The sequence below is a fragment of the Sneathiella aquimaris genome, from assembly GCF_026409565.1.
Classification (GTDB): Bacteria; Pseudomonadota; Alphaproteobacteria; order Sneathiellales; family Sneathiellaceae; genus Sneathiella; species Sneathiella aquimaris.
Map to the genome: position 1 here is coordinate 690,006 of NZ_CP112881.1, position 111,935 is coordinate 801,940.

Annotated in this window: 120 protein-coding genes, 1 tRNA gene and 1 riboswitch (2 of these 122 cut by a window edge); of the genes, 59 read left to right on the top strand and 62 right to left on the bottom strand. The window is 48.7% G+C overall.

Annotated elements, in window-relative coordinates; genetic code table 11:
* Positions 1-621: the 3' portion of an ExeA family protein gene (locus tag OIR97_RS03110; protein WP_169546215.1), read on the top strand. Its footprint begins 333 nt before the window's first position; the window shows 621 of its 954 coding nt (coding positions 334-954); its start codon lies off the left edge, out of view; the stop codon is at positions 619-621.
* A 184-nt stretch (positions 622-805) separates the two neighbouring features.
* Positions 806-883, top strand: coding sequence for a choice-of-anchor Q domain-containing protein (locus OIR97_RS18765; RefSeq protein WP_407696693.1), 78 nt, complete (start codon positions 806-808; stop codon positions 881-883).
* A 4-nt stretch (positions 884-887) separates the two neighbouring features.
* Here OIR97_RS18765 and OIR97_RS03115 read toward each other — a convergent pair whose 3' ends face one another.
* The gene (locus OIR97_RS03115) at positions 888-2,330 is read right to left on the bottom strand and encodes a TIGR03016 family PEP-CTERM system-associated outer membrane protein (protein ID WP_169546216.1); all 1,443 of its coding nucleotides are present in this window, start codon (positions 2,328-2,330) and stop codon (positions 888-890) included.
* Between the two features lie 81 nt (positions 2,331-2,411).
* Positions 2,412-3,044, bottom strand: coding sequence for an XrtA/PEP-CTERM system exopolysaccharide export protein (locus tag OIR97_RS03120; RefSeq protein WP_219821770.1), 633 nt, complete (start codon positions 3,042-3,044; stop codon positions 2,412-2,414).
* A gap of 274 nt (positions 3,045-3,318) precedes the next feature.
* Between OIR97_RS03120 and OIR97_RS03125 the strand changes: the two genes are divergently transcribed.
* A complete protein-coding gene (locus OIR97_RS03125; RefSeq protein WP_169546218.1) occupies positions 3,319-5,427 on the top strand; it encodes a type I secretion system permease/ATPase in 2,109 nt (702 codons plus the stop codon).
* A 33-nt stretch (positions 5,428-5,460) separates the two neighbouring features.
* Positions 5,461-6,771, top strand: coding sequence for an HlyD family type I secretion periplasmic adaptor subunit (locus OIR97_RS03130; RefSeq protein ID WP_169546219.1), 1,311 nt, complete (start codon positions 5,461-5,463; stop codon positions 6,769-6,771).
* A gap of 13 nt (positions 6,772-6,784) precedes the next feature.
* Here OIR97_RS03130 and OIR97_RS03135 read toward each other — a convergent pair whose 3' ends face one another.
* The 6 genes from OIR97_RS03135 to OIR97_RS03160 all read right to left on the bottom strand — a co-directional run bounded on the left by OIR97_RS03135 (position 6,785) and on the right by OIR97_RS03160 (position 14,561).
* Positions 6,785-7,621: a PhzF family phenazine biosynthesis protein gene (locus OIR97_RS03135; RefSeq protein ID WP_169546220.1), complete on the bottom strand. Its 837-nt coding sequence runs from the start codon at positions 7,619-7,621 to the stop codon at positions 6,785-6,787.
* 11 nt (positions 7,622-7,632) lie between these two features.
* Positions 7,633-9,186, bottom strand: coding sequence for a VPLPA-CTERM-specific exosortase XrtD (xrtD, locus tag OIR97_RS03140; protein WP_169546221.1), 1,554 nt, complete (start codon positions 9,184-9,186; stop codon positions 7,633-7,635).
* 90 nt (positions 9,187-9,276) lie between these two features.
* Positions 9,277-10,086, bottom strand: a complete 810-nt coding sequence (locus OIR97_RS03145) for a CpsD/CapB family tyrosine-protein kinase (protein ID WP_169546222.1) — start codon at positions 10,084-10,086, stop codon at positions 9,277-9,279.
* A gap of 9 nt (positions 10,087-10,095) precedes the next feature.
* The gene (locus OIR97_RS03150) at positions 10,096-11,832 is read right to left on the bottom strand and encodes a GumC family protein (RefSeq protein WP_169546223.1); all 1,737 of its coding nucleotides are present in this window, start codon (positions 11,830-11,832) and stop codon (positions 10,096-10,098) included.
* Positions 11,833-12,075: 243 nt separating this feature from the next.
* Positions 12,076-12,705 (bottom strand): hypothetical protein, encoded by a 630-nt coding sequence (locus tag OIR97_RS03155; protein WP_169546224.1) that lies wholly within the window; start codon positions 12,703-12,705, stop codon positions 12,076-12,078.
* Positions 12,706-13,106: 401 nt separating this feature from the next.
* Positions 13,107-14,561, bottom strand: a complete 1,455-nt coding sequence (locus OIR97_RS03160) for an undecaprenyl-phosphate glucose phosphotransferase (RefSeq protein ID WP_169546225.1) — start codon at positions 14,559-14,561, stop codon at positions 13,107-13,109.
* Positions 14,562-14,766: 205 nt separating this feature from the next.
* On the opposite strand from OIR97_RS03160, the gene OIR97_RS03165 reads away from it, so the two are divergent.
* From OIR97_RS03165 to OIR97_RS03190, 6 genes are all read left to right on the top strand, one after another.
* A complete protein-coding gene (locus tag OIR97_RS03165; protein ID WP_169546226.1) occupies positions 14,767-15,126 on the top strand; it encodes a VanZ family protein in 360 nt (119 codons plus the stop codon).
* A 103-nt stretch (positions 15,127-15,229) separates the two neighbouring features.
* Positions 15,230-15,871 carry a hypothetical protein gene (locus OIR97_RS03170; protein WP_169546227.1) on the top strand — a complete coding sequence of 214 codons (642 nt, stop codon included), beginning with the start codon at positions 15,230-15,232 and terminating at the stop codon, positions 15,869-15,871.
* A gap of 121 nt (positions 15,872-15,992) precedes the next feature.
* Positions 15,993-16,277 carry a YggT family protein gene (locus OIR97_RS03175; protein ID WP_169546228.1) on the top strand — a complete coding sequence of 95 codons (285 nt, stop codon included), beginning with the start codon at positions 15,993-15,995 and terminating at the stop codon, positions 16,275-16,277.
* Entirely contained in the window at positions 16,255-16,596 is a 342-nt protein-coding gene (locus tag OIR97_RS03180) for a DUF167 family protein (RefSeq protein WP_169546229.1), read from the top strand. The genes OIR97_RS03175 and OIR97_RS03180 overlap by 23 nt, the downstream gene beginning before the upstream one ends.
* A gap of 13 nt (positions 16,597-16,609) precedes the next feature.
* Positions 16,610-17,494 carry a bifunctional methylenetetrahydrofolate dehydrogenase/methenyltetrahydrofolate cyclohydrolase FolD gene (folD, locus tag OIR97_RS03185; RefSeq protein ID WP_169546230.1) on the top strand — a complete coding sequence of 295 codons (885 nt, stop codon included), beginning with the start codon at positions 16,610-16,612 and terminating at the stop codon, positions 17,492-17,494.
* A gap of 11 nt (positions 17,495-17,505) precedes the next feature.
* Entirely contained in the window at positions 17,506-17,808 is a 303-nt protein-coding gene (locus tag OIR97_RS03190) for a hypothetical protein (protein ID WP_169546231.1), read from the top strand.
* Positions 17,809-17,869: 61 nt separating this feature from the next.
* Here OIR97_RS03190 and OIR97_RS03195 read toward each other — a convergent pair whose 3' ends face one another.
* The 4 genes from OIR97_RS03195 to OIR97_RS03210 form a co-directional block, all read right to left on the bottom strand.
* Positions 17,870-19,078 (bottom strand): argininosuccinate synthase, encoded by a 1,209-nt coding sequence (locus tag OIR97_RS03195; RefSeq protein ID WP_169546232.1) that lies wholly within the window; start codon positions 19,076-19,078, stop codon positions 17,870-17,872.
* A gap of 101 nt (positions 19,079-19,179) precedes the next feature.
* On the bottom strand, positions 19,180-20,331 hold the full coding sequence (gene rlmN, locus OIR97_RS03200) for a 23S rRNA (adenine(2503)-C(2))-methyltransferase RlmN (RefSeq protein ID WP_169546233.1): 1,152 nt from the start codon (positions 20,329-20,331) through the stop codon (positions 19,180-19,182).
* A 46-nt stretch (positions 20,332-20,377) separates the two neighbouring features.
* On the bottom strand, positions 20,378-20,905 hold the full coding sequence (locus tag OIR97_RS03205) for an invasion associated locus B family protein (protein ID WP_169546234.1): 528 nt from the start codon (positions 20,903-20,905) through the stop codon (positions 20,378-20,380).
* 112 nt (positions 20,906-21,017) lie between these two features.
* The gene (locus OIR97_RS03210; RefSeq protein WP_169546235.1) at positions 21,018-21,554 is read right to left on the bottom strand and encodes an RNA methyltransferase; all 537 of its coding nucleotides are present in this window, start codon (positions 21,552-21,554) and stop codon (positions 21,018-21,020) included.
* A gap of 73 nt (positions 21,555-21,627) precedes the next feature.
* On the opposite strand from OIR97_RS03210, the gene OIR97_RS03215 reads away from it, so the two are divergent.
* The 7 genes from OIR97_RS03215 (at position 21,628) to OIR97_RS03245 (ending at position 28,541) form a co-directional block, all read left to right on the top strand.
* Positions 21,628-22,653, top strand: coding sequence for an asparaginase (locus OIR97_RS03215; protein WP_169546236.1), 1,026 nt, complete (start codon positions 21,628-21,630; stop codon positions 22,651-22,653).
* A gap of 101 nt (positions 22,654-22,754) precedes the next feature.
* Complete coding sequence (locus OIR97_RS03220; protein WP_169546237.1) at positions 22,755-23,735, top strand: NADPH:quinone oxidoreductase family protein; 981 nt, start codon at positions 22,755-22,757, stop codon at positions 23,733-23,735.
* Between the two features lie 5 nt (positions 23,736-23,740).
* Positions 23,741-24,985, top strand: a complete 1,245-nt coding sequence (locus tag OIR97_RS03225) for a class I SAM-dependent methyltransferase (protein ID WP_169546238.1) — start codon at positions 23,741-23,743, stop codon at positions 24,983-24,985.
* A gap of 205 nt (positions 24,986-25,190) precedes the next feature.
* Positions 25,191-25,889: a CoA transferase subunit A gene (locus OIR97_RS03230; protein ID WP_169546239.1), complete on the top strand. Its 699-nt coding sequence runs from the start codon at positions 25,191-25,193 to the stop codon at positions 25,887-25,889.
* A gap of 14 nt (positions 25,890-25,903) precedes the next feature.
* Positions 25,904-26,533: a CoA transferase subunit B gene (locus OIR97_RS03235; protein WP_169546240.1), complete on the top strand. Its 630-nt coding sequence runs from the start codon at positions 25,904-25,906 to the stop codon at positions 26,531-26,533.
* A 179-nt stretch (positions 26,534-26,712) separates the two neighbouring features.
* Positions 26,713-27,606, top strand: a complete 894-nt coding sequence (locus OIR97_RS03240; RefSeq protein ID WP_169546241.1) for a DMT family transporter — start codon at positions 26,713-26,715, stop codon at positions 27,604-27,606.
* On the top strand, positions 27,603-28,541 hold the full coding sequence (locus OIR97_RS03245) for a DMT family transporter (protein WP_169546242.1): 939 nt from the start codon (positions 27,603-27,605) through the stop codon (positions 28,539-28,541). Before OIR97_RS03240 ends, OIR97_RS03245 begins: the two co-directional genes overlap by 4 nt.
* Here OIR97_RS03245 and OIR97_RS03250 read toward each other — a convergent pair.
* Positions 28,538-28,924, bottom strand: coding sequence for a YkvA family protein (locus OIR97_RS03250; protein ID WP_169546243.1), 387 nt, complete (start codon positions 28,922-28,924; stop codon positions 28,538-28,540). The two genes, OIR97_RS03245 and OIR97_RS03250, sit on opposite strands and share 4 nt — an antisense overlap.
* 122 nt (positions 28,925-29,046) lie before the next feature.
* Here OIR97_RS03250 and OIR97_RS03255 point away from each other — a divergent pair, with 122 nt between their 5' ends.
* Complete coding sequence (locus OIR97_RS03255; protein WP_169546244.1) at positions 29,047-29,808, top strand: SDR family NAD(P)-dependent oxidoreductase; 762 nt, start codon at positions 29,047-29,049, stop codon at positions 29,806-29,808.
* Between the two features lie 21 nt (positions 29,809-29,829).
* On the opposite strand, the gene OIR97_RS03260 is transcribed toward OIR97_RS03255, so the two are convergent.
* Complete coding sequence (locus tag OIR97_RS03260) at positions 29,830-30,123, bottom strand: 4a-hydroxytetrahydrobiopterin dehydratase (protein ID WP_169546245.1); 294 nt, start codon at positions 30,121-30,123, stop codon at positions 29,830-29,832.
* 72 nt (positions 30,124-30,195) lie between these two features.
* Here OIR97_RS03260 and OIR97_RS03265 point away from each other — a divergent pair, with 72 nt between their 5' ends.
* Complete coding sequence (locus OIR97_RS03265) at positions 30,196-30,672, top strand: low molecular weight protein-tyrosine-phosphatase (protein WP_169546246.1); 477 nt, start codon at positions 30,196-30,198, stop codon at positions 30,670-30,672.
* Between the two features lie 9 nt (positions 30,673-30,681).
* Positions 30,682-31,569 (top strand): spermine/spermidine synthase domain-containing protein, encoded by an 888-nt coding sequence (locus tag OIR97_RS03270; protein WP_169546247.1) that lies wholly within the window; start codon positions 30,682-30,684, stop codon positions 31,567-31,569.
* A 75-nt stretch (positions 31,570-31,644) separates the two neighbouring features.
* Here the strand turns inward: OIR97_RS03270 and thpR are convergent, their stop codons facing one another.
* Genes thpR through OIR97_RS03285 form a run of 3 tightly spaced genes read right to left on the bottom strand, consistent with a single transcriptional unit; the run spans position 31,645 to position 33,992 of the window.
* Positions 31,645-32,229: an RNA 2',3'-cyclic phosphodiesterase gene (gene thpR / locus OIR97_RS03275; RefSeq protein WP_169546248.1), complete on the bottom strand. Its 585-nt coding sequence runs from the start codon at positions 32,227-32,229 to the stop codon at positions 31,645-31,647.
* A gap of 12 nt (positions 32,230-32,241) precedes the next feature.
* Positions 32,242-33,285, bottom strand: a complete 1,044-nt coding sequence (locus OIR97_RS03280) for an NADP(H)-dependent aldo-keto reductase (RefSeq protein ID WP_169546249.1) — start codon at positions 33,283-33,285, stop codon at positions 32,242-32,244.
* A 41-nt stretch (positions 33,286-33,326) separates the two neighbouring features.
* A complete protein-coding gene (locus OIR97_RS03285; protein ID WP_169546250.1) occupies positions 33,327-33,992 on the bottom strand; it encodes an arylesterase in 666 nt (221 codons plus the stop codon).
* Between the two features lie 10 nt (positions 33,993-34,002).
* Here OIR97_RS03285 and OIR97_RS03290 point away from each other — a divergent pair, with 10 nt between their 5' ends.
* From OIR97_RS03290 to OIR97_RS03310, 5 genes are all read left to right on the top strand, one after another.
* Positions 34,003-34,719 (top strand): ABC transporter ATP-binding protein, encoded by a 717-nt coding sequence (locus tag OIR97_RS03290; RefSeq protein ID WP_219821771.1) that lies wholly within the window; start codon positions 34,003-34,005, stop codon positions 34,717-34,719.
* Entirely contained in the window at positions 34,716-37,265 is a 2,550-nt protein-coding gene (locus OIR97_RS03295; RefSeq protein ID WP_219821772.1) for an ABC transporter permease, read from the top strand. The genes OIR97_RS03290 and OIR97_RS03295 overlap by 4 nt, the downstream gene beginning before the upstream one ends.
* 100 nt (positions 37,266-37,365) lie before the next feature.
* A complete protein-coding gene (locus tag OIR97_RS03300; RefSeq protein ID WP_267177786.1) occupies positions 37,366-38,052 on the top strand; it encodes a Bax inhibitor-1/YccA family protein in 687 nt (228 codons plus the stop codon).
* Between the two features lie 146 nt (positions 38,053-38,198).
* Complete coding sequence (locus tag OIR97_RS03305) at positions 38,199-39,677, top strand: M81 family metallopeptidase (protein ID WP_169546253.1); 1,479 nt, start codon at positions 38,199-38,201, stop codon at positions 39,675-39,677.
* Positions 39,674-41,002, top strand: a complete 1,329-nt coding sequence (locus tag OIR97_RS03310; protein ID WP_169546254.1) for a tetratricopeptide repeat protein — start codon at positions 39,674-39,676, stop codon at positions 41,000-41,002. The genes OIR97_RS03305 and OIR97_RS03310 overlap by 4 nt, the downstream gene beginning before the upstream one ends.
* Position 41,003: 1 nt before the next feature.
* On the opposite strand, the gene OIR97_RS03315 is transcribed toward OIR97_RS03310, so the two are convergent.
* A complete protein-coding gene (locus OIR97_RS03315; protein ID WP_169546255.1) occupies positions 41,004-41,390 on the bottom strand; it encodes a DUF2794 domain-containing protein in 387 nt (128 codons plus the stop codon).
* A 130-nt stretch (positions 41,391-41,520) separates the two neighbouring features.
* On the opposite strand from OIR97_RS03315, the gene msrB reads away from it, so the two are divergent.
* A complete protein-coding gene (gene msrB, locus OIR97_RS03320; RefSeq protein WP_169546256.1) occupies positions 41,521-41,922 on the top strand; it encodes a peptide-methionine (R)-S-oxide reductase MsrB in 402 nt (133 codons plus the stop codon).
* Here the strand turns inward: msrB and OIR97_RS03325 are convergent, their stop codons facing one another.
* The 4 genes from OIR97_RS03325 to OIR97_RS03340 are packed head-to-tail and all read right to left on the bottom strand — an operon-like array spanning position 41,923 to position 45,705.
* Positions 41,923-42,912: an ABC transporter ATP-binding protein gene (locus OIR97_RS03325; RefSeq protein ID WP_169546257.1), complete on the bottom strand. Its 990-nt coding sequence runs from the start codon at positions 42,910-42,912 to the stop codon at positions 41,923-41,925.
* On the bottom strand, positions 42,909-43,904 hold the full coding sequence (locus OIR97_RS03330) for an ABC transporter ATP-binding protein (RefSeq protein ID WP_169546258.1): 996 nt from the start codon (positions 43,902-43,904) through the stop codon (positions 42,909-42,911). The genes OIR97_RS03325 and OIR97_RS03330 overlap by 4 nt, the downstream gene beginning before the upstream one ends.
* 2 nt (positions 43,905-43,906) lie before the next feature.
* The gene (locus tag OIR97_RS03335) at positions 43,907-44,758 is read right to left on the bottom strand and encodes an ABC transporter permease (protein WP_169546259.1); all 852 of its coding nucleotides are present in this window, start codon (positions 44,756-44,758) and stop codon (positions 43,907-43,909) included.
* A complete protein-coding gene (locus tag OIR97_RS03340; RefSeq protein ID WP_169546351.1) occupies positions 44,755-45,705 on the bottom strand; it encodes an ABC transporter permease subunit in 951 nt (316 codons plus the stop codon). Before OIR97_RS03340 ends, OIR97_RS03335 begins: the two co-directional genes overlap by 4 nt.
* Before the next feature lie 353 nt (positions 45,706-46,058).
* Between OIR97_RS03340 and OIR97_RS03345 the strand changes: the two genes are divergently transcribed.
* The 3 genes from OIR97_RS03345 (at position 46,059) to OIR97_RS03355 (ending at position 47,637) form a co-directional block, all read left to right on the top strand.
* Entirely contained in the window at positions 46,059-46,409 is a 351-nt protein-coding gene (locus OIR97_RS03345; RefSeq protein WP_169546260.1) for a hypothetical protein, read from the top strand.
* An 83-nt stretch (positions 46,410-46,492) separates the two neighbouring features.
* The gene (locus OIR97_RS03350) at positions 46,493-47,104 is read left to right on the top strand and encodes an SCO family protein (RefSeq protein ID WP_169546261.1); all 612 of its coding nucleotides are present in this window, start codon (positions 46,493-46,495) and stop codon (positions 47,102-47,104) included.
* Positions 47,105-47,118: 14 nt separating this feature from the next.
* Positions 47,119-47,637 (top strand): copper chaperone PCu(A)C, encoded by a 519-nt coding sequence (locus tag OIR97_RS03355; protein WP_169546262.1) that lies wholly within the window; start codon positions 47,119-47,121, stop codon positions 47,635-47,637.
* Between the two features lie 36 nt (positions 47,638-47,673).
* On the opposite strand, the gene OIR97_RS03360 is transcribed toward OIR97_RS03355, so the two are convergent.
* The gene (locus OIR97_RS03360) at positions 47,674-48,513 is read right to left on the bottom strand and encodes an FAS1-like dehydratase domain-containing protein (protein ID WP_181017965.1); all 840 of its coding nucleotides are present in this window, start codon (positions 48,511-48,513) and stop codon (positions 47,674-47,676) included.
* Between the two features lie 62 nt (positions 48,514-48,575).
* On the opposite strand from OIR97_RS03360, the gene OIR97_RS03365 reads away from it, so the two are divergent.
* Positions 48,576-49,559 carry a CHAD domain-containing protein gene (locus tag OIR97_RS03365; protein WP_169546263.1) on the top strand — a complete coding sequence of 328 codons (984 nt, stop codon included), beginning with the start codon at positions 48,576-48,578 and terminating at the stop codon, positions 49,557-49,559.
* Here OIR97_RS03365 and OIR97_RS03370 read toward each other — a convergent pair.
* Entirely contained in the window at positions 49,535-50,365 is an 831-nt protein-coding gene (locus OIR97_RS03370; protein WP_169546264.1) for a sterol desaturase family protein, read from the bottom strand. The genes OIR97_RS03365 and OIR97_RS03370 overlap by 25 nt on opposite strands.
* A gap of 103 nt (positions 50,366-50,468) precedes the next feature.
* Between OIR97_RS03370 and OIR97_RS03375 the strand changes: the two genes are divergently transcribed.
* On the top strand, positions 50,469-51,071 hold the full coding sequence (locus OIR97_RS03375) for an alpha/beta family hydrolase (RefSeq protein ID WP_169546265.1): 603 nt from the start codon (positions 50,469-50,471) through the stop codon (positions 51,069-51,071).
* Between the two features lie 26 nt (positions 51,072-51,097).
* Here the strand turns inward: OIR97_RS03375 and OIR97_RS03380 are convergent, their stop codons facing one another.
* From OIR97_RS03380 to OIR97_RS03390, 3 genes are all read right to left on the bottom strand, one after another.
* Positions 51,098-51,610 (bottom strand): NAD(P)-binding domain-containing protein, encoded by a 513-nt coding sequence (locus tag OIR97_RS03380; RefSeq protein WP_169546266.1) that lies wholly within the window; start codon positions 51,608-51,610, stop codon positions 51,098-51,100.
* A gap of 139 nt (positions 51,611-51,749) precedes the next feature.
* Positions 51,750-52,157: a tellurite resistance TerB family protein gene (locus OIR97_RS03385; RefSeq protein WP_169546267.1), complete on the bottom strand. Its 408-nt coding sequence runs from the start codon at positions 52,155-52,157 to the stop codon at positions 51,750-51,752.
* A gap of 47 nt (positions 52,158-52,204) precedes the next feature.
* The gene (locus OIR97_RS03390; protein WP_169546268.1) at positions 52,205-54,994 is read right to left on the bottom strand and encodes an ATP-dependent DNA helicase; all 2,790 of its coding nucleotides are present in this window, start codon (positions 54,992-54,994) and stop codon (positions 52,205-52,207) included.
* A gap of 85 nt (positions 54,995-55,079) precedes the next feature.
* On the opposite strand from OIR97_RS03390, the gene OIR97_RS03395 reads away from it, so the two are divergent.
* Complete coding sequence (locus OIR97_RS03395) at positions 55,080-56,669, top strand: lysine--tRNA ligase (RefSeq protein WP_169546269.1); 1,590 nt, start codon at positions 55,080-55,082, stop codon at positions 56,667-56,669.
* A 51-nt stretch (positions 56,670-56,720) separates the two neighbouring features.
* Here OIR97_RS03395 and OIR97_RS03400 read toward each other — a convergent pair whose 3' ends face one another.
* Positions 56,721-57,566, bottom strand: coding sequence for a branched-chain amino acid aminotransferase (locus OIR97_RS03400; protein WP_169546270.1), 846 nt, complete (start codon positions 57,564-57,566; stop codon positions 56,721-56,723).
* A gap of 165 nt (positions 57,567-57,731) precedes the next feature.
* Here OIR97_RS03400 and OIR97_RS03405 point away from each other — a divergent pair, with 165 nt between their 5' ends.
* Both OIR97_RS03405 and OIR97_RS03410 read left to right on the top strand, forming a co-directional pair.
* Positions 57,732-58,079 carry a DUF952 domain-containing protein gene (locus tag OIR97_RS03405; protein ID WP_169546271.1) on the top strand — a complete coding sequence of 116 codons (348 nt, stop codon included), beginning with the start codon at positions 57,732-57,734 and terminating at the stop codon, positions 58,077-58,079.
* 9 nt (positions 58,080-58,088) lie between these two features.
* Positions 58,089-59,150, top strand: a complete 1,062-nt coding sequence (locus OIR97_RS03410; protein ID WP_169546272.1) for a quinone-dependent dihydroorotate dehydrogenase — start codon at positions 58,089-58,091, stop codon at positions 59,148-59,150.
* Here the strand turns inward: OIR97_RS03410 and OIR97_RS03415 are convergent.
* Entirely contained in the window at positions 59,147-59,695 is a 549-nt protein-coding gene (locus tag OIR97_RS03415; protein WP_169546273.1) for a cupin domain-containing protein, read from the bottom strand. The genes OIR97_RS03410 and OIR97_RS03415 overlap by 4 nt on opposite strands.
* A 156-nt stretch (positions 59,696-59,851) precedes the next feature.
* Here OIR97_RS03415 and OIR97_RS03420 point away from each other — a divergent pair, with 156 nt between their 5' ends.
* The 3 genes from OIR97_RS03420 (at position 59,852) to OIR97_RS03430 (ending at position 63,513) form a co-directional block, all read left to right on the top strand.
* A complete protein-coding gene (locus OIR97_RS03420; protein ID WP_169546274.1) occupies positions 59,852-61,177 on the top strand; it encodes an aspartate aminotransferase family protein in 1,326 nt (441 codons plus the stop codon).
* A gap of 28 nt (positions 61,178-61,205) precedes the next feature.
* Positions 61,206-62,324: an alanine dehydrogenase gene (gene ald, locus OIR97_RS03425; protein WP_169546275.1), complete on the top strand. Its 1,119-nt coding sequence runs from the start codon at positions 61,206-61,208 to the stop codon at positions 62,322-62,324.
* A 166-nt stretch (positions 62,325-62,490) separates the two neighbouring features.
* Entirely contained in the window at positions 62,491-63,513 is a 1,023-nt protein-coding gene (locus OIR97_RS03430; protein ID WP_169546276.1) for a Fe(3+) ABC transporter substrate-binding protein, read from the top strand.
* A gap of 112 nt (positions 63,514-63,625) precedes the next feature.
* On the opposite strand, the gene OIR97_RS03435 is transcribed toward OIR97_RS03430, so the two are convergent.
* From OIR97_RS03435 to OIR97_RS03465, 7 genes are all read right to left on the bottom strand, one after another.
* Positions 63,626-64,129 (bottom strand): GNAT family N-acetyltransferase, encoded by a 504-nt coding sequence (locus OIR97_RS03435; RefSeq protein ID WP_169546277.1) that lies wholly within the window; start codon positions 64,127-64,129, stop codon positions 63,626-63,628.
* Between the two features lie 51 nt (positions 64,130-64,180).
* Positions 64,181-65,119, bottom strand: a complete 939-nt coding sequence (locus OIR97_RS03440) for an alpha/beta hydrolase (protein WP_169546278.1) — start codon at positions 65,117-65,119, stop codon at positions 64,181-64,183.
* Positions 65,116-65,724, bottom strand: coding sequence for a 2-hydroxychromene-2-carboxylate isomerase (locus OIR97_RS03445; RefSeq protein ID WP_169546279.1), 609 nt, complete (start codon positions 65,722-65,724; stop codon positions 65,116-65,118). Before OIR97_RS03445 ends, OIR97_RS03440 begins: the two co-directional genes overlap by 4 nt.
* Positions 65,725-65,822: 98 nt before the next feature.
* Complete coding sequence (locus tag OIR97_RS03450; RefSeq protein ID WP_267177838.1) at positions 65,823-66,452, bottom strand: response regulator transcription factor; 630 nt, start codon at positions 66,450-66,452, stop codon at positions 65,823-65,825.
* A gap of 189 nt (positions 66,453-66,641) precedes the next feature.
* Positions 66,642-67,772 carry a DUF2336 domain-containing protein gene (locus OIR97_RS03455; RefSeq protein ID WP_169546281.1) on the bottom strand — a complete coding sequence of 377 codons (1,131 nt, stop codon included), beginning with the start codon at positions 67,770-67,772 and terminating at the stop codon, positions 66,642-66,644.
* A 118-nt stretch (positions 67,773-67,890) separates the two neighbouring features.
* On the bottom strand, positions 67,891-69,219 hold the full coding sequence (locus tag OIR97_RS03460; protein WP_169546282.1) for a deoxyguanosinetriphosphate triphosphohydrolase: 1,329 nt from the start codon (positions 69,217-69,219) through the stop codon (positions 67,891-67,893).
* A gap of 101 nt (positions 69,220-69,320) precedes the next feature.
* Complete coding sequence (locus tag OIR97_RS03465; protein WP_169546283.1) at positions 69,321-69,671, bottom strand: hypothetical protein; 351 nt, start codon at positions 69,669-69,671, stop codon at positions 69,321-69,323.
* 67 nt (positions 69,672-69,738) lie between these two features.
* On the opposite strand from OIR97_RS03465, the gene OIR97_RS03470 reads away from it, so the two are divergent.
* Together OIR97_RS03470 and OIR97_RS03475 are read left to right on the top strand one after the other, a co-directional pair.
* On the top strand, positions 69,739-70,104 hold the full coding sequence (locus OIR97_RS03470) for a response regulator (RefSeq protein ID WP_169546284.1): 366 nt from the start codon (positions 69,739-69,741) through the stop codon (positions 70,102-70,104).
* An 81-nt stretch (positions 70,105-70,185) separates the two neighbouring features.
* A riboswitch (FMN riboswitch) is annotated at positions 70,186-70,327 on the top strand.
* Between the two features lie 87 nt (positions 70,328-70,414).
* Positions 70,415-70,930, top strand: coding sequence for a 6,7-dimethyl-8-ribityllumazine synthase (locus OIR97_RS03475; RefSeq protein WP_169546285.1), 516 nt, complete (start codon positions 70,415-70,417; stop codon positions 70,928-70,930).
* Between the two features lie 45 nt (positions 70,931-70,975).
* Here the strand turns inward: OIR97_RS03475 and OIR97_RS03480 are convergent, their stop codons facing one another.
* From OIR97_RS03480 to OIR97_RS03500, 5 genes are all read right to left on the bottom strand, one after another.
* A complete protein-coding gene (locus OIR97_RS03480) occupies positions 70,976-72,514 on the bottom strand; it encodes an AMP-binding protein (protein ID WP_169546286.1) in 1,539 nt (512 codons plus the stop codon).
* A gap of 10 nt (positions 72,515-72,524) precedes the next feature.
* Positions 72,525-73,691, bottom strand: a complete 1,167-nt coding sequence (locus tag OIR97_RS03485; RefSeq protein ID WP_169546287.1) for an acyl-CoA dehydrogenase family protein — start codon at positions 73,689-73,691, stop codon at positions 72,525-72,527.
* Between the two features lie 141 nt (positions 73,692-73,832).
* On the bottom strand, positions 73,833-75,140 hold the full coding sequence (locus tag OIR97_RS03490; RefSeq protein WP_169546288.1) for a TRAP transporter large permease: 1,308 nt from the start codon (positions 75,138-75,140) through the stop codon (positions 73,833-73,835).
* Positions 75,140-75,826 (bottom strand): TRAP transporter small permease, encoded by a 687-nt coding sequence (locus tag OIR97_RS03495; protein WP_169546289.1) that lies wholly within the window; start codon positions 75,824-75,826, stop codon positions 75,140-75,142. The genes OIR97_RS03490 and OIR97_RS03495 overlap by 1 nt, the downstream gene beginning before the upstream one ends.
* Before the next feature lie 59 nt (positions 75,827-75,885).
* On the bottom strand, positions 75,886-76,929 hold the full coding sequence (locus tag OIR97_RS03500; RefSeq protein WP_169546290.1) for a C4-dicarboxylate TRAP transporter substrate-binding protein: 1,044 nt from the start codon (positions 76,927-76,929) through the stop codon (positions 75,886-75,888).
* Between the two features lie 364 nt (positions 76,930-77,293).
* On the opposite strand from OIR97_RS03500, the gene OIR97_RS03505 reads away from it, so the two are divergent.
* From OIR97_RS03505 to OIR97_RS18770, 6 genes are all read left to right on the top strand, one after another.
* Positions 77,294-78,058 carry a CbiX/SirB N-terminal domain-containing protein gene (locus OIR97_RS03505; RefSeq protein WP_169546291.1) on the top strand — a complete coding sequence of 255 codons (765 nt, stop codon included), beginning with the start codon at positions 77,294-77,296 and terminating at the stop codon, positions 78,056-78,058.
* A gap of 126 nt (positions 78,059-78,184) precedes the next feature.
* Positions 78,185-78,673, top strand: coding sequence for a cold-shock protein (locus OIR97_RS03510; protein WP_169546292.1), 489 nt, complete (start codon positions 78,185-78,187; stop codon positions 78,671-78,673).
* Positions 78,674-78,686: 13 nt separating this feature from the next.
* Positions 78,687-78,905 (top strand): DUF3126 family protein, encoded by a 219-nt coding sequence (locus OIR97_RS03515; protein WP_169546293.1) that lies wholly within the window; start codon positions 78,687-78,689, stop codon positions 78,903-78,905.
* A gap of 130 nt (positions 78,906-79,035) precedes the next feature.
* A complete protein-coding gene (locus OIR97_RS03520; protein WP_169546294.1) occupies positions 79,036-79,413 on the top strand; it encodes a hypothetical protein in 378 nt (125 codons plus the stop codon).
* Between the two features lie 307 nt (positions 79,414-79,720).
* Positions 79,721-80,587: an OmpA family protein gene (locus OIR97_RS03525; RefSeq protein WP_169546295.1), complete on the top strand. Its 867-nt coding sequence runs from the start codon at positions 79,721-79,723 to the stop codon at positions 80,585-80,587.
* A 165-nt stretch (positions 80,588-80,752) separates the two neighbouring features.
* The gene (locus OIR97_RS18770; protein ID WP_407696672.1) at positions 80,753-80,824 is read left to right on the top strand and encodes a DUF3012 domain-containing protein; all 72 of its coding nucleotides are present in this window, start codon (positions 80,753-80,755) and stop codon (positions 80,822-80,824) included.
* A 48-nt stretch (positions 80,825-80,872) separates the two neighbouring features.
* Here OIR97_RS18770 and OIR97_RS03535 read toward each other — a convergent pair.
* Positions 80,873-80,949, bottom strand: a tRNA-Arg gene (locus OIR97_RS03535).
* A gap of 336 nt (positions 80,950-81,285) precedes the next feature.
* Between OIR97_RS03535 and OIR97_RS03540 the strand changes: the two genes are divergently transcribed.
* Together OIR97_RS03540 and OIR97_RS03545 are read left to right on the top strand one after the other, a co-directional pair.
* Positions 81,286-82,338 (top strand): porin, encoded by a 1,053-nt coding sequence (locus tag OIR97_RS03540; protein WP_169546297.1) that lies wholly within the window; start codon positions 81,286-81,288, stop codon positions 82,336-82,338.
* Between the two features lie 584 nt (positions 82,339-82,922).
* The gene (locus tag OIR97_RS03545; RefSeq protein ID WP_169546298.1) at positions 82,923-83,975 is read left to right on the top strand and encodes a porin; all 1,053 of its coding nucleotides are present in this window, start codon (positions 82,923-82,925) and stop codon (positions 83,973-83,975) included.
* Positions 83,976-84,041: 66 nt separating this feature from the next.
* On the opposite strand, the gene OIR97_RS03550 is transcribed toward OIR97_RS03545, so the two are convergent.
* The 3 genes from OIR97_RS03550 to OIR97_RS03560 form a co-directional block, all read right to left on the bottom strand.
* The gene (locus tag OIR97_RS03550) at positions 84,042-84,287 is read right to left on the bottom strand and encodes a ParB N-terminal domain-containing protein (protein WP_169546299.1); all 246 of its coding nucleotides are present in this window, start codon (positions 84,285-84,287) and stop codon (positions 84,042-84,044) included.
* A gap of 142 nt (positions 84,288-84,429) precedes the next feature.
* Positions 84,430-85,635, bottom strand: a complete 1,206-nt coding sequence (locus tag OIR97_RS03555; protein ID WP_169546300.1) for an acetyl-CoA acetyltransferase — start codon at positions 85,633-85,635, stop codon at positions 84,430-84,432.
* Between the two features lie 3 nt (positions 85,636-85,638).
* On the bottom strand, positions 85,639-87,108 hold the full coding sequence (locus OIR97_RS03560) for a hydroxymethylglutaryl-CoA synthase family protein (protein WP_169546301.1): 1,470 nt from the start codon (positions 87,106-87,108) through the stop codon (positions 85,639-85,641).
* A 269-nt stretch (positions 87,109-87,377) separates the two neighbouring features.
* Between OIR97_RS03560 and OIR97_RS03565 the strand changes: the two genes are divergently transcribed.
* A complete protein-coding gene (locus tag OIR97_RS03565) occupies positions 87,378-87,935 on the top strand; it encodes a MarR family winged helix-turn-helix transcriptional regulator (protein ID WP_219821774.1) in 558 nt (185 codons plus the stop codon).
* Positions 87,936-88,072: 137 nt separating this feature from the next.
* Positions 88,073-88,621 carry a hypothetical protein gene (locus OIR97_RS03570; protein ID WP_169546302.1) on the top strand — a complete coding sequence of 183 codons (549 nt, stop codon included), beginning with the start codon at positions 88,073-88,075 and terminating at the stop codon, positions 88,619-88,621.
* A 3-nt stretch (positions 88,622-88,624) separates the two neighbouring features.
* On the opposite strand, the gene OIR97_RS03575 is transcribed toward OIR97_RS03570, so the two are convergent.
* Positions 88,625-89,083, bottom strand: coding sequence for a MarR family transcriptional regulator (locus OIR97_RS03575; protein ID WP_169546303.1), 459 nt, complete (start codon positions 89,081-89,083; stop codon positions 88,625-88,627).
* Between the two features lie 105 nt (positions 89,084-89,188).
* On the opposite strand from OIR97_RS03575, the gene aliB reads away from it, so the two are divergent.
* The 5 genes from aliB to OIR97_RS03600 all read left to right on the top strand — a co-directional run bounded on the left by aliB (position 89,189) and on the right by OIR97_RS03600 (position 93,193).
* A complete protein-coding gene (gene aliB, locus OIR97_RS03580; RefSeq protein WP_169546304.1) occupies positions 89,189-90,334 on the top strand; it encodes a cyclohexanecarboxyl-CoA dehydrogenase in 1,146 nt (381 codons plus the stop codon).
* A complete protein-coding gene (locus OIR97_RS03585) occupies positions 90,331-91,089 on the top strand; it encodes a glucose 1-dehydrogenase (RefSeq protein WP_169546305.1) in 759 nt (252 codons plus the stop codon). Before aliB ends, OIR97_RS03585 begins: the two co-directional genes overlap by 4 nt.
* Positions 91,090-91,103: 14 nt before the next feature.
* The gene (gene badI / locus OIR97_RS03590; protein ID WP_169546306.1) at positions 91,104-91,886 is read left to right on the top strand and encodes a 2-ketocyclohexanecarboxyl-CoA hydrolase; all 783 of its coding nucleotides are present in this window, start codon (positions 91,104-91,106) and stop codon (positions 91,884-91,886) included.
* Between the two features lie 102 nt (positions 91,887-91,988).
* The gene (locus tag OIR97_RS03595; RefSeq protein WP_169546307.1) at positions 91,989-92,642 is read left to right on the top strand and encodes a rhomboid family intramembrane serine protease; all 654 of its coding nucleotides are present in this window, start codon (positions 91,989-91,991) and stop codon (positions 92,640-92,642) included.
* Between the two features lie 89 nt (positions 92,643-92,731).
* Positions 92,732-93,193: a YHS domain-containing (seleno)protein gene (locus OIR97_RS03600; protein ID WP_169546308.1), complete on the top strand. Its 462-nt coding sequence runs from the start codon at positions 92,732-92,734 to the stop codon at positions 93,191-93,193.
* 96 nt (positions 93,194-93,289) lie between these two features.
* On the opposite strand, the gene OIR97_RS03605 is transcribed toward OIR97_RS03600, so the two are convergent.
* From OIR97_RS03605 to OIR97_RS03620, 4 genes are all read right to left on the bottom strand, one after another.
* Positions 93,290-93,778, bottom strand: coding sequence for a DUF934 domain-containing protein (locus OIR97_RS03605; RefSeq protein WP_169546309.1), 489 nt, complete (start codon positions 93,776-93,778; stop codon positions 93,290-93,292).
* Entirely contained in the window at positions 93,771-95,423 is a 1,653-nt protein-coding gene (locus tag OIR97_RS03610; RefSeq protein ID WP_169546310.1) for a nitrite/sulfite reductase, read from the bottom strand. The genes OIR97_RS03605 and OIR97_RS03610 overlap by 8 nt, the downstream gene beginning before the upstream one ends.
* 26 nt (positions 95,424-95,449) lie before the next feature.
* The gene (locus OIR97_RS03615) at positions 95,450-95,776 is read right to left on the bottom strand and encodes a DUF2849 domain-containing protein (protein WP_169546311.1); all 327 of its coding nucleotides are present in this window, start codon (positions 95,774-95,776) and stop codon (positions 95,450-95,452) included.
* 127 nt (positions 95,777-95,903) lie between these two features.
* Positions 95,904-96,647: a phosphoadenylyl-sulfate reductase gene (locus tag OIR97_RS03620; protein WP_169546312.1), complete on the bottom strand. Its 744-nt coding sequence runs from the start codon at positions 96,645-96,647 to the stop codon at positions 95,904-95,906.
* A 177-nt stretch (positions 96,648-96,824) separates the two neighbouring features.
* Between OIR97_RS03620 and OIR97_RS03625 the strand changes: the two genes are divergently transcribed.
* Positions 96,825-97,574 carry a single stranded DNA-binding domain-containing protein gene (locus OIR97_RS03625; protein WP_169546313.1) on the top strand — a complete coding sequence of 250 codons (750 nt, stop codon included), beginning with the start codon at positions 96,825-96,827 and terminating at the stop codon, positions 97,572-97,574.
* A gap of 13 nt (positions 97,575-97,587) precedes the next feature.
* A complete protein-coding gene (locus OIR97_RS03630) occupies positions 97,588-99,102 on the top strand; it encodes a M48 family metalloprotease (protein ID WP_169546314.1) in 1,515 nt (504 codons plus the stop codon).
* A 7-nt stretch (positions 99,103-99,109) separates the two neighbouring features.
* Here the strand turns inward: OIR97_RS03630 and OIR97_RS03635 are convergent, their stop codons facing one another.
* From OIR97_RS03635 to secA, 5 genes are all read right to left on the bottom strand, one after another.
* Positions 99,110-99,922 carry a hypothetical protein gene (locus OIR97_RS03635; protein ID WP_169546315.1) on the bottom strand — a complete coding sequence of 271 codons (813 nt, stop codon included), beginning with the start codon at positions 99,920-99,922 and terminating at the stop codon, positions 99,110-99,112.
* A 123-nt stretch (positions 99,923-100,045) separates the two neighbouring features.
* Positions 100,046-100,543 carry a CarD family transcriptional regulator gene (locus tag OIR97_RS03640; RefSeq protein WP_169546316.1) on the bottom strand — a complete coding sequence of 166 codons (498 nt, stop codon included), beginning with the start codon at positions 100,541-100,543 and terminating at the stop codon, positions 100,046-100,048.
* Positions 100,544-100,808: 265 nt separating this feature from the next.
* Positions 100,809-101,141 carry a ferredoxin FdxA gene (fdxA, locus tag OIR97_RS03645; protein ID WP_169546317.1) on the bottom strand — a complete coding sequence of 111 codons (333 nt, stop codon included), beginning with the start codon at positions 101,139-101,141 and terminating at the stop codon, positions 100,809-100,811.
* 113 nt (positions 101,142-101,254) lie between these two features.
* A complete protein-coding gene (locus tag OIR97_RS03650; RefSeq protein WP_169546318.1) occupies positions 101,255-101,710 on the bottom strand; it encodes a tellurite resistance TerB family protein in 456 nt (151 codons plus the stop codon).
* 38 nt (positions 101,711-101,748) lie between these two features.
* On the bottom strand, positions 101,749-104,421 hold the full coding sequence (gene secA, locus OIR97_RS03655; protein WP_169546354.1) for a preprotein translocase subunit SecA: 2,673 nt from the start codon (positions 104,419-104,421) through the stop codon (positions 101,749-101,751).
* 340 nt (positions 104,422-104,761) lie between these two features.
* Here secA and OIR97_RS03660 point away from each other — a divergent pair, with 340 nt between their 5' ends.
* The gene (locus OIR97_RS03660; RefSeq protein WP_169546319.1) at positions 104,762-105,688 is read left to right on the top strand and encodes a peptidylprolyl isomerase; all 927 of its coding nucleotides are present in this window, start codon (positions 104,762-104,764) and stop codon (positions 105,686-105,688) included.
* A gap of 38 nt (positions 105,689-105,726) precedes the next feature.
* Here OIR97_RS03660 and OIR97_RS03665 read toward each other — a convergent pair whose 3' ends face one another.
* Positions 105,727-106,164: a DUF1178 family protein gene (locus OIR97_RS03665; protein WP_169546320.1), complete on the bottom strand. Its 438-nt coding sequence runs from the start codon at positions 106,162-106,164 to the stop codon at positions 105,727-105,729.
* A gap of 150 nt (positions 106,165-106,314) precedes the next feature.
* On the opposite strand from OIR97_RS03665, the gene OIR97_RS03670 reads away from it, so the two are divergent.
* Complete coding sequence (locus tag OIR97_RS03670) at positions 106,315-106,815, top strand: class I SAM-dependent methyltransferase (protein ID WP_169546321.1); 501 nt, start codon at positions 106,315-106,317, stop codon at positions 106,813-106,815.
* A gap of 13 nt (positions 106,816-106,828) precedes the next feature.
* Here OIR97_RS03670 and OIR97_RS03675 read toward each other — a convergent pair whose 3' ends face one another.
* The 4 genes from OIR97_RS03675 to OIR97_RS03690 form a co-directional block, all read right to left on the bottom strand.
* Positions 106,829-107,350 carry a MerR family transcriptional regulator gene (locus OIR97_RS03675; protein WP_169546322.1) on the bottom strand — a complete coding sequence of 174 codons (522 nt, stop codon included), beginning with the start codon at positions 107,348-107,350 and terminating at the stop codon, positions 106,829-106,831.
* A gap of 192 nt (positions 107,351-107,542) precedes the next feature.
* Positions 107,543-108,400 carry a carbon-nitrogen hydrolase family protein gene (locus OIR97_RS03680; protein WP_169546323.1) on the bottom strand — a complete coding sequence of 286 codons (858 nt, stop codon included), beginning with the start codon at positions 108,398-108,400 and terminating at the stop codon, positions 107,543-107,545.
* An 18-nt stretch (positions 108,401-108,418) separates the two neighbouring features.
* Positions 108,419-108,682 carry a glutaredoxin 3 gene (gene grxC, locus OIR97_RS03685; RefSeq protein WP_169546324.1) on the bottom strand — a complete coding sequence of 88 codons (264 nt, stop codon included), beginning with the start codon at positions 108,680-108,682 and terminating at the stop codon, positions 108,419-108,421.
* Positions 108,683-108,713: 31 nt separating this feature from the next.
* Complete coding sequence (locus OIR97_RS03690; protein WP_169546325.1) at positions 108,714-109,481, bottom strand: ComF family protein; 768 nt, start codon at positions 109,479-109,481, stop codon at positions 108,714-108,716.
* Between the two features lie 109 nt (positions 109,482-109,590).
* Here OIR97_RS03690 and OIR97_RS03695 point away from each other — a divergent pair, with 109 nt between their 5' ends.
* Complete coding sequence (locus OIR97_RS03695; RefSeq protein WP_169546326.1) at positions 109,591-110,493, top strand: methyltransferase domain-containing protein; 903 nt, start codon at positions 109,591-109,593, stop codon at positions 110,491-110,493.
* Positions 110,494-110,555: 62 nt separating this feature from the next.
* Here the strand turns inward: OIR97_RS03695 and mutT are convergent, their stop codons facing one another.
* Complete coding sequence (mutT, locus tag OIR97_RS03700; RefSeq protein ID WP_219821776.1) at positions 110,556-110,963, bottom strand: 8-oxo-dGTP diphosphatase MutT; 408 nt, start codon at positions 110,961-110,963, stop codon at positions 110,556-110,558.
* Positions 110,964-110,970: 7 nt separating this feature from the next.
* On the bottom strand, positions 110,971-111,935 hold the 3' portion of the coding sequence (gene argJ, locus OIR97_RS03705; RefSeq protein WP_169546327.1) for a bifunctional glutamate N-acetyltransferase/amino-acid acetyltransferase ArgJ. It continues 268 nt past the right edge of the window; only the last 965 of its 1,233 coding nucleotides appear in the window; the start codon falls outside the window, past its right edge; the stop codon is at positions 110,971-110,973.

The following is a 111,935-nucleotide window of genomic DNA, read 5'->3' on the forward strand; positions in this document are numbered from 1 at the left end:
CTAATTGATCAATATGCCCATGGCAAAAGAACAATCCTGATTGTGGATGAGGCCCAAAATCTGGGTCCTAAGCTGCTTGAGCAACTGCGGTTGCTTTCCAACATAAATGCGGATTGCGATCAGCTTTTACAGCTTATTCTCGTCGGACAGCCGCAGCTCAAGACCTTACTGCAAGCACCAGAGCTAACACAGTTTGCACAACGTGTAGCGTCAGATTTCCATCTGGTGCCGCTGACACAAGAGGATGTCAAAGAGTATATTAATCACCGTTTGGAAGTTGCGGGTCGGCACGAGCCCCTTTTTACGGATCTTGCTTGCGAGCGGATCTTTGAAGCCAGCCGTGGTATCCCTCGTATTATTAATATTCTCAGTGACACGAGCCTGGTTTATGGCTTCGCTCAAATGGCGGATCAAATTGATAGCGCGATTGTGGATGAGGTGATTGCAGACAAGAAAGAGCATGGGGTTTTCAAGATGGGTGAAGAACAACCTGCGCCTCCTCCTCCTAATTCGTCGATCAGTCCCAATGAACTGAGCGTAAACGATGATGGCGATGGGCCTGCCCTTGTTATTCGGGACAAAGACCTCGCCAAATTATTGCTATCAAAATTACAGAACTGAGAAATTGAGATTTATCGATGCGTAGACAATTCAGTTGGAAGTTTGCTTAACGCTGCCGTTGTTGGCGCCGAATTCGTTATTATCAGCTGTGTTTTTGCAGCAATTTCGTTGTTGCGCCTTTAAAAAAAATAATCGTCTAACACCTGGAAACCGGGCTATTGACGCCGGATATCCATTTCCGGAAGTGACAGAAGATTTCTTTGGCAATCCGAGACCCTCCGGTAAAGGGGTTGACGTTGGTGCTGTGGAGTATCAGCAATAACGGCTTAGAAATTTTTCCTGAAAGACACGGATAGGGCGTTTTCAGTGAGGTCTTCGCCCACTTTGTTGTCTCGATTGAGGAAATTGTACGAAACGTTCCCTGTAAAGCCTCTGCCGAAATCGTAGGAATAGGTGGCACCTACTTCATAGCTTATTTCGCCAGAGCCAGATGTGCGCGTGTCCAGCGTTTCTGAGTATCCCGTTGTCAGGGACACGTCCGCCCGAGGCGTTAAGCGACGGCCGAAATTGCCGCTGATAGACAGGGTTGTATCGTCTGTGTTGTCACTCAGGAATTCCCGCTCAATATAATTTCCTGACAACCCGTAATTATTACGACCGCGTGTGCGCGTCCAGCGGACCTCAAGGTTATTGGACTTGGTGACGTCATCGACGTAATCTGTGACTGAAAAATTTGGTTTTATTAGATCACCATTGTCATCCAGCAGGCGTGTGTTGGCCAAGCTTTGGTCAGCCGTCTGTACGCTTACCCGGTATGTAGCTGACAGCTGATCTGCGCTGGTTGGGGCGTATTGAACGTCCATATCGAAAACGGGCTCACCAAAACGGTAGCCAATTTGAAAACTGGCGTCTGTTCTGCTGCTTGGATGCAGGCGTATCCCTGCGCCTCCAAAAACGCCACTAATTTCTGCGTTGTCGATATTATCGGCATCAAAATCGTCATAGCCGACAGTCCCAATAATCGAAAAGAGGCGGTTAATTGGAAGCTGAGCTGTTCCGATGCTGGAAAAATGCTCGAAATTGTCGCCATCATCAGATTCTGATTTAATGATGCCCGTATCTGCACTCCAGCTTAGGCGGGCAAACCGCCTGCCACTGTCCAGCGTTAATCGAAATTCATTGCTGTTACGATCGGGCGTGTCCGTCGTGGACGCCCCAACATCAGGCTCTTTAAAAATGGTTTCCGAATAACTGTAGCGGGCGACACCCGTGGCCCAGCCACCAAAGTCCTGTACATAATAAGGGCTGATCTGACCATTAAATACCTGGGTGCGATCACTGGCTTGCGTTCGGTCAGTTGCAGAGGTACTTCCCGTTTCGCCCAGATTTTCTTCGGTAAACGTAACCCGGGCGTCAACGAAAAAACTCTCGTCGATCAACTCAATGCTTCCGCTTCCCAAAAAGTTTTGCCGATATCCGTCAAGATCGTGATTGCGAGCGTAGTAATCCTGAGAAATACTGTAAGAAGTGGTCAATTCTGTTCTTCGTGTTTCTCCAGAAAGGGTAAAGCCCAGATCAACAGAGGTAATGAAATCACTCTCTTTATTCGTTGTTGAGCTTCTTGCATTGTCTGTAAACTGTTCGCTAACCCCAACAAAAGGTGAGAAATCCCATTCGCCAGCCAACGCTTGCGAAAAACTTGCTCCATACACCCCTACCGTCATCATCAAATAATATGATAACCGTTTTTTGAGCCGTGCTGTCGGCATTCTATAGGGGTATCCCTTTATTCGGGCATTTTTCACAATCGAACCCACTCACTTTAATAAACTGTTTAAGTTGGGTCTATTCTAGAACCAGCTTTCAGGAATGATAATAATATCACCGGGGAGCAGGGGCACGTTCGCGGAGACATCGCCATCCAGCAAAAGGTCATCGAGACGAACAGTGTAAGATTTTTCAGCACCGTTTTCTACACGAACAATAACCGAACGATTGCCCGCGGCAAACTCTGTCATGCCACCGACAGCAATCATGGCATCCAGCAATGTCATGCGGTCATTAAAAGAAATCGCCATAGGCTGGACAGCTTGACCAACGATGCGAACCTGCTGGTTATACGGGCCGGAAAATCTTGTGACTGACACAGTCACAACAGGGTCGACAATGAACTTTTCGAGCTTAGTTGCGATATCGGCAGCCAAAACAGAAGGTGTTTTTTCAGACGCCTGAACATCACCAATCAGCGGCGTTGAAATTTTTCCGTCTGGCCGAACTGGCACAGTCACGGACAAGTCCGGATTTTGCCAAACAAAAATATTAAGCTCATCCCGGGCGCCAATTACATAGTCTGGTGCCGTTGTCAGTTTTTCTGGTGCGGCCCCTGATAGTTCAGGCGGGGTTGCGCAGGCAGATAAGACGGCTGCAACACTAGCGACAAGGACCCAGGTTGCCAGTCTCTTGATTGAATTACTTTTGAACACGAGTGTCTCCCAAGGCCTTAAAAATTCCAAATTTGCGATGCATCTTAAATCTATATTCATATAGTGGCCATTATATTTGAGTTTCCGAGCAGAATAAAACACATAACGATGCCGTCGAGCGTTATTATTTGGAATAACGTTGTTAAAAGGCAACGTTTGTTTGAAAAAGAAGGTCTTTTGGTAGGGGTTTGACATGATGAGAATATGCTCTTTTCTTGTAAGTGGATTTTCGAGAGCCTCATTGCCAGTGTCCACGGTTTTAGACAGGTAAAAATTGAAACAGAATCAAACATCCCTCCTTCAGGAAACCCTTAGCCGGTGTAAACGGGTATTTGTCATTGTTGCCTTGTTCGGCCTTGGCATAAATTTACTTATGCTGACAGCGCCATTGTTTATGATGCAGGTCTTCGATCGGGTCATAACAAGTCGAAATACGGATACACTTTTCATGCTTGTGCTGGTCGCGATCATCGCGCTTGTCACAATGTCGGCGCTGGAATCTGTTCGGACATTCGTGCTGGTTCGGCTAAGCAACTGGCTTGATGTGCGGATTGGTAGCCTTGCTTTAAAGTCGAGTATTCTTTCGCCGCTTAAAAAGGGGGAAACGCCAAGCGTTCAGGGATTGCGCGATCTCAGTACCTTTCGCGGATTTCTGACAGGCGCCGGCATTTTTCCGATTTTGGATGCGCCTTTTGCGCCGGTTTTCCTGGGTATCATGTTTTTGCTTCACCCTATGCTGGGGGGCATCGCATTGGCGGGCGCGGGCATTCTGTTTTTGCTCGCACTGTTTAATGAAATTGCGACACGCCGATTATTAAATCAGTCAGGCCAGCAGTCTATTCTGGCGATGGGACAGGCCGAAGCCGCAGCCCGCAATTCTGATGTCATCGAGGCGATGGGGATGATGCCCAATCTCATCGCGCGGTGGGAAAAAGCCAATAGTAAGGCTTTGGATATGCAGGCACGCGCCAGTGATCGCGGTGGTATCATTTCGTCCCTGTCGAAATTCTTCCGGACTACACTTCAAATCGCAGTCTCAAGTGCGGGGGCCTGGCTTGTCATCGCCGGCGATATGTCCCCGGGTGCAATGATCGCGAGTTCAATCATTATGGGGCGCGCCCTCGCCCCAGTGGAGCAGGCTATTGGTGCCTGGAAGGGTTTTTTGGGTGCCCGTTCTGCCTATGCGCGGTTAAAGGCGCGAATTGGGATGGACACGGAGGCTGAGAAAACCATGCCCCTGCCCAGACCCAGCGGCGCCATTGATGTGGAAGCGGTAAGTTATGCCCATGCTGGCAGTGCAGAACCTGTTCTAAGAAATGTCAGCTTTAAAATTAACCCGGGCGAAGTGGTGGGTCTGATCGGTCCAACTGCAGCCGGAAAATCGACATTGGCGCGGATACTGGTTGGAAACTTGATGCCCCGTAGCGGTCATGCCCGGCTTGATAATATGGACGTGGCTGAATGGCCCGCCGATGACAGGGGCCAATATATTGGGTATCTGCCGCAGGATATTGAGTTGTTCGCAGGAACAATTCGGGAAAATATCGCGCGAATGTCGGATGGTGATCCTGACGAAGTGATTGCCGCGGCAGAAAAGGCAGGGGTTCATGAAATGATCCTGCGCATGGAAAAAGGATATGATACCCAAATCGGGGATGGAGGAGCAGCGTTGTCCGGGGGACAAAGGCAACGTATTGCGCTTGCAAGAGCCATCTATGGAAATCCTGCTTTTATGGTTTTGGATGAACCCAATGCCAGCCTTGACAGTGTCGGTGAAAACGCATTGATGCAGGCTATGCAGACGTTACGCGATCAGGGTATGACCATTATCGTGATTGCACATCGCCCGAATATATTGAAACATGTTGATAAAATCGTCGTTCTTCGCAACGGAATAGTGGATGACTTTGGCTGGCGTGATGAAATACTCGAAAAACTCCAGGGCCCCTCTCATCGTGCCCTGACTGGTCCGGCAGGCGAAACGGATCCTGCGCCCCGCCGGTTAAAATCTGATGCTGTCTCTGGCGATCCCGACGAGACTGGAAATGGGCAGGTCGCCGAACTTCATCAGTTTGAAGACAAGGGGCGAGCGGCACGTATCGCAAAACTCCAGGCGATGAAACGGCGGGCGGATGTGCGGGAAAAGGAAGCCCTTGCCAAAAGCACCCAACGTCCCGAGCCGGCAGAAGACGGATCCAGGCCTGAAGTGAGTGATGCCCCCGCGCCACAGGCTGCGATTGCGCCGATTTCAGATAAAGTCCGTGCGGAAATACTGTCGCTTGCGGACCGGAGCCTTACTGAAACAGAAGTGCAGGAAATCTACACATTGTATTCGGCGGGCGACAAACAAAAAATGTTGGAAAAATTAAAAGGTGTTGGCTGATTATCCAACGAAAGCATAGAAGTGACCTTATTGATGAATAATGCAGAACAGACGAAAGATCAGATGGGTGTCGGCAAGCCTATACTGGCAGGTGTAGTAATCCTTCTGCTTTTTTTTGGTGGATTTATGGGATGGGCCGCATTTGCTCCGCTAGATAGCGCGGCGCTGGCATCTGGCGTCATTAGCGTTGAAGGCAACCGAAAGACCATTCAACATTTCGAAGGTGGCATTGTTCAGGATATTCTGGTCAAAGATGGTGATCTGGTTCAGAAAAACCAGGTCCTGTTGACATTGGACGAGACGCAGGCGGAGGCTTCGCTAAAGCTGATTCAAGGGCGTAAGATGGTGGCATTGGCCGAGATGGCCCGTCTTACCGCAGAGCGAGATAATCTGGAGAATATTACGTTTCCAAAATGGCTCGAAGATCGCCGTTCCAATGAAAATGTTGCCAAGACGATGGATGGACAGGTGAGTATCTTCAACGCAAGGCGTCTTGCTCGGAAGGGTCAAATAACGATCCTTGAGCAAAAAATTGCGCAGCTCGAAGAAGAAATGAAGGGTTTGCAAGGCCAGATACGGGCGGGCGATACGCAGTTGAAACTCATCCGGGAAGAATTGGCAGATGTGCAACAACTGGTCGATAAAAAGCTGGCAAAACGGAGCCGGTTAAGGGCTTTGCAGAGAACAGCGTCAGAGTTAGCCGGGAACCGCGGTCAGAATGTGGCTCGAATTGCACAATCCAAGCAGGCAATAGGCGAGATTAGACTTCAGATTACAGAAATTCAAAATGCGGTCCTCAATGAAGCGGTTGCAGAGTTGAAAAATGTCCAATCCATGCTGTTTGATCTTGAAGAGCAGGAGCGGGCGTCTATCGACGTGATGGGTAGAACCGAGGTTCGCGCACCGAATACCGGCCTTGTCGTCAATCTGACAGTGTTTACCAAAGGGGCCGTTATTTCTTCCGGACAGCCACTAATGGATATCGTGCCCGTGGATCAGAAGTTAATAGTAGAAGCACAGGTTGATCCAACAGACATTGATATTGTGCATGTTGGAGCTACCGCTCATATCCGCTTTCCCGCCTTCAGCCAAAGGACGTCCAAACCGGTTGAAGGTACAATTATCGGGGTGTCGGCGGACAGTATCCAAAACGAGCGGACCGGGGCGTTTTACTATCAGGCCCTCGTTCGGATCGATAACATTGAGCAAAGCAATCTATCGATGGATCAGCTTCGTCCTGGGATGCAGGCTGATGTCATGATTGCAACCGGTGAACGGACTGCGCTGGATTATTTCCTGAACCCTATTCTGCTTAGTTTTAACCGGGCGATGACAGAACAATAAAGTAAGGCACGGTTTATTCAATAACACGGGTTTCGCCCGACACTGTTACCGATTGCCCTTTGTCTTTATCGATACGGACTTGAAGAAGTGAGGGGCTGCCCATGTCAACGCCCTGATGAACGGTTATGGCTGTTTCTTTTTTGATAAAACTGACGTCCCTTAAATAGCCACCCAAAGCCGCGGCGGCGGCACCTGTTGCAGGGTCTTCGTAAACCCCGCCAAACGCAAAGGGGTTTCGGCTATGGAAAACGGTGTCACTTTCACAATAGAAAAGGTTCAACGTTGTCAAATCGCGTTCAATCATGATGTTTTTAATAATATCAAAATTATAGGACATGGTTTTGAGTTGTTCGTGGTCTGCGAGGCCGATCATGAGATGGCGTGCTCCGGCCCCTGCCACAGCAAGAGGGAAACGAGCGTCCATATCCGCGGGTGTGATCCTAAAGTTTTCCAACACCGTTTTAAACTCATCGAACGAGACCAATGTCGACCAGGTCGGCGGACTATTTAAGGAGGCCGACCATTCGCCGGTCTTTGATTTGAAAGCTTCAACCGAGATCTGTGCATCATTTAGATGAAGAAGATAGGAGCCCGCACCATAACGCCGTCCCAATTCGGCGGCACTGGCGATGGTTGCGTGACCGCAAAAGGCAACCTCCTGTTCGGGGGCAAAATACCGAATGCGCCATCCCTCTGCCAGAGGTTCAAGAAAGGCGGTTTCCGAATAACCGATTTCCGCCGCTATTTTTTGCATTTCCATAGCGTCGGGCAGTGTTTCAAACATTGCCACTCCTGCCGGGTTGCCGCCATTATTGTGGGAGGAGAATGCTGCAATCCGGGTGACATCCATTATTTTCTCCCTCAAGAATCAGGTATATATTTCGGCAGAACCGGGAATAAACTTTTCGAAAACTCTTCCAGGCGTTTATCCGCGACAATCTCAGACATCGTTGATGAGATCGGCATTGATAGTCGCACGAGCGCACCATCTGTTCGAGAGGAGGTTAATCCGCCTAGTAAAAGATTGAATTTTGCAGCATATTCGTTGGCAATAAATTTTCCACGTTGCTGGAACCAGTAATAGACGAGAAGCTTTTGTTCCCCTTTGCCAATCAAAACCCGATTAACAGGGACAGGGCTGCCATCCTTCATTAATTCGATTGTCTGAAGGTCTCGGATTTCCCAGCCTCCGGACGGAATGCAGACCCGCGGAGAGTGCGGTGTGCGCCCTGCTGATTGTTGATCATAATAACCAATAAAGAGTGAAATGGCCGGAAGGTTTGCTTCCCGGTAATGGCCCAGAAAATAATCACTCATTTGCAGAACTTCTGCTTCGATGCCCGGGATTTGATCTTCTTCGGCTATCAGGTCTCCGATCTTCAAGGGGAAACTTGCGAAGCTGGTGCGCTCAGGAATGGTTGGCTCAAGGTTTCTCAGGTAAATCGTAAGCGGGACCAATGCAATACATAAAATAACAGCGCCATAAATAGGGGCCGTTAGTTTTGGTTCTTCAGAAGGCTTTCTGATATTGCGAACATTCAGAACACCATTTCCGACCGTTGATTTTTCCTTTTTTGTCAGGGTCAGCCAGCACGCTCCCAGAACGAGGACAAAAGAAATCAGGAAGAAGACCCATCCTTCAAACAGATGGAAAAAGCCTTCAGAAACGCCCATATCCGTAAATTCAACGAAAGCGCCGGTCAGGAAAATTCGAACACTGTTCATAACGATCGATATGGCGGCGGCAAGAACAAGAAAAAGTCCTCTTTTCCAAAGTGCAATATCGAACAGCATGCCAGAAAGAGCCCCCAACCCTACCATAGGGTAGAGGTAGCGCAACCCGCTGCACGCCTCGGCGACTTCCAATTTCATTTCACCCAGATCAATGATATTGCCATCTTGAAAGACGGTCACCCCAATGGCACGGAGTGAAAAGACACTGACATCTGTTGAAAACAGCTGAAGTCCATAGGAAAGATTTGAGTTCAGGAAGCTGGGGGGCGGAACAACGAATGGCAGAAGAATAAGGGCTGGAAAAACATAGCGGGCGTAATTAAAGCCGCCAAATGTGAGAAATAAACCAAACAAAAGCGCCAGAATACTCAAGTGACGGGCATTTTGAATGCCAGCCTTGATTGCCAGGCCATAAATGACAATCGAGAAGAAAACAATTGCCACCCCTACGAAGCGACCTTTGTTATCCGGCGTATTTAATAACTCCTTACGTTTCCACAAAAGAAACAAAGAAACAACCAGCATTAGAGGTCCGTGACTGAACTCTTCCAATTCCATCCACGAAGTCCAAAGCAATTCCGCATCTGGAGCGTAAAAGGCGAGAGCCAGAAGCACAGTAAGTGCCAACAGAATTTTGGGTATATCAAACCGCATTGAGCTCGCTTCCACAATATTTGTCACAGCCGTTTGCCTTCCAATAATGACGGGTACGCCATGCTACACTATTATTTTGGCAGGATAAATCTTCTGATTGTAATTTTGTCCCGCTTGTTAATAGTAGTGAGATTGTTTTTCGTGAGATTTATTTAAGACAACACCAATCAAATTAGACGATTGCAGTTGTCGTCTACTTTCTTTGACCTCGGCAGGCGTTGACTCGTCACTTGCCACAATCAAAAGAACGCAATCAACCTGCGGGAGAAACGCCATCGCGTCGTCAGCTGCCATGAGCGGGGGAAGGTCAAAAATGATAACCCGGCTTTCATATCGATCTCTTAAATCTGTCACCATGGATTTTATTCGGCGAGACGTAAGCGTTTCCGCTGCATTTCTGACAGGCGTTGTGTTTGGTAAAACAACCAATCTTGGCAGGCCCGGATTTACCAGTATGTCTTTTATTTCAGCCTTGTTTTCCAGAAAATCGAATAGGGACTTACCGGGAGGTAGCCCTAGATATTGAGATATGCGCGGTTTGCGAAGGTCAAAATCAACGATGAGGGCTGTATGCTCGGTTTGTTTGGCGATGCTCATGGCAAGGTTAAGCGCAACAACTGTTTTCCCGCATTCCGGTGTCGGGCTGGTGATTGCCAGCGTGCGCCAGTTGTTTTCTTTCATCTTGGTCAGGACCTGAGTACGCAGAATATCGAAGGCAACGGAGTCTGGATCTTCACTGTCAAAGGTGACGATCCGGTTGTTCTCAAGATGCTTGGTGTCCAATTGGACAATCTTTGTTTCCTGATACGTTATCTCATCGTTGTTGAAGTCATCGCGATGAATATCGACCTGGGCCCGACTTTTGATTTGATCTTTCAGGCCTTGTGAATTTCGGGCCTTTGAAATTGCTTCTTTGATGCGTTCCATTGCGGCCTCTTAAAATGGCAAAAGGTTAAGTTTTTCAAGATAAACCCAAACGCGATAAAACAGTACGTCTAAAGGTTTGTACAAAACATGTATGGCGGCCAAGACACCAAGTCCCATCAATGTGGGAACCAGCAGGACCATGCCATATCGATATCGTTTTTTCTGAACGTCCCGATGGGTCTGAATATAAGGGATTGAAACCAGAGGAGGGCGCTTTAACAGCGTCTCCAATTCAGACGCTGTTCTTATTCGCTTGTCTACCAGTTCGACCAATAGTGCTGTACCAATCCCGCTCGCGATTGCCAAGAAGCCGCCGATACCAAATATCTTTAGTCTATCAGGCCAAACGGGCTCAGTCGGTGTAACTGGAGGTTCTAAAAGGATAAAACGCTCAGCCTTTTTTTCTTCTTCCAGGTTTTGGGCGAGTTGGGCTTTGCCTTGTTTCGCCTGAAGCTCGGTATATTTTTCAAAGATTTCGCGGTGATTACGAGCGAGCGTGATGAGCTCTCTTTCCACTTCAGGGGTTTTCAGAACGCGTTCTTCTATTTCCGATGCTTTGGCTCTTAATTCCGCCAAGTCCTTTTCAAATTTTTGAATACTTGCTGTGTTACTTGATATCCGAATTTGTAGTCTGTCCAGCAACCGCTGAATTTTGGGATTCGTGGATTTAGCAGTTTTTCGATCTATGTCATTGTCTTCTTGACTGGCGGAGAGTTCATCTTCAAGTTTCTTTTCAAGCATCCCAATCCGACGTTTCAGTGCTTTAATATCCGGATGTGCGTCGGTCAATTTTACCGACGCTGTTGTAAGAGCATCCTTAAGAAGATTTAGTTCTTTTTCTGTGTCGCTGACGACTGATTGTGAGTCAGCTGAGGGGTCTTCTCCCGCTTCAGCGCTCGCCATTTCAACGTCCAGATATCGGCGCTCTTCTCTCAAATTGATCAATTGTTGTTCTAAAGCTTTGATTTCAGCTTGAATTCTTTCCAGACGACTAAGGCGCAGATTCAGGTGCTCTGGTAAATTATCTCTATGTAATTGCTTGTAGTTTGAGATGGCGGCTTCAGCGATTATCATTTGCTCTTTTAGTTTCTGAGCCTCTTGTTCCAGGAATTCTGTAGTTTCACTTGCTCTTTCCGTGCGGGTTTTAACGTTTTCGCTCAGAAATAATGTTACCAGTTCGTTTGCGACTTTTGTGGCGGTTTGAGGATTCTCATGCTGAAAAGAGAGACGGAAGGCAATGGTTGTTGCTCCTCGTCGTCCTTGACCATTTTCAGCGGTTATGACGTCAACACTAACCAAGCGTTGCATTTCCTCAATTAATTTGGTGACCGATAGCCTTTTCCGCTCTTCAGCAAAAACATTATATTTGTCAACAATTCTGAGTAAGTTTGTACGTGTCATAACCCGTTGTTTTATTACGGTGATGCGCTGATTAGGATCTGACGTAACAGTAGATTGAACAAACTCGACGGGAATCTGTTGAGACTCGACAAGGACCGTGGCATAGGATTCGTACCTTGGTGGCAGTAGAAAGGCGATTGCCACAACGATGCTTCCTGCAATTACCACAGGGATTAGAAAGTAAAAGAAGCGACGCTTTGCAATTGCTAGAATTTGGTTTAGATCTAGCGGAGAAGCTTGTTCTTCTTGATCGTAAGTATCAGTTGTCATGCCTGATTTTCTAACTGTTATTAATGGTTGTTTTTTTGAAGCACTCAATGTTTCGATATAGCGTCTATAACGCAATCAATAACCAAAACAAAACGACTATCAGCCTAATGACCCCACATAAAATAACTTTATGAATAATCAGAGTTTTTAGCCGAAAACGAATAAACGTAATAACGCACAATACACGTTCTCAAATTAAACCCGCAATAGTAAAGAAAAAGTGCACAATCAGGCTGAAAAATAAAAGGCCTCGAAAAATCGAGGCCTTTTATTCGAACCATTGTAGGTTTTCAGTTTAAGAGAAGGTTTTCCTCTCTCTTAAGATTGTTTTCTTCTGCGGCCAATCCACCCAAGTCCTGCAAGGGCAGCACCAAATAGCAGGAGGGCAGGTGGGAGCGGAACGGCACTCACAGTGATCGCTTCAAGATAGAATTGAGTGTCCACGTATGAAAACTCAAAAACTGTACCTGTCAGACCTGCGAACAAGCCCCAGTCGGCAGGATCAAGAGACATGCCACCCAGGATTGGGGAGCCATCGATTGTGAGGGCAAGGACGCCACCGACGAGACCGGCTGTACCGTGAACACTGTCAGCAAAGGCGATTGAATCGATCGTTACGATTTTATTGAATGTGAGTTCCAAAGTTTCGTCTGTCGTTACATTGTCGTCACTTGAATCAACACATTGAAGGGTTCCTGTTAGCCCTGTACTGCAGACGCCCATTCCGGCGCTTCCGGAATCCAAATATGCATAGGCTGGTGCGCCTGATAAATAACCTCTTGCTTCAACTGTGACACCACCATCACTGTGAATCAAAGGTTGTCCGCCCATCTCGCCTGGAGGGGCATCAGCGATTGCGGCATAGTCAAATGTGGCAGCATTGGCCATTCCAATGCTAAATAAGCCGGCGAACGTACTTATGAGTGTTAATCTTAAAAATTTTTTCATTCTGCTTACTCCTGCTCAGTCTTGTGATTGAATTAATCCTGCACAATGCAGGAAGTCATTCACTGGTTGGTGCAGGCCTTCTGTTGAGCTGCTTTTGTATCCTGGGGAGTGGCATCAGTTGTCTTAAATTTTTTGGCCCCTCACCAAACCGATGTAATATTCGGTTCTATTAATTTACGCCTATAGAGGGCGTCCGCCCAGCAAAAACGTTAATAAGAAGTAAATAAATAGCTAAATTTGTCTGTGAAATCGGGCTGTTAAGGTTAATTTTCTCTTTTTTTCACCGAAAGTTAAAAAATATAATCGCCAAGCGAGTGAAGACGGTGTGAATGGCAACTAAAATTGTCGAAAAAAGAATCAATTTGTTGATAATCTAGTCGATAGACCCGTTTTTCTTATGCTTAATACGCATTTTTATTAATAAACCCAACGAAGGCAGTCATTATCAAGATCTGGACATCAAACAGTAAAGACCAATGCTCACAATAGTAGGTATCGTGTTCTACGCGCGCTTCCATTTTTTCCAGGGTATCGGTTTCACCACGCAACCCGTTTACTTGTGCCCAACCTGTAATACCGGGTTTAACTTTGTGGCGGGTAAAGTAACCATCAATAAGAACCGAATATTCTTCATTGTGATCGATCGCATGAGGGCGGGGGCCTACCAGAGACATTGTGCCAAGAAAGACGTTCAATAATTGGGGTAACTCATCCAGACTGGTTCGCCGGATAAAACGACCCACCTTGGTAATGCGAGGATCATTTTTGGTGGCCTGTTGTGTAACGTCCGGTGTTTGTTCTTCTACATACATAGAGCGAAATTTATAAATTTCGAATATCTGATTGTTGTAGCCGTATCGTTTTTGTTTAAACAACACCGGACCTTTGCTTTCCAGTTTTATGGCAACGGCGATGCAAATAAGGACTGGCATGAAGATTAACAGGAGAAGACTGCTCAAAATTCGGTCTTCAAGCCATTTCAGGACGCTTCCCCAACCAGAGACGGGAGAGTCAATCACTTCAATCATCGGTATATTGCCAAAATGAGCAGGGGACGGTTTGTTGGGAAAACGAAACCCGACCAAATCTGAAACCAGGTGAACATGGCAGGGAAGCTCACGCAATTGTTGTACGATACCTACCTGCCGATCATCCGCATTCCACGGGAGGGCAACAATAACATCATCCACGTCCTGCTGGCGGACGAGTTTTTTCAGATCCTTCATGTTTCCTGAAATAGTATATCCCTCGCCCAGATCACCTGTTCTGGTTTGTCGGTCGTCGAAAACTCCGATAATCCTGTAAAAATTATGCTGGCCTTGACTTAGTTGTTTGATCAACCGTGAAGCCTGTTCACCGGACCCAAAAATAACAACATTGCGGTTAAAGCGACCGTGCTGGACATTCGAAGAAAGAATGAACGCTGCCAAGAGGCGATAGGCAAAGACGAAAGAGAAGGCCATAGCGGTGAAGCTATAAAGCCAGATGCGAGAGTAGCTATCAGAAATCCTGAGCGTAAAAGCTATTGCGAGAAGAAGAAGGAAAACCGTCAAACAAGTCACGCCAAGCTTGGAGGCATTTCTAAAAGGGTTCAAAAGGGCGGCAAAAGAATAAATCCCTGCAAAACGGCCAACAAAAAAATAGGCAAGGCCGATAAACGCAATAGCAAACGAATAGATCTCTCTCATATAAAGAGGATTTCCAACAATCCACTTATACGCGAGGGCGCCTGCGAGGATCAAAAAGAAGATATCCAGAAAACTGAACAATCCACTTAAGACCGGTGCTGAAACAGGATAGCCTGCTACAGGAGCGTCATATTTGTTAGTTGCTGCAAGTTTTTCTGGTCTATTCATTTCTGGCCGTATTCTTCGCTCATTTACACAATCGGTAGATCACGGAGGTCCGCTCATTCGCATCTTGGACAAAAGAATGATGCTTCCCCCTATATGTACCGGTATAAGAAGCCTAACCAAATTATATGCACTAACGGTTAACGATGATAAGAAATGTGTGGCAATGTCACAACAGGTATTCAGGAACGGACTCGGATATACACCTATGAAAATCACTGGCTTCATTTGTTGGTGCGGATTGGCCCTGACGATTATTATTGGATCCTTGATCCCGGTGCAGGCCGTTGAACAGGTTCCTTCCATTTTATCCGACAAAGTTCAGCATTTTATTGGTTATGCGGTGTTATCCATTGCGGCCGTCAGTGCGGGCAGAGCATGGCAACAAAAAGGAATGATGATTTTCCTGTCCTTTCTTATGGGGATCGCCATTGAATTCATACAGCCAATGACCGGCCGGTATTTTGAGACAGGTGATATTATTGCAAACAGTGTCGGCCTGGTGGCTGGTGTCTTAATATTTTTTCTGTCCTCCAGTGCGCTGGACCACTGGGCCCGAAAAGCATAGCCTTGCATGATATTACAATCGTTTAAGTTGATTTAATATTGAATTAAATCCCTCAATCTCCACATCGTGACAATCAATGATGTTAAAGGGAGTGAGAAGGCAGATGAATTCAAAAAAATGGTTGGTTTTATCGGGCAGTGCCGTTCTGGGCATTTCTATGTTGATCGCCGGTGCGTTTTACGCAAACGAAGTGGTGACCCAAGAGCTACAGGAGAGCGTGGCTAAAACGGGCGGCGGGGCCTCGGGTAGTGCCGTTTCAATCCGCGAGACCTCATTGAATATTGCGAAGGGGGTCGGGATAATTGAGGGGTTTGTTTTGCAAACCTCGGCCAACACGCCCCTTTTTGAAGTCGAAAAAGTGACATTTCAATATGATCCGCTCAGTGTTTTGTCCGGCCCACTGATTATCAAGTCATTGGATATAGGCCCCTACAAAATGTTTGTTGAGAGCAATGGAAAGAAACTCAGCACATCAGCATTGGTTTCAACAGCCGTTGCCTATGTGGCATCTGCTGGGAAAATGCCAAGCGGGCGCAAGTTGATTGTCAATAAGGTTTCGATTGCCAAAGGCAGTACAACGCTTCAAATGACATTGTTTGGTAAAAGGACACTGCGTCGCGGAACCGTTCCTGAAATACGGATGGCTGCGCTGGGAAATAAGACCAATCCCCTTTCCGCAGCGGACTTCGCTGGAATCCTGATAAAAGAAGTATCCAAGCGAGTGGTAAAAAATACTGTAAAATAGGATTTAATCCGTCCAGATTACCCTACGGTCAATATTTTGAGGCAATATGGTGAGACTTGTCTTGCTCTCCCCTGCAGGGACGACTAAATGTAGGGGAGTTCTTATCAAGCAAGGTAGAAATATGGCTTCAGTCGTCACTCTCGTAAGCACGATTATACAGATATTTATCTGGCTCCTTATCGCCAATGCGATTTTAAGCTGGCTTGTTGCATTCAACGTTGTAAATGCCCGCAATCAGTTTGTCGCAACTGTCGGCGAATTCCTCTATAAAATAACAGAGCCTGTTTTGCGCCCCATCCGCAGGGTAATTCCAGCGTTCGGCGGTATTGATATTTCTACGATTGTGCTGATTTTGCTGCTCTTTTTTCTGCAGAATCTGATGTATGAGTTTTTTGTCTACGGTTGATGAAAAAGCATGGTTCCGTCATGCCGATGGGCTGAATTTGCGCGTCCGGTTAACCCCGAGCGCTTCCGCCAATCGAATGCAGGGGGTCGAAAAGTCCGGAGATGGACTGACGCGAGCAAAAGTAGCTGTGACAGTTGTTCCTGAAAAAGGAAAGGCTAACAAAGCTCTCATTAAAATCTTGAGTAAACATCTGGGCGTAGCACAGCGTGACATCGACTTGGTGTCCGGGGCAACTGACAGAAACAAAACACTTCTTCTTAAAGGCGATGCGGACAGCCTGGAGAAGACATTGAAGCGATTGTTCGCACCCGTTCAATGAAAGAAACAGGACTATGACGGCCGAAATCATTGATGGCAAATTATTTGCCGAAAAAGTACGGGCGAAGGTCGCTCGACAAACCGAATATCTGAAAGCGAATGCGGGATTGACGCCTGGTCTGGCGGTCGTTCTTGTGGGCGAAGATCCGGCAAGTCATGTCTACGTTCGCAACAAAAACAAAGCGACGATTGAAGCCGGCATGAAATCTGAAGAAATTCGGCTACCGGACACGACTTCTCAGGATGAGGTTCTGACTGTGGTCAATCGTCTGAATGATGACCCTGCCATTCACGGTATTCTGGTGCAATTACCTTTACCGGATCAAGTGGACGAAACAGCTGTTCTGGACGCCATAGATCCCGAAAAAGACGTGGATGGATTTCATGTGATCAATACAGGGCGTCAGGCCGTCGGATTGCCGGCTATGGTTCCCTGTACGCCGCTTGGCTGCATCATGATGTTGAAAGATCGATTGGGTGACCTCTCGGGGCTAAATGCCGTTGTTGTGGGCCGCTCTAATATCGTCGGCAAGCCTATGGCCAGTTTATTGCTGGCAGAAAACTGTACGGTTACAATTGCCCATTCGCGAACCCGAAACCTGGAAGAGGTCTGCCGAGGCGCAGATATCCTGGTTGCCGCCGTGGGGCGTCCGAAAATGATCCAAGGCAATTGGGTTAAGCCCGGTGCCACAGTCATCGATGTTGGTATTAATAGAATCGCAAAAGACGATGGTAAAACCCGACTTGTGGGGGATGTGGATTTTGATGCCGCGAAAGAAGTGGCTGGCGCGATTACACCAGTCCCCGGTGGGGTTGGTCCCATGACGATCGCCTGCTTATTGGCAAATACGATTACGGCTGCCTGCCGGATCGCAAATGTCGATGTCCCTGAAGTGTAAAGGGGATACAGGTGCGCTTTAGTCCTGAATTAATCGCCCAATTTTCCAAATCAGTTGGATTGGGAGCATTGACCGGGATTGTTTTGGCAATTGTCTTTATTGCAATGCCGGGGGCGGCGATCCTTTTTGTTGTGGGTGTCTTTAACCTGTCCTGGGATTTAAGCTGGTTTCCTGACGCCATCACCGTTTTAGTGTTCGGCGCGCTTGCAGGCGGTTGCTTTGCAGGCATTCTTTTTATCAAGGACCGCTACATTCCATATGTGGAAGAAGTGCAGGATTTCGAAGAGGACCCGGATGATCCTTTTGGACGCTAAAGCAAGATATAAAAAAGGCGGCTGAAATATCAGCCGCCTTTATTTTTAATCGCTGGCAGGATCAGCCTTTTTGCCGATGGAGCAAACGCAGGCGCAAGGCATTCAGTTTAATAAAGCCTTCTGCATCCCGCTGATCATAAACGGTGTCTTCTTCAAACGTGACATGTTCCATGGAGTAAAGAGAGTATTTACTCTTTCTTCCAACAACACTGACGCGCCCTTTAAAGAGTTTAAGGCGAACCACACCACTTACTTTTTCCTGGCTCTTATCGATCAAAGCCTGAAGCATTTCCCGCTCTGGAGAGAACCAAAGCCCATTATAGATCAATTCGGCATAGCGCGGCATGATGTCATCTTTCAGATGCATGGCGCCGCGGTCCAGTGTGATTTGTTCGATACCGCGATGGGCTTCGAGCATAATGGTCCCGCCGGGCGTTTCATAGATACCGCGAGATTTCATGCCAACAAACCGGCCCTCAACAAGGTCAAGGCGTCCAATGCCGTTGTCACCCGCAAGTTTATTCAAGGCTGTCAGCAAAGTCGCCGGGCTAAGGCGCTTTCCGTCCAGGCCAACCGGATCGCCTTTTTCATATTCAATTTCGATATAAGTCGGCGTGTCTGGCGCGTCTTCAGGAGCAACTGTCCGAGTGTAGACATATTCAGCGGCTTCTTCCCATGGATCTTCCAGTGCTTTTCCTTCAGCAGAAATATGCAGCAGGTTGGCATCAACCGAGAAAGGAGCTTCGCCGCGTTTGTCTTTTGGAATAGGGATCTGGTTCTTTTCAGCAAAGTCAATCAGCTTGGTTCTGGAATTCAAGTCCCATTCACGCCAAGGAGAAATTACTTTGATATCCGGGTTCAGGGCATAATATCCCAATTCGAAGCGAACCTGATCATTGCCTTTTCCTGTGGCGCCATGCGCAACGGCATCCGCACCAACTTCCCGGGCAATTTCGATCTGGCGTTTTGAAATCAGGGGGCGGGCGATTGACGTGCCGAGCAGATACTGACCTTCATAGACAGCGTTGGCACGGAACATAGGAAAAACGAAGTCACGGACAAATTCTTCTCGAAGATCATCGATAAAGATGTCTTTGATACCAAGAAGCTCGGCTTTCTGGCGGGCAGGTTCAAGTTCTTCACCCTGCCCCAGATCGGCAGTAAAAGTAACAACTTCACAGTTATAAGTTGTCTGTAACCATTTCAGGATTACAGAGGTGTCCAGGCCTCCAGAATAGGCCAATACGACTTTCTTGATGTCTTGTGACATGACGCGTACCTTCGGTGGAAATCTATTTTGATAATTATCAGAAGCGCGCAAAATAGGCGAAAAATCCCCCTCTCGCAAGGGAAAGAGGAGAGGGGTGTTTTTTACGCGTTTGCTGTGCGTCTTGCAGAGGCGCGTTCCTTGGTGCTTGCGGATTTAAGCTGACCGCAGGCAGCCATGATGTCCTGACCCCGCGAGACGCGAACAGGGGAAGAATAGCCGGCATCATTTACGATTTTTGCAAAGCGGTGAATAGCATTGTTGCTGGAACAGATATAGTTACTACCCGGCCATGGATTGAACGGGATCAGGTTTACCTTTGCCGGTATCCCCTTCAGCAGGCGAACAAGTTCACGCGCATCCGCCGGGCTGTCATTAATGCCGTTCAACATCACATATTCAAAAGTGATCCTGCGGGCGTTGTTGCTGGCGGGATAGTCGCGGCAGGCCTGAAGCAGTTCCTTGATCGGGTAGCGTTTGTTGATCGGAACAAGAATATCGCGAACATCGTCGGTTACCGCGTGCAGCGATATCGCTAAATTCACGCCCAGTTCTTCGCCGCACTGATGTATCTTAGGGACGACGCCGGATGTCGAAAGCGTGATGCGGCGCTTGGATAAGGATATCCCTTCGCCGTCCATGACAATATTCAGAGCCTTGGCCACATTTTCATAGTTCAGTAGCGGCTCACCCATGCCCATCATGACAATATTGGAAATCATCCGGTTGCCCTTCGGGCTGGGCCATTCCCCCAATGTGTCGCGGGCAATCATCATCTGCGACACGATTTCACCGGCCGTCAAATTACGGACAAGCTTCATGGTTCCCGTGTGGCAAAAACTACAGGTCAGGGTACATCCAACCTGACTGGACACACATAATGCACCGCGATCCTCTTCAGGGATATGAACTGATTCGACTTCCTGACCGTCTGGAAACTTGACCAGCCACTTGCGTGTGCCGTCGACAGATTCCTGTAAATTGGTAATTTCAGGGCGATCTACAGTGAAATGCTCCGGCAGTTTCGCCCGCAATTCTTTCGAGATGGATGTCATGTCATCGAAGTTGTCTGCACCCCGATAATAGAGCCAGTGAAACAACTGTCGAGCCCGCATTTTGGCGGCTTTCTCGGCTTCTCCAGCTTCAACGAGGGCAGCCGCAATTTCCTTGCGGGTCATGCCGACCAGGTTTTTACGGATGGCAAGAAGCTCGGGCTGTCGGTCAACAGCCTCTACATCCGGAATCAAATGTTCCATAGCTCTACAATACTTCTAAAAAATAGGGGCGAATGCTCAGCCCACTTTAACTGCAGCTTTTTCTAATCTGCTTATGCGCAGCTGTAAAGCCCTGCAGTGAATAACTGTCTGTGGTCTGTGTCCCGCGGGAGGAACGACCTTTTACAATAACCTTGGCCCCTCTTCGCATGGCGGAGATCAGTTTGGCGTCGCTTTCGCCTTCAGGGACCCATGCGACATCGGCATCAGTCGCCAGTTTGAATTTACGGTTTCCAATGGTTAGTTCTACAGTGGAACGGTTTTTGTAGGTGTATCCGGTGACGTGGCTGACTTCTTCTTTGGAGCGGGATTTGGGTCGGTAGGTGACCATCAGGTAAATATCCCCACGCTTAACATTTTGCGGCAACGATTTGTTAGGCCGGGAAAGCATGTAACACACCTTTTTCCCACCTTCGAGCCATGTGTATGCCTGCCAATCTTTAAAAGTACCAAGGGCCCTTGGGTCTGTACTTTGTGCCTGTGCACTCAGCGTTGTCAAGGAAATGACCAAGAATGCGGCCAGCGGAGACAGTATATGCAAATTTAGTTTAATCATGACGTCAGGATAAGGCCCTTTATCAGTTTTTTCCAGCAATGTTGCAAAACGGTTTTATCCGCTTGCTCTGTTCCCTTTGAATGATCGTCCCATAAGGGACATTTCATTCCTTCTAGGTGTCGATCGTCCTTTGGATCGGTCTGCCCTGTACATGGTCCGGCAATTCAATTGCCTTTCCGAGTTCGCCTGTCGGGCGTTGTGCAAATCGCCCATGCGTGACAATCCTGTCATACATAACGATGGCGCCGGCAGTTGCAACATTCAAACAGAATTTTGTCGGAATTTTGATGAAATAGTCACATTTTTCCTGCATGGCCGGTGAAAGAGATCCTCTTTCTCGTCCCAAGATATAGGCTGCGTTGATAGGGTGAAAAAAGCTGGGTAATTCTTCTGCATCGTCTAATAATTCCACACCGACAATCTTACAAAGGCGCGGTAACTTCATATCTTCGATGGTATCAAAGTCATACCAGGGAATGCTTTTCGGAGCGACACTTGTGTCGGACTTGGCTTTGCGAACAGAATATTCGGCACCAACTGTAAAAACAAAACTGCCGCCAAACGCATTGGCTGTTCGAAACAGGTTTCCTGCGTTCATTGGTTTGCTGACACCTTCAATGCCAATGCCAAAATAGCCTCTTGCGCTCATGATTTTCTTCACTCCAACCCCAAAAGTGGATACTGTGCTGCTCTTGGTATTACGTCTATTCAGGATTATCCAGATGAAAAAGCACACTGCAACAGTTTCTACCCGTTCTCCAATTGTGGTCAACGTTTATCGGGGTCCAATGGTTGAGTGTCAGCATAGGGTAAATGCTGTTGTATCCGATGCTTCAGGAAACATCTTGAAACAGTGGGGTGATATTGAGAAACCCGTCTATTTACGATCAGCGATAAAATTACTGCAGGCTTTGCCATTAATTGAAACGGGGGCGGCGGATGCATTCGCTCTCTCCGACAAGGAATTGTCTTTATCTTGTGCGTCCCATACTGGTGAACCAGTTCATGTTGCTGCGGTGACCGCCTGGTTGGAAAGAATGGGCCTGACCTTGGACGCGCTGGAATGCGGTGCGCACTGGCCAACATTTCCGGCTGCGGCGTATGCTCTTGCTGCAGACGGAAAAAAACCCACGGCGGCCCATAATAACTGTTCCGGGAAACATGCGGGTTTTCTGGCAACGGCGCTTCACCTGGGGGAAGACTTGAAGGGATATATCCATCTGGACCATCCTGTGCAAAAACGCCTTGTAAAAATTCTGGAAGATTTTACCGATCTGGATTTGACGGAGGCTCCGGTCGGTATTGACGGGTGTTCCATTCCAACGCTTGGAATTCCATTGTCCGGAGCTGCTCTTGCTATCGCCCGCTTTGCCAATCCAGAAAGCCTGTCGGATGAGCGCGCGGCAGCTTGTCGCCGATTGCAGAATGCAATCGCAACGGAACCGGAAATGATCGCCGGTTCAGACCGCCTTTGTACGGCTCTTAATCGATCAGCCAAAGGGGCGGTCGTTGCAAAGACAGGGGCAGAAGGTGTGTATTTGGCAGCCCTCCCCAATCTTGGGTTGGGTGTTGCCGTGAAAAATATAGACGGTACAACACGGGGTGCTGAAGTTGCGCTTGGCCAGATTTTGCAGGATCTGGGCGTTATGACTGAGGAAATGCACCGGGAGATTGACGCTTTTGTTCAGCCCGTCCAGAAAAACTGGAACAATATAACTGTGGGTCATATGAACGTTCAGGCCGACTGACAAAAAGGTTCGAATTGACCTTGATATCAGTTAACGGTTAATTTGTTTGCAGCGCAATAAACCCCCGACTTCTTTGTCGGCATAAAAAAAATGGGAAAACGATGAAAGCACTTGTTTGTAAAGAATTTGGCGAACCAGACATATTGGTGATGGAGGATATCGCTGAACCGACAGTTTCAGCCGGAACGGTAAAAATTCAGATTCATTCTGTTGGATTGAATTTCCCTGATACGCTTATGATTGCAGGTAAATATCAGTTCAAGCCCGCTTTTCCGTTCTCTCCGGGGATGGAATCTTCCGGTGTCGTAACGGAGGTCGGTGAAGGCGTGACCAGCATCAAAGTCGGTGATCGCGTGATGGCTAATCATGGCTTTGGCGGTTTCGCAGAATATGTTGTTGCCCCTGAAGACGGTACATATGTCATTCCAGACAGTATGCCATTTGATCAGGCCGCAGGCTTTCCTGTTACTTATGGCACAACCTATCACGGACTGGTGGACCGGGCGCAGATTAAGCCGGGTGAGGTTTTGCTTGTTCATGGCGCCGCTGGCGGTGTTGGCTTGAACGCAGTCGAACTGGGCAAGGCACTGGGTGCCACGGTGATCGGAACCGTTGGTTCTGACGAAAAAATGGATATCGTCCGTCAATATGGTGCGGATCATGTCATTAATTATTCAACAGAAAGCATCAAGGATCGTGTCAAGGAATTGACAGACGGCAAAGGTGCTGACGTAATTTATGATCCTGTTGGCGGTGATGCGTTTGATCAGTCCATGCGCTGCATTAACTGGGAAGGTCGCCTTTTGGTGATTGGATTTGCGTCCGGTCGGATTGCTGAGCTGAAAACAAATCTGGCATTGCTGAAGGGATGTTCTGTGATGGGTGTCTTCTGGGGCGAGTTTGCGCGCCGGACACCAGAGAAAAACAGGGCCAATTTCAATGCAATGCTGAAAATGGTGGAAGAAGGCAAAATCAAGCCGCACGTTTCCACGCATTTCCCGTTGGAGCAAGGCGCGGACGCCATGAAAGCTTTGTTGTCACGCAAGACAACGGGTAAAGTGATTATTACAGTAAAGGACTGAGTACCGTGAGCAAGGGGAGGACACGCAGGGATAAGGCTGTAAAGCAGCAGTACGAACAATTGCCCTATCCTCCCCGCGATCCCGAAGAGGAACGCACACGACTGATCACAGGTAGCCCCAGCCAACTTGTGGAAGTGAATCATTACCTGTTTAATGGGGCACGGGATTTTTCCAAACCCTTTCGGGCTCTTGTTGCTGGTGGCGGAACCGGAGACGCCGTGATCATGCTGGCACAACAGCTCGCTGATTATGGCCCGCACGGCACTGTAACCTATATTGATTTGTCATCGGCGAGCCGGGCGGTGGTGGAAAAACGGGCCGAAGTTCGTGGCCTTGATAATATCGAATATCACACAGCCTCACTTCTTGATTTGCCTGAAATGGGCCTAGAGCCGTTTGACTATATTGACTGTTGCGGGGTTCTGCATCATTTGGAACATCCGGAGGAGGGACTTGCGGCCCTGACTTCTGTTCTGAAAGAAGGCGGCGGCATGGGCCTGATGCTGTATGCGACTTTGGGACGGACCGGTGTGTATCATGTTCAGCGGGCTCTGAAGGCCCTTGTTGGCGATCAAGACCTTACGGAGCAGCTTTCGATCGGTAAAAAACTGGTCGCGGGCTTACCGAAAACCAATTGGTTGGTACGCAATCCGTTCGTGGGCGATCATAAGATGGGCGCGGATGCCGCTTTTTTTGATCTTTTGCTGCATCCGCGGGATCGAAGCTATCTGGTGCCGGAAATTGAAGAATTTCTGACTTCGGCTGATCTGGAACCCGTCGCGTTCATCGAGCCGTTGAAATATGATCCGGCAAACTTTATCAAAGACAAAGATGTTCTGAAACGGATCAAAACCTTAACAACAATGCAAAAGGCTGCGCTCGCAGAAAATCTGAGCGGGAGCCTAAAAACCCATATTTTCTATGTTAAGAAACGATCGGCAGGGGCTTCAACCATTGCAACCATAGCGCCATCGATGGTTCCTGTTCTGGCAGATCGGGTGCCCCCTAAAGTGTTTGCCCAGACGTTAAAAAGCAAGAAAGAGTTCGCTATCAGTTTTGATGGGGAAGAAGTTTTATTGCCTGTTCCGTTAAAAGCAGATCAAATCGTGGCAATGATCGATGGGGAAAAGACACTGGCCCAAATTCAGCAAGAAATGTCCCTGCCGTGGGATCAGTTTCGCTCGGTTTTTGCGCCTTGTTTCAAGTTTTTAAGTTCATTGAATATTCTTTGGTTACGCCAAGGGTCTTGAAATTCCTCGAAATTTTTGTGCAGTTGCGAAAAAAATGATTTTTCCGTTGCTGCCGGGCCGTTTTTGAGTTTTCAGGCCCAGACATTCTGTCTATGATCAGCCCGGAATTCAAGGTCTGCCAGAATAACGAATGGTAGGTTAAACGACCTTGCCGGTTTTTTTAACTGGTACCTCTTTTATACAGGGAAAGGGTAGGGTGCATTTAATGGCACAGAAACAATATGCAGATGCAGGTTCGGCGCTGGAAGGATTGCTGTTTGATGGGATGACCATTGCAGCGGGCGGTTTTGGACTTTGTGGTATTCCAGAAAACCTGATCGCGGCCATCCGTGATGCAGGCGTCAAAAATCTGACCATCTATTCGAATAATGCCGGTGTCGACGATTTTGGTCTCGGTGTCCTGTTACAGACCAAACAGGTGAAAAAAATGGTCTCTTCTTACGTTGGTGAAAACGCAGAATTTATGCGTCAGTATCTTTCTGGTGAATTGGAGCTTGAGTTTAATCCCCAAGGAACGCTTGCAGAAAGAATGCGCGCTGGTGGCGCTGGTATTCCGGGTTTCTATACGAAAACGGGCGTCGGCACACAGGTTGCTGAAGGCAAGGAACTGAAAGAATTTGACGGTGTTACCTATGTTCTGGAACGGGGTATTGTTGCCGACCTTGCGATCGTAAAAGCCTGGAAAGGGGACGAGCAGGGTAATCTTGTATACCGCAAAACAGCGCGGAACTTTAACCCTCTTGCGGCGACCTGCGGGAAAGTCACGGTTGCTGAAGTAGAAGAGCTGCTGCCGGTCGGTTCATTGGATCCGGATAACATTCATACGCCAAGTGTTTACGTTCAGCGGTTGCTGAAAGGGGAACATGAAAAACGGATTGAACAACGCACCACACGGGTTGCCTGAGAGGAGAACGAATAATGCCTTGGGATCGTAATCAAATGGCTGAGCGGGCCGCTCAGGAACTCGAAGATGGCACCTATGTTAATTTGGGGATCGGTATTCCGACCCTCGTCTCAAACTATATTCCGGAAGGTGTGGATGTCACCCTTCAGTCAGAAAATGGCATGCTTGGCATGGGCCCTTTTCCGACGGAGGATGAAATTGACGCTGACTTGATCAATGCGGGCAAGCAAACCATTACAGAAATGGACCGTACGAGTTACTTCAACTCCGCCGATAGCTTTGCCATGATCCGCGGTGGCCATATTGCCTTGTCTATTCTGGGCGCCATGGAAGTCTCTGAAACAGGTGATCTGGCAAACTGGATGATACCGGGCAAACTGGTAAAAGGTATGGGCGGCGCGATGGATCTGGTCGCCGGTGTCCAGCGGGTTGTAATTATCATGGATCACGCGAACAAAGCGGGTGAATCCAAATTGTTGAAATCCTGCACATTGCCTCTTACCGGGCAGGCTGTTGTTGACCGGATTATCACTGGACTGGGTGTTTTCGATGTCGTCGAGGGCGGTCTGAAAGTGGTTGAACTTGCACCGGATGTCACGATGGACGAGGTTCGGGAAAAAACCGAAGCCACACTGGTTGCATAACTCTATTACGAAACTGCAAAAAGGGTCGCTTTTGCGGCCCTTTTTTATGGGTGCAGGGCAGGGTTGCAAAGTTTGCACTTTAAGTTGGTACGCATGCGAACTATTATGGGAAAATGTTTTCGTTCCCCCTTCTGAGGCCCTTTCGCGAGGCGCCGGCAGCCATACAGGCTGCTTTTTTAATGATTATCGGTTGTGTGTTCCTTTCCATCTTGGGGGGATTGATCAAATCACTTTCAACAAGTGGTATGCCGGTTTTTGAGATTGTTTTCCTTAGAAATATGGCGGGCCTGATTGCGCTTGCACCGTGGTTCCTGAAATATGGCGTTTCCGGATTGAAGACCGGCAGACCCGGATTGTTCCTGGTGCGCGGCATTTTCGGGTTTGTCTCCATGGTTGCCTGGTTCTACGCCGTAACGGTTATTCCGCTTGCAGAAGCGGTCGCGCTTAATTTTACCGCGCCGATCTTTGGCACGCTGCTTGCGATCGTCGTCCTTCAAGAAGTTGTTCGGTTTCGCCGCTGGATGGCTATTCTGGTTGGTTTTGTCGGTGCAATGATCATTCTTCGGCCGGGTGTGATTGATATGAGCACCGGCGCCTATGCAGCCCTGTTGGCCGCCGCGACGATGGCTTGTTCTGTCACCTGTGTGAAAATGCTTTCCGGGACTGAAAGTACGCCGTCTATTGTTGCCTGGACACAGATCATCATTTTGCCGATGTCTTTTATCCCGGCAATGCTTGTCTGGGTAACACCAAGCTGGGATCAGTTGATGCTGGTGGCGGGCATGGGCCTGAGTGCGACACTGGGGCATCTGTTTTTTACCCGCTCATTTGCCGTAGCAGACGCAACCTATGTTCTGCCATTTGATTTCTTCCGCCTGGTTTTCTCAGCCATTATCGGAGCTTTGTTTTTTGCGCAGGATCCAAGTATCTATGTTTGGGTCGGTGCCTCGATTATTTTTGCATCGTCGGTTTATATTGCCATGCGTGAAGCACGGTTAAGCGGGGCGACTGGAAACCCGAAAAGTGTTCAGAACGCGAAGGATGCGGCTAGTAAAGTCGGGGAGAGCCAATGAATTTTGCAGCGTCCCAGCGACTGAGGTGGTTGGGGATATGGGAGACCATCCCCGCAAATGCCCAAGGGGCCTTGTGGATGCTGCTTGGCGGGTTTTGTTTTTCCATCATGAGCCTGGTCATTAAGTATCTCGGTCAAGAGCTGGACAGCTTTCAACTTGGCTTCATCCGCGCTGTCTTCGGGGTGATCGTCGTACTGCCTTTTGTTTTTAAAAGAGGGATAGGCTCTCTTCGTACAAAGGTTTTCAAACTTCATTTCTTTCGCGCTGTCGTTGGTATTTCCGGGATGCTGAGCATCTTTTATGCGGTGACGCATTTACCCCTGGCGGATGCTGTGGCATTGACCTTCACCAGACCGCTCTTTCTTATTTTGCTGGCTGTTCTTTTTCTGGGTGAGATCATTCGCTGGCGTCGCTGGTTGGCGACAGGGGTTGGGTTTTTAGGCGTTCTTGTCATGGTGCAGGCGGACGGTGAGTTCAGTCATGCGTCCTTTGTCGCCCTGTTCGGCGCTTTTATGGTGGCCCTTGTGTCGGTTTTTCTTAAAAAACTGAGCCGCACTGAAGATCCAATTACAATGATGTTTTACTTCGGGGTAATCGGGGCCAGTATTGCATTTGTTCCCGCACTGTTTGTTTGGCAAACGCCAACCTGGCAACAACTGGCCATACTGGGTGGCGGTGCGTTGTTTGGTTCCGGGGCAAATTATTGTGCAATCCGGGCGTTTAGTGTGGCCGAAGCGACCGCCGTGGCCCCCTTTGATTACATGCGGCTGGTATTTTCTGGTCTCTTTGGCTTTCTGGTTTTCAGTGAAATCCCGACTTTATGGATGCTCACTGGTGCGAGCATCATTGTTGCCTCAAGCCTGTATATCGTCCGCCGTGAAGCGGGCCTGAAGAAAGCTCAAAAGCAGCCGTTAGAACAATCGGTTGAGCCCTAGTCTTCGGCAGGTTCCGGGCGGGGTTGTTTTTCCAAAAAGGCCAACGCTTTTTCCCGATGGTCAGGCGCAATGTGACTCTTTACCGTTTTCATCGCGGCAAGCAGAACACTGGCATCATCCGTGTAACCCAAGGCCGCAATAAAATCAGGGATAACGTCTGCTGGCATAATGAAGTAGGCAAGGGCGCCAAATAAAACGGCTTTTACAAATGCGGGACTTTTGCTGTCCATGGCACAATAGAAGGAGGCCGTCACATCTTCGGCAAACGGGATCTTTCCTAGATTGCTGCGCAGCTTCTGAGCAAACTCCCGCATGACGAGGCGTTTGTCACTCTGCATTTTATCCGCATCAAACGCGGAGATATCATCATCAGGCTTTTGCATGCTCCTGTATATGATGCTCGTGCCCTGATTTGCAACAGAGGGTTCTTTCCTTTTTGCCAAGAGACGTGTATTCAAGAGGCATATTTTTGAAAAACAAACGTTAGATTATCGGGAGACGGATAATGGATATCAGCGGAAAAGCTGCTATTGTAACAGGCGGTGCATCTGGTTTGGGAGCGGCGACAGCGACAGCACTGGCTGAAGCGGGTGCAAAAGTTGCTATTTTCGATTTGAATACTGAGGCTGCCGAAGCAATGGCGGAAAAAATTGGTGGATCAGCGTTCACAGTAAATGTGGCAGAGGATGCGTCAGTTGAAGCCGGCTTTGAAGCTGCTCGCGCGGCACACGGTCCTGCGCGTATTCTGGTCAATTGCGCGGGTATCGGTCCTGCTGCAAAAACAGTATCAAGCCGCGGAATGCATCCCTTGGACAAGTTCCAGCAGGTACTGAATATCAATCTGATCGGAACCTTCAATTGTATTCGCCGGGCGGCTGACGACATGGTCAAGCTGGATCCAATGGAAAGCGGCGAGCGCGGCGTTTGCATTAATACGGCATCTGTGGCTGCCTATGATGGTCAAATTGGTCAGGCTGCCTATGCGGCGTCCAAAGGGGGTATCGTTGGTATGACGCTTCCGATTGCCCGTGATCTATCCAATGTTGGTGTCCGGGTCATGACGATTGCCCCTGGTATTTTCGGAACACCACTGCTTATGAGTCTCCCTCAGGATGTGCAAGACTCGCTTGGAGCCAGTGTTCCTTTCCCCAGTCGTTTGGGTAATCCAGCAGAATTTGCGTCCCTGGCAAAGCATATCTGTGAGAACCAGATGCTTAATGGTGAAGTGATCCGTCTTGACGGCGCGATCCGTATGGCGCCGAAATAAAGACGTTTTAAGGGCGGCGGCTTACGGGTCGCCTACCTTGTCCATAAATGCGGCAAGCTTTATATCCTTTTCGCTGACACCGTCTGCGTCGTGGGTTGTCAACGTTACATCAACACGATTGTAAACGTTGAACCATTCTGGATGATGGTCTATTTTTTCTGCCGTCAATGCAACGCGTGTCATAAAGGCAAAAGCCTCATTGAACGATTTAAATCGAAAGCTTTTCTCAATCGCATCGCGCCCTGATTGAGCTTTCCATCCTTTTAAAGTCGCGATTTTCTGATCTCGTTCAGTTTTTTCAAGTTTCCCTGCCATTTCTATCTTCGCACCTCCATCGTTACCCTGTATATGTTCCCTAACCGTGGCCTGCCAAGGATAGAGGGTAGTATGATACAGGTTTTGTTTGTCTGTCTTGGGAATATTTGTAGATCACCGTCCGCGGAAGCGGTGTTTCGGGACATGGTCGCGGCGAAAAATCTTGAGAACAGGATTATAACGGATAGCGCCGGAACCGGGGCTTGGCATGTTGGTAATCCACCGGACGAACGGGCGCAGTTAATTGGCAAAACCAGAAATATTCAAATGTCGGATTTACGGGCCCGTCAGGTGCGAAGCTCAGATTTTGAGCAGTTTCAGTATATCCTTGCAATGGACAATGATAATTACGCCAATCTGTCACGCATGAAGCCTGATCATTTTAACGGCCGACTTTGTAAAATGCTGGATTTTGGTGCAAGCGAGGAAACCGAAGTGCCGGATCCATATTACGGTGATTTGTCCGATTATGAGTATGTTTTTGATTTGCTGAAGCCAGCATCAGAAGCATTGCTCAAGCACATTATTGAGAACGACCTGGATCGTTGAGAAAGTATTATGACCAAAATTAGTGAAATTAGCCGTACTTGGTGGCACGAAGAAACGGAAGGCGTCGCCTTTACCCATGCGCTCGATATGAAAAAGCTGCATGAAGAGCAAAGCCCCTACCAGAAAATCGAAATTTTTGACCATGAGACATTCGGTCGGATTTTGACATTGGATGGTTTGGTGCAGGCGTCGGAAGCCGATGAATTCATGTATCATGAGATGGCTGTTCATGTGCCGCTATTGGGGCGCGTGCGTGAAAATGCGAGTGTTCTGATCGTCGGTGGTGGCGATGGTGGCATTCTTCGTGAAGTGTTACTGCATGATTTCGTATCCCGCGTTGTCATGGTTGAAATCGATGAGCGGGTCGTTGAATTGTCAAAGGAATATCTTGGCATTCATGGAAATTATGATGATCCAAGGGTTCAGCTAATCATTGGTGATGCTGCCGATTACATGAAAAAGGCGCGTGCATCGGGGGATAAGTTCGACCTGATCATTCTTGACCTGAGTGAGCCGGTCGGGCCATCGGCCACTGTCTTCACAGAAGAATTCTGCCAGAATTTTTCAGCCTGCATTACGGATACCGGGGTTGTTCTGGACAGCGATAGTATTTTTGTTGGCAAAGAGCGCGCCTATTTCCTGCAGGAGCTTTGCGGAGATAAAGACCAAAATCTTGTCAGCATCATGCAGAAAAAACATCTTCTGCCTCATGTCTCAGGATATCGGTCAATCGTGCAATTATATCCGGCTGCAGAATTTGGGTTTTTCCTCTATAGCCGTGATGGTTACGATTATTCAAACCCGGTTAAAGCCCATGAAGGGCGCCACTATAATGAAGCCCTTCATAAAGCCTCTTTTGCTTTACCGACCTGGTGGAAAACCAATTTAGGATTTTAGCATCCGCTGAATGACGCGCCGCACTTTGGCGGCGCCTTTTCGGCGGCGCGGCGCGACCCAAACCGATAGGTTAGGTCATTCGCCTGACATGCTTGCCAGTGAGGATTGCTCGGCGGTCGCAGGGGCGTTGATCAAGTCGAAATACATCTCTTCGGTATAAATGGCGCCGGTATGGGCAAGGTGGCTGGAGAATAATGTGAAGTGATCGACCTGAACGGGAGGAATTCGAAACAGGGCGTTATCGGACAGATATTGCCGGACTTTTTCGTAAGGCGACATATGGATCCGGGCAAGTGTTATATGTGGCTTGAAACGCCGGTCCTCTAGTTTGAAACCAGCCAGTGCCAGGTTCTTCACTACTTTTTGTTGGAGGCTCATCAGGTCAGGGCTGGATTTGATGCCGGCCCAAAGAATACGGGGGCGCCTGGAATTTCCAAACACCCCCACATTTTCAATTGTCACGTCAAATGCGGCGTGTGAGATTCTGCTTAACGCCATTCCGATATCCAGTATTTCGGCTTCCGGAACTTCTCCGAGGAAGGAAAGCGTCAAATGCGCATTTTCACTGGATATCCATCGCGCATCTGGAATACCACCGCGCAATGTTTCAATTCGTCGCTTAACGTCTTCGGGTAAGGAAAGAGCAACGAATAACCGCATTTCAGAACCTCCTTAAGGACAAGGATAAGGATGCTGACTATGAATATCCTCTATTTTTGTGAGAATGTCGTCTGAAAGTTTAATGTCAATACTGCCAATGTTGGTTTTAAGCTGCTCCAGATTGGTTGCGCCGATAATATTGGACGTCACAAAGCGCCGTGAATTGATATAGGCCAGTGCCATCTGAGACGGGTCCAGCCCATTTTCGTTGGCAAGGGCTACATACTGGTCTGTCATCTTGTGGGCAATTTCAGTGGAGTAACGAACAAACCGCGTAAATAGAGAAAAACGGGACCCTTCGGGCTTTTGACCCCCTTGATATTTCCCGCTCAGCATACCCATCGCAAGCGGAGAATAAGCCAGCAATCCGCATTGTTCGCGGATCGAGATTTCAGCCAGACCCACTTCGTAAGATCGGTTCAGAAGATTGTAAGGGTTCTGGACAGAAACCATTCTTGGCAGGTCGTATTTATCGCTAAGATGCAGATACCGCATGGTCCCCCATGCACTTTCATTGGATAGTCCGACATGCCGTATCTTGCCACTTTTAACAAGGGCGTCCAGGGCTTCCAGTGTTTCAAGAATCTCGACAGCATCCTCTTCTTCTTCATGGACATAGCCCAGTTTGCCAAAATAATTGGTACTGCGCTCTGGCCAGTGAAGTTGGTATAAGTCGATATAGTCTGTTTGAAGTCGCGTCAGGCTTTTATCAACGGCATCATTGATATGGCGTGCATGAAGGCGGCTAATCTCTCCGTTTCCGCGAAAATACGTATTATCGGATTTTCCAACCACTTTGGTGGCCAGAATGACATCATCCCGCTTCCCGCGATTTTTGATCCAGCTTCCAATAAACTTTTCCGTCAAACCCTGAGTTTCTTCTTTAGGCGGGACAGGATACAGTTCAGCTGTATCAATAAAATTGATGCCGCTCGCCACTGCCATTTCAAGTTGTTGGTGGGCTTCTTCTTCTGTATTTTGTTCGCCCCAAGTCATGGTTCCAAGGCAGATAGCGCTTACGTCCAGATCTGTTTGACCCAGTTTTCTATATTCCATAATTTGTCCTGTAAATTTTTTGCGGGTGCGCCCCAGATTACTCAGTGGTTGGATACAAATTCGACAAGGGATGGCGTCATTTTTTCCACAATTAACGCAACGCCCTCTTTGTTCGGGTGGATGGCGTCCTCCTGATTCAGATCGGGAATGGACGCAACACCTTCCAAGAAGAAAGGATAAAAGGCGATCTTGTACTTTTTTGCAAGCTCAGGATAGATCCGATCAAATTCTTCCTGATATTCAGGGCCCATATTGGGCGGAGCTTTCATACCTGCCAGCATAACAGGAATGTCTTTTTCCTGAAGTTTTTCAATTATCTTCATAAGGCTTTTCCGCGTGACGGAAGGTTCAATTCCCCGCAATGCATCATTGGCGCCAAGTTCCAGCAGGACGAAGTCCGCACCATTGCCGATCGCCCAGTCCAGACGTTGAAGGCCTCCGGTCGAGGTGTCCCCAGAAACACCCGCATTTTCAACCTTTATATCCAGCCCCGCCTTTTGAAGCGCGGCTTCCAGCTGGACCGTAAAGGCTTCGGTTTGTGGAAGGCCATATCCCGCCGTCAGGCTATCCCCAAAAGCGACAAGGCGGCGGGTCTCGTTTGCAGTTACACTCTGAATTTGAAGAAAAAAGAGGGCAACGACGGCAAATATGTTGAAAAAACGAGTAAATTTGCCATATGCCAAGAAATCATGTTTTTGTTTTTGCATTGGAATGAACGTGCCCCACTCGCCGATCGTCAGTTTAAATTCTATACATCTCACACTTAATTCAGATGCGGGCCCTGTCAATATCCTGCGTGGTATAAACCTGTCAGTACAGGCCGGAGAGACTGTTGGTATTGTTGGACCGTCCGGGTCTGGAAAGTCAACCTTGATGTCCATAATGGCGGGGCTGGAGACGCCAACCGAGGGAACGGTTGAGGTCGCAGGGAACCAGCTTGACAAGATGGATGAAGATGCATTGGCGCGGTTTCGGCGTGACAATGTGGGTATTGTATTTCAGTCCTTTCATCTGGTGCCAACCATGACCGCGCAGGAAAATGTGGCCATCCCGCTTGAACTTGCTGGACGTAAAGACGCGTTTGAGGTGGCGAGGCAGAAACTCGAAGCCGTTGGGCTGGGGGCACGCGCCACACACTATCCATCCCAGCTTTCAGGGGGAGAACAACAACGGGTCGCTTTGGCACGGGCCGTTTGTACGGAGCCGAAGATTTTTCTTGCAGATGAGCCAACCGGAAATCTGGATGGGAAAACCGGTGAATTGATTGTCGATCTGATGTTTGAATTGCATGATGCCCACGATACAACAATGATCCTTATCACGCATGACGATCAACTGGCTGCGAAATGTGATCGGGTGATCCGGGTGGAAGATGGCCGGGTTGTCGAAATGCCAGCGGATCAGCTGCGGCCGGTGGAAGCACAGCCATTATGAGAAAAACCGGTTCTGATGAAAGCCTGATGCTTGCCCTGAGATATACATTTCGGGAATTGCGGGGCGGTCTTAAAGGGTTTCGAATTTTTATTGCCTGTCTGGTGTTAGGGGTCGCCGCCATTGCCGGGGTCGGTACTTTGTCCAGTTCAATTTCTGAAGGCTTACGGTCGAACGGCAAGCTTATCCTGGGTGGTGATGTGGACGTTCGGTTGACGTCTCGGCCGGCCAGTGGGGACGAATTGACGTGGCTGCGATCACAGGGAAAAGTGAGTGAAACGCAGATCCTTCGTGCCATGGTTCGAGCGGAAAAAACCGACAAACGGTTGCTTAGTGAATTAAAGGCGGTGGATGACCTTTACCCGTTATTCGGGGCATTGACAGTTTCTGAGAAAAGCAACACAGAGCGTTCTGAGCAGGAACTTCTGCGCCCGGAAGGGGGCAACTATGGTGCCATGGTCGAGCCGATTTTACTGGACAGGCTGGGTGTGACGGTTGGCGACTCTTTGAAAATAGGGACGTTGTCTTTCATCGTTCGTGGGATTATCGAAAATGAACCTGACAAAGCCAGTCAGGGAATGAGTCTGGGACCCCGTGTTATTATTTCCACCCAGGCGCTGGAAAAATCCGGATTGATCCAGCCCGGCAGTCTTATCCGGTATCACTATCGACTGGATCTGGCGCCTGATACTGGTATCCCTGATTTCCGAAATGCCGTGAAGGTCGCGCAACCAGATGCAGGGTGGCGGATCACGGACAGTTCCAACGGTGCCCCCGGAATAAAACGGTTTGTTGATCGGGTGGCCATGTTCCTGACACTGGTCGGGCTGACCGCCCTGATCGTTGGCGGGGTTGGTGTGGGGAATGCAATTCGCGCCTATTTGGATGGTAAAATTGAAACGATCGCGACCTTGAAATGTCTCGGGGCGAGCAGTCGGTTTATCTTCCGTGTTCACTATTTTCAAGTGATGATACTGGCATTTGTCGGGTCGGTTACCGGATTGGTGATCGGGTTTGGCGGTGCATGGGTTGCGTCGCAGTTTCTGGCAACGGCCTTACCGGTACCTGCTGTCGTAACGTTACAGGCAGGCCCCCTGATTTTGGCCGCCGCGTACGGATTGCTCACGGCAACATTGTTTGCGATCTGGCCGCTTGCGAGGGCACGGGAAACACCTGCAGCGTCGCTTTTTAGGGATGTGGTGTCCGTACGGCGCTGGCCGCGCCCCCGTTACCTTCTCCTTATCGGCGTGACCTTTATGTCCTTGGTGGCATTGTCGATCCTGACGGTGGAAGAAAAAATATTTGCGATCGGTTTTGTGGTCGCAGCCTTATTGATTTTCAGCATTTTGATGGCAGTCGGATTTATCGTCCAATGGCTGGCCCGTCATGCCCCAAGAGCCAGTATTCCTGTTTTGCGACTGGCGATTGCCAATCTCCATCGCCCGGGTGCCGCAACGGCAAGCGTGATTTTGTCGATGGGATTGGGTTTGACCCTTTTTGTCACGGTGGCCTTGATTGAAGGGAACTTAAGGGCGCAGGTCCAGGATCAATTGCCGGAAAATGCACCTGCGTTTTTCTTCATCGATATTCAGAACAGACAGCTTGATCAATTCGTCGACCGTGCCAGTGCAATTGAAGGCGTGAGTGATGTAAACTATCTGCCAAATCTGCGCGGACGCATTGTCGCTGTCGACGGTGTCCCCGCGGCACAAGTCAAAGTTGCCAGTGACGTGAAATGGGTGCTTCGCGGTGATCGCGGGCTTACCTATTCCCAGAAAATTCCGGCGAATGCAACGGTTGTTGAAGGGGATTGGTGGCCCGAGGATTATCAGGGAAAACCGCTGATCAGTATGGATCAGGAAGCCGCGGTCGGAATGGGAATTGGAATTGGTGACACGCTAACCGTGAATGTTATGGGCCGTGAAATTACAGCCGAGATCGCAAATTTACGCGAAATTGACTGGAGTACGCTTGCGATTAACTTTGTGATCGTCTTCGACCATAATACTTTGGCTGCGGCCCCGCATAGCCTGCTCGCGACGGCAAAAGCGCAGGATCAGGCGGAAACCACATTGTTTCGAACGATCACGACTGAATTTCCCAATATTTCGGTTGTTCGGATGAAGGAAGCACTGCAGACCATTTCCAAAATCCTTGAGCAGTTGTCGTCTGCTGTGACGGCAACGGCATCCATTACATTGGTTGCGGGTATTCTGGTTTTGGCAGGGGCTTTTGCCGCAGGGCATCGCAAGCGTGTGTATGACGCAGTCATTTTGAAAGTTCTGGGTGCAACAAGACGCGATATTTTCAAAACTTTTTTGCTGGAGTATGCCCTGTTGGGGCTGGTGACGTCCTGCATTGCAGCGTTTGCCGGATGGGCCGCTGCCTATCTGGTTATCACCGATGTACTTGAAGCAAAATGGACAAGCTTACCGGGAACGCTGGTCGGGACAATCGTCGTGAGTGTCGGTATTACGGTTCTGTTTGGATTGCTTGGCTCCTGGCGGGCGCTTGGTGAAAAAGTAGCACCGGTTCTTCGATCTGATTAAACACGATTATTTTCCTTGAATTTTATGGTAACTACTCCAATATCTAGCCTAAGTTAAATTCCTTAGAGGGTAAGGGTATATGGCAACCGAATATACAAGAATGAAAACAGCACAAACCAGCGCAGCCGAACAAGCTGTGATGGATGAAGGCCTTCGCGCCTATATGCTGAAAGTTTATAATTACGTGGCCTCTGGCCTCGCACTCAGTGGCGCTGCCGCCGCATTTACAGCAAATACACCTGTTGTTTATAACGCTGTCTTTGGAACACCATTGCAGTGGGTTGTTATGTTGGCGCCATTGGGCATGTTGTTCATCATGGGACGCGGAAGTGTTCAGACAACAAAGATCATGTATTGGTTGATGGTCGCTACCTTCGGTGTTTCCATCTCTTACATCTTCCATGTCTATACATCAGAAAGCGTTGTCCGGGTTTTCTTTATCACGGCTGTGACATTTGGCTCCATGAGCTTGTGGGGCTACACGACGAAGCGTGATCTGTCGGGTATGGGCTCGTTTCTGATTATGGGTCTTGTTGGCATCCTGATTGCATCTGTCGTCAATATCTTCCTGGGATCTTCCATGCTTCAGTTCGTCGTATCTGTGCTTGGTGTTCTGATCTTCACTGGTCTGACAGCGTATGATACACAGCGGATCAAGTCTGAATATTACCACGGACATGACAATGAGATTCTTGAGAAAGGCGCCATTATGGGGGCTGTTTCTCTTTACCTGAATTTCCTGAACCTGTTCATGATGCTGCTGAGCCTGCTCGGCAATCGCGAATAGAGTGTTCGAAAATCTGAAGAAAAGCCCGGTTTAATCCGGGCTTTTTTTATGGCCGCTCTCCGCCCGAATTTTTATCTTGGCAGAGGCGATCAAGCTGTTAAGATAGTTTGAAAGCAAACATAGTATTTTAACGGAATGTGAGCCAGATGCGTATTCTCATCGCGATGATGAAACATGAAACAAACACTTTCTCTCCAATTGTTGCTGACTGGAAGCGATTTCAGGACTGGGGCGCGCACCTTGGGGAAGACGCATTAAAGGCCTATGAAGGAACCGCGATGCCCATGGGGGCCTATATTGAACTTGCCCGTTCAATTGATGCGGAAATTGTTACGCCTGTTGCTGCTGAAGCGATGCCTGCGGGGCTGGTAACCAAAGAAGCCTATAATAACCTTGTCGAGCCGATTTTGGAGGCTGTGCGAAATGGGGTGGATGCCGCGATGCTGGACCTGCATGGCGCGATGGTCTCGGAAGTAACACCTGACGGTGAAGGTACTCTGCTTGAGCGTATCCGAGAAATTGATCCTGAGTTACCGATTGCTGTCACTCTGGACTTGCATTGTAACCTGACAGACAGGATGGTGCGGAACTGCACAACCCTGATCGGTTACAAGACCTATCCTCATGTTGATATGTATGAAGTGGGTATGCAGATTGGTCAGGCACTGCTGGATAGTATGGCGGGCAAGATTGATCCCGTTATGTCCTGGGGAAATGTTCCTGTTCTAAGCCAGACCCTGTGTCAGGGGACCGATGATGAACCAATGGCAACTTTGATCCGACTGTGTAAAGAAGCGGAGCAGGAAAAAGGCGTCATTGCCGCAACGGCCTTTGGCGGTTTTGCTCTGGCTGATATGAAAGATTCCGGTAACTCCGTCATTGTTGTCACCGATGGTGATCAGGTAAAGGCCGATGCTATTAGAGACCGGATTCTTGCCAAAGCTTGGGCACTTCGGGAGGATTTTGTCTACAAACACGCGCCGCTTGAAGAAAAGGTCGCCGAAGCCAAATCCATGACAGAGGGGCCAATTCTGTTGCTGGATCACGCGGATAACTGCGGGTCTGGTGCGACGCAGGATGTGATGACCGTGATTGCAGAAATCATGCGGCAGGGCTTGGAAGACGTCGCCGTTGGTGCGGTTTGGGACCCAGTTGCCGTACAGGAAATGCAAAAAGCCGGTGTGGGCAATACTGTGACGCTCAAACTTGGCGGTAAAACGGATATGCCGTCAATTAACGAGGTGGGCGAGCCGCTTGAAATTACTGGAACGGTTAAGGTCATCAGCAATGGTGAATGGACTGTCAGGGGGCCGATGTATACAGGTGTGAAAGTCTATATGGGACCAACCGCGGTTCTGGATACGGGCAACATGGAAATCGTGATTGTGTCCAATCACCACGAACCCTGGGATCAGGGAGTGTTTACGTCTGTTGGTATCCAGCCAGAGCACAAACGGTATGTGGTTCTGAAAAGCCGTATTCATTACCGGGCTGGGTTCGCTCCGATTGCAAAAGCAACTTTGCGTTTGGACGGGAAAGGGGTCACGACCTCGGATAACAAGCTGCTTGAATATAAGAATGTGCGCCGGCCGATTTATCCGCTGGATTTAATTAACGAGGCATGATGATGCAGGACGGGTTTGGCAATACTGTTTCAACGACGTCAGAAGGAACCATCGACGCGATTGATCGGTTTTCGAACAGTTTGATCGGGTATGGTACAGACTTCGCTGTTGTCTTTGAGCAGTCAGATGCGGACCCGGAATGTGCTGTTTTGGCTGCGTTGGCGACCCAGTTGGGGTTGTTCATGGAAAGCCCCGATCGCCTTGCAATAGCAGATAAGTATCTTACCCGCGCTGTCGAGGCCGCGCCCCGAGCCACCCTTCGTGAACAGCTTTTTGTTGAAGCGATGCTGGCCCATCGAAACGCCGATTATACAAAGGCAATCTCCTGCCACCGCAGGCTGGCCGCCGAATTTCCTGAAGATCTTTTGTCAGCTAAAATCGGGCAGACCCTTTATTTCAATCTTGGAAATGATGAAGGTATGCTGTGGCTTGCGGATCAAGTGCTGGACGCTCATCAGGGCAACGCCTATGTTCATGGGATGCGGGCCTTCGGACTTGAACAGATGAGCCGATTGGAAGAAGCCGAAGAAGAAGGACGAAGAGCCACCGAGATGAAACGGTGTGAGCCTTGGGCACATCACGCGGTTGCCCATGTGATGATCACTCAGGGACGTCTGGACGACGGTATTCAGTGGATGCAAACGCTCAGTGATGAATGGGGCGGATGTAATTCATTTATGTATACCCACAATTGGTGGCATCTGGCGCTTTTCCACTTGGAAAAAGAAGAATTTGATGAAGCTTTGGCTCTTTATGATCGCAGTGTCTGGGGCCGGGAAAAAACCTATAGTCAGGATCAGATAAACGCCATTTCCTTGTTATGGCGTCTAGAACTTGCCGGTGTCGATGTTGGTGATCGCTGGATGGATGTTGCCAATTATGTCGCCGATCGTAGTTTCAATAATGATCAGCCATTTTTGGATATGCAGTATATTTTCGCGCTGGCCCGCGGCGGAAAAGAAGAGGCGGTTACGGGGCTGCTGGCGGGCATGAATAAGCAAGCGAAAGAAGGTCCTGCAATGACCCGCACAGTCTGGAGGGATGTCGCTGTTCCTGCGGCTGAAGCGTTCGTCGCATATGCAAAAGGTGAGTTTGGTAAGGTGATCGATTTGCTGGGCCCCGCGCGTGTCAGAATGCAAAGCATCGGTGGGAGCCATGCTCAACGGGATTTATTCGAGCAGGTCTGGATTGATAGTCTTCTTAAAGTCAGGGACTTTGAAACCGTTATGCCATTGATCGAGAAACGCCTTGAATTCCGCCGTCCCGTGAAATTGGACCAAACCCTGATGATGAGAGCCAGAAACGCACAGTCTGCTTATTCTTGAGCTATTCGACCGTGTCAAAACGCTTGCGGTCAAAAACCTTCAAAACCTGAGACAGAGACTGTCCCCGCTTCAAGGTTCGGCCATTCTGAGCCTGAACGGAGTAGGCACCCTGTTTTTTTGCCAGTTTTGGCTCTTTAAAGATCCGATAGACAGGTTTTTCCGTGGTTCGGTGGAAAATGGCAAACACGCAAAGATGTTTCTCTTGGCCGATCGCATAATCCCGCCATTCTGATTTGGCGACCATTTGTCCGTAAACTTGAAGGATTTGAGCGAGTTCTCTTCGGTCAAAAAACACAGGAGGGGATGTCAATTGCGCTCTTGGGCCCGGCCGCTGGGTGGTCCCAGACCGGGCCTGATAGTGATCGTTGAAACTAACAACCTCGCTCATTGGCGCTCCTATCTTGCTTTAATTCGATTTTTCCTTAAATACACAGGTTCGTCAAGTATTGTGAGGCGAAATTCCGTATCTTTTCCTATATATAGGGGGGAGGTGCCAGTTATTGGAGGAAAGTCATACCATGGTAGACAAGATTGTAAAAAGTGATGCGGAATGGCGCGAACAACTCTCCAAAGAGCAATTTAAGGTTGCTCGTAAAAAGGGGACAGAACGCGCCTTTACTGGTATTTATCATGATAACAAGGAAGTTGGCATTTATGAGTGCCTTTGCTGCGGTGAGCCTCTGTTTTCATCTGAAACCAAATATGATTCCGGCACCGGTTGGCCCAGTTTCTGGCAGCCTTTAAATCCCGAAATGGTTGGGGAAGTTCCAGATCGCAGCCTTTTTATGCGCCGGACCGAAGTTGTTTGCAATAAATGCGATGCGCATCTGGGGCACGTTTTCCCGGATGGCCCTGCCCCAACAGGGCAACGATATTGCCTGAATTCGGCGGCGTTGGATTTCAAGAAAAAAGAAGATTAATCAGCCAGCCTGATTGAGCAGATCATCGGAGAAATGGCAGGCGGCCAAATGGTCGCTTTCCACTTTCCGCAGTTTGGGTGCTTCTTCCTTGCACCGATTTGTTGCCATCGGGCAGCGATCCTGAAAAGAACAGCCGATCCGTCTTTCAGTCTGACCTGTCACATTTCCAGAAAGCCGGATACGGTTTCTTTTATTGCCGGCTGCTGGTTTGGGCACTGCGTCCAGCAGGATCCGTGTGTAAGGGTGTGCGGGACGGGCAAACAAGTCTTCGGTCCGACCTTTTTCAACAATTGATCCCAAATACATGACAGCAACTTCGTCACATAGATATTCAACAACAGCCAGATCGTGACTGATGAACATATAGGTCACGCCGAAACTATCCTGAAGATCCCGCAGCAGGTTCAGGACCTGTGCCTGAACAGAAACGTCCAGCGCCGAGACCGGTTCATCCGCAACGATCAACGCAGGGCGCGTAATAAGAGCACGTGCAATCGCAATACGCTGGCGTTGTCCGCCGGAAAATTCATGGGGATATTTTTCTGTATCGGTGGCTTTCAGGCCAACCGACATCAAGACTTCCTTTACACGGTCGCTTTTTTCCTGAGTACTGAGCGGTGCAAGGGCGGCCAGTGGTTCCGCGACAATGCGGCCAACCGTGTGATGCGGGTCCAACGATCCATAAGGGTCCTGAAACACCATTTGAAAATGTTGGCGCATTGGTCGAAGTTCGTTGAAGTTTTTTCCAACAACCTCATCTCCAAGAATTTTAACCGATCCGGAATCGGTTTCTTCCAGAGCCATAACATTGCGCGCCAATGTTGATTTGCCGCAGCCACTTTCCCCCACAATGCCAAAGCTTTTACCTTCTTTTATCTGAAAGCTGACGCCGTTCAGGGCATAAACAAACCGTGGTTTGGCAAACAGGCTTTCTTTTGGTAGGGGGTAATGGCGGACCAGGTCGGTGACCTCAAGTACAGTTTTACTCATTGATACAGTCCTGTCGTTCTGGCCTGAATAGCTTGTTCCATGTTGTGACAAACGACCTTATGACCACTGCCCAGATCTGTTTCTGACGGAACAGTCATACCGCAGCCAGAGGATGCAATCGGGCAGCGATCGGTAAATGTGCAGCCTTTGGGAAGGTTGATCAGGTCTGGAACCGTGCCGGGAATGGTTGTTAATCGTTTTTGTCGCCCCATACCGATTTTTGGCATGGCTGCAAATAGTCCTTGAGTATAGGGGTGGGTCAATTCGTCAAAAATATTATCGGTTGTTCCGCTTTCAACAACCGTTCCCCCGTACATAACCATTACTTTTTGCGTATTTTCCGCAATAACCCCTAGATCATGGGATATGAGGATTAGGGCCATCCCCTCTTCAGCCACAAGGGTCTGTATAAGTTCGAGGATTTGATCCTGAATGGTCACATCCAGCGCTGTCGTTGGCTCATCCGCAATCAGGATGTCGGGGGAGCAGGACAGGGCCAGAGCAATCATAACCCGTTGGCGTTGACCACCAGAGAGCTGGTGAGGATGGTTGTGGATCCGCTCTGACGGGTTTGGAATGCCGACGCGATCCATAAGCCGCAAAGCTTCTTCAAAAGCTTCTGCTTTGGATAAACCGCGATGCAGCCTTAAGGGCTCCATGATCTGGCGCCCAACCGTATGAACCGGGTTCAGGGACGTCATGGGTTCCTGAAAAATCATCGCCATCTGGTTTCCGCGGATATGGCACATTTGTTTTTCAGATTTCTGAAGCAGGTTTTCCCCGTTCAGCAGCAATTCGCCTGTTGTTACTGCATTTTCCGGCAATAACCCCATCAATGCGAGGGCTGTCATGGATTTACCACAGCCGCTTTCACCGACGATCCCAAGTGTTTCCCCTTTTTCAAGGTGAATGTTCAGGTTTCGAACGGCAGGGGCCAGCCCTGAGGCAGTATTCAGCATGACGGTCAGGTTGCGAACATCAAGTAAACTCATCACTAACGCTTCCTGCTTAGACGTGGATCAAGGACATCTCTTAGGCCATCTCCCAACAGGTTCAGCCCAAAGACGGCAATGGCGATGGCGGCCCCGGGATAGATAGCCTGCATTGGCTGTAAGAACATAAGGGTCTGGGCTTCATTGAGCATACGGCCCCAAGAAGGGTGCGGTGGCTGTGTGCCAAGGCCAAGATAGGACAGTGCAGCCTCTGCCAGGATCGCAATCGCGAACTGAATGGTTGCCTGAACAATGACGATAGACAGAATGTTCGGCAATACATGCTCAATGGTAATTCTGAACTTGCCTTTACCGGATGCGCGGGCGGCCATTACATATTCGCGGGCCCAAATGGAATTGGCTGTACCGCGGGTCAGGCGGGCGAAGACCGGGACATTGTAGATACCAATGGCGATGATTGAATTGACCCCGCCTGGACCCAGAATAGCGGTGATCATGATGGCTGACAAAATAGCCGGAAATGCGAACGAGAAATCACTCATTCGCATAATAATTTCTTCGGTCCAGCCGCGCTTGGCTGACGCCAGCAATCCAAAACCAACACCAGCAAACAAGCCAATCGAAACGGCGACAATACCGACTGTGATCGAATTTTGAGTGCCCGTCATAAGCATCGACATGACATCCCGACCAAATTGATCTGTTCCGAGCCAGTGGTCAGCAGAAGGGGGTAAGAAGCGGTCAGAAATGACAATGTCATATACTTCGCCGGGGGTCCAAAACAATGAAACCAGTGCGCACAGCAATAAGAACCCTGTCAGCAATCCACCGACGAGAAAGCTGCGACTTTGCAGGCAACGGCTAAAAAACGACTGGGAGGCAGAACTACTCATATATCGTGGGCTTTCAATCTTGGGTCGATAACCGCGTATAACATATCAACGACAAAATTCGTGACGACAACCATGCCAGCCAACATCAGAACAACGTTTTCAACAACAATTGTATCGCGATTGTTGATGGCTTTCAGGACAGTTGATCCCAGACCGGGCAGGTGGAAGACATTCTCAACGACGACGGTTCCAGCAAGAAGATTGGCAAATTGAAGACCGGTGACGGTAAGGACCGGTATCATTGCGTTGCGCAACACATGCAGCCACAGTGTTTTTCTTTGGCTTAGGCCTTTTGCCCGGGCTGTGCGGACATAATCTTCACGGAATACTTCCAGGACGGAAGAGCGGGTAATTCGGGCAAGGATCGCGCCCTGAACAGTCGCGAGCGCAATCGCGGGCAGAAGCAAGGCCCTGAAGCAAGCCCAAAAGCCTTCTTCCCATCCCGGAAAACCACCCGGTGGAAGCCAGCGCAGTTTGACCGCAAAGAAAAGAATAAGCAGAACCGCAAGCCAGAAGTTAGGGACAGAAATTCCTAATTGGCTCACACCCATCAGGGAAATATCACTGGCTTTATTGTGGTTGGCAGCCGCATAAAGGCCGATTACCAAAGCAATGACGACACTTAAACTCATGGACAGGATGGCCAAGGGAACGGTGATTTTAAGGGCCCCTTCTACCAGTTCCCAGACCGGAACCCGATAGGCGTAGCTGTTCCCCAGTTCACCTTGCAGAATCCCAAAAATCCAGTCGAAATATCGTTCCATTACAGGACGGTCGAGCCCAAGCTCCTTGGTCAGTGCGAGGATTGCTTCATCGGTAGCATCGACCCCAAGGATAACCAATGCGGGGTCCCCGGGCAGAATTTCCATTACAGTAAAAATGACAATTGATGCGCCAACGAGAGTCGCAAGAAGTGTCATAAAACGTTTTGCGAAAAAAACACTCATGAATTTTGTAAGACCGCCCTTGCCCAGTTTAACGTACGCATTTTTGTTATCAGCCGCATTATTGTAGCACTTTTTTACGACCGTCATCTAAATTCCCACACTAGCCTTAGAATTGTTTGTCGTCAATCATTCTTGAAGACGCTGGATGCATAGGCAGGATTAGCTTTTATGATGTATTACAGTTTGTTCTGACTTTAAGGAAACAGGGAGCAAATTGTCGCAGGCGGGAGTTTGGTATTGTCGGGGTATTGGAGTTGATCTAATGTCCCGCCATGTTTTTAGGCATAAACCAGAAAAGAGGAAATATACGCTTTGGCGTCAGGGGGCATCGCCTTCTGGGGACATTTGCTGTCGTGTCTGTTCTTCTGAATTTTCTGGTTCCTGTAACGCATGGTTTTCTTTACTCGGCGCAGGCAGGAATGCTTGTGGAAATGTGTACGCCCTCGGGCATTCAATTGGTTCGGGTTGATGCAGGAGAGGGCGTAGAGAATTTTGAGGCCGATAATTCTGACTGCAGAGCCTGTGCAGATTGTCCGTTTTATTCATTAAATCTGTTGAAAGCTGCGATGCTTTCAAGCAATAAGCAAATTGCGTTTGATTTTCGAAACGGTATATCCCTCGCGGTTTTGTCTCAAAAAACATCGGATAAAGACCCCCCGTGGATGCGACCAGCTCAACGGGCACCGCCTGTCACCTTGATCTGATTAATCCCGTCTTCTTCAGTGCAAGACGTTCTACTTAACAGATATTCCGGTTTCTTCCGGTGTTCAGTTTCAAGGTGAAATAAATGAACAAAATCTTTACCTATTCAGTCGCCGCTCTTGTTGTTGCAGGCTTTACAATTGCCGTCCTATTTTTCACGGGTCTTATTCCCGGATCCCGTGGTACCAGTCAGGGATCAGGCATTATTGCTGGGGCTCCGCAAATTGGCGGGGCGTTTGAGCTCGTCGATAACAAAGGTAACACTGTTACCGACAAGACCTTCCATGGGAAGATGTCTCTGATTTTCTTCGGTTATACTTTCTGTCCCGATGTATGCCCGACGGAAATGCAGACCTTTGCTCAAGTAATGGAAGCTCTTGGAGACGACGCAGAGCAGGTAACACCCATCTTCATTACTGTTGATCCGTCCCGTGATACAGTCGAAGTTGTCGATGAGTTTGTTCAGTCCTTTCATCCGGCGATTGTCGGATTGACAGGCAGTGAAGCGCAGGTCGAGACAGTGAAAAAAATGTATCGTGCCTATAGTCAGAAGCAGGAAGATGGGGATCCGGAATACTACTTGGTGGATCACACATCTTTCACATATCTGATGGGCCCGGATGGCCAGCTTTCAACAGTATTTCGTTATGGAACAACACCGGAAGAAATCACCACTCACATAAAAGAACAACTCTAGTTGAAAGAAATATCATGAAATTCTTTAAATTTGGAATTGCAACCGCTGTTGCTGTCACTCTTATGTCCGGTTTGTTCGCTACTCCGTCTTATGCAGATGGAATGATGATGGCAAAAGACGGATGGGCCCGGTCCCGCACGGCATCTGCGAAGGTTGCAGGCGCGTTCGTAACGCTTCACAATATGGGCAAGGAAGATGACCGTTTGATCGGCGCGACATCCAAAATTGCAAAACGGACGGAAATTCACACGACCAAAATGACAGACGGTGTGATGAAGATGATCCAGGTGGAAGAGGGCATTGCGATCAAGGCCGGTGAAACCGTTCAGATGAAGCCGGGTAGCTATCATATCATGTTTATGGGGCTGACAGAGGTGCTTGCAGAAGGAAAGGAAATTCCGGTGACCTTGAAATTTGAAAAAGCCGGTGACGTGGATATTCTGGTCTCTGTCAAGAAAGCGGGTTCCATGGGTCACGGTGGCCATGGTGGCATGAAGAAAATGGATCATGGATCCATGAAAAAAACCAACTAAGTCTTTAGGGGAGGCAATTTGTTGCCTCCCTTTTCTCTAAAATTGCGCCGTTGCTGAAACTGCCAGTTCCCCCTCTGGACCCATGGCCCAGACACTGCACAGGCTGTCGTCGATTTTTTTTCCGCAAATCTTAAAGGGGGCAATGTCAAAGATCGGATTGAAATTCCTGAATTCAAAGTTTTTCAGGCTTTTCCCTTCCATATGGTCGGATGCAAGTTGCATCAAATAGGTTCCGATCAATGGCCCGTGGACGATGAGACCCGGATATCCCTCTACACCGGTCACATATTCTCGGTCATAATGAATGCGGTGCCCGTTAAAAGTTAAAGCAGAATAACGGAATAACATGACCGGGTCCGGAACGATGGTCTGATGCCAGTCATAGTCGGTTGATGCTTTTTCGGGGTTTTTCTTTGGAGCATTTACCTGTGGGTCATCTCGATAAACAATATCATGTTCTTCCATGATATAGCGGCCGTTTTCCCCTTTGAGTTCATGTTCCACTGTTACAAAAACCAGGCGGCCCGTGCGTCCGTTCTTTTCAACGATAGATTTGACCGTCGAAACCTTCTCGATGACATCTCCCGCCTTTATGGGGCGATTGAAGGTAAGCCTTCCGCCGGCCCACATCCGTCTTGGAAGGTCAACCGGGGGCAGGAAACCTCCCTTATAACTATGCCCATCCCGTGCCAGATTGGATTGCTTGTCCGTTGGCAGGAAATACATCCAATGACCGCCCGATGGAACATAGGGTGATGCTGGGGTCTCCTGATCCATGAAAGCGGCAAAACCATCAAGGGACTGCTGATGAATGATTTCAGTTCGCTTTTCCTGATTGCCGATCCAATCGGACAGTTCTATCTTATTCTCAGTCATGGTGGGTAAGCAGCTCCTGTTTTTTGGCTGTAGCATAAAAGAATAAATACAGGTCGTAAATAATGGTCACTGAAAAACGTGCAGATGCAGGCAATGATCGACCGGAGGACGCGTATAAATTGCCGCCCCTGGATCTGCGCGATGCAACCACTGTCGAAGCCGCCGCCCGGCTTATTTTTAAAGAATGTTCCGTTCATCTTAGGACAAATTTTGAACGTTTTGTGGCTTATGAAGACGAACCTTCTTTAATGCAGATCAGAATTGGGATGCGCCGCACAAGGGTCGCGATGCGGGTTTTCCGTCAAATCATTCATCCAGAAGTTTTGAAAAATTTTTCCCGAGAATACAAATATTTTGGCAGGCTTTTAGGCGAAGCGCGGGACATGGATGTGTTTCTGCGAGGGATTTTGAGCGAAGATTGCCCGCTGGATGGTCAGGAAGATGCCTACGAAGAGTTGCGCCATCATGCCCTCATTATGCGCGAAAAGGAATACAAACTTATCGCTGTAGAAATTCGGGGTGGCCGGTTTGCGATGCAACTGGAGAATTTTGACAACTGGCGAAAGGAAGACTGGTCAAAACGACTGGGTCGGACAGGCCAGAAAATTCTGAACGCGTCTGCACGGGAATTTGCTCTTGAAGTGATCGAGGATGGCCGTCAGGAGATGCTTAGCCAAGGTGCGTCCATTGAGGAGCTGTCCACACAGGAGCTGCATAAAGTCCGTAAATTTATAAAGCGCTCTCGTTATCATCTGAGGTTTTTTGCGTCTTTGATTGCCGCGGAAAAGCGACATCAGGGGTATGATATTCTTGTGAAAATGCAGGATAGCCTGGGGCACGTAAATGATGTGAAAGAGGCCTTACGCCTGATGGGGATTCTCGGGGGCGAGGTGAGAGCGGATCACATTGCGAATATCCTGTTGTTGATCGCCGAAAAAATTTCGGTGGCGGGAGAAGAAGTGCAGCAGCATTTGTCAGAGTTCACAACTCACTGGCACCACTATGAGGAATTCGTCATCACTCAGGATGATTTGTTGCCCAGTTGAGCTTTTTCTTTGCGAAACGGCAGTAGAATCATCCAGAAAAACGATTGGCGTTCTGCTTTTTGATAGCTGGACAAACCGATTGTCATCCCCTGCTGTCCTTTTTGAGGGGCGGCTTGATAGGTCCGGAACAGCCTGTCCCAGATCGCCAGATTGAACCCAAAATTTCGGTTCAATTCTGGGATCAGAATAGAATGGTGCACCCGATGCATATCTGGCGTCACAACAAACAGCCGTAAAATTCCATCAACCGGTTTTGGCAAGCTGGCATTGGCATGGTTGAACATGGCCATGGAACTGAGAATGACTTCAAACAGAATGACGCTAAGCACAGGGGGTCCGAGAAGAAGAATGACGCCTAACTTAATTCCCATTGAAAGGGCGATTTCGACAGGATGAAAACGGGCTCCGGTTGTCACATCATAGTCTATATCGGCATGATGAACCTTGTGGAGGCGCCAAAGAACAGGGACATGGTGGAAGGCCACATGTTGTCCATAAATAACTAAATCCTGAACAATAATGGCGATAATAACCGATAACCAAAGGGGCAGAGAGACCATATTCAATAGTCCCCAGCCATTTTCCTGGGCGATAAGGGCCATGCTAACCGCCAGAATTGGAAACACTAAACGTAAAAGCAGAGAATTAAAGAATGTAAGCCCCAGATTCTGGGTCCACCGCCACAGTTTTGGGGCGCGGAGTTTTCGTGTTGGACTTAAAAATTCCCACACCCCAACAAGTAAAAGGCTGCCAAAGAAGAAACCGAGGCGGATGGTCGGTTCGTTCTGTAAAATAAAATCAGACATTTTACTTCTTCTATTGCTGTTGATCTTTCTTCTATATAGGAATTCTGAAGAGTGAAACGATCAAAATTAAGTTATCCCATTTTTACAGTGAAAAGAGTAACGGATGTATCTGGAAAACGGTAACGTGAATTCTAAAACAAAACTTATTCTGGCACATGGTGCGGGCGCCCCAATGGATAGCCCGTTTATGGACTATTTTGCTGAAAAACTGGCGGGGGATGATCTTCACGTAATCCGGTTCGAGTTTCCCTATATGCAGGAGCGGCGGGAAAATGGGAAAAAGCGCCCGCCGAACAAGCAGGATATTCTCTTGGCCTGTTGGCGCCAGCTAATCGCAGATTTCGCGGGGGCAGACCGCTTGTTCATTGGCGGAAAGTCAATGGGGGGACGCATGGCGTCGTTGGTCGCCGATGAGGGCGGCGTTTCAGGCCTGGTTTGTCTGGGCTACCCTTTTTACGCCATCGGTAAGCTGGATAAACCACGGATTGAACATTTGAAGACCCTGAAATGCCCAACGCTTGTTGTTCAGGGCGAGCGCGATAGCATGGGAAATCGGGACGCCGTTGAACGGTATGATCTGTCCGATAACGTTAAGGTCTATTGGACAGAAGACGGGGATCACAGCTTTAAGCCGCGTAAAGCGTCCGGCCGGACCGAGATAGAAAATTGGGACGCGGCTATTGATGCTGTGAAGCAGTTTATATAACTGGCCGTTGTGACGTGAAGCGGTCCTTAATTATCCACCCGGCTGATGGATTTACCAAGGCAGTTCAAGATCGGTAAGGCAAGAGTATATTCATTGTCAGACGCGGACGCCTGAATTTCCAAATCACCGCTAGCAACCTTGCTTTCGTCAGCAGAAATAGGAGCACTAATCCAGATGGCCCCTTTTTCCTGCGCGGCTTTCTTGTATTCTTTGGATACATCCGGATCGCCAGCACCCATATCGATGACAAGCGTTCCTGATGTGAGATGTTCTAAAAACGAATTTTCCCCTTCCATCATGGCGGATAATTGTTTCTGATCAGAATGTGTCAGTATGATTGCCCCGCCTGAGGTTTTGTCAGCAACCTCTGCAGGTGACTCGCATAAATTAATGCCTTCCCGTGCGAAATCATATCGGGTGGCTGGTATATTGTGAAAGGCATAAGTCTTAGCACCAGCTGTACGGATCCGTTTCGCTAACGGTTTTCCAAGATGATCAGTGCCGACAAAGCCGACAATTTTTCCATCGAGTACTCCCATTCATTTCCTCCTCATGAGTTTTTTCTTATAAAGAAAAATATTATAGAAAAGAAAAAAGAAAGCAATCGATCGTTGTCCGGTGAAACAGCAAAAAAATGGCCACCGTTAGGTGACCACTTATTTCCGGTGTTGGTCCGTATTACAGGCGGACAAAGCGAATAGCAGCCCCACGCTCAATAGCCGCGGCCGTCAGTCGGTCAACGTTCAATCCATGTCTGAGAATTTCCAGCAGGCGCAATTCTTCCTGGCTAAGCTGACCATCACAAACAGCAATGTCACAGGCCAGAGCATAGGCTGTGTCATGTAATTTCTTCGGCAAGACAGCCTTGATTTTGGACACCATGCTGTTCAGGTCGCCTTCACCACTTAACATGTCCATGGAAGCGCGGGCATCCTCGACCAGGTGATCCTGATTATATTCAGAGAATACCGGAAGCGTTTTGACAATTTCACCGATCGTATTAAATTCCCGGTCTGTCATGTCTCCGTCAGCCGCGGAAACGATCACCATTGTTGAGATCAATGCGGTGTGAAGCGTAAGTGACATGAACCTGTATCTCCTTGTAATAATTTTGTCTCTTCAGGATATGGGGATCATCCCTGTTTATCCAACGAAATATTTTTAATTTCATTTTCTTTTTGAGCAATAAAATTTCGCGTTAGCCCAATTGCGTCTTTTAATCCTAGGCGTTCGATCTCAACACCCGGTGGAAAGGCCGAGGTCAAACGGCTGGGCATCATGCTATCCAGCATCACAAACACGCCAAAGTCGGTTTCGCGGCGAAGCAATCGGCCATAGGCCTGTTTCAACTTCAATCGGGTTAGCATGTCATCATAGCGGCTGCCCCCAAAAGCCGACCGTCTGGCTTTGTGCTTGATATCGGATCGTGGCCATGGAACACGGTCAAAAACCAATAGACGTAACGATCTGCCGGGAACATCCACCCCGTCGCGGACCGCATCTGTACCCAGCAGTACGGAGTTTTCTTCTTCGCGAAAAATATCAACAAGGGTTGAGGTGTCCAATGCGTCCTGATGTTGGGCAAAAAGGTCAATGCCTGCTTTCGCCAGTGCCGGGGCTATTTTTTCGTGAACCGCCCGCAGGCGCCATATGGCGGTAAAAAGGCCTAATCCACCGCCACCGGCGGCAAGAAACAATTCCCGATAGGCGCTGGCAACTTCGGCCATGTGGTCCCGGCGGACATCAGTGACCACAATGATTTTGGTTCGTTCCCCGAAATCAAAGGGGGACATATGGGTTGTTCGCTTGGGGGGTAAGATCAGTTGATGTGCGCCCGTTCTCAAATCTGCGGCTTGCCACCCTTCTTCCGCTTCCGCGGAATCTTTCAATGTGGCGGATGTTATGACGGCACCGTGAGAAGGCTTCAGCAGGGTTGTTGCAAAGGGCACAGTTGGGTCGATCCAGCTGCGATAATATCCCATATCAAAGTCACGCCCGCCAATCCGTTCAATCGACAGCCAGTCAACAAACATGTCTGGCGTGGGCTCGTTTATGTCCGATAGCATCGCCTGCCAGGGTTTGATCATTGTATTTGTACGGCGGGATAAACCCTGCACAGCGGCTTCGATACGAAGTCGGGTTGCGGTATCCAGATCTTCTGCTTCTTCATCCAGCCGTTTGATCAGGGCCTTGGCCAGATCGGCGAGCGGTTTGGATAACCCGGCAAGGGCTTTTTCCAAAACAAAGGCAGTTTCATCCAGTCCCGGGACAAATTCAACGGCGCTGCATTCGATAGAATAAGGGCTGTCAGGCTGGCCGGAGCGGGCCAGGACCTGTTGTTTGACATAGACAAGGAATTGTTCGGCAGGGCCAGCAGGCAGGCCATCATTCAGACGTTTTAACCAGCCGTCTGAGGGAAGTTGACGGGCCGCCTGAATTGCTGATTGCAGGGCATCATGTCCGGCTTCACTTTCGCCCAGCAAGTCGGAAATGCGTTTTTCCAGACCCCGCATCCGCCCTTTTCTGCCGCCGTCACTTCCGGCCACCCAGCGACGCAACTCGCTTGTTTCCAGCCCCGTAAGATGGGCCGAGAACGCACTGTCCGCCGCGTCAAAAAGATGGTGCCCTTCGTCAAAGACATATCGTTTTGGCAGGCCCGGATCATCTGGCCTGGAGGCCGCGTTAATCATCACGAGCGCATGATTGGCGATAACGATATCTGCCTTTCTGGCTTTGCGGGTGGATTTCTCGATGAAACATTTTCGGTAATGGGGACAGGCGGAATAAATACATTCACCGCGTCGGTCGGCAAGTCTCATAACGCGGCCTGCACCGGTAAGTTCATGCAGCCAACCGGGAAAATCACCTCCCATATCGCCGTCTCGCGTTGCAAGAACCCAGCGGGCAACAATGCCAAGAATGATCAGGTCTGGCCCGCGTGCGGCCCCGCCTTGAAGTGCTTCTTCAAAATTTAGGAGACAAAGATAGTTTTCCCGGCCCTTGCGAACGACGGCTTTAACCGCTTTGACATCGGGTTCAGGATAGAGCCGGTCCAATTCATCATCGATCTGCCGTTGCAGGTTTTTGGTATAGGTTGAAAGCCAGACAGCCCCTCCATTTTTTTCCGCCCAGACACTGGCCGGTGCAATATAGCCGAGGGTTTTCCCGGTTCCGGTTCCCGCTTCGGCGAGAACAACATGAGGCGCATCTTCCTGATCTCGGGGAGTGAAGGCGTGGGAGGCTGCGGCACTGAAATCCGCCTGCTGAGGTCGCGGCTCGGCGCTGCTATGTAATAACTCTTTCAGGCGGTCCCGGGCTTCCTGTTCGGAAATTGAAACATCGTCGGGAGGCGGTTCAGGTGCAAAATCGGGCCATTCTTTAACATGTTTCCAGACATCCAGCCCACCTAACGGCCCTGCGTTCTCTGTTTGCCCAAGGGCTGAAAGAACGAAGGGGGCCCAGTTCCACCCCGCACGGCCCATGGTGGCCGCAATGCGAGAGGCCTGTTTATTTGCCTCGGGCCCAAGTTTCATCAGATGATTGAGGAGAAAATTCACGGCTTCGTATAACGAAAGGGCTTGCTCCTCCAGCGTATCGCCCGTATGAATTTTTAGGGATTTTGCTATTCCCTTGGGGGTTGGCAAGGCCAACTTTGCTGGGAAGGTAAAAGCGAATAGTTCCAGAATATCAAAGGCGGTAAATGGATTAAGGCCCAGCCGACGGGCCACCGCCAATCGGTGTACTAACAAAGGCGGACATTCTTCAATTCGAGCTTGTGCGGATGAAATCGATTCTTCCTCGATTTCCCCGTCAGCGGTCAGCCAAACTGTTTTTTCACCGGATAACACCAGAACCGGGACATCGGGCAGCCTGATCTCTTGCTTTTTGTCTGAATTTCCCTGCTGTTGTTCAGTTTCTGACATATAGGCCTTGAAAATCATTTGCGGACGTTGACGTTATGACTTTGTACGCCTAAATTCCGCCGACCACAAATATGGAGATTAAAAAATGTCATCGGATGCCGAAATCGCACTGTCTAGCAACTCCTGGGCGTTTGTCGAGGCAAAGAAACTTGCAGACCGTTATGCGAAGGAAGCACCCAAGAAGGGCTACGTGCTGTTTGAAACTGGCTACGGACCTTCAGGGCTGCCCCATCTGGGGACATTTGGAGAGGTTGCGCGTACGTCTTGGGTGCGTCATGCTTTCTCGCTTCTGTCCGATATTCCAACGCGTCTGATCGCCTTTTCAGATGATATGGATGGTTTGCGAAAAGTACCGGACAATGTGCCGAACAAAGAGATGCTAACGGATGCCCTTGATAAGCCTCTGACACAGGTGCCGGATCCATTTGGTACCCATAACAGTTTTGGCGAACATAATAATGCGCGGCTTCAAGCTTTTCTCGATCAGTTTGGCTTTGAGTATGAGTTCCGCTCGTCCACTGAATGCTATAAATCCGGCGAATTTGATGAAACCCTGAAGCTGGTTCTGGAAAAGTATGACGATGTTATCAATGTCATTCTGCCGACACTCGGCCCTGAACGCCGGGCGACCTATTCACCGTTCCTGCCAATTTGTCCGCGGACTGGGAAAGTCCTGCAGGTTCCGATCATTGAACGGGATGTTGAGGCTGCAACGGTCACTTACAATGACCCTGAAACAGGTGACGCCGTAACGGTTCCTGTAACAGGTGGTCATTGCAAATTGCAGTGGAAAGTCGATTGGGCCATGCGCTGGCATGCCTTGGAAGTTGATTATGAAATGGCGGGCAAGGACTTGATCGATAGTGTTACGCTGTCGAGTAAAATTGTCCGTATTCTGGGTAAAAAACCACCAGAAGGGTTTAACTATGAACTCTTTCTCGACCAAGAGGGTAAGAAAATATCCAAGTCCAAGGGGAACGGGATTACCATTGAAGAATGGTTGACCTATGCGTCTCCTGAAAGCCTGGCTCTTTATATGTATCAAAATCCAAAAAAGGCGAAACGCCTGCATTTTGACGTCATTCCCAAAGCCGTCGATGAATATTATACGTTTGTTGAAAAATTTGCGGGTCAGGAAGCCAAGCAACAATATGCCAACCCTGTTTGGCATATTCATGGTGGAAAACCACCGCAGGAAGCCATGCCAATCACGTTTGGCATCCTGCTAAATCTTGCGGCTGTCGTAAATGCGGATGATCCTTCCGTTTTATGGGGCTTTATTACCCGTTATGCGGATGGGGCCACACCAGAAAACAATCCGGCGCTGGATAAGCTGGTGGGGTATGCCGTTTCTTATTACAAGGATTTCGTCAAGCCAGCTAAGAAGTATCGCCTGCCTGATGAGCAGGAAGCGGCTGCGATGAAGGATCTGGTCGACGGATTGAAAAAACTGGAACCTGGCACAGAAGGCTCTGAAATCCAGAATATGGTTTTTCAGGTTGGAAAAGACAACGGTTTTGAAAATCTTCGGGCTTGGTTTCAGGCTTTGTACGAAACTCTGCTTGGCCAATCACAGGGCCCGCGTATGGGATCGTTCATTTCCTTATATGGCGTTGATGAAATGGTTACGCTGATTGAACGGGTTTTATCCGGTGAAGATCTGGGCGCTGCGTGAGGCGCGAAAGAGATTAAAGAAAAGGCCGCTGGAATGCGGCCTTTTTTGTGATTAAAAAATCTGACTGGCTTTCGAGAAGTCCATATACATGTCACGAAGTTTGGCGGCGACTGGGCCGGGTTGCAATTCCCGGTCTTCAATGCGGGTGACCGGCATGACCTTGCCAAAATTGCCGCTATTGAAAACTTCATCAGCAGACCGAATATCGTCTGGTGTCATATAGGTTTCCACGACCTCAATATCCGCGGCTTCAGCCAGCTTCTTAACGCGGGCGCGGGTGATGCCAGCAAGGAAACATCCCGTGGGCGCGGGTGTAAAAGCAACCCCGTCTTTCACCGTCCAGATGTTGGACGTTGCAAATTCTGCGACATTGTTGTTTGCATCCAGCATAATGGCGTTATCAAAACCAAGACTTCTGGCATGGGCCACAGCCCGTCCTGAATTTGGATACAGGCAGGAGGCTTTTGCATTGGTTGGCGCCATATTGCTTGCGGGCCGTTGATACGGTGAAAAATGCGCTGAAAAACCGCTGAATTCGGGCATCGGCTGATCATAAACAGCAAGAATAAATTCTGCGCTATCCGGGTCTGGATCAATAAAACCACCGCGTGCGAAATACATCGGGCGAATATAGAGTTCTGATTCTTTTGGCAATTTGCGAATGGCAGTTTTGCAAAGCTCAATGACTTCCCCGGCTTCCAGAGTTGGTTTCATACCAAGCGCCTCTGCTGAACGGCCCAGTCGCTCGCAATGCAGATCCAGATCTGGGGCCATACCCTGAAAGGATCGTGCCCCATCAAACACAGAAGAAGACATCCAAAAAGCATGATCCGCAGGACCAAGAACACGTGGATTCTCGTCGTGCCAGTCACCGTTGTAGAAATATACGCCTGCCATTATGCAAAATTCCTATTCGAAAAATATTGGGATATAAGGAGTCCCTTACCAGATATAACAGGTCCCACGCAAGGAAAGTCAGCAACGTTGACCAAAATGAGCGGCGACCTTCCTGTTCAAAGGAGATAATATCGGTTAGATTGGGCAACCTTTCAAACAGACAGGATGACCATGACTTTAATTTATCATATGGCAGATAGCAACGAATGGGAGGCTGCGCAAAATGCAGGCGTCTATTTGGGAACTGAAAATGACAAAAAAGACGGTTTTATTCACTTCTCGACGGCAGAAACAGTGGTGGAAAGCGCCGCCAAGCATAGAGCCGGTGAACCAAATCTGTTGCTGATTACAGTCGAGTCAGATGCGTTGGGCATGGCACTTAAATGGGAGGAGGCCCGAGGCGGTGCCCTGTTTCCCCATTTATATGGTCCTTTAAAAATGTCCGATGTCATGAAAGTGGAAGACCTGCCACTTGGCCCGGACGGTCTTCACAAATTTCCTCCTGTTTACTAAGGACGACCAATGTCCCTCTACTCAGTTTTGTCGCCGCTTTTATTCACACTGGATGCAGAAAAAGCGCACAAGCTATCTATCATGGGCCTGAAAATGGGAGTGCTGAAAAGCGCTCCTTCGACCCACGATCCGGTATTGCAAACCAGTGTTTTTGGCCTTTCATTTCCCTCTCCGATCGGGCTGTCGGCAGGATATGACAAAAATGGTGATGTGCTGGATGCTTTGCTGGGGCTTGGCTTTGGTTTTGTCGAAGCAGGAAGCGTGACCCCGAAGCCTCAGCCTGGCAACCCGAAGCCCCGCGTTTTTCGGTTGCGAGAAGATAAGGCGGTCATCAATCGACTGGGTTTTAACAATGAAGGACTTGATGTCGCGGCCAGCAATTTTGCAGCACCAAGGCGTGCCGGTATCGTCGGGGCCAATTTGGGGGCGAATAAAGAGAGTGAAGACCGTATCGGTGATTACGTGACAGGGTTGAAGCGGTTGGCACCTCTTGCTGATTATGTGACAGTGAATATCTCATCCCCCAACACACCGGGGCTTCGGGCCTTGCAGGGCAAGGGGGAACTGGAAGATCTTTTGGGGCGCTTGATGCAGGCCCGTCAGGATATCCCGCCCGTGGGTAAGCCTGTCCCGTTGTTATTGAAAATTGCTCCGGATCTGACGGATGAGGATAAATCGGATATTGCAGAGGTTGCGCTGCAATCCAAATTGGACGGCCTGATTATCAGCAATACAACGATCACCCGTCCGGATGATCTGCGCAATCACCAACGAACAGAAGTAGGTGGACTGAGCGGAAGACCATTGAAGGCTCTTTCCCTCAATCTGTTGAAGGATATGCGTATTGCAACCGCGGGGGAAATACCGTTGGTGGGCGTCGGTGGTATTAGTAGTGCAGAAGATGCGTATGAGCGTATTCTTGCCGGTGCTTCCCTTGTTCAGTTCTATTCAGCGATGGTGTATGAGGGGCCGTATCTGGCCGTTAAAATGGCTGAGGGACTTGCCGGGCTTTTACGGGCCGACGGTTATAAATCGGTTGCTGATGCGGTTGGGGCTGGCAACCCGCTTTAGAAGCTGGCCGGTGTACAGGCGCTGACCACAATCGCGGCTTCGTCACCGATGCATTTGAACCGATGAGGGTGATGGCTTTCGAAATAAAAAGCATCCCCTGCCTTCAGGACCTTTCTTTCTGCGCCGACTGTGATTTCCAGTTTTCCCTTAATGATAACGCCGGCTTCTTCGCCCTGATGGCTGAGCATGTTGCGTCCTGTATCCGCACCGGGTGGATAGGTTTCATGCAAAACCTGCAGTGCTTTTCCCGTGAGGTCTCGGCCAACCTGTTTATATTCGATTTTGCCTTCAGAAATCCGCGTCAGTTCATCTTTTGAGTAAAAAATCTTCCGGCGAGAGGAAAAGTCGCTGGCAAAGAAATCTGACATTGGAATGGGGAACCCATCGAGGACCTTTTTCAATGAGCCAACCGATGGACTGGATCGGTTTTGTTCAATCATGGAAATCGTACCATTTGTGACGCCCGCACGTTTCGCCAGTTCTCGCTGTGACAGGCCGTATTGAGCTCTTAAGGAGCGTAGCCGTGCGCCGATATCAATATCCATCCAAAGGCTCCATGATTCTAAATAGTGTTTATTATTTTAAACATGGAAATCAGGATGAAAAGCGGAAAGTGGCTGTTTTCTTGGTTTTCATTTTTTTCTTGTGCTGTTTAAGGCAGTTGATACCGTTCGTTTCAATAACTTAACTGGGAGACTGCAATGTCTAGTTCAAACGCTGTGCCAAACAATCTGGATGCTTTCTGGATGCCGTTCACTGCCAACCGGCAATTTAAATCCAACCCCCGTATGCTCGTTAGCGCAAAAGGGATGCATTATACGAATGCAGAAGGCGGTCAGGTGCTTGACGGCACTGCAGGCCTTTGGTGCTGCAATGCAGGTCACGCAGAGCCCCGTATTGTCGAGGCGGTCAGCAAACAGATTGCTGAAATGGACTATGCTCCAGCCTTTCAGATGGGGCACCCAAAAGTATTTGAACTTGCTGCTCGCGTTTCAGCAATGTTGCCCAACGGATTGGATCATATCTTTTTTACGAATTCAGGATCTGAATCAGTAGATACGGCCCTGAAAATCGCTTTGGCCTATCACCGGGCGCGCGGCGAAGGGACGCGGACACGGTTTATTGGTCGCGAACGTGGCTATCATGGTGTTGGGTTCGGCGGAATAACCGTTGGTGGTATCGTTTCCAATCGCAAAACCTTTGGACCGTTGCTGGCCGGAGCCGATCATCTCCCACATACCCATATTCCTGAAAAGAACGCCTATACACGGGGTTTGCCTGAATATGGAACGGAACTTGCTGATGAATTGGAAAAACTGGTTACATTGCATGACGCGTCTAATATTGCGGCCGTCATTGTTGAGCCGGTAGCGGGTTCAACCGGCGTTATCATGCCACCAAAAGGCTATCTGGAGCGCTTGCGCAAGATATGTGATAAACACGGTATACTGCTTATTTTTGATGAAGTGATTACTGGTTTCGGTCGCTTGGGATCCGCTTTTGCGACTGATTATTTCGGCGTTCAACCTGATTTAATCACGATGGCCAAGGGTCTGACAGGCGGGACTATTCCAATGGGTGCGGTCGCCTGCTCCAAAACCATCTATGACACCTTCATGGATGCGCCTGATAATATGATCGAACTGTTCCACGGCTATACTTATTCCGGTCATCCTGTGGCAGCGGCTGCGGGTCTTGCCGCGCTGGACTGTTATCAGGAAGAAGGATTGTTTGAGCGGGCGAACGGGTTGGCACAATATTGGGAAGATGCGGTTCATTCTCTTAAAGGGTGCCCTCATGTGATTGACCTTCGGAATTTGGGCCTGATCGGTGCAATCGAATTAGAGCCAATTGAAGGGAAACCAACCGCGCGCGCATTTGAGGCTTTCTTGAAATGCTATGAAAAAGGCGTTCTAATTCGCACGACCGGTGACATTATCGCCCTGTCACCTCCGTTAATTATCGAAAAAGAGCATATCGATCAAATCTTTGACACAATCAGAACCGTTCTCAGCGAGATCGCCTAATTCAACTTTATTTTCAGGAGATGGTAAAATGTTAATTGGTGTTCCCGCGGAGATTAAAACTCTGGAATCCCGCATTGGTATGACCCCCGGTGCGGTGCGTGAAGCTGTGTCATCGGGCCATGCGGTAATGGTTCAAAAGGATGGGGGGTTAAAGATTGGCCTGACCAATGAAGATTATTCAAAAGCTGGCGCCAAGATTGTCGAAACAGCGGAAGAGATCTTTGCTAAGGCTGAAATGATTGTAAAAGTGAAAGAGCCGCAGCCAAATGAATGTGCCATGCTTCGTGAAGGGCAGTTGTTATTTACTTATCTGCACCTGGCGCCAGACCCGCAACAAACAGAAGCACTTCTGAAATCGGGCTGCGTGGCGATTGCCTATGAAACGGTGACAAGCCCACGCGGCGGCCTGCCTTTGCTGGCCCCGATGAGCGAAGTTGCTGGCCGTATGTCCATTCAGGCGGGTGCTCATTGTCTTGAGATGCGTCAAGGCGGAGAAGGAGTTCTGCTGGGCGGCGTTCCAGGTGTTCCTGCCGCTAATGTTGTTGTTCTGGGCGGCGGTGTTGTGGGGATCAACGCGGCAAGAATGGCAATGGGAATGGGCGCAAATGTGACTGTTCTGGACAATTCATTGGCCCGTCTTGGTGAATTGGATGGTCTGTATGGTCCGCAGTTGAAAACCATTTATTCCAGCGTGGATACAGTTGATGAATATGTAACGCAGGCGGATCTTGTGATCGGTGCGGTTCTAATTCCAGGAGCCGCGGCGCCCAAGCTGGTTAATACTGATCATTTGAAAAAAATGAAGAACGGTTCCGTCGTTGTAGATGTGGCGATCGATCAGGGTGGATGTTTTGAAACATCGCGGGCAACAACCCATCTTGAACCAACCTTCAATGTTGACGGTGTTGTTCACTATTGTGTCGCTAATATGCCGGGTGGTGTTGCCCGAACGTCCACTTTCGCCCTTAACAATGCAACAATGCCTTTTACCTTGGCGTTGGCAAATAAAGGTTATAAGCAGGCATTGAAAGACAACCCTTATCTTGCAGAAGGCCTCAACGTTCATTGCGGGAAACTGACCAATGAAGCTGTCGCTCGCGATTTGGGAAAAAGCTATGTGCCTGTAACAGAGGTACTGGCAGCGTAAACACGTCGGATTACTAAAGACAAAAAAGGGGGTGGCACCACCGTCCCCTTTTTTTTTACGCCTTTAGTTGCGAACGATACTCATAATCAGTTGCTTTGGGAATGGGAAGATGTTAAGACGGGCTAGTAATTGATAATAATTCTTAATAGTAATTAAAGGAACTCCAATGCGCCTTTCAGCCTATTTTCTTGCGGCTTCTGCTGCTGTCGCCGGTCTGACGGCTTCTGCAACTGCGTATGCTAAGGAAGTAAATCTGTATTCCTACCGCCAGGAAAAATTGATTCGACCCATTCTGGATGAATTCGAGAAAGAAACCGGCATTAAAGTTAATGTTGTTTTTGCGAAAAAAGGAATGTTGGAACGGTTGAAATCTGAAGGCATGAACAGTCCTGCAGATGCGATCCTGACAACAGACATCAGCCGCCTGAAAGCGCATAAAGATGCTGGTGTTCTACAGTCGGTTTCTTCTGACAAGCTTGCACAGAATATACCAGCTCAATACAGGGATCCTGCAGGTGTTTGGTATGGCCTGACAGTTCGAAGCCGTGTCATTTACTATGCAACAGATCGGGTTAAGCCTTCAGAACTTTCAACCTATGAAGATCTTGCGGATTCAAAATGGAAAGGCCGTATTTGCGTTCGCTCTTCCAGCAATGTGTACAATCAGTCCATGCTGGCGGCTATGATCGCCCATAAGGGATCGGCTGAAGCGGAAAAATGGGCCGCGGGCATCAAGGAAAATCTTGCACGGAAGCCTCAAGGGGGTGACCGGGATCAGATTAAAGCCGCGGCTGCCGGTGAGTGTGATGTTGCAATCGGCAATACTTATTATTACGGCAAAATGCAGAATGCCAAGGACAAGGTTCAGTTGGACGCTGTGAAAAAGGTCGCCATGTTCTGGCCTAACCAGGAAGATCGGGGGGCGCATGTGAATATTTCAGGTGCTGCGGTTACGAAATCTGCAAAAAATAAGGCTGAAGCCATAAAGTTGATTGAGTTTTTGTCTGATACAAAAGCACAGGAATTTTATGCATCGTCCAACTATGAATATCCAGTCAAACAAGGAGTAAAGCTGGATAAAACCGTCGCGGGCTGGGGGAACTTTAAGGCTGATGCGATTGGTTTGGATAAAGTCGCGGCTGAACAGGTCGAAGCTGTTAAAATCTTTGACCGTGTTGGCTGGCGCTAGTTGTTGATCAATAGAGCCTGATCAAGGGCTGCAGGTGTTAGATCCTGCAGCCCTTTTTGTTCTGTATTCATTGTAACCACGGGGGAATTTTGCGGTAAAGCCGGGAGGACGCTTAGGAAAATGCTGAATGATAACTTACAGTTCCAGTGGGTACACAACGCCCAAAGGGACGCACCATGAAGTAGTCAGCGGGCACATCGGGAAGTGTCAGTTTGATCGACGTTGTGAACCCAAAACGACTGTAGAAGCCAGGTTCTCCCAACAGAACACATCCATTGGCCTTTGAGTCTTCGATGCGGCGCAGTCCATTTTTTATAAGACCAGAACCAATGCCTATATTCTGATAATCCGGGTCAACGGAGACTGGGCCAAGACCGACCCAATCCAGCGAATCACCATTTATTGTTACTGGCGAAAATGCAATATGGCCAACGACCGTTCCGGATACTTCCGCAACGAGCGACAAGGTCAAGGCAGACTGATCTCTTAGTCTTTGAACGATAAGATGCTCTTTTTGATCACTATGAGGGTGTTTTTCAAAGGCCCTTTTGATGATATCGGTAATCGTGGCGGCATCTTTATGGGTTTCCTCACGGAAAATAACTTCTTCTCTCATAAACTAAATCCGGTCCAACGGAATGAATTGCCAAATTCTGAGCGCGTGTCCTTAGCGTTTAAAAGCCCGCTGTAAATACGTTACCCCTTCATCAATGGCGACTTGAGCCGTATCGATGGCACCACCAAGATTAATGAAACCATGGATCATGCCGGGATAATCAGTATAGGCCGCTTTACTGCCTTCTGCGCTCATTCTGTCGGCATAGGCCTTTCCTTCATCCTTCAAAGGGTCAAACCCGGCTGTCTGAATAAGCGCGGGCGGAAGGTTTGCAAGTGAGTCGGCTATTAAAGGGGAGGCACGCCAGTCGCTCCGATCGTCAGCCCTCCGTAAATAATGATTTTGAAACCAGGTCATAAGAGCATTTGTCAGAAAATATCCGTCAGCAAAATCCCGATGAGAAGCAGTTTGCATTTCCATGTTTGTCGCAGGGTAGATAAGCCATTGTGCGGTCGGGCTCTGTATTGAATTATCCCGCGCAAGCAGACTGATTACGGCACTTATGTTGCCGCCAGCACTGTCGCCGCCAACGGCAATGCGGGATGGGTCGCCACCATGGTCTTTGATCGAGGCAATTGTCCATTGGTAGGCAGCATAGGCGTCTTCTATGGCCGCAGGAAATTTCGCTTCTGGCCCCATCCGATAGTCAACGGACAGAACGATAAAGGGACCCTGATTACTTATTATTCGGCAAAGCGCATCATGTGTATCGGGGCTTCCAACCACCCATCCGCCACCATGGTAGTAAACCAGAACCGGCAGTTTCTCAGAGGCGTCTACAGGGGTATACAGGCGGATCGGTATCGCGCCGTTCGGGCCGTCAATTGCAAGGTCGGTGATGCCTCCTGTGGGTACGTCTTTTTTCGTCAGCTTGACCGCCCTTTTTTCATAGGCGGCTTTGGCTTCGGTTGCTGTCATCTCTTCAAACGGGGGTGCGCCTATCTGCTCGGCGATATCCAGAACCCATTTTGCCTGCGGGTCCAAATTCATGGCTTGGTGACTTTCTCTAATTTTTTTTCAACAAAGACCAGCCTGTCCTGCCCCCAAAATATTTCATCATCAATGACGTAACTTGGAGCGCCGAACACCCCTTTCTTTATCGCGTCCAGCGACAGTTGTTCATACTGAGACTGAATCTCTGCAGACTGTCCAGCCGAGAAAAGGGTCTGTCCATCAAGGCCTTGATCATTGGCCACCTGAATGACGGTTGCATCGTCTGTGATATCCTTCTCTTCCACCCAGACGGCCTTTAAATATGCGCTGGCAAGATCAAGGACATTCCCGCCCTCTGCTTTCAAGGCCATACAAACAAGAGCGGCCTTTGTATGTGGAACCGGAAAAAATTTAGGGTCAAGATTAAGAGGCATATTCAGTTCCTCTCGCCACCGTTTGAGTTCCTGATATCGATAGGCCCGCCGTTCCGGTGACCGCTTTGGCAGAGGAAGCCCGCCTGTGGCACTGAAAATTGTGGTAAACTCAGCCGGACAAAAATTGACTGTTGCGCCATGTTTTTTCGCGAGAGCACAAAAACGATCATGCCCGAAATAGGTCCAGGGGGAGGAAAGGCTCGCGTAATAATCAATAGTGATGGTCATCAAATACCCTGCCGTTCTTGTTATTTGTTTGTGCGCCGATTTTGATATCAAAGCTATTCTGGCCTGCAGCTTGTCGTTTGTCTAGGCTCAGTTGCGTTTCATTTTTTGGACGGCTTTTCAGATGCGTGGCCCGCTAGCAACATGGCTTGGGTCCGGTTTTTTACACCGAGCGCTTTAAAAATTGCCGTAACATGGACTTTTACGGTTCCCTCTGACAAGCCAAGAATTTGGGCGATTTCACGATTTCTTTTGCCATCGGCAATCAGGTTGAGTACATCCGCTTGACGGTTTGTCAGCCCTTGCGTTTTCAAAAAACTGTTCGCGTTTTCTTTCAATGACAGTGGCTTTACATTCTGCGTTATTCGGGCTGGGCCGTGTAAAATAGGTTTCAAAATATCAACATAGGTTTGTTTGGACGCCGTGGTTGCGATAATTTTGTTAAAGGATGCAAGCCGTGCGTCTGTTGTTCCTTGATAGGAAGGGTCGCTGGTGAGGGCCAGAACCGTCGTTTCCGGATAGTCGGACCGAAAAGAATTGAGCGACTGGAACCCCTCTCCCTGAAGAATTTCAACACTGACGATAATCAAGTCATATGAAAATGCCATCAGCAATTCCATCAGCTCTTTATAGCGGCTGCTTTCATCAATTGTTAGCGGTTGCGGACTGACTTCTTTCAGAACAGAAATAAGTCCGAAACGAAATAGGTCTTGTTTGTCAGCGACAAGCACACGCAATTTGTCTGTTCCTTCTCTTCATTGATTGTGGTTGGACGTCAATTATGGACAATTTTCGGGAATTGATCATTGTTACTGACAGTGCCTTTAACGCCAGTTTTTACGTTATTGTAGTTCCAATAAATGTCTTGATGTTAGCAGCCTACCCTGTTGGGGCATTTCGGCTTTTTTATGGCAGGTCATTTAAGGGCCCCCTCCAATAGTGATATTGGGATGAGGGAGGAGTTTTTCCAGCAGATTCTCCATCGAAATCGTTTCGTCAAAATTGTAAGCACGGGCGATCTTCTGGATCATTGCTCCTTGTTTACTGCGGACATTGCTATGTGGGTGCTGGGACTTCATTTTCGCACTTTCCTGTAATGCGGTCTTGTAAGCCAGATAAAGATAGGGGGGAAGCTCTGCTTTTTCGTAGAGACGTTTCAGGCCCAGAGGTCCTCTGTCAGAAACGAGGGCCGTTACCCGACGAATAGATATACCAGAGACGAGCGACAGGCCAATTGTGAAGAAGGTCAGGTCATTTTCCAGCAGGCTCCGCAGGATGAGGGTAGGCGATAAGCGTCCGTCCGCGAAGAGCTGCCTTCCGGCCTTTTGTTTGTCGATTAAGCTGTTCCGGCGTTTTATCTGGTCATATAGCGTTTTTTCCTGAGCATTTGTCATGATCCGTGTCGCGACTTCTTCAGGGATCGGATAGGTCTGAAACAGTTTTTCTTTTAGTTCTTCGGAAATAATGTGACTGAGTTGGTTGATTGTTTCCGTTGGCAGGTGGGGGCGTTTCACAATGAGTTCATGGATTTCATCGTCGTGGGTGAATCGAATAATGATATTGTTAAAACCATGGCGCCCGATTGTCGCCGTTTCATTATCCAGACATGTAACAATGGCATCGTAACAGCCAAATTCGGCTATTGCATCGGTCACTGTTTCACTTAACTCGGAGCGCGAGGCAATCGCCACTTGACGTATATCCTCTGCATATTTGAGGATTTGGATAAGAATGCGATCCTCTAGAACGGTAGAGTTTTTCAAAATTGGCAGGGAAACGCTATTTATATCCATTGCGAGTTGCATGGCGATTTCTTTGGGTAAATCAGGATAGCTTTGAACTTGTTCTGCAATAGCTTGCCGAACATCTTCTTCGATGTCATTGACGAGAAAAGCCAGCAGTTGTTCGGCCAGTTTGTAGTCATCTGCATCCATTGTCCCGGACGCGAAGTCATGCGCCACTGTTCTGGCCGTTGTCACGCGGGACGAAACGGTCATTGTGCTGAACAGATTTTCAATCCGCTCTCCAATATTGGGATCACGGTAATGCATTAAAGGACCACCCCTTCTGAAAGGAGAAAAGAAATTAAGCGTTACCTAAATTAACAAAAATGTATTAATGAATTCATAAGGGCCCGCGTTCAGGTAGTTCAAAAAAAATTAATTACTACTAAATGTAGCCTTTTAGGTCTTTGAACTGCCGAACGGCAAAAGAGTCTGTCATACCAGAGACAAAATCTGTCATCTCCAGAAGCCATTCATAACGTGGTTTCTTTTCCTTATCGGGAAAGAGGTTCAAAATCACATGGGAACGTGGTGAAAGCTTTGTTCCATTTGCGTCGAAGGCTTCCCATTCCAGATTGGCTGTAAACAGAGCGTCTAGAATAGAGGTGAGAATTTCAGACCCTCTCAATTCTGCCTGTATCCGTTCCTTATGATTAAAAATATGTCTTTTACATAGATTTTCAATCTCTGAAAAAATGGATGCATTTGATGAATGGTGGAGTAAATCCCCTTTGTAGTTTCCCTCCAGAATGACCTTTTCATTATCAGCAAAAATCTGCGAAACTTCGCCGATCAGATGGCCGATGCATTTTGCCCTCAGATAGGAAATTTTCTCAGACTTCTCAGTGAGCTCAGTATATCGATGCGGAGCATTCCCTAAAATACGGAGCATAATGTCTTCTGTTTCGGCAAATTCGAGGCGGCCCAGTTTAAAACCATCCTCAATATCGACAACCGAATAGCAGATATCGTCAGCGGCTTCGACCAGATAGGTCAGTGGATGCCGGCACCAGTAACTTTCATGGCCCCTTTGAATAAGGCCAAGATCAGATGCAATCTCTTTAAAGCTGTCCAGTTCGGATTGCATAATTCCAAATTTTTTCCCCGCGTAATCATCTTCGATCAGGTTGCTGACACTTGAAATCCGGGGATATTTCATAAACGTGCCTAAGGTGGCATAGGTCAGGCGAAGCCCTCCATTATTCCGCCAGTTTTGCAGCTTGGTCAGGATGCGAAACCCTTGGGCATTGCCTTCAAATTCAAGGAAATCCCGTTGCTCGGCGTCTGTCAGTTCGTCCAGATGCCCCTGTTTCAAGGGACCGGTTTCAAACCAGTGGCGCATAGTATCCTCACCAAAGTGACCAAAAGGCGGGTTTCCAATGTCATGGGCAAGGCAGGCTGCAGAGACAATATGGCCAAATTCTGCAGGAGTGTAGTTTGTCCCCTTAAGATATCGGTCAATGATAACCTGTCCGGCGTTGGCTCCCAAAGATCGGCCGACCGATGCGACTTCCATCGAATGGGTAAGGCGGGTCCGGACATAATCGCTTTCAATGAGGGAATGAACCTGCGTTTTGTCCTGAAGCCTGCGGAACGCTGAGGAAAAAACGATTCGGTCCTGATCTTTATGAAAGGGACTGCGAGACGCCGAAATGGGATCTATAGTGTCCTGACTGAACCGTTTGGTTGAAAGGAGCTTGTTCCAATCCATCATCGTATATTTCTTTCTCGATTTCGTTGCCGGCCATCTAGTAAGGCACAGGTTATATGTAGGTTAGGTTCCATATTCTTAACAGGGGCTTATCTCGAATACGTTTATGAACCCCAGCCTGGGTAAGTCACAATCAAATCTGCAAAAAGCTCACGGTTTCCGCGATCCATTGAGTGAATCATTTTACCAAGACTACCGATCCCTTCGTTGAAAATGTCATCTGCATACCGCCCATCCCAAAGTGCAACCAGCAAAATTAACATGCGACGTTGGGCGTGAGAGAGTTTCAAACCACCATCCGAAGCCTTGTCAGCGCGTATGCTTTCTAAATCCGGTGTCAGATCAAAATGATCTTTTGCCGTGTCTATCTTGCCGGTTTTTGATAAAAAATACCGGTTTAGTTGATTATAATTAATTGCTTCTTTAACAATTATGGTGAATTCTTCTTCAGACATTGAAGACTCCCATCCGCGTAACGTAATGTATCGTGGGAGAAGGTATGGAAAGACAGTCAGTAAAGCAATGAGTGAAAAACGTGCGTTAATCATTGATGATGAGAAGATGTTTGCCGATTTTGTCCGTCAGGTTGCTGAAGGCTTGGGCTATGAAGTCAGTGTGACAGATCAGGCGGATGTGTTTAAAGAATCGTATCTTAGCTTCAAGCCGACCGTAATTATTCTGGATATGGTTATGCCGGGTGTCGAGGGGATTGAACTGGTAAACTGGCTCGCGGAGCAGGGCTGTGACGCCAAGATCATGGTCGTTACGGGATATAATCCTCACTATGTTGACTTCGCTAAAACCATTGGAAGCGCTAAAGGGCTGGTCTCCGTTCAAAGTTATACCAAACCTATCAGTCTTGCTGATCTGCGAGCCGCTCTTTCTTAAGCCATTGCAGCATTTTTGCTCTCTTGATAATTCCTCCTTTATATGGAAAGATATAGTCAATATTACCTCTCGATGAGGGTGTAATGTTCTCAGGGCAGGGTGAAAGTCCCTACCGGCGGTAATGGTCTTCGGATCAAAGCCCGCGAGCGCCTGTTATGCAGGGTCAGCAGATCTGGTGTGAATCCAGAGCCGACGGTTATAGTCCGGATGGAAGAGAACAGACTAATGAAGGCTAGCAGGCTTGTATCTGCGGCAGCGTTCATGGTTTCTTGCCTTGAGTTTTTGATAGTCACTAACACAAGGCAAAAAAATGATCCAAGATAATAAAAAATCGTCTGGTGTCCTGTCTCAGGTCAAAAGCTCATCCCGAAAAATAGCGATAATTCAGGCAAACTGGCATATCGATATTGTTTCAAAAGCGAGCCAGTCTTTCACTGATGATATGGTGAAAGGCGGAATAGACGCGCAGGACATCACAGTATTTGATGTGCCGGGAAGTTTGGAAATCCCTCTGATGGCACAAAAAATTATAGCAACCGGACAATATGACCTGGTTATGGCCACTGGCTTGATCGTGGATGGTGGCATTTACCGTCATGATTTTGTTGCGGCGACTGTTCTGGAAGGCATGATGCGGGTCCAGCTTGATAGCGGCGTTCCTGTTCTTTCTGTCGTTTTGACACCGCATAATTTTCAGGAAGTTCCGGCGCATATGGACTTTTACCGAGACCACTTTGTCCTTAAAGGCCAAGAAGCCGCTAACGCAGCCCTTCAGACGTTGAAGAATATGGCCATATTCGATGACACCGCCCGGTTGGCCTCCTAACCGTTCCTGAGCAATGCCCGGCGGGCGCGAACGGTGCTCAATGTATCAGGCCGGTACGACGCCTTTCTGCCAGTATCGATCTTTTAAAAGTCGTTTATAGAGTTTCCCCGTTGGATGACGGGGAAGCTCTTTCTCGAAATCGATGGATCTCGGACATTTGACGTGACTTATTTTACTCCGGCAGAATTCGGTCAGCTCTGCGGCAAGGTCCGGTGTTGCTTCTGACCATTCAACTGGTTGGATGACAGCTTTGACTTCTTCACCAAAATCTTCATTCGGTACGCCAAATACGGCCGCATCATAGACTTTTGGGTGCGTAATCAGAAGATCTTCAATTTCTTGAGGATATATATTCACGCCCCCTGAAATAATCATGTAACTCTTTCGGTCGGTCAAAAAGAGAAAACCATCATCGTCAATATATCCAACGTCTCCTAACGTGCTCCACCCTTTGCTATTGTAGTTCTCGGCGGTCCGTTCCGGATCATTGTGATAGGAAAAATCCTTTCCGTCAGAAAAATAGATTGTTCCGGTTTCGCCGTTTGGCAATTCTTCGCCATCCTCACCAACAATATGAAGTGTGCCAATAACAGCCCGGCCCACCGTACCGGGATGCGCAAGCCATTCTTGTGGGTTGACGGTACAGTACCCATTGCCTTCGGTTCCCCCGTAATATTCGTGAATAATAGGGCCCCACCAGTCCATCATCTTTTGTTTGACGGCTTGTGGGCATGGGGCGGCAGCGTGAATTGCGACCTCGAGGCTGCTAACATCATATTTAAGGCGTATTTCTTCGGGCAACTTGAGCATTCTGACAAACATGGTAGGGACAAGTTGGCCATGGGTGATTTTGTACTGCTCTACCAGTTTAAGATATTCTTCCGCATCGAAATTTTCCATAATGATACAGGTTGCCCCAAAACGCTGTACCCGCATGTTGTATCGCAGTGGTGCCGCATGATATAGCGGTGCCGGCGACAGGTAGCGTACGTCCTGATGAAAGCCGTAGAGCCCTTTCAGTACATTGTAGAGGTTATCTTCCGAGCCGATCGGATTTCCAATTTCGGCGGGCTTAATCCCCTTGGGTTTGCCTGTTGTCCCCGATGAATACAGCATATCAGCGCCTTCACATTCATCAGCAAGCGGCGTGTTGGGGAAATTGGAAATTTCGGTTTCATACGATAAGTAGCCCGGCCGTGTATCATCCAGCATTAGCCAGGTGTCGACGGAATTGACGGAGTTTATCAACGCGTCTGCCAAATCAGCTTTGGCTGCTGAGGTGATGAAAAGCCGTGCGCCACAATCTTTAACAATGTAACTGGCTTCATCTGCTGAAAGCCGCGAAGAAATCGCTGTGTAATATAGGCCCGCCCGCTGTGCCGCCCAGCAAATTTCAAGAAACCGGCTATGGTTTTCCATTAAGAAGGCAATATGGCTTCCGATCTCAAGTCCTAACGACCGAAAATATTGGGCCGTACGGTTGGACCGCTCGTCCAACTCCTTGTAAGTGATTGTCTCTCCTGAACCTGCCATAATGATGGCGGGCTTGTTGGGTGTGCGATGTGCAAAGTCCCGGATATGCATACGCTTTCTCCTAGTAAGACTTCGGTAAACCAAGGGCCTTTTCGGCGATGTAGCATAAAATCAACTGAGGACTCACCGGAGCGATCCGGCAAATCATGACTTCGCGCATCAGCCTTTCAACCGTAAATTCTTTTGCATATCCAACACCGCCATGGGTCATGACCGCCTGTGTGCACGCTTTGAAACCAGCCTCACCTCCTAAATATTTAGCCGCATTGGCATAGGTGCCGGATTCTTCGCCATTGTCATACAGGTAAGCGGCTTTCATCGCCATGAGCAGGGCCGCTTCCAGTTCCATCCAATTTTCGGCGAGAGGATGTTGAATACCCTGATTTTGACCAATCGGGCGACCGAATACTTCCCGTTCAGCTGCGTAAGAGGCGGCCCGTTTCAGCGCGTTCATGCCAAGACCGACCCCTTCAACGCCCACCAGCACTCTTTCCGGATTTAAGCTGTGCAGGAGGTAATAAAAGCCTTTGCCTTCTTCCCCGATCAAGTCCTCTTCCGGAATGGGCAGGTCGTTAATGAAAACCTCATTGGAATCAACTGATTTTCGGCCCATCTTTTCGATAACGCGGACATCACAATATTCACGGTTCAGATCCGTAAAAAACAATGAGAGACCATCCGTTGATTTTTTACAGTCCTCTTTCGGGGTTGTTCGGGCAAGCAGCATGATCTTGTCGGCTTCCTGACCGGTTGTTGTCCACATTTTCTGGCCATTGGCGATATAATGATTACCGTTTTTCACTGCGCGGGTTTGCAGGCTGGTCGTGTTCAGACCGGCATTGGGTTCGGTGACGCCAAAACAGGATTTGATTTCCCCTTTGATCAGGGGTGGCAAAAACCGGTTTTTCTGTTCTTCGTTGCCAAAGACAACGATGGGGTGAGGGCCGAATATATTGATGTGAATGGAGGACGCCGCCGACATACCCCCTGATGATTTGGCAACTTCGTGCATCATTATGGCCGCTTCTGTCACGCCTAATCCCGCACCGCCATATTCTTCCGGCATTGTGATACCAAGCCATCCAGCATCAGCCATTGCTTTGTGAAAATCGTTGGGAAACTCGCCGGTTCTATCCCTGTCTCGCCAATAGGCATCGTCAAAACGGCTGCATAAGGCCGCTACATTGTCGCGGATGGCTTCTTGTTCTTCAGACAACGAAAAATCCATTGGAAAGTCTCCATTTTTTATTATTTTTTGATTGTTTTCAGACTGCCTGAATTCTTGTGGTTTCGCAAGGGTATCTAACAGGACAAAAAAAACGCCCGACAGGGAATGCCGGGCGTTTTATGTCTCTGGATCAATCTATGGCTAATTCAGCATTTGCTGCGGCAGCCAAAGGATGAGAGATGGGAAGGCGATAAACAGCGCGACCGTCAGAACGTCCGCGACAAAGAACGGCCCGATCCCGCGGAACACGTCCGCTAAGGGGATATCCGGTCGAACCCCATTAACGACATAACAGTTCAATCCGATCGGTGGTGTAATCAAGCAGATTTCAACCATCTTAACGACGATGATACCAAACCAGATTGGATCATAACCCAGTCCAATAACCGCCGGATATACAACTGGCAATGTTAAAAGAAGCATACCGATTGCATCCATAAACATACCCAGAATTGCATACCCACACAGGATCATGACAATGATCATGGTTGGCGGCAGGGGAAGCCCTAAAATCCACTCGGCAAACGCTTCAGGCAGGCCGGAAAAGCCCAGGAAGCGAACGAACACTAAAACGCCCCAAATAATCGAAAAGATCATTACGGACAGTTTTGCTGTTTCAAACAAAGCATCCTTGAGCGCTTTGGTGCGCATACCGTGTATCAGGGCCAGAATGAAGACCACAAACGCACCAAGTGCACCTGCTTCCGTCGGTGTTGCCCAACCGCCATAAATGGCACTGAAGATAATCGCAATAACCGCGACGATCGGCAATGTACCCGGCAGAGATTTCATTCGGTCAGAGAAGGTATATCCCCGGACAGGTGGGCCCAATTTTGGGTTCACGGTCGCCCGGCCCATGATGATCACGGCGTAGATTAACGCCGATACGATGCCGGGAATGAAACCGGCCAGCAAAAGGGCGCCAACGGATTGTTCCACGATAATGGCGTAAATCACCAGAATGGCGCTGGGAGGGATCAGGGATGCAAGCGTTCCGCCCGCGGCAACGACGCCGGCTGCAAGCCGTCTATCATATCCGGCTTTCAGCATCTCCGGGATGGCAACCCGGCTGAACACAGCCGCTGTTGCCGTACTTGCGCCCGAGACGGCAGCAAAACCACCAGCGGCGAAGACAGTCGCTACAGCCAGTCCGCCCGGAACCCAGCCAAACCATTTTTTGGCGGCATCAAAAGCAGACGTTGTAATGCCTGCGTGAAATGCCAAATACCCGATCAGGATGAACATTGGCAAAACACTAAGGGAATAGAGCGTCGATTTCGAATGGGGAATGGTTCCAACAATACCGGTTCCGGCGTCCCAGCCAATGATTGAAACAATGCCCAGCATGCCGACCATGGTGGCTGCGATATAGACGCGAACACCCAAGAACACCATCAACATAAGGGCGCCCATACCAATGACGCCAGTTGTGAGTGGATCAAGTTCCATTATTCTTCTCCTCCACTCTTATTTTTGTTTTTTCGTCTGTAATTTTCATCAAACCGAGCTTTTGCAGCGGCTTCTTCACCCAAAGCATCCGCAATTTCATGGCGGGCCTGTTCTTCCACATCTTCAATAACGGGAACAGCAATAATCTGGGCATAGGGGAAGATGAACAGTCTTATGAACCCGACAGTTTGAACGGCAAACCGAACCCACAAGACACAGAATGAAAGTGGAATGATTAATTTCGCTGGCCAGATTGGGAGCCCGATATCCATTGTGGAATCGCCAAACTCATAAGCGCGCATAAAATGCAGCCAGCTGTTTTCGATCAGGATCGTAATCACGAAAAGACCCACAATTGTGGCAAAAGCTTCAAAGAAATAAAGCATTCTTCCTTTGAATTTGGCCATGAACAAGTCCATACGAACGTGCCCGCCCAGACGCTGGCAGTAAGCGATGCCAAAAAAGGCAAAAACAACCATGCTCTGCTCAATGAAATCAATGTAACCCGGAATGGGCAAACTGAAGAATTTACGGCCAAATACCTGAGTTACACCAAGAAGCATAACGCCAAAGATGGCAATTGCCGAAAAAGCGTTGAGGATATTTTCGAACCTTGAAAACAAGCGATCAAAAGCAGCCAACGCCCCTGTCGGAGGCGGGCCCGAACTAGCATTTTGTGTGATCATGATGATATTTCAATAAAAGAAGGGGCCTGAAAAATCAGACCCCTTGATTGGATACAGTCTTACTTAGACGCGTTCGCGGCAGTTGTCATGATGAGATCCAGAAGTTCCTCACCAGGAAGTCCTTTTTCTTTCATGCTTGCAAGCCAATCGTCCCAAACTGGTTTTGCGCCCGCTTTGCGGAATGCAGCCAGCTCTTCGTCTGAGTATGTGATAGCCTCAAGGCCTTTTTCCTTCATCATTGGAAGGTTTTTCGCATCTGCGGCTTCATAGGCAGAAATCAACGCATCATAAGCAGGCGCTTTGGCCTCCAAAAGGAGTTTCTGGTACTGTTCTGGCAAAGCTTTCCATGCGGGAACGTTTACAACAACCGGGCAGTTTACTGCGCCTGGTGAGAGGTTCGCTGTATACCATTTACCAACATCCGTCAGTTTGTACGCAACGTGGGCGTATGTGAACGGAAAGGATGCTGCTTCAACAGTACCGCGTTCCAGTGATGTATAGGTTTCTGAAGCTGTCACTGTTGTTGGGACAGCGCCGAGTTTTGTCATTGCTTTACCAATGCCGCCCAATGCGCGAACCCGCTTTCCTTTCCAGTCCTCCAAAGTCCGTGGTGGTTTGCCAACGCCAGTGAACTCGTACTGAGGCAGAAGAGAGCTCATCAGGAGGTAAGCATCCCAGCGTGCCAGATCTTTGGCTACTTCTGGGTGCTGGTAGTATGCATCATGCACAGCGGCCTGAACCCGTAAGTTAGGGAATGGGAGGAACGGAAGATCCAGACCCGTCAGTGTTGGGTTTTTGTCTGGGTGGTAAGGAGAACAGAACATTGCCATCTGAAAGGCACCAAGCTTGATACCGTCAAGGTTTTCTCTGGATTTTGAGAGGGCCTCACCATAATGGATCTTGATTTTGAATTTGCCGCCAGTGCGTTCATCGGCCATGTCGCGGAGGGTTTCAATACCCTTGGTAAATGCCCGCTGCTTACCCCAAACGGAAAGGTTCCATTTTACTTTTGGTCCGTCCACCATATCGGCGGCACTTGCACCAAATGCGAAGCCTGCAACGGTCGTTACAGCAGCTACAGACAATAATGTCTTTTTAATCATAATAGTAGGTCTCCCTTACCCTGTGGATGTCTATTGTTTTCTTTAGGAACAATTGAGGTAACTTAAGCACGGATTATTAGTGATTTCAACACGATGTTCAGACTTGATGAAACAAAACAGTGTTATTTCCAATGTGCTAATCGGATTTTGGTGGAAACGTCGGGTCTATTTGCCCAAATGCCCGCTAAGTGAGAGTAGTCTTCCTGTTACACATCACATAATTCTGCCGTAGTGTTCCACGATGCAGAATCATTATCCGGGAAGTGAACGGAATTACACGAAACTCGCTTTTCTTTTGATCTTAAGGAGGTGTCTTGAAGATCGGAAAAGGTTCATCATATGGAAGGGCAGGCACCAGACTGTAGTGAGAGAAAAAATTAAAAAATTGCCCTCCTTATTGCTTGTTGGCCACGGGTCCAACGAAACTGATCAGGCGAAAAAAGCCATGACCGATCACGCTGAAATATTGCGCGAAAAAGGTCATTTTTTAGATGTCATGACCTATTTTCTTTCCGATGGTGCCCCGCTTCCACAGAGACCAAAAGGCGATTTCTTTATCGTTCCTTTTTTCATGAGTGATGGCTATTTTTCAGGACCGAAAATTCGGCAACTTTTCGGAATGAAACACAATCAGGTGCAGGATGAACGGGGGCAGGTCATGATATGTCCCCCGGTTGGTGTTTTGCCGCAAATGAGTGGTCTGCTGCTGAAGGTTGTGCGGGAAGCCTGTGAAAAGCATGGCATTCAAGAAGCCCAGGCCGATATTGTTATAGCGGCTCATGGATCATCGAAGTCGTCAGCGTCTCGAAATGCGACCCTTTTTCATGCGAATGCTCTGCGCGATACGGATCGGTTCGCTAATGTGAGAGAAGTATTTCTGGAAGAAGAACCTTTTGTCCGTGATTGGGCTAAAAAGAGATCTGATCCAAGCCGTATGACAATCGTGCTGGGCCTGTTTTCTGCTGAGGGGCCACATTCCATGGAGGATGTTCCGAAGGCGCTTAAAGAAGGGGCGATTGCCCGGGATGTTGATGAGAGTGAGTGGATTTATACCGGACCGGTTGGTCTGCAGGCTGACATGGTAAGGCTTGTTGAGACAGCGATTGCCCAATATAATGTGGGTCAATAAGGCTTCGGTTTATGCATAAAAGTAACGTTTCTGTTCAATTACTGGATTAATTGAACAGAAACGATTGAGCTTTGCCCTGTTTTTCTGTATTGCAGGGGAATATTTAATGAATGAGGTCCGTAACGGATGAGTGATCGCAAATCTTCTAGGGTTGTTCGCAAGAAAATTGCAGCAACTGTCAAATTCTTCGACGAAGCCAAAGGGTTTGGTTTTGTCTCGCCATCAGATGGCTCCCCAGATGCCTTTATCCATATTTCGGTTTTACAGGACACGTCCTATACCGAATTTGTAGAAGGTATGCGGATCATCTGTGATCTGGCTGAAGGAGATAGAGGCCCGCAGGTTGCCGCCATTCACGAGCCTGAAGAAGGCGCTGGTGCAAGTCCCGTGGGGCAAGCGGTCGAAATCGAAGGTGTTGTCACGACTTTTGTTCCTGAACATAAATACGGTTTTGTTACACCGGATAGTGGCGGCGCTGATGTTTTTATTCACACCAATATGCTGGAACGTTCTGAAGTTGAAATGGAAAATTTCGGCGTCGATACCAAAGTAAAATGTGTAATCCGTCAGGGTCTGAAAGGCCCTATTGCGGATAGCCTTGAAGTTCTGCAATAGGCTGGAGCGGACCATGACACGTACAGAATCATTGCGCGTACAACGTTACTTGCGCGAAAAATTCGGAAACGAAAACTTTGTTGTTAAAGAACGTCGTCCGTCTGACGGGACTGCGGAAGTGATGCTTGGGGATGAATTCATAGGCGTTGTGTATCGCGACGAAGATGAAGGCGAAATTTCTTTCGCGTTTCACATGACGATCCTGGATATCGATCTGCCCGAAACATCCTAGGTTCCGGTTAGGATCCTTTAACAATCAGGAGAAAATGGCCAGCTTGACGCTGGCCTTTCTTTTTTTTGCCATTAATCTGTTATAATTTCCCCGAATGAACAGAAATTATACAAAAACTGGCGTCTTAAGTGTGCTTTTGGGACTTCTGGTCCTTTTTGGTGCGTCGCAGGCCTTTGCGATCGACGGTATGATCGAGCTTTCTGTCAACGGAGATGCTGGTCAGGTATTTTCAGGGGATTGCTACCTGAAGAAAAAACGGGGGACGGAGGCACGGCATCGTATTCAGGGGCAGGTGCCGACATCCATCTGGCTTCCCGCTGATGCCGTCAGATGCAACCTTCAAAAAAGTTCGGTAAAGGGACAGCTGATCGTTTCCCTGAAGCGCGGGGAGCACGTCGAAATCACTCAAAAAAGTCGATACCCTCTTAAGTGGGTTGTCATTTCAAGCCGGGGTCCTTGGGGGCAGCCTACAGGGGGCGCATACGCCGCACGCCCGGTGTTAAAATAAAAATGCGGGATACTATTTGTAATCAGTGGATTTTAATGAACCGAGTAACAAGTTTATAAAAATAGCGGCTTTTTCTTGCTCAGGTTTTACAAAAGTATGAAAACTGGTTCATTTTTGTCACTCTTTGTTGATTATTGTTTTCAGTTTCTTATTTTCATCTAAGGAAAGACATAGTAGCTTTTTATTAATGGCGGAGAGATTCATTTGAGTATTTGTTGAATAATCTAATTATTCGCTTTCAACATTGAAGAACAAGCTCATACAGTATTAATTTTTGACCAGTCCTATACAAATTTAGGGGAGAGATATGAAAAACGTAATTACCCTTGCTGTTCTTGGAGCAGCATCTATGGCCCTCGCAGCCTGTGGTGGTAAACTTGGTGAAGCCGAGCACCTGGATGCAACTGGATCGGCCTTCAACAAGGCACTTTATGCCGATTATATTACTCTCTCAAAAGGGGAATATGGAGAGGGCGATTATACAGACTCGGATCGCTTCGCTGAAAAAGCGATGGTCGCAGCTTCTGGTGCAGCGGTGGCGCCTTACGATCCACGGAACTGGAGTATCCCAAAAGATCGTCAGTCTGTGATGAACGGCGCTCATGGTCGCCTCCTGCAAGCTTTGAGCACAACAGCTCCGCAGAAAGCAACAGCACAGCTTGCGCGCGCTCAAACCAGCTTCGATTGCTGGGTTCAGGAACAGGAAGAAAATTTCCAGCCTGACCATATCGCCGCGTGTCGCGATGCCTTCATTGCTGCAATGGCTGAAGTTGATAAAGCAATGATGGTTGCAAAACCAGCAGCGCCAGCCCCTGCACCGAAGCCAGCAATGGCTGAAGCAAAAAGCTGGGAAATCCTGTTCCAGTTTGACAGCACTAAAATGCTTCCTGGATCAGACAGCAAAATTAAAGAGGCTGTTGGATATGTCAGCAACTTTAAACGCCCTCGCGTAACAATTGCAGGTTATACGGATACTTCTGGTTCCGCAGCCTACAACAAAGAGCTTTCAACCCGTCGTTCAGAAGCCCTGGCAGTCATGGCGATGGACATGGGACTTGATCCGAAAAATGTGATCATGCGGAGCTACGGTGAAGACCGTCTTGGCGTGCCAACAGCGGATGGCGTTAAGAACCAGAAAAACCGTCGTGCGGTTATTACAATCGAAAGCAAATAATCCATCTAATCAGGCGTGAGTTTTACACTCACGCCTTTTTTAACTGAGGAGGCAGTAATGCCGTCTGTTATCAAATCTTTGGTAAGCGTTTTTGCTTTAATTGCTTTTTCTGTTCTTGTATCTGCTTGCTCGCCCGAAGTTGGCAGTAAAGAATGGTGCGACGCGATGAAAGAAAAGCCAAAAGGTGACTGGTCAACAAATGAGTTGGCTGAGTTCACAAAGAACTGCGTCCTTTAAGAGGCTTCGCGGAATTCCAGCAGGTCGGTCACCATGTTTCAATAGAGATGGTGACCCCGACAGGACTCGAACCTGTTACCCCCAGATTAGGAATCTGATGCTCTATCCTGATGAGCTACGGGGCCACTGCCTATACATATTTGGAACGGCCCTGAAAACGCAAGCGCTTTTATTCGCCGCGTATATGAAATGTAGCGTTGACCTAATAAACGGCTGAGCTGCGGACCTTTTGGAGTCCATTTGGCGACCAAAATGTACAGATTTGTAATGTTGCCGAAAAGGCACATCCGAAAGTTCAGATTATTTGCTGCTTGGTACGTGAGTTCATCAACACTTTTATTTGATGCCGGATCGGAAGTAAAAGTAGGAAAAGCACGTTCTTCTTGATGCGCGATACGGGTCTCTTGGCCTTTCCTTGAACACACTCAGCGTCTGCTGTGTCGGTGGAGATAAAGATAAAGATGAAAAAAATCGTATTGGGTACGACAGCCTTGCTTGCTGCGACAGCCCTGACTACAGGTTCCGCGAATGCGGCAGACAAAATCAAACTAAGCCTGGGTGGTTACCTCCAGACGTCTTTCATAGCGGCAGACTATGATACAGACACAAACCAGCTTCCAACTGACATTCGTCACGAAGGTGAAGTGCACTTCACTGGTTCGACAGTTCTGGACAACGGTTTGAAGTTTGGTGTGAACATTCAGCTTGAAGCGCGCGCAACAGGCGATCAGGTTGACGAAACTTTCATGTTTGTTGAAGGCGCCTTCGGTCGCGTCAATATCGGTTCAGAAAACAGCGCGGCATATTTGATGCACTTTGCATCTCCAGAACCAGTTGTAGCATGGGGGCTTAACGATCCAACTGCGGAAGCCGGCGGATTTACAACACTATCAACAGCCCCCACTGAAGTTAGTGACGCGGATAAAATCACTTATTTCACACCTCGTTTCTCTGGTTTCCAGATCGGTGCGTCATACACACCTGATGGGGACGAAGAAACGGGGACATCGGGCGGTAACAGCCCGTACACACCAATTCAGGATGAAGGCGTTGAAGACGAAGCCTATTCTGTTGGCGTAAACTACATCAACACTTTCAACAGTGTTTCTGTTAAGGCGTCTCTTGGTTATGACATCATTACATCTTCAACAATTGATGATCTGGAAGAGATTTCAGCGGGTGTTCAGGTTGGTTTCGCAGGCTTTAAAGTCGGTGGTGCTTACAAATTCACAGACAATGACGCAGACACACAAGACCGTGAACGTCATGACTGGAACCTGGGTGTGACTTATGGTCAGGGCCCTTGGACAGTTGGTGTTCAGTATGCACGCGTAGAGCTTGATAACGCAGCAGACGGTGAGCTTGATGCGGTTGTCGTCGGTGGTAAATACATCCTCGGCCCAGGTATCACAGCGTTCGGTGGTGTTCAGTATTTCAAAGGCGAAGACGCTCTTGTTGGTACAGAAGGCGACGAAGCTACGATCTTCTTCGTAGGGACAGCACTGTCCTTCTAATATCGCTTGGTATAACGATGAAAGGGGTGGAGTTAAGTCTACCCCTTTTTTGTGACTACTGGGTTTCTAGAATTTTTTAGCCTGGACCAAATAGGCGTTGATGTCTGAAGTCTCAAAGAACAGCATCCTTTCAGGGAAGGTTCGATCAGGTTGGTACTCATGTTTGTTAAAAGAGATGGTGACCTTGGCAGGACGCGTACCTGCTACCCCCAAATTAGGTTCTGATGCTCTATCCTGATGAACGAAGGGTCACAATCCATACATTTTTGGAGCCGCCTTAGAAACGCAACTGCTGTTCTTTACGGGTCGCATGAAATGCTCCGTTGACCCAAAAATGGCTGAGTTCGGCGCTTGTTGGCGTCTATTTGAGCGACTGGAATGTCTGAATTTGTACTGTTGCTGAAAAGGCACATCTGAAAGATCAGATTTTTGCTGCTTAGCACGTGTGACCATCATCACTTCTATTTGATGCCGGATCGGAAGTAAAAGAAGGAGCAGCATGATTCTTCTCGTCGTGCCGTAAGGGCCTCTGTGGCCTTCCCTCAAACACAGTTTAGCTCCCGCAGGTGGGAGTGGAGATAAAGATGAAAAAAATCGTATTGGGTACGACAGCCTTGCTTGCTGCGACAGCCCTGACTACAGGTTCCGCGAATGCGGCAGACAAAATCAAACTAAGCCTGGGTGGTTACCTCCAGACGTCTTTCATAGCGGCAGACTATGATACAGACACAAACCAGCTTCCAACTGACATTCGTCACGAAGGTGAAGTGCACTTCACTGGTTCGACAGTTCTGGACAACGGTTTGAAGTTTGGTGTGAACATTCAGCTTGAAGCGCGCGCAACAGGCGATCAGGTTGACGAAACTTTCATGTTTGTTGAAGGCGCCTTCGGTCGCGTCAATATCGGTTCAGAAAACAGCGCGGCATATTTGATGCACTTTGCATCTCCAGAACCAGTTGTAGCATGGGGTCTTAACGATCCAAATGCGGAAGCCGGCGGATTTACAACACCATCAACAGCCCCAACTGAAGTTAGTGACGCGGATAAAATCACTTATTTCACACCTCGTTTCTCTGGTTTCCAGATCGGTGCGTCATATACACCTGATGCGGACGAAGAAACGGGTACATCTGGCGGTAACAGCCCGTACACACCAATTCAGGATGAAGGCGTTGAAGACGAAGCCTATTCTGTTGGCGTAAACTACATCAACACTTTCAACAGTGTTTCTGTTAAGGCGTCTCTTGGTTATGACATCATCACATCTTCAACAATTGATGATCTGGAAGAGATTTCAGCGGGTGTTCAGGTTGGTTTCGCAGGCTTTAAAGTCGGTGGTGCTTACAAATTCACAGACAATGACGCAGACACACAAGACCGTGAACGTCATGACTGGAACCTGGGTGTGACTTATGGTCAGGGCCCTTGGACAGTTGGTGTTCAGTATGCACGCGTAGAACTTGATAACGCAGCAGACGGTGAGCTTGATGCGGTTGTCGTCGGTGGTAAATACATCCTCGGCCCAGGTATCACAGCGTTCGGTGGTGTTCAGTATTTCAAAGGCGAAGACGCTCTTGTTGGTACAGAAGGCGACGAAGCTACGATCTTCTTCGTAGGGACAGCACTGTCCTTCTAATACCACTTGGTATAACGATGAAAGGGGTGGACGTAAGTCTACCCCTTTTTTGTGACTACTGGGTTTTTAGAATTTTTTAGCCTGGACCAAATAGGCGTTGATGGTTTCTTCCCCTAATAAATGGCAGGCCTGCAGTCGATGATATCCCTCGACAAGGACATACCGGTCTTTGCCTTGCCGAACCTGAATAGGTGTTTTCTGGCCATTTTCAAGAATGTCTTCCGCCAAGACTTCCACTTTGCTTTCATCGAGCAATTTTTTTCGAGCTGTCGGCACATATATTTTTTCGATGGGGAGGGTATGAAATTTCACTGGCGTGATCCTTTGATGCAAAATGCATTATCAGGATACTAGCGGAAGCGGTCGAAATCACCCACGCATTTTTGATGTTCTTACGGCAAAGAAAAACCCGGCTGGTAAAGCCGGGTTTTTTGTCTTTTGCTGAATGAATATGTCAGGCGCCTTCTTTGCCGACAATCGTCAAAGAGCAGATATTCTGATGCGGGAAGCCCCCCAGATTATGGGTCATGCCGAAAACCGGTTCGTCCTGACGCTGTCTTTCACCAGCACGGCCGTTCATCTGCAGATACATTTCGTAAATCATGCGAAGGCCGGATGCACCGATCGGGTGACCAAAACATTTGAGGCCACCGTCAATCTGGCAGGGAATTTTCCCGTCAGCATCATAGAATCCGTCCATGATATCAAATACCGCGCGGCCTTCATCCGAAATGAAAAGATCTTCCATCGTGACCAATTCGGTAATCGAAAAGCAGTCATGCACCTCAAAGAGACTGATCTGATCCCTGGGCTTTGTGATACCCGCTTCTTTATAGGCGCGTTTGGCCGCGGCGCGGGTGGTGACGAAATGACTTCCATCCCATGAATTATGCTGAGCTTCACGTCCGTTTGACGCTGAAAGTTGCATGGCTTTCACTGTCACCAGGTCTTTTTTACCCAAAGATTTGGCAATTTCTGGTGTCGTTACAATGGCGACGGCAGAGCCATCACTAACACCACAGCAATCGAACAACCCAAGGGGCTCTGCGATCATCGGGGCGTTCATAACCTTGTCTTCGTCAATCTTGTTGCGCAGATGCGCTTTGGGATTACGAGATCCGTTGTCGTGGCTTTTGACGGAGATATGCGCCATCGCCCGTTTGAGGTCACTGGCACCAATATCATGTTTCGCCCGATAGGCAGTTGCCAGTTGTGCGAACGAGCCCGGCGCGGAGGCATTGGCCCAGAACATGTCATTGACCGACCCACGGCCCCGTTGGGGCAGGCCGCCATAGCCTGTGTCCTTCAGTTTTTCTACACCAACCGCCATTGCAATATCTGCGGCGCCAGAGGCAACAGCATACACAGCGCCCCGGAACGCTTCCGAGCCACTCGCACAATAATTTTCAACGCGAGTGACAGGAATATTGGGAAGGCGAAGGGCCATGGAAAGAGGAACGGCTGACTTTCCAACATGCTGTTCTTCAATGCCCGTCCCAAACCAGGCGGCGTCAATCCGACTTTTATCGATACCCGCATCTTCAATCGCTTCGATAAACGCTTCAACAATCAGGTCTTCAGCATTATCGTTCCAACGTTCTCCAAACGCCGAACAACCCATACCGAGAATTGCAACTTTGTCTTTGATACCAGTAGCCATGGGTTATTCTCCTTTAGTTGTGGCGTCGAGTGGGGTCGCCTTCCAGAAGTAGCGACGGAAACCGCGTTTGTGATCGTAATCCTTGATACGAAACACCATTTTCATTTTCAGGCCAACCGTGAGCTCATCCTTTGGGTCAATATCGGTGAAATCACTCATCAGGCGACCGCCTTCTTCAAACTGTATCATACCATAGTAAGCAGGTGGATCAGGCGAGAAAGTCAATCGATCCGCGGTGTATGAGTTCATAGTCGCGATTTTGTCAGCAAAAGCGTACTCTTCCTGACTGTCAATTTCACCGCAGTTTTCATTGACGCACATTCTGGCTTTCGGGAATTGCGCAGTGCCGCATTTTGTACATTTTCCGCCCAGCATGCGCTGTGCCATCTTACGGTTCCGGTACAAAGTACTTAAGCCCGTATTCTTGTCCACTTCAGCCCGGATCCCCAATTCCATTGTGATAAGATTGTTGAAGGCGAGGAAGCGGTTATAGTTGTTCTCTTCTTTTCTGCGCGCCAGTGATCCGGTTATACCAGTACGGGCAGGCAAGGATGAGATAGCATCAGTTACCTCAAATATGAGGGCGTCACTTCCCTGACCAAAGCTGGCGACAAGAATTTTATCGCCCGGCTTTGCTGTTTCCAACTCTTTGACCAACATGACGAGGGCATGGGCTGTTCCTGTTTCACCGCAGTTGGCCTGCATGTTGTCGGCAACACACTCGGGGGCGATGCCAACTTTCTTTGCTATTCCGGCGGAGACGTTCCGGGCGGCGGCAGGAAAGCAGAAGGTTGTGATGTCCTGAGCGCGAACGCCCGATTTTTCCAGAACGCCGTTGATCGCGGCAGGGACAATTTTGAAATATCCCTCGTCCCGGACCCAGCGTTCTTCCCAGCTATAATCAAAACTTTCATCTTCGCCGCGGAAATGGTCCACGAAATCAACGGTCTCTGAGTGTTGGCCAAGACAAGTTGCAATGACATCACCTTCGCCGATCAACAAGGCGGCGGCTCCGTCACCGGACGTGAATTCCAAGGGGCTTGCCGCCTTTGTCCTGCGTTTTTCGGAAGCGGTCACCAATATGGGGGCATCGGCACCGTTCGCCGCTTTTAATGCTGTGCAAAGCGCAGAACTTCCGGCCCGCTGCGAGGACGCAAAGTCCAGTGTCTGCAGGCCGGTTTTCAAATTAAGGGCGTCGGCGACAACACCAGCATTCTGGCGATCCATAAACGGAAAGGTTGTCGAGGCAAGATAAACGGCAGAGAGATCGTCCCGATCGAGGGCGGTAAGGCAGTCGCGTCCAGCCTCAACAGCCATAGTAATGCTATCTTCATCCCAGTTGGCAGAAGATCGTTCCCCTTTTGAAAGTCCTTTCAAACCCGGGTTGACCCAGGCATGGGCTTTGAAGATTTCACTCCGCTGTAATCGGCTTTTGGGGATATACCCGCCGTAGGCTAATATTCCGGCTGCCACATTTTTCTCCTTACCATCAAAGTATTTTTATTTTTCTTGCCAATCTTGACCTGTAAAAATATTCATTCTTCTGAACCAGCTTGTCTCAGGGGGATGTTGTTTGCAAAAGAAAATCAATGATGCAAAGTTATCAACACTTCTGAGATTCACGCTTGGCTACTTGCCCTGTTCGTTTTTATTTTGAGGCAAGTAACGGTGAATGAAGTGGTGATAAATTAGCGGCCGAAAAATTAATAAGCAAGCTTATTATTTTCCGGTTTGGCTTCTGGTTGGTTGATTTTGCAATGTGCGGAATTGGTAGCGAGGGCGTGAATGCGCCAAAAGGACAGGGCATGGATTACAAGGATCACAGAGCAGGGTTTGTTTTTAGCGATATTGCACGGTTCCGCGCCCGGTTATTTGACCGTTTAATGTCTCCCCATGGGCTGACTACGTCTCAGGCTTGGGTTCTGGCGCAATTGTTTGTTGAAGATAATCTGCCGCAAAACGAAATTGCGCGGCGAATGGGGGTTGGAACTGTTACTGTTGGTGGGTTGGTCGAACGCCTGGAAGCGCGCGGGCTGGTGGAGCGCTGTGTGGATGCGGAAGACCGCCGGGTAAAACGGGTGTTGCTAAAAGAGGCGGCAATCCCAATTGGGCGGATACTGGCTGCCTGTGGTGTCGAGGTGAACAAGTTGGCCTTTGCCGGGATGTCCGATGACGTGGCTCAGCAGGCCATGGATGCGTTGGTGGAGGTGCGCCAAAATCTGCTGGATGCATTGGAAGATGATCAGGATCTGAAAAATGCAACTGATATTCTGTTGGCCAAACAAGACGAGATCGATTGATTTTTAGGCGTTGCCCCAACGCGTTTATTGCCGTCAGCGATTGATATGAAATAAAAGCCGGGACTTGACTGAAGTCAATGTACGTTTCTCTCATATAGGGCAAATCTGGTAACCAGACTGCTGCAGGGGAGGGAGAAATGGTGCCGATAAGTCAGCCTTTAAGGGATGTATGCCAGCCCTTACCCGTTGAGGAACTGGAATTTCCGCTTACATACTTACAGCAGGAACATAAGCGACATATCGACATCTGCCACTATTTTCTGAGACCCGATATTTTTCAGACCATGTGTTCCCCGCAAGGGCAGGAATTAGCCGCTCGGCTCTACATGTTTCTGACCAGTCAGCTTCCCCTTCTTATTAAAGATGAGCAGCAGGAGCTTTTCCCGCGCCTGCTTCAATCAGCTGGCGGGAGGGAATTACAAAAGAATATCGAATTTGCCAGTAGAGAGCACAAATTTGATATTGATTTGATCGAGTTTGTTTTGGCCGACCTGAAGCCCCTTTGCAAGGGTCATATTCTTGTAAACCCACTGCGGCTGGAGTTGAATCTAACAACGCTGTTGGAAGGCGTGGCGCGGCACGCAAAATGGGAAAGTGAGACGTTGATTTCTTATGCTCAGGACACTTTGTCCAATGCGGACCTTCAATCACTGTCTAAAAAAATGAAAGAACACCATCTTTCGTGAATGTTAGGCGTTCTGTTCGTTATCCAGACGCTTCATGTTTTGCAGAAGTTTGTTCATATAGTGAACGCAGGCGATACGGTCGTCAAAAGACATCCCCTGTAGGGAGTGGTCGTAGAAGTCATTGATCAGCGGTTTAATAACATCCCACAATTCCTCTCCCTTATTCGTCAGGCTGATGCGTCGGGACCTGTTATCCGAGGGGTCGATGGTTCGGGTTAGGAGTTGACGTTCTTCCAGGCGGCTCAGTAAGCCGGTCATATTCTGCCGGCTGACCATCAGATAATCACACAGTTCAGAGACTGTCATGCCTGAACAAGCCGTCTCTCGCGACAAGGCGCCAATAATTGACCATTGCTGCGTGGTTATCTGTTCAGACTCAAGTGCCCGACTTCCCACTTTGTTCAACATGTTCGCTGTTTGATATAAGCGAAAGAACAACTTATTGCTTAATTCATCTATCATGGTGAGGTAGAATAAAGGATTGTGGATTAAAAACAATCAATATATTGACATAATAAATTTTTCAAACAACACTTGGGCCAGTAAATAAAAAGGTGGAGAACACCCATGGACTTTTCATTAAGTGAAGATCAGCAATCTATTCTGGAGGCTGCTCGGCAATTCTCAGTGAATGAGGTTGCCCCCGGTTATCAAGCGCGTGACAAGTCGGGACAATTTTCAAGAGACCTGACCCGAAAGATGGGCGCATTGGGATTGATTGCGTCGGAACAACCCGAAGAGCTGGGAGGGTCAGGCGTTGATCATCTTACGACCGGCCTCATCATCGAAGCCATTGCAGCCAATGATTTCAATATGGCCTATGTCCAGTTGCTGGGATCATTGAACAGTCAGATTCTAGCAGGCTATGCGTCCCCAGAGCTGGCCCAAAAATGGATCCCGCGGATCTGTGCAGGTGAGGCCATTCTTGGGGTCGCCCTGACTGAACCGGGGGGCGGTTCAGATGCGGCCAATCTACAGCTTAAGGCGCGCAAAACGGACGGCGGGTTCTTATTAAACGGAGAGAAAACCTCAATTTCGATGGCCGATCAGGCTGACATCATGATTGTGTTTGCCCGGACAGGGGCCACAGACAGCCGTGCCCGTGGTGTTAGCGCATTTTTGGTTGAAATGAATTGGGATGGCATTGAGGTGGGCCGTTTTGATGATCTGGGACAGCGGTGTATCGGCCGGGGGTCGATTTTCTTTGACGATTGTTTTGTTCCCGCTGACCATCAATTGGGTGAAGAAAACAAAGCTTTCTCGCAGGTTATGGAAGGGTTCGATTTCAGTCGCGCTCTTATAGGATTGCAATGTCTGGCAGTGGCGTCGCAGTCTCTTGACGAAACCTGGTCCTATGTTCAGCAAAGAGAAGCCTTTGGGAGGCCAATCAGTGTCAATCAGGGCGTAACCTTCCCCTTGGCGGAAGCGCAGACGTATCTTGATGCGGCCCGCCTTCTTTGTCAGAAAACGCTGTGGTTGAAGGACCAGGGGCTACCCCATACCAAAGAAGCGGCCATGTGCAAATGGTGGCCGCCAAAGTTGGCCTTTGAGATCGTTCATCAATGCCTGTTGTTACATGGGCATGGCGGATACGGGAAAGACTACCTGTTCGAACAGAGATTGCGGGATGTTCTTGGATTGCAGATCGGGGATGGAACCGCGCAGATAATGAAAATGATAATTGCGAGAGAAAAACTGGGAGAAAATCAATGAAGGGCTTAACAGGTAAAACGGCAATCGTCACAGGCGGCGGTGGCGGTCTGGGGAGTGCTATTTGTGCCCGCTTGGCTGAAGAAGACGTGACCGTCGGGGTGTTTGATCTGAACCTTGATGCGGCCAGCAAGGTGGCGAAAAAAATCGGCAAGAACGCCAAAGCCTATGCTGTGGATATATCAGACCAGCAGGCTGTTATTAATGCGGTTGCCGCCTTTGAAAAGGCTCATGGTCAGACTGATATTCTTGTCAACAACGCGGGCTGGGATCAGGTCGGGAATTTTCTGCAAACAGACAAAGCCTTGTGGGAGAAAATTGTAGGGATTAATTTGTGGGGGCCGTTACATATGACCCATGCCGTTGCCAGCGGTATGGCAGAACGCGGATCTGGAAAAATTATAACAATTGCATCTGATGCTGCGCGTGTGGGATCCAGTGGAGAGGGTGTATATTCTGCTTGTAAGGGCGGAATGGTTGCCTTTTCCAAAACGCTTGCCCGCGAGCTTGCTCGTAAGAATGTTAATGTGAACGTTGTTTGTCCGGGCCCCTCAGATACCGCAATCCTTAATGATTTTATTGGGGAAGGCGAGATGGGGCAAAAAATTTATGAAGGACTGAAACGTGCCATTCCTTTTAAAAGGCTGGGGCAGCCAGAGGATTTTGGCGGTATCGTTACTTTTCTAGCAAGTGAAGAAGCAAGTTACATTACGGGGCAGGTCATCAGTGTTTCTGGTGGCCTGACAATGGCAGGATAAGAAGGAACAAGAAAATGTCTTTTGAAGATATCATTTACGAAGAAAAAAATGGCGCTGCGTGGATTACCATTAACCGGCCAGAAAAATACAACGCGTTTCGGGCACAAACTGTTGAGGAACTTATCCAGGCTTTTCATAAAGCCGCCTGGAACAAAGAGATTGGCGTTATTGTTCTAACCGGCGCCGGTGAAAAGGCCTTTTGTACAGGCGGCGACCAGTCTGCCCATGATGGGCAATATGACGGCCGCGGAACGATTGGCCTGCCGGTTGAGGAATTGCAAAGTCTGATCCGGGATATCCCTCAACCGGTTATCGCCCGTGTTCAAGGGTTTGCAATCGGTGGAGGCAATGTTCTGGCGACGATTTGTGATTTGACTATTGCTTCTGAAAAAGCCCAGTTCGGCCAGGTTGGCCCAAAAGTTGGTTCGGTTGATCCGGGATTTGGAACAGCCTATCTGGCGCGGGTTGTCGGTGAAAAAAAAGCCCGGGAAATCTGGTATTTGAACCGTCGTTATACTGCTCATGAGGCCGAAAAAATGGGCTTGGTGAATACGGTTGTCCCTCATGACAGGCTGGATGCTGAAGTAGAGCAATGGTGCGCCGAGATTTTGGATAAAAGTCCGACAGCGATTTCGATTGCTAAAAAATCCTTCAATCTGGATAGCGAGAATATCCGTGCGATATCGGGTATGGGCATGCAAGCGCTCAAGCTCTATTATGAAACAGATGAATCCCGTGAAGGGGTAAATGCGTTCAATGAAAAGCGTAAACCCGATTTCAGAAGTAAAATGAAGTAACAGCGCTGGAAGAATACTTTGCTTCATCGTTGAAGTTTTATCTTTCGGTGAATAGGTTAGGGGCAGTGACAGAGATTCCCCTATTGTACCAGCGAGGACGCAGTGGAAGAAAATGAAGAGAAGGCGTTTAATGCGCCGCCCGCCAGTTTGTATACAGCTGCGTCCCTGATTATTTTACATATTATGCTGACGGTCGCCGATCAGGCGACAGTTGAATGGCTGTATGGAACAATGGCTTTTAGCACGGATCGGTTCGCCGGTTTTCTGGCGGATCCATCCCTGAACGGTTCCATTAAGACGCTGTTGAATTTAAGCAGTCATCTTTTTCTACATGCGGACTTCATGCATTTGCTGACAAATGCATTCATGTTGCTGGCATTCGGTGCATTGGTAGAGCGTGCGAAGGGGAAAATCGCCTTTTTCGTCGTTTTTTTTCTATGTGGCTGGCTGGGGGCTGTCGGGGAATATTTGACGACGGCGGCTGATACAAGCGCTTACCTAATCGGTGCATCAGGCGCTGTTTTTGGAATGATGGGGGCTTCCGTCTGGCTTCTGCTTCCCAGATTTGGCCTGAAAAAAATAGTCGCGTTCATTGGCGTGATGATGGGTCTTAATCTTGTGATCGGATTGACGCCCCTTGGAGCCTTGCTGGCCGGTGAGGGGAACAGTATCTCGTGGGCGGCCCATCTGGCAGGTTTTGTCGGTGGATTTCTTATATTCCCATTGCTGGGCCGAGCATCCGAAAAGCAAGAATAGTCTCGATTTTCACAATAATGTCAAAAGCCTTTTCAGATGGTTTGCGTTACTTTTACGTCTTCTAATGAAATTGGAAGGGCAATTGACAGATGTTCACTAAAGCGCTTTTAAAATATTCTGCACTCTTCTTTTTGATATTTTATGCGGGGAGTCTATCGGCGGGAGAAGAACAACCTTATCGGACGACTGTTTTCGGTTGGGCAGCTGAAGGATATGACGTCGTCGCGTATTTCACGGAAAGTCGCCCGGTTGAGGGACTAAGCGCGTTCAAGCATAAGTGGCAGGGGGTAAACTGGCGATTTTCCAGTGCGGCAAATCGGGATCTGTTTGCCAAAGACCCGTCCCAATATGCACCTCAATTTGGGGGATATTGTGCCTATGCGGTGTCGCAGGGATATACAGCCAGTGTGATCCCCGAAGCCTGGTCGATCGTGGAAGGTAAACTCTACCTGAATTATTCAAAAGGGGTTCAGGAAATCTGGGAAAAGGACATTCCCGGATATATTAGTGCCGGGACTGAAAACTGGCCCAAAATCAAGAAAGATTTGTGAGAGAATAGAAAAGCACCTGGCCATAAGCGGGGGAGGTTGCCAGGTGCTTTCTAGAATGAAATATCGGGAAAGAAACGATATTTCATAGGTCAACGATCAGCGCCGCCAGATCGGCAGATCTTCGTCGGCGGCCGGTTGATAGGTTACGGTTATTTCATCAAAGGCTTTGAGGACAGAATTGACATCTTGATCATCGCGTAACTCAAACGCATTGAAGCCACATCTTTGCATGTAAAAAACGTCGTCCCTTAGAACATCGCCAACCGCTCGGATTTCGCCTTTGTAGCCCAATCGCTCTCTTAACAATCGGGCCTGGGTGTAGGCGCGTCCGTCAGACATTTTCGGAAATTGTAAAACCACAAGATCCAGTCTTTCCAAATCCTCGGCAATGTCGTTTACATCGTCAGTATTTTCCAGAATGACACCTAGCCTGCTGTTTCGCTTCAGCAGCTCGTCGCGCCGTTCTTTCCATTCAGACAGAGGGATGTAGATATCACCGGAAGGAAGCGTATCCAGTTCTTCCAGACCTGTGAACGGCGTCCAGTTGTCGTCAGCCGGTTTCCGGTCAAGGATATACTTACCCATATAGCTTCTCCTTAAACGGATCCTGACCAATGCGCCGGTAGGTTTCCAGGAAGGTTTCAGAGGCATCATCGCGTTGTTCAAGATACACATCGAGCAAGGTGCTGACAGCGTCCACAATCTCGTCCGCTGTAAAGGCAGGGCCAATAATTTTGCCGATTGATGCATCTTCGCGGGCACTGCCGCCCAAGGTGATCTGATAGACTTCAACGCCTTTTTTGTTGACGCCAAGAATACCGATATTTGCCACGTGATGGTGACCGCAGGCATTAATGCAGCCAGAAATATTCAGGCTCACATCCCCAAGGTCATTAATAAAATCATAGGCATCGAACCGTTCGGTCAGTGCTTGGGAAATCGGGATGGAGCGGGCGGTAGCGAGTGCACAATAGTCCATACCGGGACATGTAATGATGTCCGTCAGATGATTGTAGTTTGGGGTCGCCAGATCCAGGGCTTTTAATTCCTGCCAAAGATCATGCAGTTCGCTAAGTTTAACATCCGTCAGAACCAGATTTTGACGATGCGTGGATCTGATTTGACCCAAACTATACCGGTCAGCCAGATCTGCAATTGCATCCATCTGATCGGCCGTTACATCACCCGGAGGTTGGTTCCTGGATTTCAGGGACAGGTAAACAACGCGATATCCAGACTTTTTATGAAGTTCCAGATTTTTTTCCGCCCATTTGGCGAACTCAGGGTCCGTGATGACTTCTTTGTCGAAAGCATCGTCAAAATCACTTAATTCTTCGTAGTCAGGATCTTTGAAATGCGCTTTTATGCCTTCAATGTCCTGATTGCGAAGGGCAAGACCAGATTTCTTAATCCGCTCCCATTCTGCTTCTACTTTTTCCCGGAACGCCTCTTCGCCTGTTTCGTGAACCAGGATTTTAATCCGTGCCTTATACAGGTTGTCGCGACGGCCTTCCATATTGTACACACGCAAAATGGCTTCCAGATAGGTCAGCATGTCATGGACAGGGAGAAACGGACGGATAAGTTTTCCGATCATTGGTGTCCGGCCCAGACCACCACCAACATAGACCTCCAGCCCCAGTTCGTCGGCGTCATTTTTTACCAACCGCAAACCGACATCATGAACAGCAACCGCTGCGCGGTCCTGCGTTGAGCCACTCACGGCAATTTTAAACTTTCTGGGCAGGAAATTCAGTTCAGGGTGAAAGGTTGACCACTGACGGATCAATTCACAGTAAGGCCGTGGATCTTCGATCTCGTCTCTTGCGACGCCAGCCAGCGGATCGGAAGTTGTGTTCCTGATGCAATTGCCACTTGTCTGGATAGCGTGCATTTCGACGGCAGCAAGGTCATCCAGAATGGCCGGAACATCTTCAAGTTTAGGCCAATTATACTGAATATTTTGCCGAGTACTGAAATGGCCATAGCCTTTATCGTACTTTCTGGCGATGTGGGCGAGGGTGCGCATCTGGTCTGACGAAATCAGCCCATATGGAACCGCAACACGCAACATGTAAGCATGAAGCTGCAAATAGAGGCCATTACGAAGACGGTGCTGTTTGAATTCATCTTCTGAAAGCTCGCCTTTGAGCCGTCGCTGAACCTGATCGCGAAACTGCGATACCCGTTCCAGCAGCAGCTGGTGATCCTGCTGTGAATATTGATACATTGTTTTTGCTCAGACTTATTAGGGCGTCAGGCCGCGTGTTGGCCTTCGGTAATTTCAATGGCGCGGGCGGATTGTGGCAGACGGAAAGTTGGTCCTTCAGCCCTGATCTGTTCGCGTTTACTGGCAGCAGAAATGCCTGTTTCGGTTACGATTACATCGATTGCATAAGGTGCAATGATGATATTCTCTTTTTCGCTCCGATCGGCGGCTGCCTGAAGGCTTTCAAGGGATGCCTCGTCCGCAACAGTTGCCTTGTTCAAGTCAGTTGACCAAAAGCAGCTCTCGCCTTCCATGCAAAGATAAGCAACCAGTCCCTCTTTAAGCAAGGATGCCGTGAAAACTTGTAAAGCCATTGGTTCGTCTCCTGATCTAATCGGCCAAACTGCCGCAATCGATGTTTCCTGTAGATAGATATAGGAAAATATATAAATAACGCAAGAAAAATGTAGTTTAAATTATAAATACAGTATTTTTATGTATTTAATTTAACGGTGATATGGTGCGGCTTACATGGATACCGCACTCCGTTTTACCTTTTCCGGCCCATCGGCCAGACCGGGCATCCCCCCCAGCGGCCACCCGTTCCGTGCAGGGCATGCATCCAATTGAAAGAAAGCCGTCTGCCACCAGTGGGTGGGGCGGTAGGTTCTTTTCAAGGACGATCGTCTTAACATCATCATCGGTCCAGTGTGCGAGAGGGTTAATCTTCAGGAAGCCGTCAGAAGCCTCAATGGTTTCAAGGGCTCCGCGGGTATTTGCCTGAAACCGTTTGCGGCCTGTAATCCATGCTGTAAAGCCAGCTTTCTGTAATTCCGTAAGGGCATTATCCAACGGTTTTACCTTACGAATTTCACAGCATTTATCCGGGTCAGATGCAAAAAGCATATCATCCGGATCAATCCGCTCAAGCTGGCCACTGTCCGGACGGATAATCCGAACATCTTCCAAGCCTAACAATTCAGTGATGTCCCTTTGATACCGCAATGTTTCGCCAAAAAGGCGCCGGGTATCGAGGAAAATGACGGGAATGGTCGAATCAACTTGGGCCACAAGATCCAGGAGGGCAATCGCTTCGGCACCAAAGGAAGACGTCATCATGATTTTTCCGGCAAGGCCATTTTCAAGAAGCGCTTCCAACAAGGGAGCGCCCTCCAGATGACCAAAAAGCCCACGCAACCGGGCGGCTTCTGCTTCGATGCTCGTAAAATCAGGAGTCTGGAACATGAGATGTACTTCCGAATGAATTGTAATTTCCTTAAAGGTATTGGTTTATTTTTAAATATCAATTAGAAAATGTAAAAAAAAATAATTACACAATAATAGTGTTAAATTAAAACAGAAAATCCTATGCTTATATCACTCTAAGGTTGTATGGTTCCTTCACAAGGGGAGGTGGATAGTTTGGGGTTCGTACATCAGGTCAGCATTGGCGTTGCCATCTGGATTGCCGGGGTAAGCGTTTCATGCGCAGGCGAGGCTTTACAGGAAGGGAAGATTTCAGAGGTATCAACTTTTTCGCTGCAGACAGAAAAAAGCGGAAGGATTTCTTTGGAAGAAATGTATTGGCCAGAGAACGCGTCTCCATTGAAGGTTTTGAAGGGAAAAGCCTTCCAGCTGGAGCAGGAAAATTTTGTCGAAAAAGGCGCCGCCACAAACAAGTACGGTGATCAGCGCGGAAAACTGTTTGTCCATCCTTTTGGTTGGGTGCAGGCCTATTGGGCTCAGCAAGGGCTTGCGTTATATAATGGACTGGGTCCCTACCCACGTTCAGTGAGAGAGGCATTATTATCTGCTGAACGGGAGGCCCGCGAGAGCCGGCGGGGGCTTTGGTTTCGCTTCCAGGTGTTGCAGGCGGCAGACCTTGACGCTCGGCAGGGAGTGGACGGTTTTCAGGTTGTCGAAGGGCGGATACTTTCTGTTAAAAAATCGGGCTCTCGACTTTATCTCAATTTCGGGAAGAACTGGCGCACAGACTTTACTGCCTCGATTTCGACAGAAAATAAGCGTAGGTTCAGGGAAATGGGCTGGAACTTTGATGCGCTCGTCAATACATGGGTTAGAGTGCGGGGAAACATGCGGTTCTATAACGGACCTTTTATGGAGTTGAACTTCCCGGAGCAGGTCGAGTTTCTGGATGTGAAAAGTAAATAGGCTGGAGAGAAGAATGTCTACCAAACCAGTATTAGTTAAGATGAAGCGGCTCGGATTAAATACGCTTGTCTCGATGATGAGTGCCGGCATGGTTTTCGGTTTGGTTCCAGGAGCGTCAGCTGAAGCGACGCGGGTAGCGGATCTGTTTTCAATTTTTGAACCTCAGGATGAAAGTAAAGTCGGTGAACAACAGCATCCGCGTATTGTTGCCCAGTATGGTGGGGAATATATCCGCGAAGGATTGAACGAATATGTGCTCGATATCGTTCTCCGTATTATTGCTGTGACCGACAAGGCAGATCAGCCGTGGCGTGTCACTATCCTGAATAGTCCGGTTGTTAATGCCTTTGCCCTGCCAGGCGGGTATGTTTATGTGACCCGTGGCTTGTTGGCGCTGGCAAATAACGAAGCGGAGGTTGCCGGTGTTCTGGCGCACGAAGTCGGGCATGTCATTGCTCGTCACGGTGCGCAGCGGCAGGGCAGGGCAACCGGTATCGGGATATTAGGCGCCATTGCTGGTATCCTCACCCAAAGCGGAGAGGTTGCGCGGCTTGGGCAAACTCTTGGTGGTGCGTATATCGCTGGATATTCCCGGGATCAGGAATATGAAGCCGATCAGCTTGGCGTCAAGTATTTGGGTCTTGCAGGCTATCCACGCGAAGCAATGGGGGATTTTCTGGCCCGTTTGGAAGCCCATTCCCAATATTCAAAGAAACTGGCTGGCAAGGACGGTGGGTCCGGGCAGTTTGATTTCTTCTCCTCGCATCCGCAAACAGAAGATCGAATTGAAAAGGCGATGGAGATTGCCAATCGCGCAAAGGACGAATTGGATCGCAAATATGGCCGTCAGACTTACCTCAACGCAATTGATGGCATGTTGTATGGCGACGATGTGAAAGAGGGCGTTATTCAGGGGCGATGGTTTCTTCACCCTGATCTGCGTTTTAAATTTATGGTCCCGCGTGGTTATCAGTTGATCAATTCTTCTCGTGCTGTGTTTGCGACCGATGGCAAAGGCGGGCAAATGCGGTTTGATATGGATATGAAAGGATTGCGCGATCTTTCAATGGAGCAGTATATGCGCAGGATCTGGCTTAAGAATGTTCAGGTCGATCAGATCGAGAATATTCAGGTCGGTGGCGCACTGGCTGCGAAAACCCGGTTCGTTGCAAAAAAAGGAAACCGCCGGGTTCATGTAACCGCTGTGCTGATAAATTTTGGTTATGATCGTGTTGTGCGGTTTATTTACGAAAACACCAAATTCAGTGATGATTTTGATCAGGCTTATAGTGAAAGCTATCGTAGCTTTGCGCCCCTTCAATATGCCGAAGCGGCAAAGATCAAGCCCGTTATGATGTCGGTTGCGACGGTTAAATGGGGGCAATCCCTTGAGGATCTATACCAGCCGATGGCAGAGGTTGGACCGAAGAAAGATCTGTTCCTGCTGCTCAATCCACAATTTTTGAAAGAAGAGCCCAAACGGGGTCAACTATACAAGCGCTTGGTTTATGGAGCGGGGCTTCAATAATCGCGGCTCAGTCTGAACTGATCAGATCGTCGATTTCACCGTCTAGAGTAAAACAGGCGGAGGTGAGCGGTCCATCAAAGCCACAGCCGCTGTCTAACGATACCGTATGCTCCGTTTCGGTAACCCCTTCATGGGTTCGGTCAAAGCCGCGAATTACTTTTTTGAAACCCGAATAGGGCTCTGCAATTTTATCAAAATATCCGCTACCCCACCAAAAAGTGTCAGACTGTTCGGTTACAGGGCGGCTGGGGTCAATTCCGGCATGCACAAACAGTAGTTCACCGTTCATGGTATAGGCCGCCCGGCGCAGAGAGATCAGGATATCATTATGGCCCGGATAGCTTTGGATTTTTTCTCTTAAGCGGCCAGTCCAACGGGTGGTCGCCAATATTCCCTCGCGGAAATAGGCGCGCGCTTCAGCCTCGCTTTCGCCGTATGCTTCCAGCGTTCCGGCAATACCGTGTTCAATCATCCAGTCAAAAACCTGGCTGGGTTCAGTCGCAAGCTGAATTTGAAGTAACTTGCGCCACATTTCCTCTTGGGCGCCCCGCAGGTAAACAATGTCTTCCGGCATCATGCCCGGCAAACAAAGTCGATCAACTCTAAAGCGGAGCATTTCGTTTAAGACGCCGATGATATTATCGCCACGGCCCAGATAATTACCCAGATAGACGATGCGATCACCTTGCTGCCAGCGATTGGCCATAATTTCATGGAGCTGGCGGAGCTTATCGGCTTCGCCATGGACGCAGGAAATGGCCCACACACGCTTTGCGTAGGAAAGGCCCCCAAATTTTTCGCTGTGTTGATTCGCTTTCATCGAGAAACAGAATGAATCGTCTGATTCGATTTAGCAAGCCCCAGAATGAAATAATATTAAAATTTAGTAAAAAAGCCCGAAAAAAATCGGGCTTTTTGGTATTCATTTGTCAGATCATGATCTTCAGGCGGCTTGTAAGACCTTTTGGACCTTCTCTGTCGCTACGTCGGCTTCAATTTTTTCGACAACAGCAAGTTCCCGTGAAAGACGCTCGAGGGCGGCTTCGTAAATTTGACGCTCACTGTAGGATTGGTCCGGCTGATCGTCATTCCGGTGCAGGTCGCGAACGACTTCTGCAATTTGAATTGGATCCCCTGAATTGATCTTTGCTTCATATTCTTGAGCGCGGCGGCTCCACATGGTGCGTTTGATACGGGCACGCCCTTTTAGGGTGTCCAGGGCATTTTTCATTTTCTTTGGCGAAGAAAGAGCCCGCATACCAACATTTTTCGCTTTGGCAATTGGAACGCGAAGAGTCATTTTTTCATGAGAAAAATCAACGACATACAATGTCAAAGTCATGCCAGAGATTTCTTGTTCTTCAATGCTGACTACCTGCCCTACGCCATGGGTCGGATACACGATATGGTCTAGTGGTGCGAATTCCAACTCTTTAGTCATTCAAATCCTTCTTTCGTTCATGGAACTGTCTAAACCGGGACAAAAAAAGAGCAGCGCCTATGTGCTGCAAATGTCCTAAGTTCCATCAAGAGGCGGCGCGCCGCCGGTTCTTCCATCATAAAATTACAACGGACAAAGGGCCAAGAGAACGAATTCTCTCAGCCGTTACCGGATGATATCACAAATTTCACTAAATTGCTAATACTGTTCGAGGGCGCGCCATAAGAGGCGAGCTTCGACATTAGCAGAGCGGAAGGAGGAGAGGTCAGCCTTCGCCTGGATTGGTGCTCAGCATCTCCAGCTTGCCTTCTTTGCCGTTCCATTCTTCGGCATCTGCAGGCTGTTCGCCTTTTTCCGTAATGTTCGGCCATTTTTCCGAATATTCACGGTTCAGCTCAAGGAACTTTTCGGCGCCATCTTCGGTGTCAGGCAAAATGGCTTCTGCGGGACATTCCGGCTCGCAGACACCGCAATCAATACATTCGTCAGGATGAATAACCAGCATGTTCTCACCCTCGTAGAAACAATCTACTGGGCAGACTTCCACGCAGTCCATGAACTTACATTTGATGCAGTTTTCGGTAACGACGTAGGTCATCTCTCTCTCCGGCTCTTGGAATTCTATTATTTGTTAAGACTATTAATTAGGGAGTAACTTCAATGCTGCTTGAAAACAAGTCCTTTATTGTCAATCACACAAAGAAGTTGTTATTAACTCGTAATGCCAAGCGTTTGCATAACCCGTTTTTTTGCAAGCCCGCTCTCGCGATCATCCACATAGATCAGCCCACAAATTCGACGGATCAGGTTCGCTTCATAGTCACTGACAGTGCCGTCTGCATAGGCAATTTCCCAAAGCATTTCAATAATTTGAATTCGATCATCTACAGGAAAATTTTCTTTGATGGCGCGGGTGAAATACAGGATTTGGTCGGAATTTTTATGCAATTCCCGGGCTTCATCTATCAGGGCCTCAGCTTCATCTCCCGACAGGGAAAAATGCCGTTTCAACAGGCGAGAAATCGCATTTTCTTCGCTGTCTGAAAAATCTTCATCCGCCAGCGCTGCTTCAATAAGAAGGGCAGCAGTTGCTGTCTGTTTGTCGTCTGGGCTATTTTGCAGGGATGTTTCGTCACCTGCAAAAATAGCTTTCAGTTTCGCTATCATATGTCACTCCTGGGGTTCGAGGGGGACAAAGGGGTTGATTAGGCCTGTCCGTGGCAATGTTTGAATTTCCGGCCTGAACCACAAGGGCAAGCGTCGTTGCGGCGAACTTTCCCCCATGTTGAAGGATCCTGTTCATTGAACGCCCGGGCCATTTCATTCTCACCAGTGGTTGGGTCAATATGGGTGGCCTGCAGCTCTTCTTCCGGGACTTCTTCCCGTTGAACAACGCGAGAGGGATCCTGCAGCTCGACATGAGACAGATAGGTCGTCACAGTCACGCGCAATTGATCGAGCATCATCTCGAACATGTTAAAAGCTTCCGTTTTATATTCGTTCAACGGATCTTTCTGGGCATAGGCCCGTAAAGAGACGCCCTGGCGCAACTGATCAAGTTGCAACAAGTGTTCTTTCCACGCTTGGTCAAGAATTTGCAGAAGAAGGCTTTTTTCGACCATTCGCATTACATCAGGCCCGTAATTAGCCGCTTTTTCGGCCATTTTACGCCCCGCATGATCTTTCAGGCGCTCGCGAATTTCCTCGTCTGCAATTCCTTCTTCCTGAGCCCATTCTTCAATTGGAAGATCAAGGGCGAGAACTTCGGTTACTTCTTCCTTCAGTTCCTGAACACGCCATTGTTCCGGATATGCTTTGGGTGGGATATGGGTGTCGACCATTACATCAATGGCTTCGTTCCGCATGCCTACGATGGTTTCAGAAACGTCTTCTTCTTCCATCAACTGGATGCGTTGCTCGTAAATGACCTTCCGCTGATCGTTCATAACGTCATCAAACTTCAACAGGTTTTTCCGAATATCATAGTTTCGGGCTTCAACCTTCTGCTGAGCTTTTTCGAGCGCTTTGTTAATCCATGGATGAACAATCGCTTCTCCATCTTCAAGGCCCAGTTTGCGCAACATGCCGTCCATGCGTTCGGAACCGAAGATGCGCATCAGATCATCTTGCAGTGACAGATAGAAACGCGATGTTCCCGGATCACCCTGACGTCCGGCACGGCCACGAAGCTGGTTATCAATCCTTCTGGACTCGTGGCGTTCAGTCGCGATAACGAACAGCCCCCCCAGTTCCAGCACTTTTTTCTTCTCTTCAGCGATTTGAGCCGCGGATTCTTTTTTGATCTCTTCGATTTTTTCCGGATCGTCGATATCCGTGGTCCTTGAGGCGATCAGCATCTCAAGGTTACCGCCCAGCTTGATGTCGGTACCACGGCCCGCCATATTTGTGGCGATCGTCACGGCACCCAACCGACCGGCCTGTCCGATGATTTCCGCTTCCTGCTCGTGATAACGGGCATTCAGAACGCTGTGTTTTATGTTGCGTTCGTTCAGGACCCTGGACAGCATTTCAGATTTCTCAATAGACGCTGTACCAACCAGAATAGGCTGTCCTTTGGACTGGCATTCTTCGACGGTCTTGATCACCGCATCGATTTTTTCTTTTTCTGTCCGATAGACTTCATCATCAGCGTCGACACGCTGGACGGGAACGTTGGTCGGCATTTCCAGAACGTTCAGACCGTAAATTTCAGCAAATTCGTCGGCTTCCGTGGACGCCGTGCCCGTCATACCGGATAGTTTTTTGTAAAGACGGAAGTAGTTTTGGAAGGTGATGGAGGCCAAAGTTTGGTTTTCTGGCTGAATATCTGCGCCTTCCTTGGCTTCCAGGGCCTGGTGAAGACCGTCAGAATAGCGGCGCCCGTCCATCATACGACCGGTGAATTCATCAATGATGATAACCTTGCGATCCTTGACGATATAGTCTTTGTCTTTTTCAAAAAGTTTGTGCGCTCTCAGTGCCTGATTGGCGTGATGCACAATGGAAATATTGTCAACATCATAGAGGCTCTCACTTTTCAACAAATCAGCATCCCGCAGGATCTGTTCGATATTCTCCGTACCTTCTTCGGTAAAGCTAACGGACTTCGCCTTCTCATCAACTTCGAAATCACTGTCCTGTAGCTTGGGGATCAGTGCATTGATGGCAAGATAGAGCTCTGATGAGTCTTCTGCGGGACCGGAAATGATCAATGGCGTCCGCGCTTCGTCAATCAGGATACTGTCAACTTCGTCGACGATGGCATAATTGAAGTCGCGCTGAACCATCGCGGACCGTTCAAATTTCATATTGTCGCGCAAGTAATCGAAACCGTATTCGTTATTGGTGCCGTATGTGATGTCGGCGGCATAGGCTTCACGGCGCTCGTCATCAGACATTCCGCTTAGGATACATCCAACGGTCAAGCCCAGTTTTTCATAGACCTGCCCCATCCAGGCGCTGTCGCGGCTTGCCAGATAATCGTTCACGGTTACGATATGAACACCTTTTCCTTCGAGGGCATTCAGATAAGCGGCTAAAGTAGAAACAAGCGTTTTACCCTCACCTGTTTTCATTTCGGTAATGTTGCCTTGATGCAAAACGATACCGCCCATCAGCTGAACATCATAATGTCGTTCACCAAGGGCGCGCCGGGCCGCTTCGCGAACGCAGGCAAAAGCCTCTGGAAGCAGGTCATCCAATGTCTTTCCATCAGCAAGTGCTTGCCTGAACTCTACTGTTTTGGCCATCAAGGCTTCGTCGGAAAGCGGTTTAATCTGATCTTCCAGGCCGTTGATCTTGTCAACAAGGGTAAGAATAGGTTTCAGGGCGCGATCATTTGAAGAGCCAAATATTGCCTTGGCAATTGTACCAAACATTTCCGATATTACTCCGGTCACGTACGCTTCTTGAACACGGTATTCAATTAACGCACAGGATAGTTATTGTGTGGGCGACAAACCGAATGGGTCCGGTTGATCGTCATAAGCCTAGGTGACAGATAAGCGGGAACTGTCCGTCTGTCAATCTATCCGGAACGATCACTTCAATTTGAGGCTGATAATGCGCTTCTTTGACGGGAATTGGACTGCTTTTTGCAACAATACTTGTGTGCTCTAACAAATGACCTATATTCGCAATCAAGCCACGATGACTTAAACAGGCCAAGGGCCTATGGTATCGATGGATAAAGACTTACAAATCTGGGATTAATAGATCATGAAAATCGCTAATTTCCTCGCCTTTTTGATTGTGGCGGGAGTGTCGTTGGGTATCGGTTACTATGTCGGTTCCGATATGCAAAATCCACTGCAGCAGTTTACCGGCGATAAAACTGCGCCAGCTGACAAAGCCCCTGACGCTTCTGATATGGTCGTTGCCACGGTTAATGGCACGGAAATCAGAGAATCAGAAGTTCTTGCGATGTATGAAACATTGCCGGAACAATATCGTCAGGCACCCTATCCTTTTGTGAAGCCACAGCTCGTTGAACAAATGGTCAATATGAAGCTCGTTCTTGATGCCGCGCTGGCTGAAGAGTTTCAAAAGCAGCCTGAATTCATGAGTGAACTGAGCTCAACACGGGATCAAATTCTTCAGGGATATTATATCCGCAAGAAAATCGAAGAAATGGTAACGGATGAGGCTGTTAAAGCCGAATATGAAAAAGTGACCCAGGATTTTGTGCCTGAACAGGAAGTTCATGCCCGTCACATCCTCCTTAAAGAAGAGGAGGAGGCCAAAGCGGTTATTGAAAAACTGGATGCGGGTGGTAACTTTGTTGAATTGGCAAAAGAGTTCTCAACGGGACCGTCAAAAACAACAGGCGGTGATCTTGGCTATTTTGTAAAAGAACGAATGGTTCCTGAATTCGCGACAGCGGCGTTTGCGCTTGAAAAAGGGGCATATACAAAAGAGCCGGTCCAGACACAGTTTGGCTGGCATGTTATTCTGCTGGAAGACCGCAGAGATACACAGCCACCTGCATTCTCTGAAATGGAACCTCAGCTGAGAAATACCCTGACCAATAATTCAGTCACGGGAATGCTGGATAAAATGAAAGAAGGGGCCACAATTTCGATTGTAAAGCCGGAAGGCGAAACCTCGGAAGATGAGAAAAAAGCGGAGCCTGAAAAAGAAGGCTAACGGATTAAGAAAAAAGCCCGGTTTTGACCGGGCTTTTTTTATGCATCATTGGTTGGAACCCAGGGGATCGTTGCAAGTTCTACCCCTTCGTCTTCCAGTTCCTGTTTTTCTTCCAAAGTTGTTTGTCCGTAAATGCCGCGTTCTTCTGTTTCCCCGTAGTGAATTTTTCGGGCTTCTTCTGCAAATTTGTCTCCGACATAATCACAGTTTTCTTCTACGGCTTTTCGAATTTCCCGAAGAGTATTCATGGCGGTCGCGACCTGCAAGTGTTCGCTCTCCATCTCTGTGTCAGATTTTTTTGGCGCGCTTCCTTTTTTCGGGACGGACGGCGCCATGGGGGCTTTGGTTACGGAGACGCTCCCGCATAATGTACAGGTGATTATGTTGCGCTCGCTTTGTTCGTCATATGCGGCGCTGTTTTTGAACCACGCTTCAAAAACGTGACTATTTTCACATTTTAGATTGTACTTGATCATTCAATTCTGCATCTATCATTGATTAAAAGCCAACCGGTCGATGACGAGCGGCCTAAGTGAAAAATAGGTATTTTTCTGGTGTAGTGCAAGTATTGCAATGGCACTGCCGGTAAAGCGCAGATTTGATTTTGATCTGATAAAGGAAAAAATGTGAGTGATATCGAAAGCTGGATCGAAAAACAGGCACATTTAGTGGACAGCAATCACACGGTTCTGGATCTCGCCTGTGGTGGCGGTCGTCACGCCCGGTACTTTGCTGAAAAAGGGTGTCATGTGACCGCTGTTGACCGAGACTTGACCAAGATCAGGGCACTGGGCAGTGAGAAAATAACGGTGCTTGAGGCCGATCTTGAAAGCAATGGCTGGCCTTTTTCTGGCGCCAGTTTCGATTGTATTGTCGTTGTAAACTATCTTTGGCGTCCGCTATTTCCGATGCTGAAGGCGGCAATAAAACCAAAAGGCCACCTGATTTATTCAACCTTCGCCATCGGGAATGAAGCCCACGGCAGACCAAGCAACCCCGATTTTCTGCTGAAAACAGGGGAATTGAAGACTGCCTTTGGCGATCTTGATATTCTGGATTTCGAAGAGGGATATCGGGCTTCTCCGAAACCCGCGGTAAGGCAATCTATCGTCGCTTGTAAGGCCTGACCGTATTCTGTGGTTAAATGTTGAGGTCAGGGTATTCCGGCGCGTCTTTGGAGGCGTCCGTTTGTCTAAGATTGACATCTAGTATCTTCTTGTATGCGCTTTGCATTTTCGTGGTGATCGTGCCTAGCTGCTTTAACGGGACTTGTTCTGATTGTCCAAGAACGGCCAGAAGAAAAATCCAGTCTTTTTGGGGAAGGGTGCGAAGAGCGTTGCCCGGTGCCAGCATGGTTTGTAAAAGGATTTTCTGCTGGGTTAAAACGTCAATTTTGTCCGACAGTATCGATATTTGATCCCGCAGAATAGTTTCGCGGCTTGGCATCGGGTGGCCCTGAAGCCGCTCCTTGATCTGTTCGATTGTTAATCCTGATTTGCGCAGTAATTTTATACAGGCCAACGTCTCGCAGTCCTGATTGCTATAGAGACGATATCGGTTCCCTTTTTGCCTTTTTGGAACAAGCAGACCCTTTTTCTCATAAAAAAGGAGGGTAGTTCTGGACAGGTCAAATTTATGAACCATGGTGCCAATGCTATACATTTTCAAAATTGCTTCCAACGATTGTGATTGCTGTATTCGTTAGTCGAAGCAAAAAAGAAAAGGTTCAAAATCAACCTGAACCCCGTTACCTGTTGCAGACAGATGATAACCCCTCAGACAGGATGCTTGAGTTGTGCAACTATTGGTCTATCGGGTTAAGGTGTCCCTTCGCCGCAGCGGTAGAATAAAACGTTATTCAGCCGCGGTCTGCTGGTCGTTTCCGAGAGATAGGCTATAGGGCCGAGAATTCTTCAGATTTGGAACCTGTTGGCGGCGTTTCTGCGTCTCGGCGACGTCAATTTCGGCCAGTATGACACCGATATCATCTCCACCGTCAGCCAGAACTTCACCCCAAGGGTCAATGATCAACGAGTGGCCATATGTATGTCGCTTCTTGGAATGATGCCCGCACTGCGCAGGGGCAATTACAAATGCGCCATTTTCAATTGCTCTTGCGCGCTGCAACACGTGCCAGTGCGCTTTCCCGGTTGTGTGTGTGAACGCGGCTGGTGTTGTGAAAATAGTGGCCCCGCCTTTTTGGGCGAGATCCTGAAACAGATGAGAGAAACGAACGTCATAGCAAATTGTCATACCGATTGTTGCCCAATCAGTCTGGACTGTAACGGCCTTCTCTCCTGGTGCGTATGCATTGGATTCTTTATGGCTTTCACCATTTTCCAACGCCACGTCGAACATATGGATTTTGTCGTATTTACCTGCAATTGATCCATCTGGTGCAATCAGAAAGGAACGATTGGCGAGTCGATCGTCGTCCGGCTTCTTGATCACCAGGGATCCCGCCATAACCCACTTCTTGTGATCCATAGCAAGAGCACGAAACGCTTTCAGAGTTATATCGTCTTCTTCATATTGAGCAATATCCCGTGCCGCGGCCTTGTTCGGCTCCATTAAATTTGTCACTTCGGGCGTCGCAATAAAATCGGCCCCTTCCGAAATGCTTTGTCTAATCAGATCCGACGAAACTTGAAGATTTTCAATCGGATCAGTGCCAGAGGTCATCTGAACACAGGCAGCGGTGAATTTTGACATAAGGTTACTTTCCTTATTTTAGGATTTTACGCCTAGAATTTGATCCAGATTGCCCGAAGCGTCAAGGCGATGAATGAAATCACAATCGCCGATATGTTCGCCATCGACAAAAATCTGAGGAACCGACGTCGCGCCTTCAGAGCGTTTGCTCATTTCTTTTCTGCGCGGGGCATCAACAGTAACGTCAATTTCTTCAAACGATATCCCTTTTTTCTTTAGCAGGGACTTGGCCCGTGAACAAAAAGGGCAAAACATGGTTGTGTAAATTTCGATACGCTTCATTTTAAATACCTGACTGGGTGAACGATTAGTCTTATATAGACAAGTTGGCGGGCCGAACAACCCGACATAAAGTGAGAATGTCAACTTGAGCCGCCCCTGCATTCAGCAGGCAATCGGCGCAGGCGCTTAGTGTAGCACCGGTTGTGTAAACATCGTCAATCAAAAGGATCCTCTGGCCGATCAACTTTTCTTGCATTGTCGGTCGCACGGCAAACGCACCTTTTACATTCAGCCAGCGCCCTTTAAAGGTTTTACTGCCTTGGCTTGGTGTCGCCTTTTTACGGAGCAGTAAGGTTGGCGCGACAGGCTGGTTCGTCAGTCTACCAATTTGATTGGCGAGAAGCGCGGACTGGTTATATCGCCTTTTCAAAAGTCGATTAGGGTGAAGCGGGACAGGGACGATCAAACAGGGGGCGGCCAGAAGATCCGGCGCTGAGCGGACCATCCACTGTGCGAAGGCAGGTGTCTGATCGGTCCGATCAGCATGTTTAAAGGACAGAACCATGTCTCTGCTGGCCTCGTCATATTTCAAAACGGATCGGCCACTTGAAAAGGGAGGCGGTTTTGCGATGCAAGACCCACAAAGAGGTGTCTCTCCGACATTGTAATCAAAAGGATAGCCGCATTGAACGCAATAGGGAGCACTGATAAAGGTGATGTCTGGCCAGCAACCGGCGCACAGGCTGCTTGCAGTGTCTACGGGCTCACTGCACCGGGCACATTGGGCTGGAAAGAGTATATCAAGGGTGCCCTTTCCCAGTATCGTAATGGCCTTTTGTATGGAGTGACGGTCAAACATTCCTAATCTTAGTTGAATAAAAATAAAATAGAACGCCAAAATAGATATTTTTGGAATTTTCCATTTTTCCGACATTGAGTTCCGATAGCGTGCATGCCATAAGGGCACAATGACAGACAGCTTTTCTTCTCAGCCCCTTCTATTCGACCGATCAAGTGTCCGTCGGCATCGGGATCGTGCGGCAAATGGAGACTGGCCCACCCATGGCTTCCTGTTCGAAGAAGTTGCCGACCGATTGGCTGAGCGGTCGCTGGATATTACCCGAACCCACGATCTGGTACTGGATTTAGGCTGCCACGGCGGTGCCTTTGGACAGGCTATGGAGGCAATGGGAAAGGCGCAGACCGTAGTATCAGTGGACATCAGTACGGGAATGGTCGAAAAAACACCCAATAATTTGAAAATTGTCGCCAGCGAAGAATTCCTGCCGTTTGCATCTGAAAGCTTTGATTTGATTGGCAGTGTTCTGAGTTTGCATTGGACCAATGACTTACCGGGTGCGCTCATTCAGATCAACCGGGCCTTAAAGGCCGATGGTATTTTTTTAGGGGCCTTATTCGGGATCGAAACTCTTCAGGAGTTAAAGGAATGTCTGACACAGGCCGAGCTTGAAATCCGGAGTGGTTTAAGCCCGCGAGTCTCCCCTTTTACTGAAGTTCGGGATGCGGGCGCGCTTTTGCAACGCGCGGGATTTGCTTTGCCGGTTTCAGACGTTGAAACCATTACGCTTAAATACAAGACACCTTTTGATCTGTTGAAAGAGTTGCGCGGCATGGGGGAGGCAAATGCTTTGCTCGATCGCCAGAAAAGCTTCACTGGCCGAAAGGTCTTGATGCGTATGGCAGAGCTGTATTTTGAAAAATATGCCGATGAAGAAGGCCTTATTCCGGCGACGTTCCAAATCATCTATCTTACCGGATGGTCGCCCCATGAGAGTCAGCAGGTTCCTCTGAAACGAGGAAGCGCAACAACAAGCCTGACAGATATTCTCGACCAGAAGAAACCTGAGTAAACAGACCTATTTTGGAAGACAGCTTGCTTGCCTGAATGAACGTTGGCTAGAAAACACGTGGGTTACAGCAAGTCCCGCAACATCGCCACCAGCGGAATATCTGCAGGGGGCATCGGGAAGTCTTTCATTTGATTGGCCCGAACCCATTTGAGGGTTTGTCGCTCCACAGGCTTGGGGGTGCCCGCCCAACGTCGGCAGACGTAAAGGGGCATTAACAAATGGAACGCTTCGTAGGTATGACTGGCAAATGTAAAGGGTGCGAGGCAGGCGGCAGTTACATCAATTGACAGCTCTTCTTTTAATTCGCGGATAAGCGCGTTTTCAGGCGTTTCCCCTGTTTCCACTTTGCCACCAGGAAATTCCCACAAGCCTGCCATGCTTTTGCCTTCGGGGCGCTGGGCAATCAGAACACGGTTATCGTCATCCACCAGGGCGACGGCAACAACTAAAACAGTTGGCAAGGATGACATGGGTTTGTCAGCTCCGATAATCTGCGTTGATTTCGATATATCCGTGTGTCAGGTCGCAGGTCCATGCATGTGCCTGGCCATGCCCTACGGCAACGTCGACATCGATTGTAATATCCTTGCCTTTCATGAGCGGCACGATTTCCTCTTCCCGGTATGACGGATCAGGTGCCCCGTTTGCCGCAATTTGAAGGCCACATATTTTCAGGGCAATGTTATCCCGGTCGGCCTTCTCGCCGGATTTGCCAACGGCCATGATAACCCGTCCCCAATTCGCGTCTTCGCCTGCAATCGCTGTTTTTACCAACGGTGAGTTGGCAATCGCCAAAGCAATGGTTTTGGCAGATGCATCACTGGTTGCACCGGTCACTGAAACGGTAATGAATTTGGTCGCGCCCTCTCCATCTTTGGCAACTTGTTTGGCAAGGTCGGCCATAACATCGAACAATGCTTGCTTGAAGCCATTCAGCGATGGATCGGTTTTGCTGTCAGGTGCCTTATTCGTCGCTGTCCCTGTTGCAAAAAGAAGGACGCTGTCACTGGTCGACGTATCACTGTCAACAGTGACACAATTAAAGGTCTTCTCGTTCACCTCTGCCAGCAGGGCTTGCAGGATGTCTGAGGGAATGTCTGCGTCGGTAAACAGGAAAGCCAGCATGGTCGCCATATCCGGCGCGATCATCCCAGAGCCTTTTGCAAAGCCGGTGATCGTTACGGTTTTGCCGTTCAAGTCGCAAGTTGCATGGGCGCCTTTGGGAAAAGTATCCGTGGTCAGGATCGCATCAGCTGCGTTTTCTGATTTGTTTTCGGACAAATCGTCCATCATGCCTGGCAATGTTTGGGTGATGGCTTCGGTTGGAACTGGTTCGCCAATAACTCCCGTTGAGGCGATATAAATCTCTTCGACTTTCCCGCCAACAAGTTCTGCCGTTTTTTTCGCAGTTTCCTCGACGGTCCTGATGCCCGCAGAGCCTG

What these genes read in the sequence shown, in the direction of transcription:
- OIR97_RS03170 (WP_169546227.1), top strand. Translation starts at nt 15,230, where the DNA reads ATGAATTCAAAAAAATGGTTGGTTTTATCGGGCAGTGCCGTTCTGGGC.
- OIR97_RS03490 (WP_169546288.1), bottom strand. Translation starts at nt 75,140, where the DNA reads ATGGAACTTGATCCACTCACAACTGGCGTCATTGGTATGGGCGCCCTT.
- OIR97_RS03540 (WP_169546297.1), top strand. Translation starts at nt 81,286, where the DNA reads ATGAAAAAAATCGTATTGGGTACGACAGCCTTGCTTGCTGCGACAGCC.
- OIR97_RS03585 (WP_169546305.1), top strand. Translation starts at nt 90,331, where the DNA reads ATGAAGGGCTTAACAGGTAAAACGGCAATCGTCACAGGCGGCGGTGGC.
- OIR97_RS03690 (WP_169546325.1), bottom strand. Translation starts at nt 109,481, where the DNA reads ATGTTTGACCGTCACTCCATACAAAAGGCCATTACGATACTGGGAAAG.
- OIR97_RS03245 (WP_169546242.1), top strand. Translation starts at nt 27,603, where the DNA reads ATGAATTTTGCAGCGTCCCAGCGACTGAGGTGGTTGGGGATATGGGAG.
- OIR97_RS03325 (WP_169546257.1), bottom strand. Translation starts at nt 42,912, where the DNA reads ATGAGTAAAACTGTACTTGAGGTCACCGACCTGGTCCGCCATTACCCC.
- OIR97_RS03310 (WP_169546254.1), top strand. Translation starts at nt 39,674, where the DNA reads ATGATGATGCAGGACGGGTTTGGCAATACTGTTTCAACGACGTCAGAA.
- OIR97_RS03600 (WP_169546308.1), top strand. Translation starts at nt 92,732, where the DNA reads ATGTTCACTAAAGCGCTTTTAAAATATTCTGCACTCTTCTTTTTGATA.
- OIR97_RS03570 (WP_169546302.1), top strand. Translation starts at nt 88,073, where the DNA reads ATGGTGCCGATAAGTCAGCCTTTAAGGGATGTATGCCAGCCCTTACCC.
- secA (WP_169546354.1), bottom strand. Translation starts at nt 104,421, where the DNA reads ATGTTTGGTACAATTGCCAAGGCAATATTTGGCTCTTCAAATGATCGC.
- OIR97_RS03160 (WP_169546225.1), bottom strand. Translation starts at nt 14,561, where the DNA reads ATGAATAGACCAGAAAAACTTGCAGCAACTAACAAATATGACGCTCCT.
- OIR97_RS03445 (WP_169546279.1), bottom strand. Translation starts at nt 65,724, where the DNA reads ATGACCATCACTATTGATTATTACGCGAGCCTTTCCTCCCCCTGGACC.
- OIR97_RS03135 (WP_169546220.1), bottom strand. Translation starts at nt 7,621, where the DNA reads ATGGATGTCACCCGGATTGCAGCATTCTCCTCCCACAATAATGGCGGC.
- OIR97_RS03375 (WP_169546265.1), top strand. Translation starts at nt 50,469, where the DNA reads ATGTATCTGGAAAACGGTAACGTGAATTCTAAAACAAAACTTATTCTG.
- OIR97_RS03680 (WP_169546323.1), bottom strand. Translation starts at nt 108,400, where the DNA reads ATGTCAAAATTCACCGCTGCCTGTGTTCAGATGACCTCTGGCACTGAT.
- OIR97_RS03365 (WP_169546263.1), top strand. Translation starts at nt 48,576, where the DNA reads ATGGTCACTGAAAAACGTGCAGATGCAGGCAATGATCGACCGGAGGAC.
- mutT (WP_219821776.1), bottom strand. Translation starts at nt 110,963, where the DNA reads ATGTCATCCTTGCCAACTGTTTTAGTTGTTGCCGTCGCCCTGGTGGAT.
- OIR97_RS03180 (WP_169546229.1), top strand. Translation starts at nt 16,255, where the DNA reads ATGAGTTTTTTGTCTACGGTTGATGAAAAAGCATGGTTCCGTCATGCC.
- folD (WP_169546230.1), top strand. Translation starts at nt 16,610, where the DNA reads ATGACGGCCGAAATCATTGATGGCAAATTATTTGCCGAAAAAGTACGG.
- OIR97_RS03330 (WP_169546258.1), bottom strand. Translation starts at nt 43,904, where the DNA reads ATGAGTTTACTTGATGTTCGCAACCTGACCGTCATGCTGAATACTGCC.
- OIR97_RS03295 (WP_219821772.1), top strand. Translation starts at nt 34,716, where the DNA reads ATGAGAAAAACCGGTTCTGATGAAAGCCTGATGCTTGCCCTGAGATAT.
- OIR97_RS03285 (WP_169546250.1), bottom strand. Translation starts at nt 33,992, where the DNA reads ATGCAAAAACAAAAACATGATTTCTTGGCATATGGCAAATTTACTCGT.
- OIR97_RS03145 (WP_169546222.1), bottom strand. Translation starts at nt 10,086, where the DNA reads ATGGAACGCATCAAAGAAGCAATTTCAAAGGCCCGAAATTCACAAGGC.
- OIR97_RS03455 (WP_169546281.1), bottom strand. Translation starts at nt 67,772, where the DNA reads ATGCATTACCGTGATCCCAATATTGGAGAGCGGATTGAAAATCTGTTC.
- OIR97_RS03500 (WP_169546290.1), bottom strand. Translation starts at nt 76,929, where the DNA reads ATGATTAAAAAGACATTATTGTCTGTAGCTGCTGTAACGACCGTTGCA.
- OIR97_RS03415 (WP_169546273.1), bottom strand. Translation starts at nt 59,695, where the DNA reads ATGGATATTGATATCGGCGCACGGCTACGCTCCTTAAGAGCTCAATAC.
- OIR97_RS03260 (WP_169546245.1), bottom strand. Translation starts at nt 30,123, where the DNA reads ATGGCAGGGAAACTTGAAAAAACTGAACGAGATCAGAAAATCGCGACT.
- OIR97_RS03385 (WP_169546267.1), bottom strand. Translation starts at nt 52,157, where the DNA reads ATGTCACTTACGCTTCACACCGCATTGATCTCAACAATGGTGATCGTT.
- OIR97_RS03460 (WP_169546282.1), bottom strand. Translation starts at nt 69,219, where the DNA reads ATGATGGATTGGAACAAGCTCCTTTCAACCAAACGGTTCAGTCAGGAC.
- OIR97_RS03465 (WP_169546283.1), bottom strand. Translation starts at nt 69,671, where the DNA reads ATGTCTGAAGAAGAATTCACCATAATTGTTAAAGAAGCAATTAATTAT.
- OIR97_RS03390 (WP_169546268.1), bottom strand. Translation starts at nt 54,994, where the DNA reads ATGTCAGAAACTGAACAACAGCAGGGAAATTCAGACAAAAAGCAAGAG.
- OIR97_RS03165 (WP_169546226.1), top strand. Translation starts at nt 14,767, where the DNA reads ATGAAAATCACTGGCTTCATTTGTTGGTGCGGATTGGCCCTGACGATT.
- OIR97_RS03635 (WP_169546315.1), bottom strand. Translation starts at nt 99,922, where the DNA reads ATGAAAGCGAATCAACACAGCGAAAAATTTGGGGGCCTTTCCTACGCA.
- OIR97_RS03240 (WP_169546241.1), top strand. Translation starts at nt 26,713, where the DNA reads ATGATTATCGGTTGTGTGTTCCTTTCCATCTTGGGGGGATTGATCAAA.
- OIR97_RS03440 (WP_169546278.1), bottom strand. Translation starts at nt 65,119, where the DNA reads ATGAATTTGGACCCGCAGGCAAAATGGGTTCTGGATATCGCCGAGCAG.
- badI (WP_169546306.1), top strand. Translation starts at nt 91,104, where the DNA reads ATGTCTTTTGAAGATATCATTTACGAAGAAAAAAATGGCGCTGCGTGG.
- OIR97_RS03255 (WP_169546244.1), top strand. Translation starts at nt 29,047, where the DNA reads ATGGATATCAGCGGAAAAGCTGCTATTGTAACAGGCGGTGCATCTGGT.
- ald (WP_169546275.1), top strand. Translation starts at nt 61,206, where the DNA reads ATGTTAATTGGTGTTCCCGCGGAGATTAAAACTCTGGAATCCCGCATT.
- OIR97_RS03640 (WP_169546316.1), bottom strand. Translation starts at nt 100,543, where the DNA reads ATGACTAAAGAGTTGGAATTCGCACCACTAGACCATATCGTGTATCCG.
- OIR97_RS03270 (WP_169546247.1), top strand. Translation starts at nt 30,682, where the DNA reads ATGACCAAAATTAGTGAAATTAGCCGTACTTGGTGGCACGAAGAAACG.
- OIR97_RS03230 (WP_169546239.1), top strand. Translation starts at nt 25,191, where the DNA reads ATGGCACAGAAACAATATGCAGATGCAGGTTCGGCGCTGGAAGGATTG.
- OIR97_RS03475 (WP_169546285.1), top strand. Translation starts at nt 70,415, where the DNA reads ATGATCCAAGATAATAAAAAATCGTCTGGTGTCCTGTCTCAGGTCAAA.
- OIR97_RS03495 (WP_169546289.1), bottom strand. Translation starts at nt 75,826, where the DNA reads ATGATCACACAAAATGCTAGTTCGGGCCCGCCTCCGACAGGGGCGTTG.
- OIR97_RS03395 (WP_169546269.1), top strand. Translation starts at nt 55,080, where the DNA reads ATGTCATCGGATGCCGAAATCGCACTGTCTAGCAACTCCTGGGCGTTT.
- OIR97_RS03380 (WP_169546266.1), bottom strand. Translation starts at nt 51,610, where the DNA reads ATGGGAGTACTCGATGGAAAAATTGTCGGCTTTGTCGGCACTGATCAT.
- OIR97_RS03695 (WP_169546326.1), top strand. Translation starts at nt 109,591, where the DNA reads ATGACAGACAGCTTTTCTTCTCAGCCCCTTCTATTCGACCGATCAAGT.
- OIR97_RS03430 (WP_169546276.1), top strand. Translation starts at nt 62,491, where the DNA reads ATGCGCCTTTCAGCCTATTTTCTTGCGGCTTCTGCTGCTGTCGCCGGT.
- OIR97_RS03420 (WP_169546274.1), top strand. Translation starts at nt 59,852, where the DNA reads ATGTCTAGTTCAAACGCTGTGCCAAACAATCTGGATGCTTTCTGGATG.
- OIR97_RS03370 (WP_169546264.1), bottom strand. Translation starts at nt 50,365, where the DNA reads ATGTCTGATTTTATTTTACAGAACGAACCGACCATCCGCCTCGGTTTC.
- OIR97_RS03205 (WP_169546234.1), bottom strand. Translation starts at nt 20,905, where the DNA reads ATGATTAAACTAAATTTGCATATACTGTCTCCGCTGGCCGCATTCTTG.
- OIR97_RS03215 (WP_169546236.1), top strand. Translation starts at nt 21,628, where the DNA reads ATGAAAAAGCACACTGCAACAGTTTCTACCCGTTCTCCAATTGTGGTC.
- OIR97_RS03605 (WP_169546309.1), bottom strand. Translation starts at nt 93,778, where the DNA reads ATGGGTAAGTATATCCTTGACCGGAAACCGGCTGACGACAACTGGACG.
- fdxA (WP_169546317.1), bottom strand. Translation starts at nt 101,141, where the DNA reads ATGACCTACGTCGTTACCGAAAACTGCATCAAATGTAAGTTCATGGAC.
- OIR97_RS03485 (WP_169546287.1), bottom strand. Translation starts at nt 73,691, where the DNA reads ATGGATTTTTCGTTGTCTGAAGAACAAGAAGCCATCCGCGACAATGTA.
- OIR97_RS03220 (WP_169546237.1), top strand. Translation starts at nt 22,755, where the DNA reads ATGAAAGCACTTGTTTGTAAAGAATTTGGCGAACCAGACATATTGGTG.
- OIR97_RS03210 (WP_169546235.1), bottom strand. Translation starts at nt 21,554, where the DNA reads ATGAGCGCAAGAGGCTATTTTGGCATTGGCATTGAAGGTGTCAGCAAA.
- OIR97_RS03300 (WP_267177786.1), top strand. Translation starts at nt 37,366, where the DNA reads ATGAAAACAGCACAAACCAGCGCAGCCGAACAAGCTGTGATGGATGAA.
- OIR97_RS03575 (WP_169546303.1), bottom strand. Translation starts at nt 89,083, where the DNA reads ATGATAGATGAATTAAGCAATAAGTTGTTCTTTCGCTTATATCAAACA.
- OIR97_RS03360 (WP_181017965.1), bottom strand. Translation starts at nt 48,513, where the DNA reads ATGACTGAGAATAAGATAGAACTGTCCGATTGGATCGGCAATCAGGAA.
- OIR97_RS03315 (WP_169546255.1), bottom strand. Translation starts at nt 41,390, where the DNA reads ATGAGCGAGGTTGTTAGTTTCAACGATCACTATCAGGCCCGGTCTGGG.
- OIR97_RS03130 (WP_169546219.1), top strand. Translation starts at nt 5,461, where the DNA reads ATGAATAATGCAGAACAGACGAAAGATCAGATGGGTGTCGGCAAGCCT.
- OIR97_RS03525 (WP_169546295.1), top strand. Translation starts at nt 79,721, where the DNA reads ATGAAAAACGTAATTACCCTTGCTGTTCTTGGAGCAGCATCTATGGCC.
- msrB (WP_169546256.1), top strand. Translation starts at nt 41,521, where the DNA reads ATGGTAGACAAGATTGTAAAAAGTGATGCGGAATGGCGCGAACAACTC.
- OIR97_RS03400 (WP_169546270.1), bottom strand. Translation starts at nt 57,566, where the DNA reads ATGGCAGGCGTATATTTCTACAACGGTGACTGGCACGACGAGAATCCA.
- OIR97_RS03555 (WP_169546300.1), bottom strand. Translation starts at nt 85,635, where the DNA reads ATGGCTACTGGTATCAAAGACAAAGTTGCAATTCTCGGTATGGGTTGT.
- OIR97_RS03335 (WP_169546259.1), bottom strand. Translation starts at nt 44,758, where the DNA reads ATGAGTAGTTCTGCCTCCCAGTCGTTTTTTAGCCGTTGCCTGCAAAGT.
- OIR97_RS03615 (WP_169546311.1), bottom strand. Translation starts at nt 95,776, where the DNA reads ATGGCTTTACAAGTTTTCACGGCATCCTTGCTTAAAGAGGGACTGGTT.
- OIR97_RS03340 (WP_169546351.1), bottom strand. Translation starts at nt 45,705, where the DNA reads ATGAGTGTTTTTTTCGCAAAACGTTTTATGACACTTCTTGCGACTCTC.
- OIR97_RS03250 (WP_169546243.1), bottom strand. Translation starts at nt 28,924, where the DNA reads ATGCAAAAGCCTGATGATGATATCTCCGCGTTTGATGCGGATAAAATG.
- thpR (WP_169546248.1), bottom strand. Translation starts at nt 32,229, where the DNA reads ATGCGGTTATTCGTTGCTCTTTCCTTACCCGAAGACGTTAAGCGACGA.
- OIR97_RS03265 (WP_169546246.1), top strand. Translation starts at nt 30,196, where the DNA reads ATGATACAGGTTTTGTTTGTCTGTCTTGGGAATATTTGTAGATCACCG.
- OIR97_RS03115 (WP_169546216.1), bottom strand. Translation starts at nt 2,330, where the DNA reads ATGCCGACAGCACGGCTCAAAAAACGGTTATCATATTATTTGATGATG.
- OIR97_RS03665 (WP_169546320.1), bottom strand. Translation starts at nt 106,164, where the DNA reads ATGATCAAGTACAATCTAAAATGTGAAAATAGTCACGTTTTTGAAGCG.
- OIR97_RS03350 (WP_169546261.1), top strand. Translation starts at nt 46,493, where the DNA reads ATGAACAAAATCTTTACCTATTCAGTCGCCGCTCTTGTTGTTGCAGGC.
- OIR97_RS03435 (WP_169546277.1), bottom strand. Translation starts at nt 64,129, where the DNA reads ATGAGAGAAGAAGTTATTTTCCGTGAGGAAACCCATAAAGATGCCGCC.
- OIR97_RS03305 (WP_169546253.1), top strand. Translation starts at nt 38,199, where the DNA reads ATGCGTATTCTCATCGCGATGATGAAACATGAAACAAACACTTTCTCT.
- aliB (WP_169546304.1), top strand. Translation starts at nt 89,189, where the DNA reads ATGGACTTTTCATTAAGTGAAGATCAGCAATCTATTCTGGAGGCTGCT.
- OIR97_RS03545 (WP_169546298.1), top strand. Translation starts at nt 82,923, where the DNA reads ATGAAAAAAATCGTATTGGGTACGACAGCCTTGCTTGCTGCGACAGCC.
- OIR97_RS03510 (WP_169546292.1), top strand. Translation starts at nt 78,185, where the DNA reads ATGAGTGATCGCAAATCTTCTAGGGTTGTTCGCAAGAAAATTGCAGCA.
- OIR97_RS03280 (WP_169546249.1), bottom strand. Translation starts at nt 33,285, where the DNA reads ATGGAATATAGAAAACTGGGTCAAACAGATCTGGACGTAAGCGCTATC.
- OIR97_RS03195 (WP_169546232.1), bottom strand. Translation starts at nt 19,078, where the DNA reads ATGTCACAAGACATCAAGAAAGTCGTATTGGCCTATTCTGGAGGCCTG.
- OIR97_RS03355 (WP_169546262.1), top strand. Translation starts at nt 47,119, where the DNA reads ATGAAATTCTTTAAATTTGGAATTGCAACCGCTGTTGCTGTCACTCTT.
- OIR97_RS03620 (WP_169546312.1), bottom strand. Translation starts at nt 96,647, where the DNA reads ATGTTCCAGACTCCTGATTTTACGAGCATCGAAGCAGAAGCCGCCCGG.
- rlmN (WP_169546233.1), bottom strand. Translation starts at nt 20,331, where the DNA reads ATGGAACATTTGATTCCGGATGTAGAGGCTGTTGACCGACAGCCCGAG.
- OIR97_RS03175 (WP_169546228.1), top strand. Translation starts at nt 15,993, where the DNA reads ATGGCTTCAGTCGTCACTCTCGTAAGCACGATTATACAGATATTTATC.
- OIR97_RS03405 (WP_169546271.1), top strand. Translation starts at nt 57,732, where the DNA reads ATGACCATGACTTTAATTTATCATATGGCAGATAGCAACGAATGGGAG.
- OIR97_RS03650 (WP_169546318.1), bottom strand. Translation starts at nt 101,710, where the DNA reads ATGATAGCGAAACTGAAAGCTATTTTTGCAGGTGACGAAACATCCCTG.
- OIR97_RS03235 (WP_169546240.1), top strand. Translation starts at nt 25,904, where the DNA reads ATGCCTTGGGATCGTAATCAAATGGCTGAGCGGGCCGCTCAGGAACTC.
- OIR97_RS03410 (WP_169546272.1), top strand. Translation starts at nt 58,089, where the DNA reads ATGTCCCTCTACTCAGTTTTGTCGCCGCTTTTATTCACACTGGATGCA.
- OIR97_RS03155 (WP_169546224.1), bottom strand. Translation starts at nt 12,705, where the DNA reads ATGAAAAAATTTTTAAGATTAACACTCATAAGTACGTTCGCCGGCTTA.
- OIR97_RS03470 (WP_169546284.1), top strand. Translation starts at nt 69,739, where the DNA reads ATGAGTGAAAAACGTGCGTTAATCATTGATGATGAGAAGATGTTTGCC.
- grxC (WP_169546324.1), bottom strand. Translation starts at nt 108,682, where the DNA reads ATGAAGCGTATCGAAATTTACACAACCATGTTTTGCCCTTTTTGTTCA.
- OIR97_RS03660 (WP_169546319.1), top strand. Translation starts at nt 104,762, where the DNA reads ATGAAAATCGCTAATTTCCTCGCCTTTTTGATTGTGGCGGGAGTGTCG.
- OIR97_RS03630 (WP_169546314.1), top strand. Translation starts at nt 97,588, where the DNA reads ATGTCTACCAAACCAGTATTAGTTAAGATGAAGCGGCTCGGATTAAAT.
- OIR97_RS03675 (WP_169546322.1), bottom strand. Translation starts at nt 107,350, where the DNA reads ATGTATAGCATTGGCACCATGGTTCATAAATTTGACCTGTCCAGAACT.
- OIR97_RS03480 (WP_169546286.1), bottom strand. Translation starts at nt 72,514, where the DNA reads ATGCATATCCGGGACTTTGCACATCGCACACCCAACAAGCCCGCCATC.
- OIR97_RS03515 (WP_169546293.1), top strand. Translation starts at nt 78,687, where the DNA reads ATGACACGTACAGAATCATTGCGCGTACAACGTTACTTGCGCGAAAAA.
- OIR97_RS03610 (WP_169546310.1), bottom strand. Translation starts at nt 95,423, where the DNA reads ATGTATCAATATTCACAGCAGGATCACCAGCTGCTGCTGGAACGGGTA.